114 protein-coding genes (2 of these 114 running past the window's edge) are annotated in these 113,917 nt (G+C 64.1%); 34 read left to right on the forward strand and 80 right to left on the reverse strand.

Annotation, left to right across the window (positions count from 1 at the left end):
* The 4 genes from GAU_RS16625 to proC form a co-directional block, all read left to right on the forward strand.
* Positions 1 to 89, forward strand: partial view of an ABC transporter permease gene (locus GAU_RS16625; RefSeq protein WP_015895067.1) — the 3' end only. It extends 1,201 nt beyond the left edge of the window; 89 of the gene's 1,290 nt are visible here — the last part of the coding sequence; its start codon lies beyond the left edge, outside the window; the stop codon is at positions 87 to 89.
* A gap of 104 nt (positions 90 to 193) precedes the next feature.
* Positions 194 to 1,015 carry a glutamate 5-kinase gene (gene proB, locus GAU_RS16630; protein ID WP_015895068.1) on the forward strand — a complete coding sequence of 274 codons (822 nt, stop codon included), beginning with the start codon at positions 194 to 196 and terminating at the stop codon, positions 1,013 to 1,015.
* Positions 1,012 to 2,283, forward strand: coding sequence for a glutamate-5-semialdehyde dehydrogenase (locus GAU_RS16635; protein WP_015895069.1), 1,272 nt, complete (start codon positions 1,012 to 1,014; stop codon positions 2,281 to 2,283). The genes proB and GAU_RS16635 overlap by 4 nt, the downstream gene beginning before the upstream one ends.
* 4 nt (positions 2,284 to 2,287) lie before the next feature.
* Positions 2,288 to 3,088: a pyrroline-5-carboxylate reductase gene (proC, locus tag GAU_RS16640; RefSeq protein ID WP_015895070.1), complete on the forward strand. Its 801-nt coding sequence runs from the start codon at positions 2,288 to 2,290 to the stop codon at positions 3,086 to 3,088.
* On the opposite strand, the gene GAU_RS16645 is transcribed toward proC, so the two are convergent.
* Both GAU_RS16645 and GAU_RS16650 read right to left on the reverse strand, forming a co-directional pair.
* Positions 3,085 to 3,555, reverse strand: a complete 471-nt coding sequence (locus GAU_RS16645; protein WP_015895071.1) for a beta-hydroxyacyl-ACP dehydratase — start codon at positions 3,553 to 3,555, stop codon at positions 3,085 to 3,087. The two genes, proC and GAU_RS16645, sit on opposite strands and share 4 nt — an antisense overlap.
* A gap of 42 nt (positions 3,556 to 3,597) precedes the next feature.
* Positions 3,598 to 4,827 carry an MBL fold metallo-hydrolase gene (locus GAU_RS16650; RefSeq protein ID WP_197526005.1) on the reverse strand — a complete coding sequence of 410 codons (1,230 nt, stop codon included), beginning with the start codon at positions 4,825 to 4,827 and terminating at the stop codon, positions 3,598 to 3,600.
* 30 nt (positions 4,828 to 4,857) lie between these two features.
* Between GAU_RS16650 and GAU_RS21300 the strand changes: the two genes are divergently transcribed.
* Entirely contained in the window at positions 4,858 to 7,083 is a 2,226-nt protein-coding gene (locus GAU_RS21300; protein WP_015895073.1) for a hybrid sensor histidine kinase/response regulator, read from the forward strand.
* Here GAU_RS21300 and GAU_RS16660 read toward each other — a convergent pair.
* From GAU_RS16660 to GAU_RS16675, 4 genes are all read right to left on the reverse strand, one after another.
* Positions 7,070 to 7,615, reverse strand: coding sequence for an isochorismatase family protein (locus tag GAU_RS16660; protein ID WP_015895074.1), 546 nt, complete (start codon positions 7,613 to 7,615; stop codon positions 7,070 to 7,072). The genes GAU_RS21300 and GAU_RS16660 overlap by 14 nt on opposite strands.
* A 77-nt stretch (positions 7,616 to 7,692) precedes the next feature.
* On the reverse strand, positions 7,693 to 8,970 hold the full coding sequence (locus GAU_RS16665; protein ID WP_015895075.1) for a hypothetical protein: 1,278 nt from the start codon (positions 8,968 to 8,970) through the stop codon (positions 7,693 to 7,695).
* 213 nt (positions 8,971 to 9,183) lie between these two features.
* Positions 9,184 to 10,464 carry an ankyrin repeat domain-containing protein gene (locus GAU_RS16670; RefSeq protein WP_015895076.1) on the reverse strand — a complete coding sequence of 427 codons (1,281 nt, stop codon included), beginning with the start codon at positions 10,462 to 10,464 and terminating at the stop codon, positions 9,184 to 9,186.
* Between the two features lie 212 nt (positions 10,465 to 10,676).
* On the reverse strand, positions 10,677 to 11,957 hold the full coding sequence (locus tag GAU_RS16675) for an MFS transporter (protein WP_015895077.1): 1,281 nt from the start codon (positions 11,955 to 11,957) through the stop codon (positions 10,677 to 10,679).
* A gap of 105 nt (positions 11,958 to 12,062) precedes the next feature.
* Here GAU_RS16675 and GAU_RS16680 point away from each other — a divergent pair, with 105 nt between their 5' ends.
* The gene (locus GAU_RS16680) at positions 12,063 to 12,611 is read left to right on the forward strand and encodes a TetR/AcrR family transcriptional regulator (protein WP_015895078.1); all 549 of its coding nucleotides are present in this window, start codon (positions 12,063 to 12,065) and stop codon (positions 12,609 to 12,611) included.
* Between the two features lie 23 nt (positions 12,612 to 12,634).
* Here the strand turns inward: GAU_RS16680 and GAU_RS16685 are convergent, their stop codons facing one another.
* The 12 genes from GAU_RS16685 to GAU_RS16740 form a co-directional block, all read right to left on the reverse strand.
* A complete protein-coding gene (locus GAU_RS16685) occupies positions 12,635 to 13,060 on the reverse strand; it encodes a nuclear transport factor 2 family protein (protein WP_015895079.1) in 426 nt (141 codons plus the stop codon).
* A 19-nt stretch (positions 13,061 to 13,079) separates the two neighbouring features.
* Positions 13,080 to 13,502: a RidA family protein gene (locus GAU_RS16690; protein WP_015895080.1), complete on the reverse strand. Its 423-nt coding sequence runs from the start codon at positions 13,500 to 13,502 to the stop codon at positions 13,080 to 13,082.
* The gene (locus tag GAU_RS16695) at positions 13,499 to 13,939 is read right to left on the reverse strand and encodes an acyl-CoA thioesterase (RefSeq protein ID WP_015895081.1); all 441 of its coding nucleotides are present in this window, start codon (positions 13,937 to 13,939) and stop codon (positions 13,499 to 13,501) included. The genes GAU_RS16690 and GAU_RS16695 overlap by 4 nt, the downstream gene beginning before the upstream one ends.
* The gene (locus tag GAU_RS16700) at positions 13,936 to 15,561 is read right to left on the reverse strand and encodes an AMP-binding protein (RefSeq protein ID WP_015895082.1); all 1,626 of its coding nucleotides are present in this window, start codon (positions 15,559 to 15,561) and stop codon (positions 13,936 to 13,938) included. The genes GAU_RS16695 and GAU_RS16700 overlap by 4 nt, the downstream gene beginning before the upstream one ends.
* 5 nt (positions 15,562 to 15,566) lie before the next feature.
* Positions 15,567 to 16,745: an acyl-CoA dehydrogenase family protein gene (locus GAU_RS16705; protein ID WP_015895083.1), complete on the reverse strand. Its 1,179-nt coding sequence runs from the start codon at positions 16,743 to 16,745 to the stop codon at positions 15,567 to 15,569.
* 2 nt (positions 16,746 to 16,747) lie between these two features.
* Positions 16,748 to 17,593 (reverse strand): enoyl-CoA hydratase family protein, encoded by an 846-nt coding sequence (locus GAU_RS16710; protein WP_015895084.1) that lies wholly within the window; start codon positions 17,591 to 17,593, stop codon positions 16,748 to 16,750.
* Positions 17,590 to 18,132 carry a MarR family winged helix-turn-helix transcriptional regulator gene (locus GAU_RS16715; protein WP_015895085.1) on the reverse strand — a complete coding sequence of 181 codons (543 nt, stop codon included), beginning with the start codon at positions 18,130 to 18,132 and terminating at the stop codon, positions 17,590 to 17,592. Before GAU_RS16715 ends, GAU_RS16710 begins: the two co-directional genes overlap by 4 nt.
* A gap of 2 nt (positions 18,133 to 18,134) precedes the next feature.
* Complete coding sequence (locus tag GAU_RS16720) at positions 18,135 to 18,890, reverse strand: SDR family NAD(P)-dependent oxidoreductase (RefSeq protein WP_041265633.1); 756 nt, start codon at positions 18,888 to 18,890, stop codon at positions 18,135 to 18,137.
* Positions 18,890 to 21,253 carry a bifunctional salicylyl-CoA 5-hydroxylase/oxidoreductase gene (locus GAU_RS16725; protein WP_015895087.1) on the reverse strand — a complete coding sequence of 788 codons (2,364 nt, stop codon included), beginning with the start codon at positions 21,251 to 21,253 and terminating at the stop codon, positions 18,890 to 18,892. The genes GAU_RS16720 and GAU_RS16725 overlap by 1 nt, the downstream gene beginning before the upstream one ends.
* A 59-nt stretch (positions 21,254 to 21,312) precedes the next feature.
* Complete coding sequence (gene kynU / locus GAU_RS16730; protein ID WP_015895088.1) at positions 21,313 to 22,554, reverse strand: kynureninase; 1,242 nt, start codon at positions 22,552 to 22,554, stop codon at positions 21,313 to 21,315.
* An 18-nt stretch (positions 22,555 to 22,572) separates the two neighbouring features.
* Positions 22,573 to 23,685, reverse strand: coding sequence for an indoleamine 2,3-dioxygenase (locus tag GAU_RS16735; RefSeq protein ID WP_015895089.1), 1,113 nt, complete (start codon positions 23,683 to 23,685; stop codon positions 22,573 to 22,575).
* 68 nt (positions 23,686 to 23,753) lie between these two features.
* Positions 23,754 to 24,473 carry a hypothetical protein gene (locus tag GAU_RS16740; RefSeq protein ID WP_015895090.1) on the reverse strand — a complete coding sequence of 240 codons (720 nt, stop codon included), beginning with the start codon at positions 24,471 to 24,473 and terminating at the stop codon, positions 23,754 to 23,756.
* Positions 24,474 to 24,561: 88 nt separating this feature from the next.
* Between GAU_RS16740 and GAU_RS21305 the strand changes: the two genes are divergently transcribed.
* Together GAU_RS21305 and GAU_RS16750 are read left to right on the forward strand one after the other, a co-directional pair.
* The gene (locus GAU_RS21305; protein WP_015895091.1) at positions 24,562 to 25,215 is read left to right on the forward strand and encodes a TetR/AcrR family transcriptional regulator; all 654 of its coding nucleotides are present in this window, start codon (positions 24,562 to 24,564) and stop codon (positions 25,213 to 25,215) included.
* Complete coding sequence (locus GAU_RS16750) at positions 25,212 to 26,735, forward strand: fumarate hydratase (protein ID WP_015895092.1); 1,524 nt, start codon at positions 25,212 to 25,214, stop codon at positions 26,733 to 26,735. Before GAU_RS21305 ends, GAU_RS16750 begins: the two co-directional genes overlap by 4 nt.
* A 141-nt stretch (positions 26,736 to 26,876) precedes the next feature.
* On the opposite strand, the gene GAU_RS16755 is transcribed toward GAU_RS16750, so the two are convergent.
* From GAU_RS16755 to GAU_RS16770, 4 genes are all read right to left on the reverse strand, one after another.
* Positions 26,877 to 27,293: a GxxExxY protein gene (locus GAU_RS16755; RefSeq protein ID WP_015895093.1), complete on the reverse strand. Its 417-nt coding sequence runs from the start codon at positions 27,291 to 27,293 to the stop codon at positions 26,877 to 26,879.
* A 108-nt stretch (positions 27,294 to 27,401) separates the two neighbouring features.
* Entirely contained in the window at positions 27,402 to 28,835 is a 1,434-nt protein-coding gene (locus GAU_RS16760) for a S41 family peptidase (RefSeq protein ID WP_015895094.1), read from the reverse strand.
* A 3-nt stretch (positions 28,836 to 28,838) separates the two neighbouring features.
* The gene (locus tag GAU_RS16765; RefSeq protein ID WP_015895095.1) at positions 28,839 to 30,128 is read right to left on the reverse strand and encodes a sensor histidine kinase; all 1,290 of its coding nucleotides are present in this window, start codon (positions 30,126 to 30,128) and stop codon (positions 28,839 to 28,841) included.
* Positions 30,128 to 30,823 carry a response regulator transcription factor gene (locus GAU_RS16770; protein ID WP_015895096.1) on the reverse strand — a complete coding sequence of 232 codons (696 nt, stop codon included), beginning with the start codon at positions 30,821 to 30,823 and terminating at the stop codon, positions 30,128 to 30,130. The genes GAU_RS16765 and GAU_RS16770 overlap by 1 nt, the downstream gene beginning before the upstream one ends.
* 172 nt (positions 30,824 to 30,995) lie before the next feature.
* Between GAU_RS16770 and GAU_RS16775 the strand changes: the two genes are divergently transcribed.
* Both GAU_RS16775 and GAU_RS16780 read left to right on the forward strand, forming a co-directional pair.
* Positions 30,996 to 32,291, forward strand: a complete 1,296-nt coding sequence (locus GAU_RS16775; RefSeq protein WP_015895097.1) for a M20 family metallopeptidase — start codon at positions 30,996 to 30,998, stop codon at positions 32,289 to 32,291.
* A gap of 129 nt (positions 32,292 to 32,420) precedes the next feature.
* Complete coding sequence (locus GAU_RS16780; RefSeq protein WP_041265634.1) at positions 32,421 to 33,269, forward strand: alpha/beta hydrolase; 849 nt, start codon at positions 32,421 to 32,423, stop codon at positions 33,267 to 33,269.
* Between the two features lie 73 nt (positions 33,270 to 33,342).
* Here GAU_RS16780 and GAU_RS16785 read toward each other — a convergent pair whose 3' ends face one another.
* The 6 genes from GAU_RS16785 to GAU_RS16810 form a co-directional block, all read right to left on the reverse strand.
* On the reverse strand, positions 33,343 to 34,005 hold the full coding sequence (locus tag GAU_RS16785; protein ID WP_015895099.1) for a PEP-CTERM sorting domain-containing protein: 663 nt from the start codon (positions 34,003 to 34,005) through the stop codon (positions 33,343 to 33,345).
* 47 nt (positions 34,006 to 34,052) lie between these two features.
* Complete coding sequence (locus GAU_RS21995; protein WP_169307719.1) at positions 34,053 to 36,692, reverse strand: lamin tail domain-containing protein; 2,640 nt, start codon at positions 36,690 to 36,692, stop codon at positions 34,053 to 34,055.
* Positions 36,693 to 36,957: 265 nt separating this feature from the next.
* Positions 36,958 to 40,305 carry a glycosyltransferase gene (locus tag GAU_RS16795; RefSeq protein WP_083765732.1) on the reverse strand — a complete coding sequence of 1,116 codons (3,348 nt, stop codon included), beginning with the start codon at positions 40,303 to 40,305 and terminating at the stop codon, positions 36,958 to 36,960.
* Between the two features lie 113 nt (positions 40,306 to 40,418).
* A complete protein-coding gene (locus GAU_RS16800) occupies positions 40,419 to 40,973 on the reverse strand; it encodes a GNAT family N-acetyltransferase (protein WP_197526006.1) in 555 nt (184 codons plus the stop codon).
* A gap of 5 nt (positions 40,974 to 40,978) precedes the next feature.
* Complete coding sequence (locus tag GAU_RS16805; RefSeq protein ID WP_015895103.1) at positions 40,979 to 41,494, reverse strand: DinB family protein; 516 nt, start codon at positions 41,492 to 41,494, stop codon at positions 40,979 to 40,981.
* 3 nt (positions 41,495 to 41,497) lie between these two features.
* Complete coding sequence (locus tag GAU_RS16810) at positions 41,498 to 41,944, reverse strand: DUF1569 domain-containing protein (protein ID WP_015895104.1); 447 nt, start codon at positions 41,942 to 41,944, stop codon at positions 41,498 to 41,500.
* 87 nt (positions 41,945 to 42,031) lie between these two features.
* On the opposite strand from GAU_RS16810, the gene GAU_RS16815 reads away from it, so the two are divergent.
* Positions 42,032 to 43,129, forward strand: coding sequence for an alpha/beta fold hydrolase (locus GAU_RS16815; RefSeq protein ID WP_015895105.1), 1,098 nt, complete (start codon positions 42,032 to 42,034; stop codon positions 43,127 to 43,129).
* A 59-nt stretch (positions 43,130 to 43,188) separates the two neighbouring features.
* On the opposite strand, the gene GAU_RS16820 is transcribed toward GAU_RS16815, so the two are convergent.
* Positions 43,189 to 43,716: a DoxX family protein gene (locus tag GAU_RS16820; protein WP_015895106.1), complete on the reverse strand. Its 528-nt coding sequence runs from the start codon at positions 43,714 to 43,716 to the stop codon at positions 43,189 to 43,191.
* A gap of 128 nt (positions 43,717 to 43,844) precedes the next feature.
* Here GAU_RS16820 and GAU_RS16825 point away from each other — a divergent pair, with 128 nt between their 5' ends.
* A complete protein-coding gene (locus GAU_RS16825; RefSeq protein WP_015895107.1) occupies positions 43,845 to 44,852 on the forward strand; it encodes an AraC family transcriptional regulator in 1,008 nt (335 codons plus the stop codon).
* Here GAU_RS16825 and GAU_RS16830 read toward each other — a convergent pair.
* A complete protein-coding gene (locus GAU_RS16830; protein ID WP_052574513.1) occupies positions 44,764 to 45,810 on the reverse strand; it encodes an AraC family transcriptional regulator in 1,047 nt (348 codons plus the stop codon). The two genes, GAU_RS16825 and GAU_RS16830, sit on opposite strands and share 89 nt — an antisense overlap.
* A 197-nt stretch (positions 45,811 to 46,007) precedes the next feature.
* Here GAU_RS16830 and GAU_RS16835 point away from each other — a divergent pair, with 197 nt between their 5' ends.
* Positions 46,008 to 46,808, forward strand: a complete 801-nt coding sequence (locus GAU_RS16835) for a DUF2306 domain-containing protein (RefSeq protein ID WP_070105098.1) — start codon at positions 46,008 to 46,010, stop codon at positions 46,806 to 46,808.
* A gap of 8 nt (positions 46,809 to 46,816) precedes the next feature.
* Here GAU_RS16835 and aqpZ read toward each other — a convergent pair whose 3' ends face one another.
* The 5 genes from aqpZ to GAU_RS16860 form a co-directional block, all read right to left on the reverse strand.
* Positions 46,817 to 47,506, reverse strand: coding sequence for an aquaporin Z (gene aqpZ, locus GAU_RS16840; RefSeq protein ID WP_015895110.1), 690 nt, complete (start codon positions 47,504 to 47,506; stop codon positions 46,817 to 46,819).
* Positions 47,507 to 47,547: 41 nt separating this feature from the next.
* A complete protein-coding gene (locus GAU_RS16845; protein ID WP_041265637.1) occupies positions 47,548 to 48,186 on the reverse strand; it encodes a hypothetical protein in 639 nt (212 codons plus the stop codon).
* A 587-nt stretch (positions 48,187 to 48,773) separates the two neighbouring features.
* A complete protein-coding gene (locus GAU_RS16850) occupies positions 48,774 to 49,256 on the reverse strand; it encodes a GNAT family N-acetyltransferase (protein ID WP_015895112.1) in 483 nt (160 codons plus the stop codon).
* Positions 49,246 to 50,445, reverse strand: a complete 1,200-nt coding sequence (locus tag GAU_RS16855; protein WP_015895113.1) for a methanobactin export MATE transporter MbnM — start codon at positions 50,443 to 50,445, stop codon at positions 49,246 to 49,248. The genes GAU_RS16850 and GAU_RS16855 overlap by 11 nt, the downstream gene beginning before the upstream one ends.
* A gap of 4 nt (positions 50,446 to 50,449) precedes the next feature.
* Positions 50,450 to 50,986 (reverse strand): molybdopterin-dependent oxidoreductase, encoded by a 537-nt coding sequence (locus tag GAU_RS16860; RefSeq protein ID WP_052574515.1) that lies wholly within the window; start codon positions 50,984 to 50,986, stop codon positions 50,450 to 50,452.
* 124 nt (positions 50,987 to 51,110) lie between these two features.
* Here GAU_RS16860 and GAU_RS16865 point away from each other — a divergent pair, with 124 nt between their 5' ends.
* The gene (locus GAU_RS16865; RefSeq protein WP_015895115.1) at positions 51,111 to 51,638 is read left to right on the forward strand and encodes an SRPBCC family protein; all 528 of its coding nucleotides are present in this window, start codon (positions 51,111 to 51,113) and stop codon (positions 51,636 to 51,638) included.
* 43 nt (positions 51,639 to 51,681) lie between these two features.
* On the opposite strand, the gene GAU_RS16870 is transcribed toward GAU_RS16865, so the two are convergent.
* From GAU_RS16870 to GAU_RS16880, 3 genes are read right to left on the reverse strand one after another with little or no spacing between them, the layout of a single operon-like run.
* Complete coding sequence (locus tag GAU_RS16870; protein WP_015895116.1) at positions 51,682 to 52,299, reverse strand: SIS domain-containing protein; 618 nt, start codon at positions 52,297 to 52,299, stop codon at positions 51,682 to 51,684.
* 16 nt (positions 52,300 to 52,315) lie between these two features.
* Positions 52,316 to 52,699, reverse strand: a complete 384-nt coding sequence (locus GAU_RS16875; protein WP_015895117.1) for a DUF1801 domain-containing protein — start codon at positions 52,697 to 52,699, stop codon at positions 52,316 to 52,318.
* A complete protein-coding gene (locus tag GAU_RS16880; RefSeq protein WP_041265638.1) occupies positions 52,696 to 54,612 on the reverse strand; it encodes a CocE/NonD family hydrolase in 1,917 nt (638 codons plus the stop codon). Before GAU_RS16880 ends, GAU_RS16875 begins: the two co-directional genes overlap by 4 nt.
* A gap of 102 nt (positions 54,613 to 54,714) precedes the next feature.
* Between GAU_RS16880 and GAU_RS16885 the strand changes: the two genes are divergently transcribed.
* Entirely contained in the window at positions 54,715 to 56,088 is a 1,374-nt protein-coding gene (locus GAU_RS16885; protein WP_015895119.1) for a M20/M25/M40 family metallo-hydrolase, read from the forward strand.
* A 141-nt stretch (positions 56,089 to 56,229) separates the two neighbouring features.
* Entirely contained in the window at positions 56,230 to 57,165 is a 936-nt protein-coding gene (locus tag GAU_RS16890; protein ID WP_015895120.1) for an alpha/beta hydrolase family protein, read from the forward strand.
* A 305-nt stretch (positions 57,166 to 57,470) separates the two neighbouring features.
* Here the strand turns inward: GAU_RS16890 and GAU_RS16895 are convergent, their stop codons facing one another.
* On the reverse strand, positions 57,471 to 57,941 hold the full coding sequence (locus GAU_RS16895) for a DinB family protein (RefSeq protein ID WP_015895121.1): 471 nt from the start codon (positions 57,939 to 57,941) through the stop codon (positions 57,471 to 57,473).
* A gap of 142 nt (positions 57,942 to 58,083) precedes the next feature.
* The gene (locus GAU_RS16900) at positions 58,084 to 61,779 is read right to left on the reverse strand and encodes a carboxypeptidase-like regulatory domain-containing protein (protein WP_041265640.1); all 3,696 of its coding nucleotides are present in this window, start codon (positions 61,777 to 61,779) and stop codon (positions 58,084 to 58,086) included.
* 149 nt (positions 61,780 to 61,928) lie between these two features.
* Here GAU_RS16900 and GAU_RS16905 point away from each other — a divergent pair, with 149 nt between their 5' ends.
* Complete coding sequence (locus tag GAU_RS16905; protein WP_015895123.1) at positions 61,929 to 62,714, forward strand: ligand-binding sensor domain-containing protein; 786 nt, start codon at positions 61,929 to 61,931, stop codon at positions 62,712 to 62,714.
* Positions 62,715 to 62,759: 45 nt separating this feature from the next.
* Positions 62,760 to 65,036 carry a sensor histidine kinase gene (locus tag GAU_RS16910; RefSeq protein ID WP_015895124.1) on the forward strand — a complete coding sequence of 759 codons (2,277 nt, stop codon included), beginning with the start codon at positions 62,760 to 62,762 and terminating at the stop codon, positions 65,034 to 65,036.
* 37 nt (positions 65,037 to 65,073) lie between these two features.
* On the opposite strand, the gene GAU_RS16915 is transcribed toward GAU_RS16910, so the two are convergent.
* Positions 65,074 to 65,706 carry a response regulator gene (locus GAU_RS16915; RefSeq protein ID WP_015895125.1) on the reverse strand — a complete coding sequence of 211 codons (633 nt, stop codon included), beginning with the start codon at positions 65,704 to 65,706 and terminating at the stop codon, positions 65,074 to 65,076.
* A gap of 163 nt (positions 65,707 to 65,869) precedes the next feature.
* On the opposite strand from GAU_RS16915, the gene GAU_RS16920 reads away from it, so the two are divergent.
* The 5 genes from GAU_RS16920 to katG all read left to right on the forward strand — a co-directional run bounded on the left by GAU_RS16920 (position 65,870) and on the right by katG (position 72,223).
* Positions 65,870 to 66,739: an alpha/beta fold hydrolase gene (locus GAU_RS16920; protein ID WP_015895126.1), complete on the forward strand. Its 870-nt coding sequence runs from the start codon at positions 65,870 to 65,872 to the stop codon at positions 66,737 to 66,739.
* 87 nt (positions 66,740 to 66,826) lie between these two features.
* Positions 66,827 to 67,654, forward strand: a complete 828-nt coding sequence (locus GAU_RS16925) for an alpha/beta hydrolase (protein WP_015895127.1) — start codon at positions 66,827 to 66,829, stop codon at positions 67,652 to 67,654.
* 28 nt (positions 67,655 to 67,682) lie between these two features.
* On the forward strand, positions 67,683 to 68,471 hold the full coding sequence (locus tag GAU_RS16930; RefSeq protein ID WP_015895128.1) for an MBL fold metallo-hydrolase: 789 nt from the start codon (positions 67,683 to 67,685) through the stop codon (positions 68,469 to 68,471).
* A gap of 124 nt (positions 68,472 to 68,595) precedes the next feature.
* Positions 68,596 to 69,822 carry a hypothetical protein gene (locus GAU_RS16935; RefSeq protein ID WP_015895129.1) on the forward strand — a complete coding sequence of 409 codons (1,227 nt, stop codon included), beginning with the start codon at positions 68,596 to 68,598 and terminating at the stop codon, positions 69,820 to 69,822.
* Between the two features lie 190 nt (positions 69,823 to 70,012).
* A complete protein-coding gene (gene katG, locus GAU_RS16940) occupies positions 70,013 to 72,223 on the forward strand; it encodes a catalase/peroxidase HPI (protein WP_015895130.1) in 2,211 nt (736 codons plus the stop codon).
* A gap of 80 nt (positions 72,224 to 72,303) precedes the next feature.
* Here the strand turns inward: katG and GAU_RS16945 are convergent, their stop codons facing one another.
* Positions 72,304 to 72,864: a nitroreductase family protein gene (locus tag GAU_RS16945; RefSeq protein WP_015895131.1), complete on the reverse strand. Its 561-nt coding sequence runs from the start codon at positions 72,862 to 72,864 to the stop codon at positions 72,304 to 72,306.
* A gap of 152 nt (positions 72,865 to 73,016) precedes the next feature.
* Here GAU_RS16945 and GAU_RS21310 point away from each other — a divergent pair, with 152 nt between their 5' ends.
* A complete protein-coding gene (locus tag GAU_RS21310; RefSeq protein WP_052574516.1) occupies positions 73,017 to 74,003 on the forward strand; it encodes an HpcH/HpaI aldolase family protein in 987 nt (328 codons plus the stop codon).
* Between the two features lie 34 nt (positions 74,004 to 74,037).
* Here GAU_RS21310 and GAU_RS16955 read toward each other — a convergent pair whose 3' ends face one another.
* From GAU_RS16955 to GAU_RS22505, 4 genes are all read right to left on the reverse strand, one after another.
* Positions 74,038 to 74,601 (reverse strand): hypothetical protein, encoded by a 564-nt coding sequence (locus tag GAU_RS16955; RefSeq protein WP_015895133.1) that lies wholly within the window; start codon positions 74,599 to 74,601, stop codon positions 74,038 to 74,040.
* Between the two features lie 9 nt (positions 74,602 to 74,610).
* Complete coding sequence (locus GAU_RS16960; RefSeq protein ID WP_156799099.1) at positions 74,611 to 75,027, reverse strand: hypothetical protein; 417 nt, start codon at positions 75,025 to 75,027, stop codon at positions 74,611 to 74,613.
* Positions 75,028 to 75,131: 104 nt separating this feature from the next.
* The gene (locus GAU_RS16965; RefSeq protein ID WP_015895135.1) at positions 75,132 to 75,617 is read right to left on the reverse strand and encodes a TspO/MBR family protein; all 486 of its coding nucleotides are present in this window, start codon (positions 75,615 to 75,617) and stop codon (positions 75,132 to 75,134) included.
* Positions 75,618 to 75,763: 146 nt separating this feature from the next.
* Entirely contained in the window at positions 75,764 to 76,174 is a 411-nt protein-coding gene (locus tag GAU_RS22505) for an FKBP-type peptidyl-prolyl cis-trans isomerase (protein ID WP_169307720.1), read from the reverse strand.
* A 142-nt stretch (positions 76,175 to 76,316) separates the two neighbouring features.
* On the opposite strand from GAU_RS22505, the gene GAU_RS16975 reads away from it, so the two are divergent.
* Positions 76,317 to 77,567 carry an NAD(P)/FAD-dependent oxidoreductase gene (locus tag GAU_RS16975; protein ID WP_015895137.1) on the forward strand — a complete coding sequence of 417 codons (1,251 nt, stop codon included), beginning with the start codon at positions 76,317 to 76,319 and terminating at the stop codon, positions 77,565 to 77,567.
* Here GAU_RS16975 and uppS read toward each other — a convergent pair.
* The 5 genes from uppS to GAU_RS21320 all read right to left on the reverse strand — a co-directional run bounded on the left by uppS (position 77,477) and on the right by GAU_RS21320 (position 81,007).
* The gene (gene uppS / locus GAU_RS16980) at positions 77,477 to 78,292 is read right to left on the reverse strand and encodes a polyprenyl diphosphate synthase (RefSeq protein ID WP_015895138.1); all 816 of its coding nucleotides are present in this window, start codon (positions 78,290 to 78,292) and stop codon (positions 77,477 to 77,479) included. The genes GAU_RS16975 and uppS overlap by 91 nt on opposite strands.
* A 70-nt stretch (positions 78,293 to 78,362) precedes the next feature.
* Entirely contained in the window at positions 78,363 to 78,746 is a 384-nt protein-coding gene (locus GAU_RS16985; protein ID WP_015895139.1) for a bleomycin resistance protein, read from the reverse strand.
* Entirely contained in the window at positions 78,743 to 79,240 is a 498-nt protein-coding gene (locus GAU_RS16990) for a hypothetical protein (RefSeq protein WP_015895140.1), read from the reverse strand. Before GAU_RS16990 ends, GAU_RS16985 begins: the two co-directional genes overlap by 4 nt.
* A 5-nt stretch (positions 79,241 to 79,245) precedes the next feature.
* Positions 79,246 to 80,088 carry a hypothetical protein gene (locus GAU_RS16995; RefSeq protein WP_041265642.1) on the reverse strand — a complete coding sequence of 281 codons (843 nt, stop codon included), beginning with the start codon at positions 80,086 to 80,088 and terminating at the stop codon, positions 79,246 to 79,248.
* A 118-nt stretch (positions 80,089 to 80,206) separates the two neighbouring features.
* Entirely contained in the window at positions 80,207 to 81,007 is an 801-nt protein-coding gene (locus tag GAU_RS21320; protein ID WP_156799100.1) for a hypothetical protein, read from the reverse strand.
* Between the two features lie 463 nt (positions 81,008 to 81,470).
* Between GAU_RS21320 and GAU_RS21325 the strand changes: the two genes are divergently transcribed.
* The gene (locus tag GAU_RS21325; protein WP_015895143.1) at positions 81,471 to 82,388 is read left to right on the forward strand and encodes an amidohydrolase family protein; all 918 of its coding nucleotides are present in this window, start codon (positions 81,471 to 81,473) and stop codon (positions 82,386 to 82,388) included.
* A 25-nt stretch (positions 82,389 to 82,413) separates the two neighbouring features.
* Here GAU_RS21325 and GAU_RS17010 read toward each other — a convergent pair whose 3' ends face one another.
* From GAU_RS17010 to GAU_RS22325, 13 genes are all read right to left on the reverse strand, one after another.
* Positions 82,414 to 83,427, reverse strand: a complete 1,014-nt coding sequence (locus GAU_RS17010; protein WP_015895144.1) for a bestrophin family protein — start codon at positions 83,425 to 83,427, stop codon at positions 82,414 to 82,416.
* 130 nt (positions 83,428 to 83,557) lie between these two features.
* Positions 83,558 to 85,096, reverse strand: coding sequence for a serine hydrolase domain-containing protein (locus tag GAU_RS17015; protein ID WP_015895145.1), 1,539 nt, complete (start codon positions 85,094 to 85,096; stop codon positions 83,558 to 83,560).
* Positions 85,097 to 85,159: 63 nt separating this feature from the next.
* The gene (locus GAU_RS21330; protein WP_052574519.1) at positions 85,160 to 85,933 is read right to left on the reverse strand and encodes a helix-turn-helix domain-containing protein; all 774 of its coding nucleotides are present in this window, start codon (positions 85,931 to 85,933) and stop codon (positions 85,160 to 85,162) included.
* A gap of 40 nt (positions 85,934 to 85,973) precedes the next feature.
* The gene (locus GAU_RS17025; RefSeq protein WP_015895147.1) at positions 85,974 to 88,358 is read right to left on the reverse strand and encodes an ATP-binding cassette domain-containing protein; all 2,385 of its coding nucleotides are present in this window, start codon (positions 88,356 to 88,358) and stop codon (positions 85,974 to 85,976) included.
* Positions 88,355 to 88,795, reverse strand: a complete 441-nt coding sequence (locus GAU_RS17030; RefSeq protein ID WP_015895148.1) for an SRPBCC family protein — start codon at positions 88,793 to 88,795, stop codon at positions 88,355 to 88,357. Before GAU_RS17030 ends, GAU_RS17025 begins: the two co-directional genes overlap by 4 nt.
* Positions 88,795 to 89,121: an ArsR/SmtB family transcription factor gene (locus tag GAU_RS17035; protein WP_015895149.1), complete on the reverse strand. Its 327-nt coding sequence runs from the start codon at positions 89,119 to 89,121 to the stop codon at positions 88,795 to 88,797. Before GAU_RS17035 ends, GAU_RS17030 begins: the two co-directional genes overlap by 1 nt.
* Positions 89,122 to 89,185: 64 nt before the next feature.
* A complete protein-coding gene (locus GAU_RS17040) occupies positions 89,186 to 90,043 on the reverse strand; it encodes a hypothetical protein (RefSeq protein ID WP_041265643.1) in 858 nt (285 codons plus the stop codon).
* Positions 90,044 to 90,205: 162 nt separating this feature from the next.
* The gene (locus tag GAU_RS17045; protein WP_015895151.1) at positions 90,206 to 90,703 is read right to left on the reverse strand and encodes a GNAT family N-acetyltransferase; all 498 of its coding nucleotides are present in this window, start codon (positions 90,701 to 90,703) and stop codon (positions 90,206 to 90,208) included.
* A 21-nt stretch (positions 90,704 to 90,724) separates the two neighbouring features.
* On the reverse strand, positions 90,725 to 91,210 hold the full coding sequence (locus tag GAU_RS17050; protein ID WP_015895152.1) for a hypothetical protein: 486 nt from the start codon (positions 91,208 to 91,210) through the stop codon (positions 90,725 to 90,727).
* A 4-nt stretch (positions 91,211 to 91,214) separates the two neighbouring features.
* On the reverse strand, positions 91,215 to 91,640 hold the full coding sequence (locus GAU_RS17055; RefSeq protein WP_015895153.1) for a hypothetical protein: 426 nt from the start codon (positions 91,638 to 91,640) through the stop codon (positions 91,215 to 91,217).
* Positions 91,641 to 91,751: 111 nt separating this feature from the next.
* Entirely contained in the window at positions 91,752 to 92,117 is a 366-nt protein-coding gene (locus tag GAU_RS17060) for a VOC family protein (RefSeq protein WP_015895154.1), read from the reverse strand.
* Between the two features lie 46 nt (positions 92,118 to 92,163).
* Positions 92,164 to 92,919, reverse strand: coding sequence for a nucleotidyltransferase domain-containing protein (locus tag GAU_RS17065; protein WP_156799101.1), 756 nt, complete (start codon positions 92,917 to 92,919; stop codon positions 92,164 to 92,166).
* A 71-nt stretch (positions 92,920 to 92,990) separates the two neighbouring features.
* A complete protein-coding gene (locus GAU_RS22325) occupies positions 92,991 to 93,512 on the reverse strand; it encodes a hypothetical protein (protein WP_169307721.1) in 522 nt (173 codons plus the stop codon).
* A gap of 3 nt (positions 93,513 to 93,515) precedes the next feature.
* Here GAU_RS22325 and GAU_RS17075 point away from each other — a divergent pair, with 3 nt between their 5' ends.
* Positions 93,516 to 94,634 carry a serine hydrolase domain-containing protein gene (locus GAU_RS17075; RefSeq protein ID WP_015895157.1) on the forward strand — a complete coding sequence of 373 codons (1,119 nt, stop codon included), beginning with the start codon at positions 93,516 to 93,518 and terminating at the stop codon, positions 94,632 to 94,634.
* A 22-nt stretch (positions 94,635 to 94,656) separates the two neighbouring features.
* The gene (locus GAU_RS17080) at positions 94,657 to 95,562 is read left to right on the forward strand and encodes a M55 family metallopeptidase (protein WP_015895158.1); all 906 of its coding nucleotides are present in this window, start codon (positions 94,657 to 94,659) and stop codon (positions 95,560 to 95,562) included.
* Here GAU_RS17080 and GAU_RS21335 read toward each other — a convergent pair.
* Positions 95,542 to 97,434, reverse strand: coding sequence for a serine/threonine-protein kinase (locus tag GAU_RS21335; RefSeq protein WP_156799102.1), 1,893 nt, complete (start codon positions 97,432 to 97,434; stop codon positions 95,542 to 95,544). The genes GAU_RS17080 and GAU_RS21335 overlap by 21 nt on opposite strands.
* Positions 97,435 to 97,556: 122 nt before the next feature.
* Between GAU_RS21335 and GAU_RS17090 the strand changes: the two genes are divergently transcribed.
* Positions 97,557 to 98,354, forward strand: a complete 798-nt coding sequence (locus GAU_RS17090; protein ID WP_015895160.1) for an exodeoxyribonuclease III — start codon at positions 97,557 to 97,559, stop codon at positions 98,352 to 98,354.
* Positions 98,355 to 98,369: 15 nt separating this feature from the next.
* Here the strand turns inward: GAU_RS17090 and GAU_RS17095 are convergent, their stop codons facing one another.
* Positions 98,370 to 99,419 carry an NAD(P)H-dependent flavin oxidoreductase gene (locus tag GAU_RS17095; RefSeq protein ID WP_041265645.1) on the reverse strand — a complete coding sequence of 350 codons (1,050 nt, stop codon included), beginning with the start codon at positions 99,417 to 99,419 and terminating at the stop codon, positions 98,370 to 98,372.
* Positions 99,420 to 99,524: 105 nt separating this feature from the next.
* On the opposite strand from GAU_RS17095, the gene GAU_RS17100 reads away from it, so the two are divergent.
* The 3 genes from GAU_RS17100 to GAU_RS17110 all read left to right on the forward strand — a co-directional run bounded on the left by GAU_RS17100 (position 99,525) and on the right by GAU_RS17110 (position 101,646).
* Positions 99,525 to 100,352, forward strand: a complete 828-nt coding sequence (locus GAU_RS17100; protein WP_015895162.1) for a DUF481 domain-containing protein — start codon at positions 99,525 to 99,527, stop codon at positions 100,350 to 100,352.
* Between the two features lie 142 nt (positions 100,353 to 100,494).
* Positions 100,495 to 100,980: a ferritin gene (locus GAU_RS17105; RefSeq protein WP_015895163.1), complete on the forward strand. Its 486-nt coding sequence runs from the start codon at positions 100,495 to 100,497 to the stop codon at positions 100,978 to 100,980.
* Between the two features lie 393 nt (positions 100,981 to 101,373).
* Positions 101,374 to 101,646 carry a hypothetical protein gene (locus tag GAU_RS17110; RefSeq protein ID WP_015895164.1) on the forward strand — a complete coding sequence of 91 codons (273 nt, stop codon included), beginning with the start codon at positions 101,374 to 101,376 and terminating at the stop codon, positions 101,644 to 101,646.
* A gap of 59 nt (positions 101,647 to 101,705) precedes the next feature.
* Here the strand turns inward: GAU_RS17110 and GAU_RS17115 are convergent, their stop codons facing one another.
* From GAU_RS17115 to GAU_RS17175, 13 genes are all read right to left on the reverse strand, one after another.
* Positions 101,706 to 102,161: a hypothetical protein gene (locus tag GAU_RS17115; RefSeq protein ID WP_015895165.1), complete on the reverse strand. Its 456-nt coding sequence runs from the start codon at positions 102,159 to 102,161 to the stop codon at positions 101,706 to 101,708.
* Positions 102,162 to 102,205: 44 nt separating this feature from the next.
* Positions 102,206 to 102,631 (reverse strand): hypothetical protein, encoded by a 426-nt coding sequence (locus GAU_RS17120; protein ID WP_015895166.1) that lies wholly within the window; start codon positions 102,629 to 102,631, stop codon positions 102,206 to 102,208.
* Entirely contained in the window at positions 102,631 to 103,431 is an 801-nt protein-coding gene (locus GAU_RS17125) for a YqjF family protein (RefSeq protein ID WP_197526007.1), read from the reverse strand. The genes GAU_RS17120 and GAU_RS17125 overlap by 1 nt, the downstream gene beginning before the upstream one ends.
* The gene (locus GAU_RS17130; protein WP_015895168.1) at positions 103,382 to 103,885 is read right to left on the reverse strand and encodes a DinB family protein; all 504 of its coding nucleotides are present in this window, start codon (positions 103,883 to 103,885) and stop codon (positions 103,382 to 103,384) included. The genes GAU_RS17125 and GAU_RS17130 overlap by 50 nt, the downstream gene beginning before the upstream one ends.
* 2 nt (positions 103,886 to 103,887) lie before the next feature.
* Positions 103,888 to 104,418 (reverse strand): ATP/GTP-binding protein, encoded by a 531-nt coding sequence (locus GAU_RS17135; RefSeq protein ID WP_015895169.1) that lies wholly within the window; start codon positions 104,416 to 104,418, stop codon positions 103,888 to 103,890.
* A 117-nt stretch (positions 104,419 to 104,535) separates the two neighbouring features.
* Positions 104,536 to 104,730 (reverse strand): DUF3565 domain-containing protein, encoded by a 195-nt coding sequence (locus GAU_RS22930; protein WP_015895170.1) that lies wholly within the window; start codon positions 104,728 to 104,730, stop codon positions 104,536 to 104,538.
* Positions 104,731 to 104,738: 8 nt separating this feature from the next.
* Complete coding sequence (locus tag GAU_RS17145) at positions 104,739 to 105,551, reverse strand: YybH family protein (protein WP_015895171.1); 813 nt, start codon at positions 105,549 to 105,551, stop codon at positions 104,739 to 104,741.
* 86 nt (positions 105,552 to 105,637) lie between these two features.
* Positions 105,638 to 106,132 (reverse strand): GNAT family N-acetyltransferase, encoded by a 495-nt coding sequence (locus GAU_RS17150; RefSeq protein WP_015895172.1) that lies wholly within the window; start codon positions 106,130 to 106,132, stop codon positions 105,638 to 105,640.
* Positions 106,133 to 106,157: 25 nt separating this feature from the next.
* Positions 106,158 to 106,439: a hypothetical protein gene (locus GAU_RS17155; RefSeq protein ID WP_015895173.1), complete on the reverse strand. Its 282-nt coding sequence runs from the start codon at positions 106,437 to 106,439 to the stop codon at positions 106,158 to 106,160.
* Positions 106,440 to 106,575: 136 nt separating this feature from the next.
* Entirely contained in the window at positions 106,576 to 107,139 is a 564-nt protein-coding gene (locus GAU_RS17160) for a hypothetical protein (RefSeq protein ID WP_015895174.1), read from the reverse strand.
* 18 nt (positions 107,140 to 107,157) lie between these two features.
* Positions 107,158 to 107,634, reverse strand: coding sequence for a hypothetical protein (locus tag GAU_RS17165; RefSeq protein WP_015895175.1), 477 nt, complete (start codon positions 107,632 to 107,634; stop codon positions 107,158 to 107,160).
* A gap of 106 nt (positions 107,635 to 107,740) precedes the next feature.
* Positions 107,741 to 108,223, reverse strand: coding sequence for a YybH family protein (locus GAU_RS17170; RefSeq protein ID WP_041265649.1), 483 nt, complete (start codon positions 108,221 to 108,223; stop codon positions 107,741 to 107,743).
* Between the two features lie 84 nt (positions 108,224 to 108,307).
* Positions 108,308 to 108,940 (reverse strand): DUF922 domain-containing protein, encoded by a 633-nt coding sequence (locus tag GAU_RS17175; protein ID WP_041265650.1) that lies wholly within the window; start codon positions 108,938 to 108,940, stop codon positions 108,308 to 108,310.
* Positions 108,941 to 109,197: 257 nt separating this feature from the next.
* Here GAU_RS17175 and GAU_RS17180 point away from each other — a divergent pair, with 257 nt between their 5' ends.
* Both GAU_RS17180 and GAU_RS17185 read left to right on the forward strand, forming a co-directional pair.
* A complete protein-coding gene (locus GAU_RS17180) occupies positions 109,198 to 112,191 on the forward strand; it encodes an amidohydrolase family protein (protein WP_169307722.1) in 2,994 nt (997 codons plus the stop codon).
* A gap of 38 nt (positions 112,192 to 112,229) precedes the next feature.
* A complete protein-coding gene (locus GAU_RS17185) occupies positions 112,230 to 113,591 on the forward strand; it encodes an amidohydrolase family protein (protein ID WP_015895179.1) in 1,362 nt (453 codons plus the stop codon).
* Positions 113,592 to 113,657: 66 nt separating this feature from the next.
* Here GAU_RS17185 and GAU_RS17190 read toward each other — a convergent pair whose 3' ends face one another.
* Positions 113,658 to 113,917 carry the 3' portion of a VOC family protein gene (locus GAU_RS17190; protein WP_015895180.1) on the reverse strand. It continues 145 nt past the right edge of the window, so 260 of the gene's 405 nt are visible here — the last part of the coding sequence; its start codon lies off the right edge, out of view — the gene reads right to left on this strand; it ends in the stop codon at positions 113,658 to 113,660.

Here is a 113,917-nt window from a genome sequence, read left to right on the forward strand (position 1 = left end):
CGGCGGTGGCGATCGGTGTGATTTTCGGGACGTACCCCGCGCGCCGCGCCGGGCGACTGAGCCCGATCGACGCCATCCGGCACGAGTAGACAGCCGTCCCACGGGATCCGCGACTCGCCCCGGCCTTGCCGGGACGATCCCGTTGCGGCACCCGACTTGGTTCGCACCCCCGTATTCGTTCAGATTGCGACATATGAGCAAGTCGCAGACGGAGACCGGGAACACCCAGGGCATGCGCCGCTGGGTGGTGAAGGCGGGCAGCAACATGGTGCTGAGCGGTGGCCCGCTGCTGCTGCGCGCGTGGATGCAGCAAGTCGCACAATTGCGCCGCGAGCACAACATCGAGGTCATCTGGGTCACCTCGGGTGCCATTGCCTCGGCCGCCGACCGCGTGCCGTCGGCGCGCAAGAAAGGCCGCACCCTGTCGGAGAAGCAGGCTCTGAGTGCCATCGGTCAGCCGATGGTGATGGATCTCTACAACCTCGCGCTGAATGCCACCGGGCTGCTCGGCGCGCAGATCCTGCTCACCTACGACGACATCGCGGACGACGTACGTCGGCGCAACTTCCAGAACACCGTGGAGCAGTTGCTCACGTGGGATGTCACGCCGGTGCTCAACGAAAACGACGCCGTGGCCACCGAAGAGATCAAGTTTGGCGACAACGACAGTCTCTCCGCGCGCGTGGCGTGGGTGACGCGCGCCGAACGTCTGCTCATTCTCACCGACGTGGCCGGCCTGTACGACAGCGATCCGCGCAAGAATCCCCACGCGACGCGGGTCTCCCATCTCAAGCGCGTGACTCAGGAGTTGCTCGACAGCACCGACAAGGGCAGTGGCTCGTCCCGCGGCACCGGTGGCATGTACTCCAAGCTGAGCGCCGCGCAACTCGCGGCCGAACACGGCGTGGAGACATGGCTGGTACAGGGAGACGTCCCATCGGTGCTGCTGCAGGTGGCCAACAATGCCGACGTGGGCACCCGTATCGATGCGATGCGGCGCCGGAGAGAAAAGTGACCACGACGGCTTTCACGCCCGACACGATGCTCCAGCAGCTCTCGGCATTGCGCCATGCGGCGCGTCGACTCCGTGCCACCACCAGCGAAGCGCGCAACACCACGCTGCAAATGGCCGCCGACTTGCTCGAACAGCGCGTCGACGATATCCTCGCGGCCAACCACGACGATATCGCGGCGTTGCCGGGTTCCGCCGACAGTGCCTTCCGCGATCGCCTGTTGCTCACGCCTGCGCGGGTGTCACACATGGCCGTGAGCCTGCGACAGGTGGCAGCCCTGCCCGATCCGGTGGGCGAAGTGGTGGACCGACAGACGCTCGCCAACGGCCTCGCCGTACGACGGGTGCGATCACCGCTGGGCGTGATCCTCATGATCTTCGAATCACGACCGAACGTGGCGGTGGAGGCCTTCTCGCTGGGCTTCAAGGCCGGGAACACCATGATCCTGCGCGGTGGCAAGGAGTCCGCACGCACGACCGCGGTGCTGTATGCCGTGCTGGGTGAGGCGCTGACGGCAGCGGGCGTTGGTGCCGATTGTCTGTGGGGCATCGCCAACCCGGACCGCGGCATCGTGGAGTTTCTGCTCGGCCAGAAACGGTGGATCGACGTCGTGGTGCCGCGAGGCGGCGATGCGTTGATCGACTATGTATCCCGCACCTCGTCCATTCCGGTCATCAAGAACGACCGGGGCATGTGTCACGTGTACGTGCACCACGACGCCGACCTGGCGATGGCAGAAGCCATCGTGCTCAATGCCAAGACCCAGCGCCCGGGTGTTTGCAACGCGATGGAGACACTGCTCGTACACCAGCAGGTTGCCTCGGCGTTGCTGCCGGCACTGCAGGTGCGCATGCCGCAGGTACAGTGGCAGGGTTGTGAGCGCTCGCTGGCCCTACTCACGCCCGATGCCGCACGGGTGTCGGCGGCGACAACAGCGAGCTGGGACACCGAGCATCTCAGCCTGGTGCTGAACAGTCGGGTGGTGGACTCACTCGATGACGCGATAGCGCATATCGAGATGCATGGCTCGCGGCATTCGGAGTCTATCATCACCGCATCCGCGGAAGCCGCCCATCGTTTTCAGCAGGAAATCGATGCTGCGGCAGTGTACTGGAACGCCTCCACGCGCTTCACCGATGGGTTCGAGTTGGGATTGGGCGGTGAATTGGGGATCAGCACGCAGAAGTTGCATGTGCGTGGCCCTGTGGGACTGCGGGAACTCACCAGCGTGCGCTGGCTGATGGATGGAACAGGACAGACACGGGGTTGAGGCGATGAAGATCGGCATCATCGGCATGGGCAAGATGGGCGAGGCCGTGGCGCAGGGACTCGCGAAGTACGGTGTGGAAGCCACATTGCGCGGCTCCACACGTACCGAGGAGAGTGCCGCCGACGTGCGCGAGCGCCTGGGCATGGCCTGCACCACCAACAACGCTGAAGCGGCGCAGGGCGCGGAAATCGTGCTGCTGTGCGTGAAGCCGCATCAGGCGGAACGTGTACTGCGCGAGATCGCGCCGGTGATCACGGCCGATCAGTTGCTGCTCTCGATCTGCGCGTCCATCACCACGCGACAACTCGCCGAGTGGTCGGGCGACAAGGCCACCGTCATCCGTGCCATGCCCAACACGCCGTGCCTGATCGGCGAAGGCATGACGGTGTTCAGCGCCGGCACGGGTGTGCGGCCGCAGCACCTCGAAGCGGCGGAGCGCATCTTCGGGCCGTTGGGACGTACGGCCGTGGTGGAAGAGTCGCTGATGGATGGCGTGACCGGTCTCAGTGGCTGCGGACCGGCGTACGTCTACCTGATCATCGAATCGCTGAGTGAAGCCGGTGTGAAAATCGGCCTGTCACGCGAAACGGCCACGCTGCTCGCGGCCCAGACCCTGGCCGGTGCATCGCGCATGGTGCTGGAGCGTGGTGTACATCCCGCGGCGCTCAAGGATGAAGTCACGACGCCAGCCGGCTGCACCATCGATGGCCTGATGGCACTGGAAGAAGGCAAGCTGCGTGTGACGCTCATCAAGGGGGTGTTGGCGGCTACGGAACGCAGCAAGAGCCTGCGCAACAACGCCTAGGCCTGCGGAGCTGCTGGCGACGCCGCTTTGGGTGCAGGCCGCAACACGGTGGTGAGATCGGCCTGCACGAGTCGTTGCCCGTCCACCGTGGCCACGCCACGTGTGCGGCAGATGCCCCGTCGGAACTGCAGCAGATCGACCCGCAGCGAGAGTTCGTCGCCCGGCAACGCTTCACCGCGGAAGCGGGCCTTGTCGATGCCCATGAAATACCCGATCGCATCACCGCCGCCGTCCACCAATCCCGTGAGCACGGCCGCGGTGAGCTGGGCCAGCGATTCGACGATCAATGTGTGCGGCATCGCGCGCCGTACGGGATAGCCCGGCATCCCCACCCGCACGCCCACGGTACTCCACTCTGATCCCGTCACCAATTTGGTGCCAAGGGCGTACTTCCCGGGCTGGACCGCATCGATGCGATCGAGCAGGAGGAAGGGATAGCGATGCGGGAGCAGAGTCAGTGGATCCATGGCGACCCCCCTACCCGCGAACGCGCGTAGCGATCCGGCATCCTATCGCGCACGCGCCAGCTTGTGTGTCAGCCCGGACGAGATCACCGGCGCCTTGTTTGAAGGCACCCACGGCACCTCCGGCCACCAACGCGGCTGCACACCCATCGCCGTCGGTTCGATCATCGCACCAGGCTGCGGCATGGCGAGTGTCACCTGCGCCGCTTGGGCCGCCACGAACACCCGTTCGATGGGCTCCGTCCATCCGTGCAGTGCGAGATCGAATAGCCCCCAATGCACCGGCAGCAACACGCGGCCACCCACCAGGCGATGTGCCTCCACGGCCTGTTCCGGTCCGAGATGCACATCGGCCCAGCGGGCATCGTAGGCTCCGGCTTCGATCATCGTGAGATCAAATGGTCCAAGCCGCGCTCCGATGTCATCGAACTCTTCGTGCATCGCGGTATCACCACTGTAGAACACCCGATGTGCGGCCGTGGCGATCACCCAGCCCGACCACAGCGTGCGATCGGCATCTCCCAGACTACGCCCCGAAAAGTGGCGCGCCGGCGTAGCCGTGAGAGTGACATCACCGACCCGCGCATCTTCCCACCAATCCAGCTCGGTGATCTCTCCCGATGGAATGCCCCACGCCTGCAGATGTGCACCGACCCCCAGCGGCACCATCCAGCGCACGTGGTGATCACGCAGTGCCTTCACCGTCGGCATATCGAGGTGATCGTAGTGATCGTGGGAGATCACCACCACATCCACATCTGGCAGCTCGCTCATGGCCAGTGGCGGCGCGTGGAACCGCTTGGGGCCCATGAAACTGAACGGCGACACCCGTTCTCCCCACACTGGGTCGATCAGCACCCGCGCGCCGTCGATCTCCAGCAGCATCGTGGAATGCCCCAGCCATGTCACTCGCAGACCGGTGGCCGGAGGACTGCTGTAGTCGGCCCGATGCCGCACCTGCATGGGCAACGGTGCGCCGGGCACGCGATAGGCCGATCCACCGAAGGCAAAGGCCACGAGTGTGTTCAGCATGGCGCTGTCGACGCGCGGCAGTGGATTGCCGAAGCGCTCATGGCGCCACTGGGGTGACTGCGAGGCCCGTGTCAAACGCTCACCGTCGACAACGCCCCCCAGAGCATCACGCGCCGCCCACCACAATCCCACGGCGCCAACGAGCGCCAACAGCAGCAGGGTCGGCAGGACGCGACCCAGCACGATACGACGCAACCTTCCGCGGGTCCCCAGCGCCCCCCGCGGCAACAGTGTAGCTTGCACGCTATCTCCGTTCTGACACGCTGATTGCCAATGCGCCGTCGTCCAATCTCGATCGCTCTCAAGTTCCCGCTGCTGATCACGGGAATCGTGCTCACCACGAGCGCGTTGTTGGTGTGGGCGACCTATCAGCACTTTTCGGCGGTACTGCACGATAGCGCCGAGGCACGGCTTCGGTCGAGCGGTGTGCTGCTCGCATCATCGCTCGCTGATAGTTACACCGCGGCGCGCGCTCAGCTTCTGGCGGTGGCCAACCATCCACATGTCCGCGAGCACCTGTCCACCGGACAGAACGTCCGTGGTGTGGACAGCATCCTGGCCGTCGCACTCGCCACCACGGATTCGGCCCGGCTGCAAATCCGGGTCCTCGATCTGGCCGGCCGTGAGCACCGTATCGCCAAGGCATCGCATGAAGCGGTGGGCGCACCATGGGCCGTCGACACATCGATGCACGAGGCGTTCTCGTCGGGTGGCATTCGTGTGAGCCCGCTGCTCGACGTGGGTGGCGTGGTGGAGTACGAAATGATCGCTCCCGTGCACACGCGTGACGATGGTGAGAGTCACGTCGGGTACATCGTGGAGACGCGCCGTATCCGGGCTCAGGGTGTCGATGCCGTGCGGGGCATCGTGGGCACCAGCGCCATGCTGATGGGCCAACCGGGCTCCAGTGTCTGGACGGACTTTCAGCGCGTCGTGCGGGAACCCGCGGTCATGGTGCGTCCCGATTCCATCGCGCGGCTGGTCGGTACCGATGGACGCCCGGCGATCAGCATCGCCGAACGCATCGGCGGATCCCCCTGGGTCGTGTGGCTGGAGTACGAGGAAGACCGCATTCTCGCGCCCCTGCGGTCTTTCGTGGAGCGCATGATTCCCATCACCGTGCTCGTGGCGCTGCTCGGCGCGCTCTTCGCCTGGGCGTTCAGTCGGAAAATTGCCAATCGCCTCGTGGTCATCACGCGGCAGTTCGACGACGTCAACGCGCACCAGCCCTCGGGGGCGGTTCGTGAGGCCGGCCGCGACGAGATCCATCTGCTCGAAGAGTCCTTTCTCGCCATGTCACAGCGCGCGGAAAGGCAGGCCCAGCTCGAATCGCAGTTGATGCAGTCGCAGAAGCTCGAGGCCGTGGGGCGGCTGGCTGGTGGTATTGCGCACGACTTCAACAACATGCTCACGGTGGTGCGCAACTATGCCGAGATGGTGCGTTCCGAGCTGGAACCCGAGAGTCCGATGTCGAAGGACATGGACGAGATCCTGCACGCGACATCGCACGCAGCACAACTGATACGACAGTTGCTGGCCTTCAGCCGGCAGCAGATTCTGCAGCCCGTGCGACTCGACCTGAATGACGTGATCCGCAACGCCCACCGAATGCTGCAACGGGTGCTGCCCTCACACGTGGAATTCCGGCTCGACCTTGGACACCCGATCAGTACGGTGCTGGCCGACCCAGGTCAGATCGAACAGGTTCTGATGAACCTCACCGTGAACGCATCGGATGCGATGCCGCAGGGCGGACGACTCACATTCCGCACCACGATGAGCGAGCTCGATGACACCACCGAACCCGCTGCGGCCGGCGTGGTGGGTGCTCGGCGCTATGTGTGTCTCACCGTGGTCGACACCGGCATCGGCATGGATCACGCCACCACGGCGCGCATCTTCGAGCCGTTTTTCACCACCAAGCCGGTGGGCAAAGGCACGGGCCTCGGGCTCGCTGGCGTGCATGGTATCATCGCGCAGCTCGGCGGCAGTATTTGGGTCTACAGCCAACCGGGTCGCGGCACGACATTCAAAGTCTATCTGCCTGCGGCAGAAGGCGCCGCCGATCCGGTACCGCGCGCAGGCGGCGGCTCCCCGCTGATACACGACAGCGGCACCATTCTGCTGGTGGAAGACGACCCTTCCACCCGGGGCGTGATCCGCCGCCTACTGGAGCGCCATGGCTTCGACGTCGTGGAAGCGGCCAATGGCGTGGAGGCCATCGCGCAGCTTGACGATGTTCACGAAAGAGTGCGTCTGGTGCTGTCGGATGTGATGATGCCGGAGCTCAATGGCATGGCGCTCGCCAACATCATTGCCGAACGTTGGCCGACCATGCCGGTGATGTTGATGTCCGGCTACACCGACGCCGACATTCCGCAGCAGAACAGCGGCGCACTCAAGCGCACCTTCATCGAAAAGCCTTTCACGTCCGGAGCCCTGCTCCACGCAGTGATGCGCGAGCTGTACACCACCGAAGACGTACTCAAGCCGCGCTGAAGACGATCGTATCGGCGCGGCCGATGCGAACGCGCGGCCCGAAGCTGGTCACGTTGCTCAGCGTGACATTGTGGTGAGCGATGACTTGCGCCGCGCTGAGGTGCTCGTTGCCATTCGACGTATGCGCATCGCCGGCCAGCAACACCGGAAAACCGTGCGCAAGCGCGCGACGCACCGTGGTGTCCACACAGAACTCGGTGTGCATGCCACACACCACCAGTTCCTGCACCTGCAACGTGGCCAACAGGTCGGCCAGTGGCGTGCGATTGAACGCGTCCGGCGTGGTCTTGCCCACGAAGTGATCGTCTCCGGACGTGTGCAATGCGGGCGGCAATGCCCAGCCTTCCGTGCCACGCTCGAGGTACCCGTTCGTGCCCTCGTGCTGCACGAAGATCACCGGACACCCGGCAGCCCGTGCGCGTGCCGCCAGCGCATCGATGCGCGCGATGACCACGTCGGCTTCGAAGGCCGCCTCCGGACCTTCACACAGTGCCCGCTGCACATCGATGACCATCAGCGCCTGTCGGCTCATGCACGCTCCGGAAAAGGACGAAGGCGCCCGATCGGTGATCGGACGCCTTCGTCAATGTAGCGGCAAAACCGGAGTGATCAGAGCACCGCGGCTTCCGCGCTCACCGTGACGTTGCCGATCGTCACCGTGGCGTTGTTGGTCTTGATGAAGTTCAACTTGTTGGCGATCAGGGCGGCGTTCCAGATGGTGCCCGTCGTGGTGTCGGTGGAGCTGTCGTACAGCGCCCGATCGGCCCGCAGCGTGGAGCGCGTGGCGCAGTCGGCACCCTTGGCACCGGTGGCCCAGAAGATCACCCGGATCGTGCCGGTGCTGGTGCTGCCGATGTCGAAGCAGATGGACGTGGCACCTGCCGTGTACAGCGCGGCACCGGCGTCGGTGGCGTAGTTGAACTGCGTGGTGGTGCCGGTGGCGCCGAAGCGGAACCAGGTCCACGAGGCGCCTGACGCCGAGCGACCGCCAGTGATGATCAGCTTGCCCGCGCTGGCGGCCGGGTTGCCTGTCGGAGCGGCGTCCTGACCAAGCACGGCGTAGAAATAGCTGTTGTTGGCCGTAGCCTGGATGTTGTCGATGCGCACGTGGCGCGCCGCACCCCCCGGTGCCGCGCAGAGCGGCTGCCAGTCGGTGTTGTTGGTCCAGGCCGCCGAACAGGCCGTGGCCGCTGTGATGGCCGACGCTTCGAGCACCGGCGTCGTGGACAGCGTGATCTTGGGCGTCGCACCCGAGCCCGCCGACTGGCGGAAGTAGTTCTTGAGCGTGGTGGCCACCGTACCGGTGGTGCCCTTCCAGTAGGCGCGCGCACCCATCGCCGTGGCCGCCGTCAGCGTGCTGCGCACACTGCAATTGGCGCCACGCTGGCCGCTCACCCAGATGACAAACTGCGGGGCCGTGGTGGCCGAACCGTCATGGATGTCGAAGCACACGGTCGCGCCGCTGTTAATGTAGCTGGCAGCCTCGTCGACGCTGGCATCCACGCTGCCCCAGGTCGCCTGCAGCACGGGCGCCGGTGCGGGTGTTCCACCGCCGTACAACAGCACGCGGAACTGCTGGGCACCAACGGCACCCGACGTGACCGTCGGCGTGCTGGCAAACCCGAGCAGGAGCTGGGCCGACGCATGGGTGGCCGCGGCGCGGGCGTTCTCAATGCGGATATGGCGAACCGGCGCCGAGACGGCACAAAGCTCGACAAAGCTGTCGCCATTGGCGGCCGTGATGTCGGTGGTGCACTCGGTCTTCGGCTGATTGTCGACACCGGACGGCGTGTCATCGCCACAGGCGGTCAGCGCGGTGGCTGCCAGACAGGCAGCGATCAGGGTGCCGAGTCGGCGCGTGTGAGCGAGCGGGGAAGCGGGGATCATCTTCGCGGCGTTCCAGTTTACGGAAAATCCCCGTCACATCGGGTGGCGAGGGCCGAGCATCGGGAAGGTAGCAATAATCCCGATTATCTATATCCCGTATAATACGGAGTTGCCGAGGGAGGGGGCCGGCTTCTATGGCTGGCCCGGGGGAGCACCGGGTTTTTTGTGGGCGGCGCCCCCCCCTGTGATCCCAATCCGGCTGGCCAGCGCCAACTACTCCAGCCCACCCGCCTGCTGAATTTGCTGCATGGCCGGCTCGCTCACGAAGATCGGCGCATGAAACCGCCGGCCCCAGGACAGCGGCGTGACATCGCGATAGTCGTGGCGGGTGCTGTCTCCGTGTCCGGGATGCAGCCGCTTCCACAGGGACGCGCGCGCATTCGGATCGGCGCCATGCTCCAGCAGCAGCTCGGCGAACGGCGCCCGGAATGGACCACGCTTCCCGTAGTTCATCCAGAAGTTCGGCTGTGACACCACCGTGTTGAACAGCGGCGTGTGGCCACCAAACCCGCTCGCCCCGAGGGCCGACCGTGCATCGACCGGTGCGCCCTGCGCAATCAGCCAGCGCGCGATCTCGAGCTCGTCATAATCCACGCACAGATGCAGCAGGGTGGACCCGCCTAGCGGAGTACCCACCGTTGCGTCGAGCGGGTCTCGGCATCCCATCGACAACGGATAGATCTCGCGATGCGTGAACGTGCGCGTGAGCAGCGAGGCATCCTGCGCGAGATGCTCTTCGAGCAGATCGATACGCCCGCGATGCAGCGCCATCACAGGCGTATCCGGAAAGGAAAGACCGTGCTGCGCATACATCTCGAGAATCGCGTGTTTTGCCTCGGGATGCCGCCCATCGGTCTCGAGCACGACCGCCACTGGCGCGAGTCGCTCTCCAGCATCATTCACCACACGCGCACCAAGACTCAGCAGCAGAGCCGTCCCCTCGGCGCTCAGGGTATACGCCGGGCCACCCAACGCGTCATCGTCAATGGGCGGGCGACCAGCCAGGTCATACAACATGCGCGCCGTCTCCACCTGCCCCTGCAACGCCGCGCGGCCGGCCGCACTGAACACATCGGTCGCACCGTGCGCGTGCAGCCAGCGAATGATGCGATCACGTCCGAGGTTGGCCGCATAAGTCATTGGCGGCCCCCAGTTGCTGTCTTGCCGGATCAACACCTGCTCATCGAGCAACGCGCGATTGGCTGTGATCAGCACGCGCACCGCATCGAAGTCATCGCGCCAGATGGCATCGGCCAGTTCGACACTCTGCACGAGACGTGGCCAACTCGACGCCTGATAGCTTCGCGCGAGGACGAGCTGCGCATCAGCGAGCTTCACCTCGGATCGTTCATCCGCCGGACGTGCGGACGGATGATGTTGCTGCCATTCCGTGATGGCGTGTGAATCTCCGGCGCGATAGGCACGTAGCAGCTCCTTGGCCTGACGACGGAGCTGATCGAGATCGGGACGGACGGGCAATCGACGAACGGACATGACGAGCCTCCTGATATGCCCGAGGTCCGCTGGCGTCGGGCGTGAGGAGGTTCGTGAACGCTCAGCCGATGCGGCGTGTGTTACTCAGGTGGACTCGGTCCTTCCCGCGGACAGGCGGCGCCCTGCGCGCCAGAAGCAATCCCGTTGCCCCTGACGGAAAAGTAGAACGCCCTATGCGGGCGCGCCATGCACGCGTCCTCTCAGCAGCATGTTCACGCCGTTGCCGGTACCAGCACCGGCGCGGACTTGCGCCGGATGCTCAGTGCCAGGCCGGCCGCCACGAGACACAACGCACCAGCCAACAGGAATGCCGGTGTGTAGGTCTCCTGCGCGGTACGGATCACGCCGGCGCCATACGCGATGGAAGCAGCGCCAAGCTGATGTCCCATGAAGATCCAACCGAATACCACACCGGCCTTCTCGCGACCAAAGGCATCGGTCGTCAACTTGAGCGTCGGCGGCACCGTGGCGATCCAGTCGAGCCCATAGAACACGGCGAAGGGACTGAGCCCTGCCACCGTGAACTCGGCGTGCGGCAGATACAACAGCGACAGCCCTCGCAACGCGTAGTACCAGAACAGCAGCCAACGCGCATCGTAGCGATCGGAGAGCCAGCCTGACCCCACCGTGCCGATGAAATCGAAGAGCCCCATCAGGGCCAGCACCGAGGCAGCCGCCACGGCCATCATGCCATAGTCGCCGCACATGGAAACGAAGTGCGTTTGCACGAGACCATTCGTGCTCGCGCCACAAATGAAAAAGGTGGCGAAGAGCACCCAGAACGTGCGCGACGCACTGACCTCACGCAGTGTGCCCAGTGGGGAAATGCGCGGTGGTGGTGGAGCCTGTGGGGCGTCGACCGGTTCACCATATGGGCGCTGCAACAGTTCTTCCGGCCGATCGCGCATGAACAACACCACGAGTACCAGCGTGACGCTGAGCAGTCCAGCGATCAGCAGAATGGCCGTACGCCATCCATGAGATTCGGAAAGCCGAGCCACAACGGGCAGGAATGCTAGCTGCCCGGTGGCCGACGACGCACTCAACAGTCCGATCACCACGCCGCGTCGCTTCGTGAACCAACGTGATGCCACGGTGGCACCGAGCACCATGGCCGTCATGCCGGAACCGAGACCGACAAGCAGTCCCCACGTGAGTGTGAGCTGCCACCGCGCCTGCATCTGCGTGGACAGCGCGAGCCCCACCAGAATGAGCGCCAATGCCGACGCCACGACGCGCTTGAGCCCCACGCGGATCATGAGTGCCGCCGCGAATGGAGCGATCACGCCGTACAACACCAGACGCAGCGCCAGCGCGCTGGAGATTTCCGCGGTGGTCCACCCGAACTCCTTCTCGAGCGGCGGCATGAGCACACCAGGGGCGCCGAGCGCCGACGCAGTGGTGAGCATGACAACAAACGTCACGGCCGCCATGACCCATCCGTAGTGGACCTGGCGGCGTGCGAGCAGCGATGCGAATGCGGAAGAGATCACGATTTTCTTTACATGATGGCTGTCATGTTTCATTTATGATAGCCATCATGTATATTGTCAAGCAGGACCGGTACGTGAACCGGACGCGATCGTCACGGAGAGACCATGCGCACATCGAAGGAACAGGTCGAAAAAAACCGCGAAGTCTTGCTGGAGGCGGCGAGCCAGGGTTATCGCCGGCTCGGCTTCGAAGGCGTGCGGGTCGCCGACATCATGCAGGAAGCCGGCCTCACACACGGCGGCTTCTACGGTTACTTCGCGTCGAAGGAAGACATGGCCGCGCAGGCCTTCTCCCACTACTTCGGTCTGCTCACCGAACGGCTGCGTGGTCGCGTGGAGCGAGGGGAGACACTGGGCGACTACGCCGATCGCTATCTTTCGCGCCGGAACCGCGATCATCCCGATCAGGCGTGCCTCTTCTCGAGCTTGTCGGGAGAGGTGGTACGACAACCCGATCCGGTGCGCCGCGCCTATACCGAAGGGCTCGAGGCGTACCTGGCCGAGTTCACGAACATGACGGGCAATCGCCAGGACGCCATTGCGGCCTTTGCAACACTGATCGGCGCCATGTCACTGGCCCGTGCGGTGGACGACGAAGCGCTGTCACGCGAAATCCTCGAGGCTGGAAAGCGCGCATTGAACACCACGCGTTAGGCGCTTTCCGTTTCGATCAGGTGTCAGGCTGCACTGACGTGACCGGCCACGATGTGCCATACCTGTTGACCATGGCGCGCCCACACGCGGGTATAGCGGTAGGTGCCCCGCACGTGCTCTCCACCGACCGACACGACCAGTGCGGTGCGCAGTGACACAGCCGCTACATCGGGCCCGATACGACGGACCTGCAACTCGATCGGATCGTGCGCGAGGAAACGCACGACCCCGCCCGCATGAGCCTCGAGATCCTGGGCTTTCGTGACCAGTTGGCCATCCGGCCCGGCAAAGAGCAAGTCGTCGGCAATGAGTGCTCCGAGCGCCGCAACATCGGCCGTCAGTTGAGCCGCACGGAGTTGCGCTTCCAACATCACGATCTCCGGATCAGGAGCGCCGACCAGTACGCTCTGCATGATCCCGCCGCCGTTTCCGGTATGCCCATCAGTCATCGTCGTGCCTCATGCAGGGCTATGGGTCTTGTCCATCGTCTTGGCCATCGTCTGGCACAATGGCCGTGACTTCGATCTCCACTTTGGCGCGTTCCTCCATGAGCGCGACCACCTGCACGGCTGTCATCGCGATGTCGTAGTGTCCGATGACGTCGCGGAAGGCCGCACCGATGGCCGGCAGTGCCGCACGATACTCCTCGCGGCTCACCACATACCACGTCATCCGCACGATGTGTTTGGGTAATGCGTCGGCAGCATGCAGCACTGCCGCGATGTTGGCCAGCGCCTGCCTGGCCTGCCCGGCAAAATCATCGGTGCGAAACGTCTCGGTCTCGTCCCAGCCGATCATGCCGGCGACATGCACTTCGCGGCCGCGGGCCGACACCCCATTGGCATAACCCCGGGGACGCTTCCAACCTGCGGGCAGTACGGGCGTATTCATCGCTCACTCGTGCGAAAGGATTCAATGGCGTTGCGCAAATCTTCAGGGAACGGCATGGACTTATGCGTGTCGAGGCTGGTGCACACGATGACCTGCTTCGCGCTCACCCGTATGGACTCACCGCCCCGCACATCGATGGCCAGCACCAACGAGCTCCGGCCAAGGTGCTCAACGGCCAATCCGAGGGTGATGCTCTCTCCCATGCTGCTCGGCGCGCGAAAGTCGGTCTCGAATCGCACCGTGGGCAGTCCCACCCGGCGTGCCCCAAGCAGGTCGGCATACGAGATGCCAAGCCGCTCGGTGACCCAGTCGTCGACGAGATTCTGGAACATGATGTAGTACTGCGCGAAGAACATGATGCCGGCCGGATCGCACACGCTGAATGGCACACGCACGATCTTCTCGAAGCGCCCGGCTGACGATGGTGATGCGGTCACGAGGTGCTCACGTCATCGAGTTCCCTCAGCCGGAAGCGCTGCAGCTTGCCCGTGCTGGTGCGGGGCAATGCGCCCACGAACCGCACAGCGCGCGGATACTTGTAGGGCGCCACCGATTGCTTCACGTAGTCCTGCAACACCTTCACCATGGCGGCGTCTGGCTCAAACCCTGCGCGCAGCACGATGTAGGCCTTCACCAGTTGCCCACGTTCCGTGTCCGGCACGCCGGCCACACCACATTCCGCGACCGCCGGATGCTGCAACAACACGTTCTCCACTTCGGGGCCGGCAATGTTGTACCCGGAAGAGATGATGATGTCGTCGGTACGGGCGTGATAGTGGAAGTACCCATCAGCATCCACAGCGTACGCGTCGCCGGTGTAATTCCATCCGTCCTTCACATAGCTGCGCTGCCGATTGTCACGCAGATACCGGCAGCCCGTCGGCCCTTTCACGCGCAGATTGCCCACCACACCAACCGGAACCGGCTGGCCCTGATCATCGACGACTTCGGCCCGATAGCCCGACACAGGCGTCCCTGTGGCACCGGGACGTGCACGGGCCTCGTCCGCCGAGATGAAGATGTGCAGCAGTTCGGTGGCTCCAATACCGTCGATCAGCTCGATTCCCGTGACATCACGCCACAGGGCGCGTGTGGCAGCAGGCAAGGCTTCGCCAGCAGACACACACTTGCGAAGGGTGGTGCCGGCCAGCGCCTCACGATGGGCGGCCATCGCACGGTATGACGTTGGCGCGGTGAACAACACCGTGGCACCGTACTCCCGAACACCTTCGAGCAGATGTGGCGGAGAAACCTTGTCGAGCAGCACCGTCGATGCGCCAATGGACATGGGGAACAACACCAGCCCCCCGAGACCGAAGGTGAACGCCAGGGGTGGACTGCCCATGAACACATCGTCTGCCGTGGCGCGCAACACGTAGGGCGGAAAGCACCGGCAGATCGCCAGCACATCCCGATGGTAGTGCATCGTGGCTTTCGGAATACCCGTTGTGCCCGATGTGAACGCCAGCAGACAGGTGTCGTCGCTCGCGGTGTCCACATTCATGAATGGCGCATCGTGCCGTGCCATGGCCGCTTCGAGGCCATCTTGGCTGGGCTCGTGATAGCACCGCACCGTGCGCAACACGGGCGTCGTCTGCTGCGCCGCGCGCAGTTCGTCGATCAGGGCCACGTCACACAGGGCATGCGTGACCTGGCCGATCGCGATCATGGTGCTGAGCTCCTTGGCGCGCAGCATAGGCATGGTGCCTACGGCAATCGCCCCCACCTTCATGACGGCAAACCAGCACGCCACCAGCATGGGATGATTGGCGCCCCGCAACAGGACACGATTACCGGGCACCACACCCATGTCGTTCACCAGCACATGCGCAATACGATCGGATTGCTGTTGCAACTCACGATAGGTCCAGCGTATGCCCGGTGCGATGAGACAGGGGCGATCGCCGTGGCCCGCTGCGATGTGGGCATCGAGCAACTCGGTGGCGCAGTTCAGTTGCTCAGGAAACTGCAGCTCCGGAAGCTCGAACAGGAATTCCGGTTGTTCGGCCAGCGGCGGCAGGTGATCGCGCGCAAAGGTATCGACGTGGGCGCTGGGCATCGTGCTCAGGGAGTCGAAGGGCGGACATCACGCAGCAGCTCACGCGCGATGATCAATTGCTGCACTTCACTGGCGCCTTCGTAGATGCGCAGCGCGCGAATCTCACGGTACAACCGCTCGACGGGCACGTCGTGCACCACACCCATCCCACCCCAGAGTTGCAGCGCCGCATCGATGACACGTTGTGCCCCTTCGGTGGCCACATACTTCGCCATGGCCGCCTCGCGTGTCACCGGCTGCCCCTGGTCACGCTGCCAGGCCGCGCGGTACGTGAGCAACGCAGCACTGTCGATCGTGGTCGCCATCTCCGCCAGACTCGATTGGGTGAGCTGCAAGTCGGCCAGTACGCCGCCGAACATGCGACGGGTGGTGACGCGGGCCAGCGCTTCGTCGAGCGCGCGGCGCGCGAAACCGAGTGCGGCCGCAGCTACCGATGTGCGAAACACATCGAGGGTGCGCATGGCCAGTTTGAATCCTTCGCCGGCCGCACCAATACGCTGCGAGGCTGGCACGCGACAACTCGTGAATTGCAGCCGGGCCAACGGGTGTGGCGCGATCACGTCGATACGTTCGGCGATCTCCAGACCGGCAGTATCGGCATCCACGATGAACGCCGAAATCCCGCGTGCGCCCGGTGCTTCTCCCGTGCGGGCAAACACCACATAGAAGTCGGCGATACCCCCATTCGAAATCCAGGTCTTCTCCCCGTCGAGCACATAGTCTTCACCGTCGCGTCGCGCGGCACATTGCAGGGCCGCAGCATCGGAGCCCGAATCCGGCTCTGACAACGCAAACGCCGCAATCGCCTCACCTCGTGCCACACGCGGCAGGTACTGCGCCTTCTGAGCATCGGTGCCGGCCAATGTGATCGCCCCCGAGCCCAATCCCTGCATCGCGAATGCAAAATCGGCCAGGCCGTCATGTCGGGCCAGCGTCTCCCGGGCCAGACAGATCGTGCGTGTATCGATCACCTCCACTGCACCGCCCCACGCCGTGCCGCCCACGGCGTGCCTGAGCCACCCGGCTTCGCCAAGCGCACGGACCCGCCGGCGGCACGCGTCATCCACATCGTGATCGCTGGCCGTGTGCCCGAGCGATGCCGCAGCCCATTCATCGAGTGCCGCAGCGAAGGTGGCATGCCGAGGCTCGAAGAACGGCCAGGAGAGATAGTGGGTATCGGCCATGGTCAGCGCCCCTGAAACACCGGTGTCTGACGAGCCGCAAATGCGTGATAGGCGGTCTTGAAGTCTTCGGTGAGCATGCACAGTGCCTGCGCCTGCGCCTCGGCTTCGATGGCCTGCTCGATGCCCATCGTCCACTCTTGATGCAGCATCGTCTTGGTGATGCCATTGGCGAAGGCTGGTCCTTCAGCGAGCGATTTGGCCATGGCCTGCGCCTCGTGCAGCAGTGTCTCGCCATCGAGTAGGCGATTGAAGAAGCCCCAACGCTCGCCTTCTTCACCGCCGAGCACCCGACCAGTGTAGAGCAACTCACTCGCCCGGCCCTGACCGATGATGCGCGGCAGGATGGCGCAGGCTCCCATGTCGCAGCCGGCCAGTCCCACCCGATTGAAGAGGAACGCCACTTTGCTACGTGTCGTGCCGTAACGCAGATCGGAGGACATGGCCAGAATCGCACCGGCGCCAGCGCACACACCGTCCACCGCGGCGATGATGGGCTGAGGACAGGCCCGCATGGCCAATACCAGATCGCCGGTCATGCGCGTGAAACGCAGCAGATCGGGCGAGGGAAGATCGACGAGCGGACCGATGATCTCGTGCACATCACCACCGGAGCAGAAATTGCCCCCGGCGCCGACGAGCACCACCGCGCGCACATCGGTCGCATAGCGCAGCGCGCGGAAGCAGTCGCGCAGCTCGGCGTAGCTCTCGAACGTCAGCGGATTCTTCCGCTCCGGTCGATTGAGCGTGATGGTGGCGACATGGGCGTCCAGAGACCAGCCAAAATGGGTCGCCGTGAAACCGGCCATCTGGCGCGTCGTGCCGGCATCGAGTGCAGCGTGTGAGGTCATGCCTGACGTTCCTTGCGCGGAGTGGCAGCGGGGCGCTGGGCGGCAACGTGCACGCGCAGACGTCCGAGGAGGGCGTACAACGTGTCGCGGTGCGGCGCATCGAACCCGTCGAACAACTCGATGAGCCACTGTTCATGTTCAGCCGCCATGCGCTGGAAACGGCGACGTCCCACCTTGGTGATTCGCACGATGCTCGATCGGCCGTCGGTGGGATCGGCCAGTCGCTCGATCAATCCGTCGGCAATGAGCTGATTGGTGAGGGCGGTGACATTGCCACCGGTCACCATGAGATAGCGCGACAGGGCATTCAGCCGCAGGCCATCGGGATGACGATCGAGCTGCGCGAGATAGTCGAATCGCGGCAGCGTGGTGCCGAAGCGTTCCCGCAACTTCGCCCGAATGTCCTGCTCCACTTGCACACTGCACGACAACAGCCGCAGCCAGAGACGCACCGCGGAATGGTCTTCAGCGCTGGCACGGGCTTCCTGTCCGATCTCGTCGTCACCGACGACATGCACACGGGCAAATCCTCGCGACATGGTCAGACCTCCCCACCGCTGACGGGCAGCGCCACACCAGTGATCGCGTCGGCGCCCGGCGCACAGAGCCAGGCCACCGCATTGGCCACATCACCTGGCGAGATGAACCGACCCTGAGGATTGAGCGCCGCCAAGGTCGCACGCGCGTCACTCTCGCTGCGTCCGGTGCGTGCCACGATGGTGGCCACACTCTCCTGCAGCATATCGGTATCAGTGAAGCCCGGGCACACCGCGTTCACCGTGATGCCGCGGGTTGCGACCTCCAGTGCGAGGGCGCGTGTGAGCCCCAGGGCACCATGCTTGGCCGCCACATAGGCGCTGACATAGGGATAGCCGCGTAGCGACGCGGTGCTGGCGACCGTCACGATACGTCCCCATCCGGTCTTGATCATGCCGGGCAGTACCGCGCGACTCATGTGGAATGGTCCGGTGAGATTCACCGCCAGCATGCGCGCCCACAGCTCATCGCTGGTGCGCGTGAGCGGCGCACTCTCCGCCTGTCCGGCGTTGTTGACCAACACATCCACCGGGGGAATGGCCGCAACGGCGCTCGCGACCGCGACGCTGTCCGTCACGTCGCAGATCACGATATCGCCGAGCCGATGCCCCAGCGTGAGCCCCACCGCATCGAGCGATGCACGGGAGCGACCCATCAACGTCACCCGAGCCCCGTCGGCGGCAAGCCGCTGGGCGATGGCGGCGCCGATACCACGTCCGGCACCCGTCACCAATGCATGTCGTCCTTCGAGCACTGTCATCATTTGTCCTTTTTGGCGTCAAAACCATCAATGGACGACGGCGTGACCACCGCCGCTGCCCGTGCGAACCCCGCTTCGAGCTGCGGCTTGCCACGCTCGTACGGTGGGGGCCATGCCACGGCCGTGTACCCGATGCGGGCGGCCTCGGTGAGTGTCCAGGCGGGATTGGCGAGGTGCGGACGCGCCACAGCGCAGAGATCCGCGCGCCCCGCCGCGATGATGGAGTTCACATGGTCCGCCTCGCTGATCGCGCCCACGGCAATCGTATCGATACCCGCCTCTTGCCGGATGCGATCGGCAAATGGCGTCTGGAACATGCGTCCATACGTGGGCCGTTCACGCTTGCTGACTTGCCCCGACGAACAGTCGATGAGATCAGCCCCCGCATCCGCAAAGGCGCGTGCAATCTCGACGGCATCGGCTGGTGTGATACCACCTTCGACCCAGTCGTGTGCGGAGATGCGCACGGACATCGGTAGGTGCTGCGGCCAGATGCTGCGCATCAGCGTGAACACTTCCAGCGGATAGCGCAGCCGATTGGCGAGACTGCCGCCGTATTCGTCGGTACGCTGGTTGGTGAGCGGTGAGATGAAGCTCGACAAGAGGTAGCCGTGCGCGCAGTGCAGTTCGACCCAATCGAAGCCTGCCGCGATGGCCCGATGTGTGGAGGCCGCAAACTCATCCCGCACCCGTGTCATCTCGGCTCGGGTGATCTCCCGCGCCATCGCACTGACACCCGGTAGATAGGCCTGCGGCGATGCACTGACCAACGGCCAATTGGGTTCGTTTCCGCCCTCAGGCAACGGCAGATCGGTGCCATCCCAGCCGCGGCGTGTGGAGCCTTTGGCGCCACTGTGTCCGAGCTGCAACGCCATGCGTGCATCGGTGTGATCGTGCACCCAGTTCACAATGCGACGCCAGGCCGCTTCCTGCCGGTCGTTCCACAACCCCGGACACCCCGGTGTGATACGGGCATCGGGACTGGGGCATGTCATCTCCGCCATGACCAGCGCGGCGCCGCCCAACGCCCGTGCACCGAGATGCACCAGGTGAAACTCACCGGCCACCCCATCGACCGCCGAATACTGCGCCATCGGCGACACCATCACGCGGTTCTTGAGCGTGACAGAGCGCACGGTATACGGTGTGAACATCGGCGGCGTGCGCTCGACGCTCGCGACCTGCGCACGCGCCGCAAACCAGCGTTCGTATCCCTCCAGCCATTCGCGATCTCGCACACGGAGATTCTCGTGACTGATGCGCTGACTGCGGGTGAGCAGGGAGTACATGAACTGCTCCGGCTCGAGCTGGTCGCAATAGCGCGCACCACAGACCTCGAACCACTCCATCGCGTTCCATGCGGCATTCTGGATACGCAGGGTCTCGATGCGGCGCGCTTCCTGAAATGCGGAGAGCACCTCGGGAATGTGCTGCGGCTGATCCCCAAGACGCTGAAACTGCCGCACCAGCTCCACCGCATCTTCGAGCGCGAGCTTCGTGCCAGACCCGATGGCAAAGTGCGCCGTGTGCACCGCATCGCCCAGCAGCACGACATGACTGCCGTTGGCATTGCGCAGCCACCACTGCTCGCACACGACGCGCTGGAAATTCAGCCAGGCCGAACCCCGCTGATGCCGCGCGTTGCTGAGCAGTGGAGAGCCGTTGAGCGTTTCTGAAAACAGGCGCTCACAAAATGCGACGGACTCTTCCTGAGTCGCCGTATCGAGTCCATGCGCACGCCAGACGTCCTCTGGGCACTCGACGATGCACGTGGAGGTCTGCTCGTCGAACTGATAGATGTGTGCCTGAAACCAGCCGTGCTCGGTGCGCTGAAAATCGAAGGTGAAGGCCTCGAATCGCCTGGGCGTGCCAAGCCAGATGAAACGATTCGGGCGCACCACGATATCCGGCTTGAACGTCTCGGCGTACACCGTGCGGATCTTCGAATTGATCCCGTCGGAAGCGATGATGAGATCGGCATCGGGGAACTGCAGATCGGAGTCGACCTCCTGCTCGAAACGCAACTCCACCCCCAGCGCTTCACATCGCGCCTGAAGGATGTTCAGCAGGCGCTTGCGCCCAATGCCGACAAACCCGTGACCACCCGAACGAATGTTTCGCCCCTTGAAACGGAGCTCGATGTCGTCCCAGTGACTAAAGGACTGCTCGATGGCATCAGCGGTGTCGGCATCCCATCGCCGCATCGTATCCATGGTGGCATCCGAGAACACCACGCCCCACCCGAATGTGTCGTACGGACGATTCCGCTCGACCACCGTGATATGGTGCCGTGGGTCGAGGCGCTTCATCAAGAGGGCGAAGTACAGCCCGGCCGGACCACCACCAATGCATACGATTCTCATGCCGCATACAGTACGACCCGTTACTTCAAACCTCAAGTAACGGGTGTGAGCCAGTCCAGTCAGGTCACAGCCTGCCGAGTGCGGTACTCCGGAGCCTGCCACGCACGCGTGCGCAGTACGTCTTCCAGGACATCGACCGCGTGCACGATGTCGGCATAGCGCAGATACAGAGGCGTCAGACCGAAGCGCATGATATCGGGTGCTCGGAAGTCCCCGATGACACCACGGGCAATCAATGCCTGCATGATCGCATAGCCCTCGGGATGGCGGAACGACACGTGACTGCCACGAGGCGCGCCCGGGGGCGGACCAACGAGTGTTACATCGTGTTCAGCACAGCGCATGTGCACGAGGCCCATGAACAACTCGGCCAGCGCACGGGACTTGCGTGCTATCTCCTGCATGTCGGCTTCGAGGTGCAGATCGACTCCACACTCGAGGGCCGCCATCCCGACGACCGATGGCGTGCCACAGAGGAACCGCGAGATGCCGGAGGCGGGTTCGTAGTGATCCGTGAAGGCAAACGGCTGCGCATGCCCCATCCATCCGCCCAGTGGCGACACCAGCGAGGCGTGATGCCGCTCCGCCACAAAGAGGAAGGCCGGTGCGCCCGGACCGCCATTCAGGAACTTGTACCCACAGCCCACCGCGAGGTCGGCATTGCAGGCATTCAGGGCCAACGGCAGGGCCCCCACCGAATGACTGAGATCCCACAGCACCATGGCACCCTTCGCCTGTGCGGCAGCGGTGATCGCGGCCATGTCATGCACATCAGCGGTCTTGTAGTGCACATGCGTGAGCAGCACGAGCGCGGTCTCTTCGGTGATGTGCGACACAATCTCGTCACGCGGCGTCAGTGTCAGCGCATGCGCTCCACCGAGCGTGGCAATCGCCGTCTCCAGCATGTAGAGATCGGTCGGGAAGTTGCCAGGCTCGGAGAGCACGGCATGACGACCAGGGCGCGCACGCAGCGCGGCGATGATCAGCTTGTGCAGGTTCACCGACGTGGAATCAGCCACGATCACTTCGTGGGGATTGGCGCCAACCAGTCGCGCAATCTTGGCCCCAACCCGTCTCGGAGCATTGATCCAATCCGCACTGTTCCAACTGCGGATCAGCCCTTCCCCCCATTCCCCCTCGATGACGTCACGCACGCGATCGGCAGTGGCACGCGGCAGGGCCCCCAGCGAATTCCCATCGAGATAGGTCACCCCCTCCGGCAGCGAAAATCGGGCGCGGAAGGCGGCCAGCGGATCAGCGGCATCGAGGGCAGCGATCTGCGCGGAAGAAATGGCGTCCATGATGTCGTGTGGTGGCCGTCAGGCGCGTGCAGCGCGGGTGGCTTGATGGGCCGCGCCGAGGAAAGTGTCGAGTGAGGTGCCACCGGTGCCGGTGAGGTCGCGTGCGGGTCCGGACGGGATCACGATGTAGTCGTGCGCCAGTTTCATGTGCGCCTGGCGAAAGGCCGCGATCTGTGCCACGACGTCGTTGAAGGCGTCACGCAACGCGGCAGAGCCAGACAGGGCGCGTTCGCGCACACGACTGTCACGTTCCACCAACTCCACCAGCGCACGATGCGGCTTGGGCATGTAACCACGCACGCTGCGCAGATACGCGCCGGCGGGATGATCGGCATGATGCACACCGAGCATGGCATCGAAGAGCTGCAGCAGAGCGCTCTGCCCTGCACTGCCGCCGAGGTAACGACGCGGTTCATCCGATACCCCTTCGTACACGATGCCGGGCGCCGGCCAGCCGGTCACGAAGGGACGTACTCGCAGATAGTACGTCGACGGGTCGCACCAGGTCCGCACGTGCTCCATGGCCGCATGCACCTGGGGCATGAGATCGCCAAACGTGATGAGTGCGTCACGAAGGCCCCCATCATCGTCGGCCCGAGCACAGTCCACGGCTCGCATGGCAATGGGAATCAGCGGCGCTCCCGCCAACTCCACGCCCATCGAGGCCACAAAGAACCAATCTTCGTCGACCCCGCCGAGGAATTGGATCTGCGTCCGTGCATTATCCACCGACACGGGCTGCGTCTCGTCGACGAGGCGCCAATTGGTCAACGTGGTGGTCGCATAGTGTGCGATGGGCGGCCGCTCCATTTCCGCGGCCAGTGCGCAGAGCGGCACCGCGATGCTGCGAGGAAGACGGGTCGCCGCCTGCTCGTCACCCCAAACGTACGCATTGGCGAAGTGCGTGAGCAGCAGGAGCGCCCGCTCACGATCACCGTCGGTGGTGAGCACCAGCGGGTCGAGCAGCGGCAGCGTCTCCATCAAGGCACGCACACGGCGCGCCCTGATGAGAGCACTGAGTTCCGGAACAACCTGGTCCCACACCGCGAACGCAGGCGGCAAGGCATTGGGCAGCGGTACGGGAGACACAAAGCCCGTACGCGGATTCACCTGATAGTCGGAGAGCGCCATCCGAATGATTGTAGGCCGCAAAGATCGCCGATGTCATTCGGGGTTTGTTCGCAATTCGACCCAAATTGTCATCTCCGCCAGAGTCTCCACGCGAGCAATCCTTGCCACAGCGCCTGGGCGGCCACGATCAGCCCGAAGATCCGAACATCGAGATGTCCGACAAACCCAAGACGGGCGACGACCAGGCCGCCGCCGGTGACCACACCAAGCACGGCAATGGACCGCAGCAGGCCGTCCGACGCGGCCCCCGCTGAGTGGCGCACTGCTGAGTGGCGCACTGCTGAGTGGCGCACTGCTGCACGCCACAACACGACCGACCAGCCAATCATGGCGGCTCCGGAACCGACGACATAGATGGCCGCGAAGGCCTGGTTGAGCAGCGCGGTGTACCAGAGCAGTGGCTGCAAGACTCCCGTCGAGTTGGCATCGACACCGGCGCTGGCCATGCGCTCGACGACGGCCGTGGCCACCAGTCCGCTCATCGCTCCCGCAAACAGTACCGCCACCAACGCCGTGAGCTGCGCAGCCAGTGCGAGCCCGGAAAGCGCCCCGGAGCCCCTCAGCCGGACACCGAGGCGTGCAAAGCCGAACGCCAGGACCGGCACGGCGGCCATGGCCAGCGCGTGGACTCCGCGGGCCAACGCAACGCCCCGTCCATGCGATGCATGGGCCAACGTCTCGGGTCCCGATGGGTGCATGCTCATCGTGATGACCATGGCTGCGCTGCCTATGCCGAGGGCCAGTGCTGCGGAACGATCTGCGGGAACGCCTTCGTTCACTGTGTCCATTGGGAGACTCCTGCGAGGGCGGTGACGTGCCGTTGCGTCAGGCACATGGACCGCCAAGGTTAGGGGCTCACCTTCTCCCGGAACGACGATGTCGGACAAAACCCGCCCCGGTGTTCAGCAGACATCGTCCGACGACCGGCACGCCGACGACGATCCCCGCGTGCAGCAGTCGATGCGTGCCATGCGCGAGGCGCTGAACACACTGCTCGGCGAGCGGGCGTTCAACGACATCACCGTGCAGCAGATTCTCGATCGAGCCGGCGTTTCGCGCGCCACGTTCTATGCGCACTTTCGCAACAAGGACGATGTGCTGTTTGCCAGCTTCGAGCGCATGGTGCACGGGTTGGCGCGAACGTTGAATACTCCGCACGAACGCCAACGACCGCGGCTCGTCCCGATGCGGGAACTGATCGAGCATTTTGCGAGCGCCGGCGATGTGTTCCACTCGCTCGAATCCTCGGGACGTATGGAAGCCCTGTGGGACTTTGGCACGGACGTGCTGGCCGGCCTCATCGAAGACCGGCTACCCACATTCCGCGCAGTTTTTGCTCGGCGGCGTGCCCCGACCCCTCTCGATGATGGCATGGATGACCGGCTGACGGCCCGCATGCTCGCCGGAGCCTGTCTCGAGCTGGTGAAATGGTCGCGCGCCTTTCCCGATCGACTCACTCCGGCGGAACTCGATGCCCGGTTCCACGTGATGGCCCAGCGCGCGGTGGCTCCTGCTATTTTTCAGGCATGACGACCATCACCCAAGCCGACTTCATCCAGTCGATCGCGGACGCGCTCCAGCACATCTCCTATTTCCACCCGCTGGACTACATCCACGCACTCGGCGACGCCTACGAAAAGGAACAGTCGCCGGCGGCGAAAGATGCGATCGCACAGATCCTCACGAACTCGCGCATGTGCGCCGAGGGCCATCGCCCCATCTGCCAGGACACAGGCAGTGTGGTGGTGTTCCTCAAGATCGGCATGAACGTCCGCTGGGACGCGACCATGTCGATCCAGGAAATGGTGGACGAGGGCGTGCGGCGCGCCTATCAGCTCCCCGACAACATCCTGCGCGCATCCATCGTTGCCGACCCGGCGTTCTCGCGCAAGAACACGCGTGACAACACCCCGTCGGTGGTGCATGTGGAACTCGTCCCCGGCAACACGGTTGACGTGAAGCTGGGCGCCAAGGGCGGCGGCTCGGAGAACAAGTCGAAGTTCGCGATGCTCAACCCGAGCGACAACATCGTCGACTGGGTGCTCAAGACGGTCCCGCTCATGGGCGCTGGCTGGTGTCCGCCCGGCATGCTCGGCATCGGCATCGGTGGTTCTGCCGAGAAGGCGATGCTCATGGCGAAGGAATCGCTCATGGAGCACATCGACATGGCCCAGCTCAAGGAGCGCGGTCCGCAGAACAAGATCGAAGAGATGCGCATCGAGCTGTGCGACAAGATCAACGCGCTGGGTATCGGTGCGCAGGGACTGGGTGGTCTGTCCACGGTGCTCGATGTGAAGATCTGGGACTATCCCACGCACGCGGCATCCAAGCCCATCGCGATGATCCCCAACTGCGCGGCGACGCGTCACGCGCACTTCGTGCTCGACGGCAGCGGTGTGGTGTCGTTGCCGGTGCCGAAGCTCTCCGATTGGCCGGATGTCACGTGGCGCCCCGACAAGAACGCCAAGCGGGTGGACCTCGATACGCTCACGCCGGAAGTGGTGCGCTCCTGGAAGGCAGGCGACCGCTTGCTGCTCAACGGCAAGATGCTCACCGGCCGCGACGCGGCGCACAAGCGTATCGCGGATCTCTACGCGAGCGGAGAAGGATTGCCTGAGGGCGTCGACTTCACCAACCGTGTGATCTACTACGTGGGTCCGGTGGATCCGGTGCGTGATGAAGCCGTGGGTCCGGCAGGCCCGACGACGGCCACTCGCATGGACAAGTTCACCGAGATGATGCTCGCCAAGACGGGCCTCATCGCGATGATCGGCAAGGCCGAGCGTGGTGCGGCCGGTCTGGAAGCCATCCGCAAGCACAAGGCCGCCTACCTCATGGCGGTGGGTGGCGCGGCGTATCTGGTATCGAAGGCCATTCGTTCGTCGCGTGTGGTCGCCTTTGCGGAACTGGGCATGGAGGCGATCTACGAGTTCGAGGTGGAGGACATGCCGGTGACGGTCGCGGTTGATGCCGGCGGCGACAACGTGCACGAATCCGGTCCGGCCGAATGGCAGGACAAGATTCGCAAGGGATTGCCGGTCGTATCCTGAGGCGGCCCCGATTGCGAGGTCGGAAACAGCCTTGCCGCGGATGACACGGAAACGCGCGGAAACTACACGGGTTCAAACTTTTCTTGTTTTTGATCCGTGTTGTTTCCGTGTGGTTTCCGCGCGTTTCCGCGGCAAGGCAGTTCAGCGGTCCCCAGATTCGCGCTCGTCCATGGCCACCATCCGCTGACGAGCAGACCAGACGAAGCGCCGCATTTCGGGTCGGGGGCCGAAGTTGAGCAACAGACCAACTTCCAACCCAGATGCGCGCAGGTAGTTCAGCAGTTGTGCCTCATGTGCCGCAACAAGCTGCTTGCATGCCTTGAACTCTACGAGCACCACACCGGCGACGACCAGATCGGCGCGGAATTCGCCATGGCATTCGCCGCGGTGCGTGACCCGAAGTCGTTTCTCCCGCTCATGCGGGATGCCACGGCTCGTGAGTGTGCTGGCCATGACGCTCGAATAGACGGATTCGATGAACCCCCAGCCGACTTCATTGTAGATCTGGTAAAACGCACGGATGATCTCGCTGGTGATCTCACTGTGTTTGATTGCCATGGAGCGGCGAGTGAAGGCGACGGGTTGTGCGGTCGACAGGTCTCACGTTAGGACCCACTGGTTCGCCGTGTGTCATCCGATTCGTGCCGCCTCGGCCTTTTTCACGCACTAGTGCCGCGCAGTGCCCATCGGCATAGCCAGCAGCATGCGGGTGAGCTGCTCTCGGCGCCCGTCTCCTGCCGGTAGGAGCAAGTCAGGCACCAGCACGTCCGCGCCGGCCTTTCCGCTCGGCCTCACCAACGCACGAGTTGGCGCAAAGGCGCGCAGCCGTGTGTGCGGCAATTCGCGAAAGTGGATCTGCCCGGTCTGATTGGCGAAGCCCCCTGTGGGTTCGCCTGCCAGGAGACCGATACCACAATCACGCAGCGCGGTGGCGAAGACGATGGCCGCTGAGTAGGTCGGCGCTCCGATCAGGGCGACGACACGACCATCGAACCGCGCGCCTGGCTCGGCAGGACGCACGATCACGTCGTCGTTCATGCGACGCATCGTGCCATCGCGACCGCGCCAGCTCAGCAATCCATGATTGTGCGCATTCAGGCGCTCCTCCACCTTCGACACCAGCGCGCATGGACGCGGCGTGAGTCTCGCCAGCAGGTATTCCACCTGATCGGTCGAGCCGCCCGGATTGCGGCTCACATCCACGACCAGCACAGCGCTCTCGTGCGCACGCGCTGACGCAATGGCTTCATCCACGGTGCGTTCGAAGGCCCCTTCGTCTCCCGCGAAGTAGGGAATCTCGAGCCAGGTGACTCCCGGCGTCGTGCTGTCGATGCGCATGACACCAGTGGCACCACCCGATTCGCCGTCGGCGCTGCGCTTGCGATGAGCCATCAACGAATCCCGAGACACGGCGCGGATGCGTGCGTCACGTTCGATCCCGTCGGCGACGAATCGAACTTGGTATGCATCTGGCGTCGATTTCCCCGTCTCCAGATGCCAGTGCCATGACGCCAGGTCTTCCAACACGATGGCCTCGCGGAGCACCGGAGACTCGCCACGCGCGTAGGTTGACCAATGCCCCAACAGAGAGTCGATCGGTTTTCCTTCAATGGATCGCAGCACCGCACCTCGTGGAACGGTTTGCTCAGCAGAGGCGTCCACCAGCACCTCGATCGCACCATTGCGACGCGCGAGCTGCAACGGAAACACCCGGCCTCCGGATTCGACATGGCGGTTGTATTCTGGAAATGGCGCCAACACACCCGCATGCCCGTCGCGAAACACCGATGTGGCGGACCCGATCAGTCGGTAGAATTCTCGTCGTGTCGTGGGCTGGTCGATGCGTGCGCGCAGATCGGCATGCACACGGGCGCGCGCAGAATCCGGTGATCGGGCATCGAGTGATGGATGGGTCTGATCGACCCAGCCAAAGAGGGTGTCGAGGTCGGCCTGCAGTTCGGCCACGGAGAACGTGCGCTCGAGCACTCCAGGATCGGACGGTGGCACGTACGGTTGCAGGTGGTCCTTGCCACAGGCCAGCAATGGTGCCACCAGACACGTCGCCAGCAGCCGTGTGACGAGAGAAGTACGCAGCCACATTGTTCAACCCAGGTGAAAGAGACGCACGCGTGCCTCGAACCAGTCCGGCCCGCGTGTGATGATCAGCGGATGTTCGTGTCGCGCGCACAGTCTGTGCACGAGCGTGAGCCCGAAGTGCACCCCTTCCTGGTCGGCGCGCACCACGTATGGCGTGACCCCTTCGTCAGGCCATGTTGCGACAACCCCATGGTTTCGCACCACCAACCAGTCCGCATCGCGACGCACCACCACATAGCCCGACATCGTGTGTCGCATGGCGTTCCCCAGCAGATTGCGGCCGATGATCTGCAGGACCGCCGGCCGCACGGTCACCATACAGTCGTCGGAGATTTCGATGGTGACATCGAGACGCGAGGACTCGTCTCCGCGGGCCATCGATTCGCGCACCACGATCTGCTCGAGCAACGGCACGATCCGCATGGCATGAGCCTCGCCACCGGCTTCCTCTTCCCGTGCGAGGGCCAGCAGCGCTGCGGTGGTTTCCTCGAGCTGAAGCGACGCGGTGTGCACACGTTGCACATGAACCACCGCAGAATCGGGCAATGCCGGGTCGCGCATCAACAGATCGCTGGCGGAGCGCACCACGCTGATCGGCGTACGCAATTCATGACTGGCCCCGCTCACAAACTCACGCTCCCGGGCCAGCAGATCGCGAATGTGCTGCATGCTGAGATCGAGACGCATGGCCAGGGCACGCACCTCATCATGCTGCCACGGACCGACAAGTGCCGGCACATGCTGCGTCGGTGACCAGTCGGCGACCTGCCGTGTGAGTTGCCCAAGCGGTTCACTGATCCCACGCGACAGTCGACGTGCCACCAGCAACGACACTCCCAAGGTGAGGATCAATCCTGCGGCGATCATCCACCACAACCGCCGCCGCATGGGCCGGAGCGCCAACCGATCACCGACCTCCGCAATCAGCCACGCGCTGTCCGAGCGCGCGCCATGGGTGCCAATCAATTGTCGGGTGTGATAGTACCGGCCCTCGCGACCGGGAAACTCCCGGCGCTCCGGCTCTTCACGCGCGAGCCGCGCGATGTCACTCGGCCATGCCGCTCCCGTGCCCACGATGCGCAGATGCTCTGGCAGGGTGGGCCACTGCCCTGTCTGGTGATACGCCAGAATGGCGGCGTCGGCATCCGCGTGCAGGGAGGCCTCGATCACATCATCTTCGACCTGATAGGCGAGCGCCAGCGCCAACAGCGCCGCCAACAACGAGATACCGATTGTGACCGCCGCGAAGGCCTGCAGCAGATGACGTTGCAGCGGTCGAGTGACTGGAGCGGCCATCAGGCGCCCTCGTCCAGCCGGAAACCCACGCCGTGCACCGTGACGAGCATCGGCTTGTCGAAGCCATGATCGAGTGCACTGCGCAACACATGCAGATGCGATCGCAGCGCATCCGAGAGGGGCGGCCCGTCCGGCCACACCGCATCCAGCAGCTCGGTTCTCGTCACCGTCCGCGGCCACGCATCGGCCAATGTGAGGAGAATGCGCCAGGGGATGTTGGGGATGGTGAGCGCTGTGCTACCACGCGTGGCGATGCGACGCGACCGATCGATGGTGAGCGATCCGATGTGCTGAAGGTGCGATACGTCCACTACAGACTGCCCGTGACGCCGCGCCAGCGCCTGACAACGCGCCACCAGTTCCTCGCCAGCGAATGGCTTCACGAGATAGTCGTCGGCGCCCACCGCGAAGCCACGCAGCTTGTCGGCCAGCGTATCCCGTGCGGTGAGCATCAGCACCGGAATGCGATCCGCATGACGTGCCCGCAGCAGTTCACACACGCGGAGGCCATCGGGGCCGGGCAGCGTCAGATCGAGCACCACCACGTCGGGGAACATCCGCTCTAGCTGTTCCAGGCCGAGACGGCCATTGGATGCGCCTTCCGCGCGATGCCCGTGCGCCTCGAAGGTGGCCACGATACAGGCACGGAGATCGGCGTTGTCCTCGATGACGAGGATACGAAGTGATGCGGACATGAACGGAGGGTACGGGACACCCACCTCACCGATGTGAAGCCCATGTGAAGTGGACCGGGGTACGCCTCCGATACGGCTCCACCGTGTCCCGGTTTCCGCGGCCATCCGCCTGCGCCGCGCGGTCAGGACGCTAGATTTCTTCTATATCCTGCCACTTCGACCCACCGATTCCATGCGCCTGCGTCCATTTGTCGCCGCGAGCCTCCTGCTTGCGGCCCCCCTCGCTGCCCAGCAGCCCGCCCAGTATCCCAGCAGTTGGGATGCCAAGATCACCGAACGCGCCGATATCAAGGCGGCCATGGCGTTGATCGAGAAGAACTTCCCGCAGCAGGTCCAGGAATGGATCACGATGACGGAAATGCCGTCCAAGTCGGGACAGGAGAAAATCCGCGCGGCGCACGTGCGTGCCGAATTCACGAAGGCAGGCCTCAAGGTCTCCACCGATTCCATCGGCAACGTGATCGGCGTGCGGAAGGGCACTGGCGGCGGTCCGACCATCGTCATCATGGCCCACATGGACGTGGTGTTCGAGAACAGCACCCCCAAGAAGGTGCGCCGCAGTGGGGATACGCTGTTCGCACCGGGCGTGGGTGACAACACCGCGTCGGTGGCCAACATGCTGTCGACGATCCGCGCCATGAATGCCACGAAGTTCACCCACAAGGGTGACATCATCTTCATCGGCACGGTGCAGGAAGAAGTGGGCCTCAAGGGCGCCGAGTACTGGCTGGCGCACAACCCCAAGCCCGACCTGCTCATTGCGCCCGACGGCGCGTTTGGCAGTGTGGCCTACGGTGCGCTCGGCATCTACTGGACCAAGTACGTCTTCACGAGCCCGGGTGGACACACGCTCGCCTCGCGCGGCCGTCCGACACCGGTGCGCGCGCTGGCCGAAGCCATCGACCGCCTGTACGGACTGCAGTTCTCCGCACTGCCCAATGGCGCGGTCATGAACATCGGCCAGATCAAGGGCGGCGAGATCTTCAACTCGATCCCGCAGGAGCTGTACTTCACGATCGATCTGCGCAGCCCCGATCCCATCCTGCTGGACTCGCTGGATCGCACCATCACCCGCGTGACGCAGGAAGTGGCCGACAAGCACAAGATCGGCCTGCGCGTGGAAGTGGACCAGAAGAACAAGGCTGGCGGCACGGAAGCCCAGTTGGCTGGCGCGCGTGCCCATCCGCTCGTGCAGACGGCCGTCGATATCAATCGTTTCCTCGGCATCAGCGCCGGTATGCCGGGCGCGCAGGAAGCGGTGCCCACCGGTGCCACCGACGCGAACCCGGGCGTTGTGCGCAAGATCCCGAGCATCGCCATCGGCGGTTCACGGGCCAGCGGTGCGCACCAGCTCACCGAGTACGCGCTGGCGTCTACCGCCCTGCCGTCGACCAAGCTGCTGTATCTGCTCACGGCCACGTTCGCCGATGGCGTGAAGATCGTGACGCCGGGCAACGTGGTGCCCTGAGGCACTTGCGGGCGTAACATCGGCGTGCTGTTGCACGCTCCGTACAATCTCCATATCGCCGGCGCATTCCGCCGGCGATATGCTTTTGCGGCTGTTCCCGCCTCCCTTCCCCATTGCCGGAGCCGAACAATGACCGCGGTACAGACGCAGGAATGGACCATCGCACGGAGCGACACCCTCTCGCTGCATGCGCGAGCCTGGACCGGCCCCGAGGCACCGCGGGCCGTGGTGGTGATCAATCACGGGTTCCTGGCCCACAGCGGTCAATACGACGGCACGGCCCGTGAACTGGTGGCGCGCGGCTTCAACGTGTACGCCTACGACATGCGTGGACACGGCAAGTCGGGCGGTGACCGTTATTGGGTCGACACCTACGGCGACTGCGTGAACGATCTTGCGGCCTTCGTGGAACAGGTCCGTGCACGGGAACCCGGGCAGCAACTGTTTCTCTATGGACACAGCGCGGGCGGCGTCATTTCCACGGTGTTTGTCCAGCAACACGCGGAACTGATCAACGGCTTCATTTGCGCCAGTTTTGCCTTCGAAGTGCCGCCGCCGGAGTTCCTTCTCCAGGCCCTGCGCGTCGTGGGGGATCTGATCCCGCGCGCCCCGCTGCTCTCACTCAATCCGGCCGATTTTTCGCGTGACCCCGCGGTGGTCGAAGCCATCCGCAACGATCCGCTGGTCATCCACGAGCCGGGACCTGGCCACACGCTGGCCGAGCTCATTCGGGCGCACGATCACCTGGGCAAGACCTTTGGTGAGGTGCGCCTGCCGGTGTTCATCATTCACGGCACCGCGGACAAGGCCACGCGCCCACACGGCTCGCAGCGCTTCTACGATGAAGCGGGCTCTCACGACAAGATGCTGCGCCTGTACGAAGACCACGTACACGACCTGCTCGTGGACTATGGCAAGGAGCAGGTGCTCAACGACATTGTGGCCTGGATCAACGCACGCATCACCACAGCACACTGACGCGTGGACCACGCAGACACGACAACGCCCCCAGTGCACCGACGCACCGGGGGCGTTGTATCACGCGGACCGCTTACGTCGTGCGACGACGCTGCACGACGAACGCCAGGCCGGCTGCACCAACCAACATCAGCACGAACGACGAGGGCTCCGGAACCACGGTAGCCGCATTGCCGATCACCACATCGTTGGCCGTGGGCCACATGAACGGGCCGTTCGCATTCAACTGCTCTTGTGCGGCCACGGTGAACGACAGGATCTCTTCGTCGGCCACCACACCGAAGAACGACATCGATCCGTCCACGATGGTCTGGTAGCTGGCGCCCGACTTGCCCGTGGCCGTGAGCACCAGCCCGGTCAATTGATACGGGGCTCCGTCGACATCGGTGCCGAAGAAGTATCCGCCGATCCCGCGCACGGATGACCCGAACCCACTGAAGGTGATCGCGTGGGCGAAGTCATTGGTCGACAGCCAGCGATCGCCGGCATTGTCCGGGATGTAGAATCCGGGCAGGTTCGTGCTGACCGTGTAGTTGTGCGTGCCAGCCTGACGGGTGAGCGGACCCGCGTAGCTGCCGTAGGCGTCGAGATCATCGAACGAATCGGTGCCAACATTCGATGTCGCCGACAGAAAGTCAGCGAAGGTGGTGTAGACCGTGAACTGCGCTTCGGCGACGGCCGGAGCGGCCACCAGAGCGGCAGCGGTGAACAGGGTCGTGATCGTAGAAAAACGCATGGTTGAGTGCTCTGTGAAGTGTGAATCGGGATGCGCGCGAAGGCGCATCAGAACGGCGTGCAAGTGACGGTGCCAAGGCGCAGCGAGAAGCCACCCGTCTCACCATCATCCGCCCACAGCGCGGGACGCTTGCCACCGACGCACTCGGCCAACGGGGCGAAGGTGAAGCCTTCGTTGTTGAGATTGGGCATGCCGGTCGGGCGCTCGAAGCGCTGCGACACCACGAAACGTCCCTGCGTCGGCGAACCGGCCTGCGTATCGATGCGCAGGTTCGTCATGCGACCCTGGCACGTGTCGTCGCAGACGGCCCAGAACTGACCGAGTTCCGCGTCGAACGTGACGTCCATGATCGACGCAAACCCGCTCGTGAAGGACGCGAGGCGCGTGAAGCCGCCGCTCACGTGATCCAGGGCAAAGGCATGAATCTGGCCGGTGCCTTCGACACCGACGAAGAACACGCCGCCGTTGCTGTTCGGATAGTCGGCCGGGTTGTAGGCGCGGCCCTTGCTTTCATCGTAGAAGCCACGCGCCACGAGGAACGCGTCGGGAATGCGGGTGATGCCTTCGAGGCCAAGGTTCGCGCCGTTGGCCGCAATGCTGGACGTGATGTTCCACTCCCGCTTGGCCACGAGCGTCGCGCCCGTCTCCACGGACACGTCGAACAGCAGGATGCTGTTGCGGCTCACGCTGCTGCTGGCATTGTTGCGCTCAGCCGAGACGTAGATGTTGCTGCCTACGGCCGTCACACCTTCCGCGTCCACATCGCCCGCGCCGTCGGGATAACGCAGCAGCTTGCCGTTGGTCCACGTGCGCGCGGCTTTCGGCGTCCACAGACCGCCGACGTTCGTCAGACGGAACAGCGCACCCGGGCCATTGCGGACGGCCCACACTACGCCGGTGGCCATGCCCGACTGCGGCTGGTAGAACAAGCCACTCATGTTGCCACCAAACACGGTGCCAGCCGGCGTGGCGTTGCTGATCGTCTGATCACCCGGCCAGGCCGAGTACACGATTTCACCCGGGCAGGCATTCGCGGCACCCTTGGTCGGCGCAGTCGTCGTGGTGAACGCTCCACTGCCGTTGACACAGCGGCCATACGTCGTGGACGCATGCGCCGTCCACACGTAGCTGTCGATCAGCGTGGTGCCGTCCGGCGCGAACAACCGCGCCGCGTCCCCACCGCCCAGGCCAAAGCCGAACTGCGCTTCTTCGAGCACCAGATAGCCATTCGCCGCGATCGTCGTGCCACTCGGCAGTACATAGCCGGCGGCGTTGTTGTTGTCACGGAAGACGTAGCCCGAAAGGTCCACCGTCGTTGCGCCGGCGTTGAACAACTCCACCCAGTCACCCGGTGTGCCGCCGTTCGATTCCACTTCGTTGATGCGCACACTCACCGCACAATCGTTGGCTGCGCCGCGGGTCGACGTGGTGCTGGTGCGGAATTCACCCGTGCCATCCGGGCACCGTGCATACGTCGTGGCGGCGTGCGGTCCCCACGAATACGAAGCGACCAGTGTCGCGCCACCCGGGGCGAACAGACGCGCCGAGTCGTCGGTACCAAGGCCGTAGCCGAACTGCGATTCGAGAAGCACCAGGAATCCACCCGGCGCGATCGTCGTGCCCGTCGGGATCACGTAGCTGTGATCGCTGCCATCCTGATTGTCGCGGAAGACGTAGCCTGAAAGATCGACCGTGGCGGCGCTGGTGTTGTAGAACTCCACCCAGTCACCAGCCGGATCGCCGTTGGACTCGACTTCGTTGATCACCACCGCCGTCGTGGCCGCCGCGCAGTTGTTCGCGGTGCCCTTCGTCGATGCGGCGGTGTTCACCAGCGATCCAGTGCCATCCGGGCAACGACCGTAGGTGGTGGCCGCATGCGCCGTCCAGTTGTAGCTGTCCACGAGCGTGGTGCCGTTCGCACGGAACAGGCGCACGGCATCCTCTCCGCCAAGCCCGAAGCCCAGGCTCGACTCGTCGATGACGAGATAGCCCTGCGCGGCAATGGTCGTGCCGGTGGGGATCACGTAGACATGGGTGTCGTCGCTGTCCTTGACGACATAGCCACTCACGTTCACGACACTGTTCGTCGGGTTGTACAGTTCGATCCAATCGCCCGGCGTGCCGCCGCTCGACTCGATCTCGTTGATCTTGATGGCGGCACCGCAGTCATTGGCTGCGCCCTTCGTCACCGTGCTGGCCGTGCCAAACGCGCCCGTGCCATCGGGGCAGCGTGCGTAGGTGGTCGACGCATGCGCGGTCCAGGCATAGCTGTCGATGATCGTGACATTGTCGGGGGCAAACAGGCGCACCATGTCGTTCGCGCCGAGACCGTAGTCGAACTGCGCCTCCTCGACCACGAGGAAGCCGTTCGCCGGCACGATGGTGCCGCTCGGGAACGCAAAGGGACGCGAGTTGTCGTTGTCCTTGAGGCGGTAGCCGGAGATGTCGAGCGGCTCGTTGCTCAGGTTCACCAGCTCCACCCAATCGCCGGGCGTGCCCTGGTTCGACTCGACTTCGTTGATGCGGATGGCTTCGGCCACCGTCAGCGCGGCCGGCGCCAGTTCAACCTGCTCGGCCCCGGTGTTACGAACCGCACCAGGCGCTGTGGACGCCGTGTCCTGCGCACAACTGGCCAACGCCAGCATCCCAAGCGCGGCAGAGGCCGTGCGGAGTGTCCTGCGAGTCACGATGGCACCTTCGACGAAGAGGAGGTCGGCGATCGACGCCTGCACAGCGACTTGCTGCGACGCGCCGACCGATCGGACCTGCAACAACCGTCACCATCGTCACGGCCAGAGTTCGTGACTGTCTCCATCCCGTCACGAACAAAGCGAACTCAACCATTCAGACACAAACACGCGGGGCCGTCCGTGGTCGTTGGTCGACGAACGGACGGCCCCGCGAAACTGTGACAGTCGGTGACAGTCGACGACAGTCGCCGACGAGGTCTGGCTAGGCCTTTTGCGGCAGCGCCTGCACCCGTCCGGTGCGTTCGAGCTTGCCCCACCCCGGCGCCCATCCCTTCACCGCCGCACGCATGGCCTTGAGCAACGCGACATACAGCACCTGCCGGTAGGCCACACGCTGCAGTGGCACGAGCAGGGCCTGCGATAGCGGTTCACCTTTCTCGAACGCCACGCCCAACACGGCCGTGAACGTGTCGATCAGCAGGAACAGCGCATAGAGCAGAAAGACCGGCTCCGCATGGGCCCACGCGGCGTGCACACCAAGCGCCGGTGCTTCCAGCAGCAATCGTGCGAGACTGGCCAGCAGCGCCACGTCGGCCGCCGGCGCAAGTAGCGGGAAGAGCAACTGGAACAACCAGATGTTGGGCAAACCCACCATGCCCAGTGCACCGGCATCACGGCGCATCAACGCACCACGATGTTTCCATGCACACTGCAGCGTGCCAAAGCTCCAGCGGAAGCGCTGCTTGAGCAGCGCACCGAATGTCTCCGGCGCTTCCGTCAGTGCCACCGCCTGCTCGGCCAGTGCCACCTTGTGCCCACCACGCAGCAGCGTGAGCGTCAGGTCCTGATCTTCGGCCAATGTGTCGGTACGGAACCCACCAGCGTCCAGCACCGCACTGCGTCGCCACGCGCCAATGGCACCAGGGACCACCGTGATGCAGTTCAGCATCACGAACGCGCGGCGATCGAGATTCTGGCTGGTGACGTACTCCACCGCCTGCCAGCGCGTCAGCAGGTTGATACGATTGCCAACCTTCGCATTGCCCGCCACGGCGCCCACGCGCGCGTCGGCCAAGGGGCGCACCAGATGACGAATGGCGTCCGGTGCAAGAATGGTATCGGCATCGATCACCACGATGACTTCGCCCGTGGCCATGGCAATACCGGTGTTGAGCGCCGCCGCCTTGCCAGCGTTGGTCTGCCGCACCACGTGCAGCCGTGCATCATCGGTGGCGTGGCTCGCCGCGTCGTGTGTATCGTCGGACGACCCGTCATCCACGACCACCACTTCCAGGTCCGGATAAGCCTGCGAGAGCACCGACTGCACCGTGCGCCCAATGACACGTCCTTCGTTGTACGCCGGCACCAGCACCGACACACGCGGCAGCCACTCGGCATCGGCGGCCCGTCGCGCATAGCGCTTGCTGAAGCGCTGCACCGTGGCCAGTGTGCCGATGAGCAGCAGACGGATCACCCCAAGCACCAGCGCCGCAAAAAACGCGGCCGCCACAGCGCGCTCGAAGAACGTGGCCATGAACATCGCCGCCACATTCATCGCGCGCTGCGGGGCTTCATTGGTGGGCGCAGCCTGCAGTCCCGCTTGCGGTGCGGCATCGAGCAAGCCGGCCACCGTGGTCAGCTCAAACCCGCTGGCCCGCAACGAGTCGATCAGTGGTCCGATGGCCGCCAGCGTGGACGAACGATCTCCACCGGCATCATGCAGCAGGATCACACGACCATTGTTGCGGCGCACGTCACGCAACGCGTTCGCCACCACTCTGCCGGGATCGGTTTCGAACCAATCCTTGGTATCCACTTCGAGTCCGACGACGCGATAGCCCAGCTCATTGGCCACCGCCATGGGACGCAGACGCTGTTCCGATGAAGGACGGGCGTCTCCGATGTACGGCGGACGAAACAACAGCGGACGCTTGCCGGTGACGGCTTCGATCACACGCCCTGTGGCGGCCAGCTCCATGCGAATGGCCGAATTGCCCAGACCCGCCATGTCGGCGTGGCTCCACGAGTGATTGCCGATCTCGTGGCCCTCTTCGGCGATGCGCCGGGTCAACTCTGGCAAACGTTGCACCTGTCGCCCGACCACGAAGAAACTGGCGAGTGCCTTGCGTGATGCCAACGTATCGAGAATCGGCCCGGTCCAATCGGGATCCGGACCGTCATCGAACGTGAGGGCAATACGGCGCGCGTGATGCCCACCACGCGACACCAGATAGCCGCCGGGTGCGGTGCGGATGGTTTCCTGCTCGATGTATCCCGCACGGTCCACCGCGAGGGTGCGTTCTCCCGTGCCAGTGTGGCCTTCTACTGCCAGGACTTCGCCATCACCCACCAGCACCGACACGCCATCGTTCGGCAACAGCAGCAGCGAGTCCGGCGTACCCACCACACCGCGGCGATCGAGCATGCGCCAGATCGTCGCGTCCTCACTGCCCAGACGCCAGAACGCGGCACCGGCCGCGCCGCTGCGCAACGACACATTCACCTGATTCCAGGCCGTGGCCGCATCGAGATACCACACCGAATGCGCAATGCCATTGGCATCGCGCCACTGGGCCATGGGGTTGCGGGTGGCCGCATCAAACAACGGACCGGTGGTCGCCGCACGTGAGAGCGCCATGGCTTCGGATACACTGATGCTGGCCGCCACATCGGGACGGTCGCTGCGCCAGTGATAGCCGTACTGTCCGAGTCCGGCGATGATCTTGGATGCCGGCACTGCATCGAGCACCGCATCGAGACGCTGCGCGAACCAGGCCGAGCCGGCCACCGGCCCCGCCACATCGACGCTGCCATGCTCGTCGTAGAGCATCGGAATGAGATAGTCCACGGTCTCGCCATAAGCGCGCAGGGGATAACCATCCCCTTCACCCACCGGCACAGCGGCCGACACGACCGCCCCCAATGGCGCCAGAGCCGCACGCAGTTCACGAATGAACGTCAGTACCTGCGGATGCGCGGCGATGGGGACCAACTCGAAGTCCACCGTGACACCGCCGAGCTGCTTCTGCTCCACGAGCCGGGCCAGCGTCGCGATGGCGGCCGCTCGACGGTCGTCATAGGCCACCACCGACGAGACCAGCGAGGAATCGAATCCCGAGGCGCCGAAGTTGGTGAGCATGAGGTGCACGCGGGCGCCGGACTTGTTGGCACTGGCCAGCAGGTCATCGTCCAGCGTGACCGTGATCTCGCCCGGCTTGCCGCGTCCGAGGAATGCCGCTTCCACGATAACCCAGTCGAGACGATCCCCCACACGCTCGAGGGCCGCGCGGCTGCCGGCGTCCCACTGCACCGCAAAGGCGGCGACGATGGGATCGGCGATGATCGCTGCCCCCGCCGCATGCCGCGGCAACGGCAGCGGACGCGCCTTGCGGGTGGTGAGTGGTGCCGGCCCGCGTGATGCGTCGGGGGCATGCATATCGGCTTCTGCGGCGGTGTTGATGGGCAACGGCCTCACCACCGGTGGGCGAAGCACCCGCACGGCAAAAGTGCCACCAAGAACCACCACTGCTATCGCCGCGCTGCCAAGGAGCGCGCGGACAATCCGGCCGCGGCGGCCGGAGGGATCGTGAAAGACGGGACGTATGGCCATTGTCCCGAGGATCGGCACCCGCACAGTGACACTGAATGCCTCCGGGGAGCGACTTTGGTCCCGGAATGGTCACATGCGGCTTCCATTTTCGTAGGAAAGCCGTGGCGCCTACCCTACCACACCTCTCCTGGCCGCCAGTCCACGGCCAAGGGTGCGTGCACATCGAGCTCGCTCGGCGTCCTGGGCAGACGGAGAATCATGATCTCCTCATCGGGCGTCGGCTCCCAGGCCTCCCGGTCAGATCCTTCGGCCTGCCCGCGTACAAACAGCGGGCCGTGCCACCGCTCCCACCCCAGGCGAGCGTAAAACGCCTCATCGCTCGGTGACAGTGCGCCAACATCGAAGTCACCCAGTGCCGCTGCCGCCGCGCGCATCAGCGTGGAGGCATGTCCGCGCCCCTGCTGCGAGGGAGCGGTGGCCACCAGTTCGATGTAGGCCGAACGGAGCGCGGGACGCTGTGCGACACTGCTGCGATCCCGATAAAGGAGACGTTCCACCCACATCAGGTGGCTCACCAGCTCCCCATCCTGCCAGCCCAGCAGGTGTTCCCCTTCGCCGATGTCGTCCAGGTACGGCGAAAGATCTTCTTCGTACGCGTCGGCGCACAAAGCCAGAACGCACGCCCGCAATTCGGTATCGAGTACCGCTGTGCGACAACGTGTGACCACCAATGTCACGCGCCGGTTTCCGTCGCCACACGAGCAGTCACGATCAACTGCCCTAGGTGCCGCATACTGTGCTCCGCACCATGCACGATGCATCCCAGCACCGTACTCGGCAGCTTGGCCCGCCCAATGAGACGCACATCGGCCAAGGTAGACGCATCGATGCGGCGGAGTTCGGCCAGACACACATCCACGCGCGCCGAAAGCCGGTCAAGCAGTATCGCCGGCTCACCTTCAACCACTGCATCACCCTCGCGGCGTAGTGCCGCAAACTGCTCGTCGTTCAGCGATTCACCACGCGAATAGGTGAACAACCGATCGAGTACGCCGGCGATGTGCCGCACATGATAGCCCACGCTGGCGACGTTGGCCGGTCGCGCATTCCACGCCTGTAGCGGCAAGGCGCTCACCACAGCGGGCACTTCATCCCGCATCTGCAACAACATGTGCGCCACCGGTTGCAGCATATCGGGGATGCCATCGATCGGACCGCGCTGCCACCACTCGAGCGTGGGTGTCGTCATTGCTCAGACTCCGAACTGACCAAGGTGATGATCGAGGTGTTTCCAGCCGAGCTGGCCCCACTGCGCGCCGGTGAGCGTACCGAACAAGGGGTGCTGAGGCCACGACGCGCGCTTCGACTCATCGCCAAAACGCTGCACCAGCGCAGCCAACTGCGCACGCTCCTCGTCCCACGGCGCTGGCGACCGTGACAATAGTTCGGGTGCCGTGGGTGCACTCTTGGGAAACGGCAACACGTTGAGCACCAGCCACTTCACAATCCCGAGCTGTACGATCGGGACTCGTTTTGGCTCACACACGACCTCGCCGTAGGCCATGCGCATGGCATCACTGCAATGCGCGAGCATCTGTGGCGCATTCATGCGTCCCCAACGCGGCGTGCGATCGGGCGTGAGCCGCGCGATGCGTGTCACCAGCGACGCGCGTGTGGCTGGATCGGCAAGTGTAGGCATGCCGGAAGATATCCACCGACAACAACACCGTCACGACAGACTGCGTAGAACGCATGGACGGGTCCCTACACTCTCCTTCCCACTCCCATGCCCATCGTCTCCACAGCGGCTCTTGCGAGCGTGCTCGCCGCCTTCAGCGTCCCAACCGTGGTCGCTCCTGCCGTCACGCCCCCTGCCCCGGCAGTGGCCGCGGCCCCCTGCACGCTGGTCGCACACCACTGCGAACGATGGATCACGTTTGGCAAGGGCCCGGCGCGTTCGATGGTGTACGCGACCTACGCACTCGACGTCGCCAATCCGAATCTCACGCGCGCGCTCATCATGGTGCACGGCGCGGGGCGCAATGCCGACCACTATTTCGAGACGTCCACCGCGGCGGGCTTCCTCGCAGGTGCGCTCGACAACACCATGATCATTTCGCCCCGCTTCATTGCCGGTCAGGACAAACCGTCGGCCAATGAAGTCATGTGGCCGGAAGGTGGCACGTCGTGGCGTGCCGGTGGCTTCTCACCGAACAATCCTACGATCTCGTCATTCGATTTTGTCGACGAACTGGTGAAGAAGCTTTCGGACAAGAAGATCTTTCCCAAGCTCACGAAGATCGTGATCGCGGGACACTCGGCCGGTGGGCAGCTCGCGACACGCTATGGCATGGTGAACAAGGTGCACAATACACCGGGCGTGGAGTTGTCGTACGTGGTGGCCAACCCGTCGAGCTATGCGTGGCCGTCTGCCATCCGTCCGCTGCCAACCGGTCATGCCAATCCGGTCGATGCCGACAAGGCCGCACTGGGCAATGACGGCGAAGAGGTACACAGCAACTTCACCTTTGGTGCGGCCGATGCGGCCAAGGCTCCCAATTTCAATCGGTGGCCCGCCGGTCTCGAGAATCTCGCCGGCTATTCTGCGGGCATGGACACCGCGCAGCTCGTGAAGCAGTTGGTGGCGCGTCCGGTCACCTACCTGCTTGGTCAGGTCGACGTGCTGCCGCTCGGCGGTTTCGATTCCTCACCCAACGCCATGGCCCAGGGCCCCACACGGCGCGCGCGGGGGGAAGCGTTCTTCAAGTATGTGAACGAGAAGCTCGGCGCCAAACACCAGGCGATCATCGTCTCGGAGTGCGGTCACAACGCGCGCTGCGTATTCACCACCGATGTGGTGCTGCCGGTGATCTTTCCGAAGTGACGATCCCGTAGGTGGGTGATCGAGGATCCGGCAGACATCCGGATCCTCGATCTCTCCACTCAGTTCGTGGCCGTCGGTGGACGGCGGATGAGCAGATTGGCAATGCCGCCCAATGCCCCGACGCCCAGCGCAGCGAGTGCGATGGTGGGAGTGAAGTAGAGATCCACGCCGAGCAGCGCATCCAATGCGAAGCGACCGTATCCCACGAGGCCGAGCAACACCGCACTGGCCGCGAACAGCACGTTGATTTCGATGCCGTTGTTCGCCGAGAACAGTCCGCCTTTCCAGTGCACCGTCACCGCGGCCACGATCATGACGGCAATCATGAGGGCAGGACCCACTGGCCCAAGCAGTCCCACAGCCACCAGCAAACCGCTCACCACCTCGGTGAACGCCGCCAGAAACGCGAAGAGCTTGCCCTGTCGGTAGCCGAGCTGGGTGAAGAACTGACCCGTTGGGCCCAGTCCGTAGCCGCCGAACCACCCGAACAATTTCTGGGCGCCGTGGGCTGCCATGTAGAGGCCCAGCACGAGACGGAGGACGAGAAGGCCGAGGGCTACCGTGGCCGGTTGATCGTAGGTCGACATGGGTGTTCGCAATGCGGAGGGTACGGACCAAGCGCCCTGTGCGCTCTGCCCTTGCTCCAACAGTACATTTCCATGTAGGATGATCTATGATCAATGAACCGCATTATACGTCCAATCGTCCAACAAACATGGACGATTCTGACGTGGTATCGGACATCCTGCGCGCCGTACGGCTGTCGGCCAGGGTGTTCGGACGGTTCGAGGCATCCGCGCCATGGGCGATGCGTGTGCCCGGCGACGACTACTTCGCCTTCTACCTGCTCGCCCGGGGCAGTGCTTGGCTGGAACTGACGGGCGGAGACACCGCCATCGCTCCGGTGGCCCTGTCGGCCGGAGACGTGGTGCTGCTGCCACACGGCGGAAGCCATGTACTGCGCGATGCCGAACACTCCATGGCGGTCGCCCATGAGGTGGGTGCCAATAGTTGTCCGCGCCCCACCACCATGGAGACCATCCGCATGGGCGGTGGTGGCACGGCCACCACTTTCGTGGCCGGTGCGTTCCGGTTCGGCGCGGAAGGCCGCGGTATTCTGCTGGAGACGCTGCCACCGGTGCTGCACGTGGCCGCCGGCGACGCCGATATGGGCGCTGCGCTGGCCGCGACCATTCAGCTCATCCTCGCCGAGAGTGCCAATCCCGCGCCCGGCGGTGCGCTGTTGTCCACACGACTGGCCGAGATCCTGCTGGTGCAGGCGTTGCGGGTGCACACACGTCGCACCTATGAGGCCAATGCGGCCGCGTCCGATCACACTGCGCATGCGCAGGGATTGTGTGCATTGGCCGATCCCCACATCGGCGCGGCACTGCGCCTCATGCATGCCCGTCCCGCCGATACATGGACCGTGGCCTCATTGGCGCACGAGGTGGGTCAATCACGCTCGGCGTTCGCGGCACGGTTTGCGGAGCTCGTGGGCGAATCGCCGCTACAGTATCTCACACGCTGGCGCATGACACAGGCAGCGGAGTGGCTGCGTGATCGTAGCGACAGCGTACCGGCCATCGCACAACGCGTGGGCTACGGCAACGCGGCCGCGTTCATGAAGGCCTTCACGCGCGTGCAGGGACAGGGGCCTGGCGCATATCGTCGCGCGCACCGCCAACGACTGCTCGCGGACTCTGCCCCGTCCAGCGTTTGAACGCTCGGGAAAAGGCCGCCGGTTCAGAAAATCCCAGCAGCGCCGCCGTTTGTTGTACCGTTGCGCCACGTTCGGTGAGATAGTGCATCGCGAGTGATTCGCGCAATTCGGCGACCACCTGGGCAAACGTGGTGCCTTCTGCCTGCAAATTGCGCAGCAGCGTCTGACGGCTCATGGCCAGCGCAGACGCCACCGCCGGCATGCTCACCTGCCCCTCAGGCAATCGGGCGCGCAACACGGCTTCGACGCGACCACGACAGCCCTGCGTGCGCTGCAACACCTCGAGTTGTTCATCGGCGTGCGTGGTGAGGATGCGATACGTCGTGCGTGGCGTGGGAGCGAGCGTGTGCTCCCACCAACTCGGGTCCAGCAGCAGCGCATTGCGATCAGCCCCGAACTGCACCGGCACACCGAACACCTCGGTGTAGATCGCTTCGTGCGCTGGCGGCGCATAGGTCAAGGACACCGCACGCAGCACCTGATGGCCCGCACGCGCCCGCATCCCGCCGGCAAACCGGGCAAACGTCGCTTCCGTGAGCTCGATCGTGCTCGCGACATGCGGGCGCGTATCGAACATCCAGATGCCTTCGCGGCGGCGCTCGAACCCATACCGATCGACGCCTGGTGCCTCCCCAAAGTCGAACGAGAGGCGCGCGTATCGATTGAGCTGCTGAAAGGCATCGGCCACGGTGCCGGACGCACTACCGACGGCGCCCACCACCGAGATCTGCGCGCAGGCCACCGCCTCGCCCCAGTGTAGTGCCACTGCAGGGTCGTTGAGCAACAACGCGGCCTGTCGCACCAACGCGAGATGACCGGCCAGCGGCACCCGACGATCGGCATGACTGGCACCGGTGAACCACGCCGCGTCGAGCCCTGCCACGCGCAGCAGTGAGGGGCGCGAGCAGCCACGCTCCACAGCGTAGTCGAGAAAACCCTCTGTATACCCCACGGACATCGTGGCAGCCGCGAGAGCGGAGGGTAAAACGGGCGATCGTGCAGGCGACAGAATCATGGGGAGGCGGGAGAGATGCTCACCCAACGGCTCGAGAGGGCCCGGGGATTCACATGGCGGGATTCATCCAGAGGCAGCGGATCATGTCGCTGGGTCCGTGGATCATCGCGGCGACGGTGAACCGATCGCACTCTGCGCTCATGATCTCTTCCACCTCTACCCGTTGGCTGACCCGATCGGCGGTGGCCTGGACCACCGTGGCCGTCACCGGACAGCTCTTCTTCGCGCTGTACATCACCATGCTGTACGGCAGCGGCCTCGTGGCGGGTCGCTTTGCCGAAGCGCTCGACACCGTCATGCCTCGTGGACATGTGCCGGGCGACACAGTGGGCAATGCCGTCATCGCCTCACACCTGTTCATGGCGGTGCTCATGATTGTGCTGAGTGGCGTGCAGCTCCTACCCGTCATCCGCCGCCGGGCGCCGCACCTGCACCGCTGGAGTGGCCGCGCCTTCGCCACACTCGCCTCACTGCTCGCGGTGGGTGGGTTGTATCTCGTCTGGGTGCGTGGTGGGGCCGCGGGTGATGGGGGCAATCACCTGGGCGTGAGCAGCAACGCGCTGGTGATCCTGTTCTGTGCCTTCATGGCGGTGCGTGCTGGGCGTGCACGCAACATCAGCACCCATCGACGCTGGGCGCTGCGTCTGTACCTCGCCGCCAATGGGGTGTGGTTCTTTCGCATTGGCCTGACATTGTGGCTGGTCATCAACGGCGGCCCGGTGGGCTTTGATCCGAACACGTTCACCGGCCCCTTTCTCACCGGTCTCGCCTTCGCCCAATTCCTGCTGCCCCTGCTGGTACTCGAAGGCTATCTCCGGGCCCGCGAGCAGCAACGTGCGGTGGTGCACATGACAATGGCCACCGTGCTGATCCTCTGCACGGTGGCCACTGCGGCGGGTATTGCCAGCGCCACCATGATTCTGTGGTGGCCCCGGATGTGATCAGCGGTTCAGGCGGATTCTTCGCCGATCGCCTTGTATACCACGGCGCCAATCGCGCCACCGATGATCGGCGCCACCCAGAAGAGCCAGAGCTGCGAAATCGCCCACCCACCCACAAACACCGCCACGCCGGTGCTGCGCGCGGGATTTACCGAGGTGTTGGTGACCGGGATGCTCACCAGGTGGATGAGCGTCAGGCCAAGACCGATGGCAATCGGCGCAAAGCCGGCCGGCGCACGCTTGTCCGTGGCGCCGAGGATGATGAGCAGGAAGAACATGGTCATCACCACTTCGGTCACCAGGGCGGCGACCATGGAGTAGCCGCCGGGCGAATGCTCCGCAAAGCCGTTCGACGCGAATCCCGCGCTGACATCGAAGGCCGGGTTGCCACTGGCGATCACATACAGCACGCCGCCGGCTGCGATAGCGCCCAGGACCTGCGCCACGATGTAGGGGCCCAGCTTGGCTGCGGGAAAACGTCCGGCCACACACAAGCCCACGGACACCGCGGGATTGAGGTGGCAACCGGAGATGTGTCCGATAGCAAAGGCCATCGTGAGCACCGTCAGACCAAACGCAAATGACACGCCCAGCAAACCGATACCGACATTCGGGAAGGCTGCGGCGAGCACTGCACTGCCACAACCACCAAGCACCAGCCAGAACGTTCCGAGAAATTCTGCGCCGTACTGCTTCATGCCGGATTCTCCTTGGAGGGGTTACCTGAGAAGATGCGCATTCACAGGCGCCAGGCAAGACCGAGGCTGTAACGGCGGAATTCCACTCCGCCGGCATAGAACGTATCGGTGGCCTCCATGCCAGGATATGGTGGCACATGGCCCGCTGCCATCTCTGCCTCGAGCGCGACGGGCCACGCCAATACCGGCTTCCACGACGCCGCCAACCCGCCTGAAACGCCCAACAGCGGTTGTGTGGATCTCAGGGTGCGGTCCGTGCGCTGACCATGCATGCGCACCGCCAGCTCCGCCAAGTGCAGATCGCCAACGACGGAGAGCGCACCACGGGGTCGATCGACGATGGCCACCGAGAGCCCCGCACTTCCCGACCAGAAGCGGCTCCGTGAGACCGTCGGCTCCGGAACACAATCATCGCCCGGTGACACCAGCCCCTGACAGGTACTCTGAGTCAGCTCCCGCTCGCCCCGCGCATGATCAACCCCCAGCCGCCAGGCAATCGGTGAATCGCCGATCGCACCACGCAACAACACGCCGACTCCGGGAAGATCCTTCTTGACGAAGCGGTTGTGGTTGTTCAGAAGCACTGCGCGTGCCACAGCGGTCTGCGCGGACAGATCGGCAGCGACGAGCAGGAGCGTGGCGAACAGCACGCATGACAGGCAGCGAGCGCGAAATGACATCACACCCAATGGGCAGGGAAACCGCAACATGTTCCTCTCGCGACAATGTGTCTTCAGATGCTCTTCCGTAGCACGGGACAACCACAGACGGCTACGAATCCGTTACCGGAAACATCCGTGCCTGAAAGCGCTTGAGAACCGGCCGACCACAACTGCCCTGGGATCGAACTTGCACGGTGGTATCGAACGATCGATATCCTGATCGGTCTATCTGAATGTCCCAACGGCCTGCGCTACAACACCCCCAATAGACCGATGAAGTCACTGATGCCTGGTGGGTATATGGGGGTCGCTGGTTGCCGTTGATCGTTGTGTGAACGACGGCATTGGCCAGCGTCAACGGCTGCGTGGAGAAACCATCCATCAACTGGATTTCGACCGCCGGATACCCCACGGCATCACATCCACACGCCGTGGCAAAAGCCGCAGCCATCACCACGGCAGCATACTTGGTCCTGACTACACTGATCATCGAACACGCTCCGGCATTGGGTTCGGCACCTCATCACCAATATGTCCTGTGTATTCAGCGACAATATCGCCATTGTGATTTGTCACACAAACGATGCACGATGCCGCCGCGCGTGCTAACGCCGCAGCGTACGCCCGTAAAACCGCGTGCCCGGCAAGGCTCCGTCATGATAAGGCGCGATCTCGGCGAATCCGCACCGTTCATACAGCCGATGCGCCACTGCCATCGATGGCAGCGTGTCGAGGACCAACTGTGTATAGCCCAATCGCTCACCCTCCCGCACCAGCGCTTCCACCAGCAGCACACCGGCGCCGCTGCCACGCGCATCTGGGCGTACATACAACCGCTTCATTTCTGCGCGTGTTTCATCGAGCGCCCGCAGGGCACCACATCCGACCGGTACCCCATCGCGCGCGGCCAGCAGCAACGCCCCACGCGGAGCACCATACGCACCCGGTAGTGACGCCAACTCCTGATCGAATGCCTGAAACTGGAGATCAATACCCAACTGCTGTTGGTATTCCCGAAAGAGCCCGCGCGCCATCGCCATATCGATCGCGCTATTGGCCTGCCAAATAGCGATGCCGCTATCGGGCACGACGCCACGGGCTGCTGAAAGCCGGGCTGGTCAGGAACGTCGTATCGGTGAGCGACTCGAGAAACGCCACCAGATCCTGCCGGTCGGTGCCACTGAGTGTGAACCCGTGCACCGACGGGGCCTTGTTCGGATTGTTGCGCCCCACGCCGGCGTTCGGACCCTGCGTGAGTGTGCGCCCACCCGCCGCATAGTGGTCGATCACCTCTTCGAGCGTCTCGATACTACCGTCGTGCATGTACGGCGCGGTCATCGCGATATTGCGTAAGGTCGGTGCACGGAAGCGGCCCACATCCTCGGCACGTTTCGTGATCGCATGCAGACCCGTGTTCAGCGCCGGATACGACGACGGGCCAGTCAGGTTGTACAACCCGGTATTGAAGAATGCGGCCTGTGTCGTGGTGTCCCGTTCATGGCGAATGCCGCCGCTGAAGTTCCAGCCGCCATGACACTGAAAACACCCACCACGCTGTCCGGAAAAGAAAATCACCTCACCACGCTTGGCCGCGTCGGAGATGGCATTGCGATCACCACCATAGCGATACCGATCGTACGGTGACCGCACCGAAATGAGTGTCCGCTGAAACGAGGCCAGCGCACGCGCCACATTGGCCACGCTGATCGCCGCCGTATCCTGCGGAAATGCGCTGGCAAACAGCGCCCGATAGCGGGCATCCGCGCCGAGCCGGGCCAGCAATTCCGCACCATCCGGGGCATGCCCCAACTCCACGGGCGCCGTGCCGAAGAGTGGCACCAGCACCTGCGCCTCGAGCGAGGTGGTGTTGGGATCCGCCCAGTTGTAGGCCGGATTGTACGCCACATTGGCCAGACTCATGCTGCCGCGCGGATGCACATCACCCAGAGACCCGATCGCACGACCGCGTCCGTCGGCAAAACCCAGCGACTGCGTATGGCAGGCCGCACAGGACAAGCGCCGGTTGGCCGAGAGGCGCGCGTCGTGGAAGAGATGCGCCCCGAGATCCACCTTGGCCGCCGACATGGGATTGTCAGCCGGCACCGGCGGGCGTGGGAAGGGCGCCGGAATATCCCATGCGTACGGTTCCGGCTCCACCACTGAGACGGCACTGGCAACGGTTGCCACAGGCCGATCGAACCATCGCAACACCGACGCCACACAGACCGCGCCCAGCGTGAACGCCAGCGCGGACACCGTCGTCAGGCCGCGGCGCATGACGCTACTTCCGCACCGTGACTACCTGGAGACTCGACAACATGCGCACCGAACGCGCGCCACGCTTGTCGGTCGGCACCACCAGGCGGAATGCCCCCGTCTCACCAAACAGCGCCTGACCATTGGCATGGTCGGCCAGCAGGAACTGACCTCCCGACATGTCGGGGTCGAGTTCGCCCAGCGAAAACACCACCTGGTAGCCGTCGGAAGCCACGGCAATCACATAGGTCGACAGTGCCGCACCGCGCAACGCATTGCCCAGCGGGGCGCCGGCTTTCTTCAGCACCTCGGCCACCCACACGCCCTCGTAGGTGGTGACGATGCCATTGCTTTCCGTACGCACCGAGGCGCGTGGCATCGCCGCCAGATCCGACGCCTTCAGCGTCAGCGATTGTGACACCGCACCGGTGACCTGCACCGTGGGCTCCGCACGAACGCTCTGTTGCGCCGAAACGGTGGTCACCAGGGCCGAAGCCGTGCCCACAAAAGCCAGCGGCATCGAGGCCGCAAGCGTGAAACGAGACGCCTTGAGACGGACCATGATCTCGGGAAAGGGGGTGATTCCTGAATATCGCGTACGGACGCCCCGGTTGTGCACCACGACACCGCAGATATCATGTAACTCCAGGTGCACATCGATCTCCCACCCTCTCAGGCGAGGCCCCATGGCAGGCCCGGATCGCATCAAGAAGCGAGTGCTGATCGCCGCGCCGGTACGTCGCGTCTGGCGTGCGATCACGGATCATCAGGAGTTCGGCGCCTGGTTCGGCGTGCAGCTCGATGGCCCCTTTGTCGTGGGACAGCCAGTCACGGGTCGGTTTGACGAGCGCTTGAACGCGGATGGCGTGATGGAATTCCAGGAGAGCATGGGACTCACCCCCTCACCCGTCACGATCCCCGACGGCCCCACGGTGTTTTGTACCGTCGACGCAATCACCCCCGAGCAGCGCTTCGCCTTCCGCTGGATTCCCTTCGGCATCGATGCCAGCGTGGACCCTGCCACCGAGCCCACCACACTGGTGGAGTTCCTTCTCGAAGCCGAGGGTGACGGAACACAGCTCACCATCATTGAATCGGGCTTCGATGACGTACCGGCGCATCGTCGCGAGCGTGCGTTCATGATGAATCACGCCGGCTGGACGGGACAGGCCGAGAATCTCGCCCAGCATGTGGCGGGCGCAACGGGCGGCTAAACGCGCTGATGCACCTGGGTGCGACGCACCGGCGCCGGCTGCATCATGTGGAGTGCGCCGGCGGAGTCGACAGCTCGGGGAACAACGCCTGCTCCACCAGCTCGAGCAGAATGTGAATGACCTTGATGTGCAATTCCTGCACACGATCGGCATAGCGCCCGGCAGGCGTGCACAGTTCGATATCGGCCAGCGCGCCAAGCGGCGTGTCGCGCCGGCCGGTGAAGGCCACCACATGCATACCGCGTGCGCGTGCTACTTCGGCGGCGCGCAACACATTGGGACTCGTGCCGCTCGTACTGATGGCCACCAGGACATCACCGGCTTGTCCATGCGCCTCCACATAGCGCGCAAACACCTGTTCGTATCCGAAGTCGTTGGCGACGCAGCTCAGATGCCCCACATCGCTGATCGCCTGCGCGGCCAGCGCGCGACGGTTCTGTCGGTAGCGCCCTGACAACTCTTCGGCGAAGTGCATGGCATCGCTCATGGAGCCGCCATTGCCGCACGAATACACGCGGCCGCGGCCACTCAGCGTTTCGGCCAGCAGTGCGCCGGCAGCCATGATGGCGTCGAGCGTCGCTGCGTTGTTGCGCAGTGCGTTCAGAGCATCGGCGCTTTCGGCGAGCGCGCCAGTCACGATGTCGCGACGGATATCAGTCATGGATACACCGCAGAGGTCAGGCCACCACGTGGGGCAGCCATTGTTTCAGGATGGCGAGCACCGCCTTTTTGTCACGCCGCACCTGCGCCACATCGGCGAAGTGCAGCACCGCACGATCGGCACCCTTCCACGTGAGCAACTTTTCGGGGTCGGACACGTTCGACGGCATATCCACCCCCGGTCGAGCTTTGGCACCAAGATGCAGCACCACCTGCACCCCGGACTTCCCGCGCAAGTGAAAGGTCGCGAAATGTTCGGATGTGAAATAGCTCGGCGCGTTCCACTTCACACCCTCCTGCACCGCCTTGTCCGACGACAGGATGACGTCCCGTACCGCACGAATGACGTCGTCGTGCGGATGGGCAAGGTCCTGCAACAGCGCTTCGGCGGTCTGGCTCATCGCAGCGTACGCACTTCGATGCGCGACGCTTTTGCCGGCACGTGATACACACGCATCGTGGCGGCCTTGTAGTCGGACGGCTTGGCTTCGAAGATATCGCGCACGAACGTCTGCGGATTGCGATCGACGAACGGGAACCAGGTGCTCTGCACCTGCACCATGATGCGGTGTCCCTTGAGGAACGTGTGGTTCACATCGGGCATCTCGAATGCCAGCGAGTCCGGCACATTGGGCGTGAACGGAATCGGCTTCTCCCAACTGCGCCGATAGCGCGCGCGGAACGGTTCTCCGCGAATGAGGAACTGAGCACCGGCGCGCACAAAGCCCTGTTCATCGTCCTTGAGATTCGGGGCGTTGTCCGGCTGCACGTCGATGAGCTTCACCATGAAGTCGGCATCGGTACCGCTGGTGGCCACATGCAGCTTCGGCACGATGGGACCGGCGATGGTGATGTCTTCCGTGAGCACATCGCTCACGTAGGTGAGCACATCGGGACGACGCGACGCATAGCGCTGATCGGCCACGATGTAGTCGCGCGGCATGCCCTGCCCTTCAATGCGATCCATCGTGGGAACCGGCTTCATCGGATCGCTCACGTAGCTGTCGTACGCCGCAGCACCCGTGGCGGCGGCGGGTGCGGAGAACGACAGCTTGCCACCGGCATGGAAGTACAGCGCACGCGGCGCCGCGTCGGCCGGCGGGAACTGCTCATACTGGCGCCACACATTCCTGCCGGTCTCGAACACCGTCGCTTCCGCCAGCTTCGGATCGGGACCGCCCTTCAGGTGATGCACGAAGAAGGGATACTCCACCGAATCGCGGAAGTAGACGCCCAGCGAGGCCGACCCGAAGCGCTGCGGACCGAGCGCATTGGCATCACCACGTCCCCATCCACCATGTGACCACGGTCCCACAATGATGCGGGCATTGTTGTTCGGCGACAGGCGCTCCACACCCCGCCAGGTGCGCCATGGACCCGCCAGGTCTTCGGTGTCGAACAGTCCGCCCACAATGAGCATGGCCGGCTTCATGTTCTTCACGAAGCGGCTGATGTCACGCGCCTTGTTGTATTCGTCGTAGGTCACGTGCGGCACAAACTCGTACCACACCGGTGCCGAATCGCGCGGCATGATGCGCCGTGCCGCTGGGCCGACGGGGCCAAGGTTCAGGTAGTACTGGTATGCATCGGGGCCGATGCTGAGGCGGCTGCCACGCTCCACACCCGGAGGGCTGCCATCGGGACGCCCGAAACGGTAGAAGAACGTGAAGTTGTGCGCCAGCAAAAACGCGCCGTTGTGGAAATTGTCGTCACCCATCCACACATCGGTCATGGGCGCCTGCGGCGAACAAGCCACCAGGGCGGGATGGGCATCGATGCAACTGGCCGTGGCATAGAAACCGGGCCAGGAGCCGCCATGAATGCCCACACGTCCGTTGTTCGGCGTGACGTTCTTGAGCAACCACTCGATGGTGTCGTAGGCATCGGTGCTTTCGTCCACGTCACCTGGCTTCTTGGCCGGGTTGTGCGGCGTCATGCTGGTGAAGTTGCCTTCGGACAGGTAGCGGCCGCGCACGTCCTGCACGACAAACACATACCCGTCGCGCGCAAAGCGGGGATTGCTGCTGGGGCCCAGCGTCCCCCGGATCGCCTCACCGTAGGGCTGCGCGCTGTACGGCGTGCGGGTCATCAGGAACGGGAAGCGTTTCCCGGCCGTGTCGCGCGGCACGTAGATGGATGTCAGCAGCTTCACGCCGTCGCGCATCGGGACGCGCGCCTCGACCTTGCGATAGTTCGCCTTGATCCAGACGGAGTCGATGGGCTGCGCCGCAACCGGGCGCACCGCCAGGGGGGCCAGCAGTTGAGCGGCGACTGCCGCGACCGCGGCCAGCAGAGTTAGGGGAAATCCAGTCATGCCCGGAAGCTGCCACGACCGCCGCCGCTGCAACAGCCGCCGATGCGTTGCACCCGGCCGATCCGGCGCCGCAGATTGCCTCATCCCCTCACTCCGGATCCCATGCACACTCGTTTCCGGCGCACGGTTGCTGCGCTCTCGCTGGCCGCCTGCCCGTCCGCGCTGCTGGCCCAGCCGGCCGATGCCATTCCCGCGAAGTATCGCGATATCGCGAACCGCATCATCGCCGCCGCCCAGGCCGACAGTGCCGGGGCCTGGAATCGCATCGCCGAACTGAGCGACCGGTTTGGCCATCGGTTTTCGGGCTCTCAATCGCTCGAGCAGGCCATCGACTGGACCGTCACCACCATGAAGGGCGATGGGCTCGACAATGTGCGCAAGGAACGTGTGATGGTGCCGCATTGGGTGCGCGGCACGGAGTCCCTCGAACTGGTGGCGCCGCGTCGCCAGCTCCTGCCGATGCTCGGCTTGGGAGGCAGCATCGCAACCCCCGCCGCCGGCATCACGGCCGAAGTGATGGTGGTGGCGTCATTCGAGGAGCTCACGCAGCGTGCGGCCGAAGCGAAGGGCAAAATCGTGTTGTACGACGCCGAATGGCGCGACTACGGCTACAACGGCGCGTTCCGCCGGCAAGGCGCCGTGGCCGCGGCCAAGGCGGGCGCGGTGGCCAGCCTCGCCCGCTCAGCCGGCCCGTACAGCATGCGTACGCCGCACACCGGCAACATGGCCTATGACAGCACGGTCGCGAAGATTCCGCACGCCAGCGTGACGGCGGAAGACGCGATGATGATGCGTCGCATGATCGCGCGCGGCGAGAAGGTGCGCGTGACGCTCAAGATGAGCGCACGTATGCTCCCCGATGCGGTGAGCCACAATGTCATGGGAGAACTCAAAGGCCGAGAGAAGCCGGCCGAAATCGTGGTGATGGGTGGCCACATCGACTCATGGGATGTGGGTCAGGGTGCGATGGACGACGCCGGGGGTGTGGTGGCTGCGTGGGAGGCCATTCGCTTGCTCAAGAAGCTGGGCCTTACGCCGCGGCGCACCATTCGGGTGGTGGGTTGGACCAATGAAGAGAACGGTGGCCGTGGCGGACAGGCCTATCGTGATGCGCACCAGAACGAGGTGCATCAACTGGCCATCGAAAGCGATGGTGGCGTGTTCTCCCCGCTGGGCTTCGGCTTCACGGGATCAGCCGAGGCACGCAAGCTGGTGGAAGCGGTAGGCACCCTGCTCACGCCGATTGGTGCCGGACGTATCGGCCCGAATGGTGGTGGTGCGGATATCGGTCCGATCATGCAGACCGGCGTGCCGGGCATGGGGCTCGACGTGGATGGCAGCCGGTACTTCTGGTTCCATCACACCGACGCCGATACGCCCGACAAACTCGATCCCAAAGAAGTGCAGCGCTGTGTGGCCGCGATGGCGATCATGGCGTACATCGTGGCTGATCTCGAGCAGGGGTTGCCGCGTTAGCTCGACGTTTGGGAAGAGAACATCGCCGCGCCCGCAGTGAGCATCCCAGGGCGCGGCGACCGAACGACTTGGAAACACCGGAGAGCCGAATATCGCGCGCCAGGAGTGCACCAATCGCCGTACCGATGTGTCCGATGAATCATGAGGACACTTCGCACACCCACCCTGCTGATGCTCGGCGCCATCGCCTGCCTGCTGTTCGGCGCCACATCCCGCACCAATGCCGCCCGACCCGCGTCCGTCCCGCAGGACCCACGCGCACTCTTCCGCCATGAGGCATCGGCTCCACTCGACATTACGACCGAGCCTCTTGCCTGGGTAGACACCGGCAGCACCCTGTATCGTATCAGCTACGCCAGTTCTGGCGGCGCACGTGTCACCGGTCAACTGGCGGTACCACGTATCAGCGGAAAGCTCCCCGCGGTCATTCTCATGCACGGCCTGCCGGGCACCGCCGAGCAAGCCATGCGTGGTGTGGGCCTCGGCCACGCACGACGTGGCGCCATCGTGCTCGCTATCGATGCTCCATGGGCCCAACGCGGTGAACGACCCTCGTTCACCGCGCAGGACAGCATCGATCAGGTGCAACTCATACACGACCTGCGCCGCGCCGTAGACCTGCTCACACAACGCCCCGATGTGGACGCCACACACATTGCCTACGTGGGCGGCAGCTATGGCGGCGCCATGGGCACACTCTTCCTCGGCGTCGAACACCGTATCGCAGCGGCCATACTGTTCGTGCCCGACGGCGGCATGGTCGATCACGTCACGAATCGCGACGGCACTCCCACCGGCCCACTCGCCGCGCTGCGCCCCACAGAGCAGCAACGGTGGCTCGCCGCCATGCGCCCCATCGAACCCATTCGGTATGCCGCATCCATTCGCACACCAGCGCTCCTGGTGCAGAATGGCCGACGCGATCAATTCGTGGCTACCGAAGACGCCGAAGCACTACACCGCGCCCTGCCATCGTACACCACAGTGGAGTGGTACGACTCCGGTCACGGACTCCCCGCCACTGCCACCCAATCCCGTCACGCCTGGTTGGCCAAACACATCGGCACGCGCCCCTGAGACATCATCAAAAAGAGAAAGAAAATTCACCCCATTTCCGAAGCCACTCGCCTTTCCAATCCCTTCCCCTCCTGCTGTTTTCGCGCGCAGCGCCAGCAGGAACCCTTAAGATCCCTTCATGGCTCCCGCCGTATGAACGGCTGTTCGGGACGGCAAGGGAATGCGGCGGAATGGAAGGGTTCCTGCTGGCGCTGCGCGCGAAAGCAGCAGGACATCAAAGGAACGAAGGGAAGACCAAACAGAGAACGCCGTCACCTGCGATTCCGGGCGCAGATGACGGCGTTTCATGTATTGGCGTTCAGTTGTTACTGGCGATCCCAGAATGGCGGCGGTTCGATGCCCAGCGCGCGCAGATACACATAACCCTGCCCACGATGGTGATTTTCGTTGTCGATGGCGTAGAAAAACTGGCTCCACACCGTGCCCGTGTACTGCCCGAACAGCGTGATCGTTTCGCCGAAGCGCTCGGGCGCCACCTTCGCGTACCAGGTGTCGAGTTCCGCTGTGGCCTCGTCCCACTTCGCCAACAACTCCGCCTTCGTGGCCGGTGGTGTGCCTTCGTATTCGGTCGACTCCCCACCCGCAATCTGCTTCGCCATCGGAACAGCAATGGCCAGCATCTCGGCGGCCAACGCCGCGAACGGACGCATACCGCCCACCGAGAACGTGTGCAGATGCTCTTCGGGGAATACCTCGATGACGCGACGGGTGACCCGGCGCAGCCCCTGCCAGTGCGACAGCAGCTCGGCGGGGGTGAGAACGGCAGTGCTGGACATGGGCTGACTCCTTGGTGCGGTGGGCGCGGGCGAAACCATACTTCGGCTTCTCTTCGGTCGCCAGAACCTAGGGCCTCCCGACGCGCTGCACAAGTCTGGTCTTCTGAGGTCGCGATCGACATGAGCGACCTCAGCCGTCAGCTCATTTCCGCACCTGCGGCACGGTGTGCTTGAACGTCACGCCTCGTCCGAAGAAGTAGCGCGATTGTTTTCGCTGCGGGGCGGGCACGGTCAGCATGTCTTTCAGCAGGCTGATCACGTCCATCTGCTGCGGGTCGAGCACTTCAGCCGCGATTTCCGGCTGCTTCCAGAACAGCTCCCAATACTTCGTCTGCACCGCCTTCACCGAATCGAGCGCCGGCTTGCTGGCCACCCCGTCCGGCTGCGCCGCCAGGAATCGCGCCAACGGACGGTACAACTCGCGTACCTGTTCGCTGAACACGGAGTCGCGCTGGCGCAGCTTTTCGATCTGCGGTGGCAACAGGAACATGGTGTCCGCCTCTTCGACCAGCACCTTGTGAATGCTCGACGTCTCCCGGAGATAGCGCGCCACCAGCGAGTCCTCACCGCGACGTTCCCATCGCCCATTCATGCGCACCGGTTCAATGGCGCGACGCAGCGCCTGCAAATCGAAGTCCGTGTGCAGCCGCAAGCTGATGTCGAGCGTGACACGAAACGGATCACGCCACGACAGGCGCGTGGGACGCGTTTCGGCAAAGCGCGGGTTCACATCGTAGCGGAACGCCCGCGCAGTGGCATCGAAGCCACGCGGCACCAGCAACGTGGCATCCGGTGTCGACACACCACCCCATCCACGCAGGTTGTTGGCCCCATGCAGCAACTGGTCCACACCGGAGAGGATGTTGTTGGCAAACAGCGTCACGTTGAATCGGTTGCGCCAGCCGGTCGGCGCATAGGTGTTGGGCGGTGTCCAACTGGCCGACAACGTACGTGTCCACGGGCCACGGCATGCCTGTCGTGTATCACTGCGTCCCATCGTGGCCTGAAGACAGTCACGCGCCACCGCGCTGCCCGTCTGCTGCAGCCCACGCAAGCCTGCCGCCAACGCCGCATCCGTGGTGGTAGCCGGATCGGGTACCCAGGCCCGGTCTCCACTGCGACCGTCACCATTCACGTCACCCTGTACCAGTGGAGTGAACGGCAGCCCTGACTGCAGACGGGCGAACGCCGAGAAGTTGCCGAGACGGCCACCACGTCCGAACTGCAGCAGCCACACATGACGCGCATCCGTCACCGCGGGCGCCCATTCGATGGCCGATGGATCGGCAAACGTTGCGCCATCGAATCCGCGCTGCTGTCGATCGATGCGCTGCAGTGTGTAGTTGACCGTCATGAACGGCCAGCCGCGCCATTTGCGATTGAACCGATCCAGACCCGCACTGAACGTGACCTGTCCACCGCGACCACGCAGATCGCTCGAGAGCATATCCACGCGACTGTAGGCGTTGCTGCGCCGCGCCTCCGCCGGCGACAGGGCCCCCGTGGCCGCATCGATCGCCGACGGCGACACGAAGACGGTGCGCCCCCCTTCATTGGCCAGCGTGAATCGGGATACCCCCGCAAAATTGCGATCCACCAACGATGGTTGATTCATATCCAACGTGCCCAATGCACTGGCGCGGAATACCATCGTGAAGCGCGACGTGTTGTAGTCGAGCGAGGCGCGCCAACTGCGCGGCACGTCGTAGTTGCGGCTCAGCACCGACACCGAAGGCGCGCGTTCGCCCAGTGGTCCGCCGCCGTCGGTGCACTGGGAGGGAAGCGGTGTTTCGGTGGAGGACCACGACGGCAGCGGCACGGCGCTGCCCACACAACTCAATGACAACACACTGCCGGGCAATCCGGTGCGCGCGCCGGCTTCAGCCCATACATCGGGGCGCCAGAGATCGCGGAACTCGCCGATGCCACCACGCAACACCCCCGTGGGATAGCGGAACCACGTACCAAACGGCGTGCCCGACATACCCGATCCGTTGTCACGCGCCTTGTTGAAGGCATACGTGAATCCCACGCGCGGACTCACATGCACCCGCGGCGACACATTCCCCGTGCGAATACCCAGCGCACTCTCCAGCGCGGGATTGCGCGCCGGCCCATCGAGGGCGCCATTGCCTTCCACGCGCGCGCCATAGATCAGTGAGAAGAAACGACTCGGCGTCCAGGTGTGCGAGAGTGCCGCCGCGCTGTTCCACACCTGCCCTTCCCGATCCGGGTTGAGCAACGTGCGTGAGTACGACATTGGACGATTGGCTGCCAGATCATCGAGCGAAGCATAGGTGTAGCGCCCGAATCCGTTGGCACCGCCCTGCTGTGTCAGTCCGTCGAATCGACTCCATACGATGGCCCGCAACTGATGCTGGCGTCCATGGATGTTGCGGAGCCATTCATGATCGGCCTCCGCCGTCCATCGGGTGTTGTCGAGCATCTCACTACCACGTCCGCCGAGCGACAACGACGCGATCCCCGCGTCCGCCGCATCGGTGCTCCCGGTCGTGCGGACCAGTACGTCCACCGACGGACGCTCCAGGTAGGGCGTGGTACGATTGTTGACGATGCCCACGTTCAAGCGCGTCGTCCGCACGGTGGAGAAGGCCGGGCCCGACCAGCGAGCGAGCGACAACATGGCTCCGGCCGCACGGTCTCGCCGCGCAGCGCCGGCACTGGGGGTCATCAATGCGGAGAGCCCCTCGTTGTCGTTCTCCGACTGGTTCGCATACACCGTGAGGAACCGCGTGCGACTGGTGTCGCGGGTGTCGTCGAAACGGGCCATCACTCCAAATCCGTCGCGGCGTACCGACTGCGGAATACCCGATGGGCGCAGGCGGAGCCCAAGACCCTGCGCGACCTGACGCGCACGTTGCACCGAATCGAGCGCCACACCCGACCGTTCATAGGCCAGCGCATCGGCCCCGGTGAGATCGACCAGGGCGCGATCATTGCGCGACGCATCAACCGAGATGTTGTACGTCATCACGCCACGGATTGCCTCGCCATCGATACCACCCGACGCGCGCCACATTTGGTTGGTGGCACCAAGGGCGCGACCCACCGCGTCGGTGGTCTGCAGGGCGCGCAGATCACCGGTGAAGAACAGATTGCGATTCTGGTTGTTCCGACTGCCTCCCGACAGACGCAGATCGATGTTGGCGCCGGAGAAGCCGCCTCGCGTGGCATCGTACGTCGCACCCGTCACACGCGTCTCCACCCGCGCGGCACGCGGCACACTCGACGCGCCCATGGCCATGCCATTCAACGTGGTGAGATTGCTCGTGCCCGATGCGCCCAACATGGAGGGCCCACCAGGCCCCATCACCACACCCGGGATGGTCGACACCGTCGTCGAAATGTCGCCCGCCACGCTGGGCGGCAGTCCTGCACTCGCCCCCTGCCGCCAGGCTTCTGCCGATCCCGTTTCCTGCGTATATGGATTGACGGCCGTGGTGGCCCGCACCGGTTGGTTGGCCGTGACCTGCACCGCATCCAGCGACGTCACATTGCTGGAGAGCACGAAGTCGGCCGTGTATTCGCGCTCATTGCCCACGCGGGTCACGCGGCGGCGCGCACCCTTGAACGCCGTGGCCTGCACCGCCACCAGATAATCGCCCGTGCCCGGGTCGAACGTGATGGCGTAGCGCCCGCTGTCATTGGTCACCGCCTGTTGTACAAGTCGGTCCGGTCCACGGGTGATGGACACCGTGGCACCGCTGATCACCCGCCCGCTGTCGGAGGTGATGCGGCCGCGGATGGTTTCCGGTTGGGCGTGCGCGACGGCCGGAAGACCAGCAAGCAGGACGGGCAACCAGAACAGGAGGCGCATGGCGGGGACGGCGAGCGTGAAGTCAGGGGTGACGCGCTCTGGGACAGCCGAAGATTCGGAACCGTTGCGTGGCAGACTGGGCATTCTCGGCAGGCCACGGTAATATCCGCGCGCCTGCTGCATCTCCATTCACACGTCCAGCCGACCCCGTGAGCCAGCCAAACATTCGCGGTCGTATCGGGGCGCTGTCGCAGCATCTCGTGGCCGTCGTGTGCATTGGTGCGGTGATGCCCAGCGAGTCCGCGGCGCAGGCGCCGGTGGTGGAGCGCCCGTTGGCCGAGCGCCTGTTGGCGCACATGCACCACACCGCATGGACCGATCGCGATGGACTGCCCGTGTCAGGCATCAATGCCACACGGCGATCTGGCGACGGCTATCTCTGGATTGGCACGTCCGGCGGCCTGCTGCGCTTCGACGGCGTGCGGTTCGTGCGCTTCGACTCGACCAACCACCCGGCACTGCGCTCCGCCGTGGCCGGTGCGTTTGTGCCGCAACTGCTGGATCGTGATGGCGCGCTCTGGATCAGTCGACCAGATGGCGCACTGGTGCAGTATCGTGATCGCACGTTTCACGAAGTCGTGCCGGCCAACCGCAACACCGGGCGCATCTCCACCATCACGGAGGATGGACTCGGTCGGTTGTGGGTGAACTGCAATCGCCTGTTCATCATCGACCGCCAGGGAACCATCAAGGCCCCGACCCTGCCACCCGGGGTGACCTTCGAGCAGGTGCAAGGCATTGCCCGCGATACGGCCAATGGCATGTGGCTGGGCACACGAACCGGCCAGATGTGGCACCTCGATGCAGACGGCACGGCGACACGCATCCCGGTAGCCTACAGCGGTGATTCCGGCATGCGTCCATTGCTCCAGAGTCGCGACGGGATTCTGTGGATCCTCAACCATGGTGTCGAATACCTGCGACGCGGGACCTGACATGGACTGCGTGATCCGGTTTCACCGAATGGGGAAATCAATGCCGTGCGCGCCGCCGAACTGCCCGACGGATCGGTCGTGGTCGCATCACGTGGTCATGGCCTATTGCGTTGGCAGCATGGTCGTGTGGACACCTTCAGTGAGCCACACCGACTGACGGATGCGGTGACTCGATCACTGCAGCTCGATGACGATGGCAGTGTCTGGATCACCACAGACGGTGGGCTTGATCGCCTGCGTGTGGCGCCCTTTGTCACCTTGGGCACGGCCGATGGCTTGTCGTACGCGACACCGGGACTGCTGTTTGCCGATCATGGTGGCGCGATCTGGATGAAGGACTTCGGCCACCCTGCCCTGTTCCTCGTCGACGGTGGCGTGGTCCGACGCGAAGCTGGTCCGGTGCGCACACGGGCATTCGTCCCCCCGCCACCTGGCCGATATCTCGTCATGGGCACATCGCGGCGGACGGCGCAGGAAGCCTGGTTGATGGACAACAGCCTGCATCTGGCGCACTTCGCGCAGGGGCGCATCAGCCCCTATCGCCCCATCGGTTGGCCCGGCCATGTACCCATGCGCGTGTTCGAGGATCGACACGACGGACTCTGGGTGGCATTCAACGGCAGTGGTGGTGGATACGGTGTGGTGCGCGATGGACGATTCCATCGAATCCCGGACTCCACCGCGACCCCCACCTCGTGGGCCAATCGCATCCTCGAAGATTCGCTCGGCAATGTCTGGGTGGCGCGCGAAAACCCGTCGCAACTGCTCCGCATCGTCGACGATCGCATCGTCGAGCGGTTCACCCCTGCCGAAAACACCACCTTCGAGCAGATGCAGGTGGAGGGCGGTGATACGCTGTGGGCGCTCAATGGCGAACAGTTTGCGCGCATCAACCAGGGCCGGTTGTCGCGAGTGTCGGTACCGGGCACCGCAGCCGCGCTGCGCGGGGGGTCCGCGGCGATTCAGCTCGCCGCAGGGTACCTGTGGTTTGCTTCCGACCTGGGTATTGGACGCGTGCGCCTCGATGCCATGCACCAGGCGGCTGACGGCAACGCCGGCCGTACCGCCTCCACTCTACACGCCGAATGGTTCGATACGTTCGATGGACTGGCGTCCCCCAGGCTGGTGGGAGGCGATCGCAGCGCCACGTTGCACACGCAGGATGGCCGCCTGTGGTTTGCGACACCGGGCGGACTGGCGGTGATCGATCCGGCCAATATGCCGACCCGTCCGACGCATCCCCGCACGCTCATCGAATCCGTCATGGCAGACGGCGTGGAGATGTCGTTGGCCGCGCCGGTGGTCATTCCGTCACACCCCGATCGGATCGACATCCGCTTCACCGCCACCGCCCTGCACATCCCCAATCGCGTGCAGTTGCAGTACCGTCTCGATGGCGTTGACCGTGACTGGCAGGACGTGACGGGACCGCGAGTCGCCACCTACACCCAACTGCGCAGTGCACGCTATCGTTTTCGCGTGCGTAGCTGGATGATCGGCGATACTCCCGGTGAGGAGGTCACGCTCGCCTTTCGTGTACAGCCGGCGTGGTACGAAAGCTGGTGGTTCATCACGATGGCTGTGCTCACGGCCACGGCTGCCACGGCCGTCACGGTCCGCGCCTCGCTCCGTGCCCGCACCCGACGTGCGGCCGAGCGTATTCAGGCTCGGTTTGATGCCGAGTTGGGAGAGCGCAGCCGCATCGCGCGGGAGTTGCACGACACGCTGCTGCAAGGGTTCACCGGCATCACGCTCCAACTGCAAGCCGTGCAGGGCCAGATCCAGCAGTCTCCGGCGCAGGCGTCTGATTCGCTCGAGCGCATCCTCACGCAGGCCGACGGCGCCCTCCGGGAGGCGCGCACGATGGTGTGGGACATCCGTGCCCCGGAACTCGGCGAACGGGACCTCGCCGGGGCGCTCGAAGCCGCCGTACGCAGTACGATCAACGCCGAAACGATTGCACTGCAGTTCACCGTACAGGGGCTGACGCAGCGCATGGCGCCGTCGATCGAATCCACGTTGCTGCGCATCGGACGGGAGGCGGTGGCCAATGCCGTCAAACACTCGGGCGCATCAGTGATTCGAGTACAGCTCATCTTCGGACCGCGTGAGATCTCACTGACGGTGGAAGACAACGGATGTGGCATGGACACCGTGATCCCCGAGCCCACGAGTGAAGGCGGGCGATGGGGCGTGCGGGGCATGCGCGAACGCGCGGAGCAGATTGGTGGCGCGTTGTCCATCGACAGTACGAAGGGCCACGGCACCAGTGTCTCGGTACTGGTGCCCCTGCCGGTCGGTACGGCGCGCCGCGCGACCTGAAGCGCCCGCTCGTTCGGGCAGGCGCTTCGGCATCAGCTCAGTCCAGATGAATGATCCCGCGCCGGAGAGCCGTTGTCACGGCCGCCGTGCGATCGTCGGTGCCCAGTTTCTGCAGGATGTTACGCACATGCACCTTCATGGTGCTTTCTGCGCGACCGAGTCGGATGGCGATATCGGGATTGCTGAGTCCCTGTGCCATGAGCTCCAGCACTTCGAGTTCGCGCGCTGTCAGTGCGACGCGTGGTGTGTATTCGGCCAGTCTGGCCGCCACCGGCGCCGGGATGCCGCGTAACCCGCGGTACACATTGCGAATCACCTGCAGCAATTCCGTGCGCAGGGTGTCCTTGAGCAGGTAGCCGCGGGCACCAGCCGAAAGCGCCCGATGGATATCCTCGTCGCCTTCGTACGTGGTGAGCGCGATGATGCGGGCATCGGGAAATTCGTCGCGGATCGCGCCGATAGCAGAGACCCCATCCATGACCGGCATGCGCAGATCCATGAGCATGAGGTCCGGCTGATGCAGTCGATACGCCTCCACCGCCTCTTCGCCATTTGCCGCCTCGCCCACGAGTCGCAGGTCTGGCTGTGACCCGATCACAGCCGCGAGCCCAGCGCGCAGCAGCGCATGGTCATCGGCGGTGAGAATGGTGATCACGTCCACGTCGGTCATGCTGGAAGATGTGTCGACGGTGCCCGCCCTGCGAATACGTCTATGGACGTAGGTGAGGACTCCCCCAGGGGGCGATCCGAAACGGACGCCGGTGTGCGATAGTGGCGCGCTCGAGAAGTCTTGCCCGATACCCGTCGCCAGACGCACGCCGGAGACCCGCACCATGTCCACCCCGAACACGGTACCACCCACGGCACCGACGCGGACCGCCTCGACGATCACCACGCCTGACGGCGCACAGATCTACTACAAAGATTGGGGCACCGGTCCGGTCGTGATGTTCAGTCACGGCTGGCCACTCAATGCGGACAGTTGGGAAGCCCAAATGCTGTTTCTTGCACACCAGGGCTTTCGTTGTATCGCACATGATCGGCGTGGCCATGGTCGGTCCACACAAACGTGGCACGGCAATGAGATGGACACCTACGCCGACGATCTCGCGGCACTGATCACGGCACTCGACCTGACGGACGCGACGCTGGTGGGCTTCTCCACCGGTGGTGGCGAAGTGGCGCGCTATGTTGGCCGACATGGCACCAGCCGTGTGAAGAAGATCGTGCTGGTATCCGCCGTGCCGCCGTTCATGCTCAAGACCGCCGACAATCCCGATGGTGTGCCCATCGAGGTCTTCGACGGGATTCGCGCGGGCTCACGGCAGGATCGTTCGCAACTGTATCGCGACCTCGCCGATGGTCCGTTCTTCGGCGCCAATCGTGAGGGGCAGCATCCGTCGCGAGGCATGCGTGACGCCTTCTGGCTGCAGGGACTGCAGTCGGGACATCACAATGCCTACGAGTGCATCGCCGCCTTCTCCGCCACCGATTTCCGCAACGATCTCGATGCGGTGGATGTGCCAGCGCTGGTCATACACGGCGACGACGACCAGGTCGTGCCCTTTGCCGTGGGTGGCAAAGCATCCGCCGCGCGCATCCGCAATGCGCAACTGATCGTGTACCCCGGTGCACCACATGGCATCACGGACACGCACAAGGATCAACTCAGCAATGATCTGCTGACGTTCCTCACGGCCTGAACCAGCCCACACCGCTTATCGAGACCGCGCCTCGACCTTGGCGCGCAGTCTCCTCCTCTTTCACGTTCCAGCGCACGGAGCGCGCTCATGTCTGCCAACAGCAAGCCCGACACCATCATTCTCGTTCACGGCTTCTGGGTCACCCCACGTAGCTGGGAACACTGGATCTCGCGATACGAAGCCCGCGGCTATCGGGTCATTGCCCCTGCGTACCCGGGGTTCGAAGTGGAAGTCGAGTCGTTGAATCAGGATCCGACGCCTATCGAACAGGTCACCGTGCCGCAGATCATCGCGCACCTGGAGGACATCGTGCAATCGCTCGCCACGCCGCCCATCCTCATGGGTCATTCGGCGGGTGGTGTCTTTGTGCAGCGGCTGCTCGATCGTGGGCTCGGCGCGGTGGGTGTGGCCATGAACTCAGCGCCCACCGAAGGTGTGCTCGTGGCCCCGTTCTCGCAGCTCAAGTCCACGTTCCCCGTGCTCAAGAATCCCTCCAACCGCCACAAGGCCGTGGGATTCACACATGAGCAGTGGCACTACGCCTTCACGAATACGTTCAGCGAAGCCGATTCGCGCGCGATGTACGAGCGTTACCACGTGCCCGCGTCCGGCGCGATCTTCTGGGACAGTGTGCTGGCCAACGTCACACCCGGTCATCAGGAAACGTGGGTGGACTATCACAACGATGCGCGTCCGCCGCTGCTGTTCATCTCCGGCGGTGAAGACAATCTCATGCCGCCGTCAGTGCAGCGGTCCAACGCCAAGCACTACAAGTCGAACACCATCACCGAAGTGAAAGAGTTCGAAGGCTTTGCGCACCTGTTGCCGGCACAAAAGGGCTGGGAACAGATCGCCGACTATGCGCTCGCGTGGGCCGAACAGCACGCCCGAACCACGCCCGTGCGCTCGGTCTGACGCCACGTACCAATAGGCAGACGCCACGATGGACCACATCCGTGTCACGCACATCGGGGGACCGACCACTCTGATCGAGATCGGTCCGTGGCGTCTGCTCACCGATCCCACATTCGACGCCCCCGGCCGACGCTACAGCTTCGGCTGGGGATCTTCGTCGAAGAAACTGGCAGGACCAGCCATGGCGGCCGACGACCTGCCGTCGATTGACGCCGTATTGCTTTCACACGATCAGCACGCGGACAATCTCGACGACACCGGACGCGCGCTGCTGCCGCGGGCCCGTCATGTCATCACCACGGTGGCAGGGGCACGACGCCTGCGGGGCAACGCACTCGGACTCGCTCCGTGGCAAGACATGTCGCTGGCGGCCACAGACAAACCCCCGCTTCGCATCACGGCCACCCCGTGTCGGCACGGCGCCCCGCTGGTGGCAAAACTCGCCGGTGATGTCATTGGCTTTGCCCTGGAGTGGGAAGGGCAGCAACACGGCGCGCTTTGGATCTCCGGGGATACGGTGATGTTTCCGGGTGTGCGCGAAGTGCCTCAGCGCCTGTCCATCAGTGTCCTGCTCCTGCATCTCGGCGGCGTGCATTTTGGTATCACCGGCCCCATCCGCTATACGGCATGCGCCCGGGAGATCGCGGATTTTGCGGCGCTGAGCCGAGCACGCCAGGTGATACCGATCCACTACGAAGGGTGGTCGCACTTCGAAAGGAGCGACGCATTCGCAGACGCCATGGCAAGCCTTCCCGCACCATTGCAGACAGCCGTACGACCCATCCCGATTGGTGAGGCCGTGGACATCCCGGTCTGAATCGATGCCGGCGTGTTGGACCAACAGCGCATGGCCGTTGGAGGAGTCGGGCACGATACTCGCCCGAGCCAACAAGACAAACCGTGAGCGCCATCGCGCGCTCCTCCTCCGCACGGAATGCACGATGACAGGCCCTGCCGTCTATGACCGCTCGCGGTTCAACAGCCGCCAGTTCGATACCAGTGGCGCCCACCTGCCACCGGGTGGTCTCGGATGTTTCTCCGCGCGGTACGTGCCGCTCACGGGGCGCATGACGGTGACCGTGAAGGTCTGCCCACGCTTCAGGTCGATAAATGGTGGGCGGATGCCGGACGACGTGGGGCGCAACTTCATGCGAGCCTTCGAATTGAAGATCCCCGAATACTGGAACGATCGGTTCCGCTTCATCTGCACGAAACGGGGGTTTGAGGACATCGCTGTGACACCGGAATTCCAGGTGGTGTGGTCGAACCTGGCCGACGCGCACTATGACCTGAGCATTCAGGACTACGATGGAATGACCTTTGTGAGGGATGTGCCTGATCGCCACATGGCCGGGAAGCCTGCCTATCGCCACAAGCCCTTTGCGCAATTCACCACCAACGACATAGAAGCCAACACACTCTGCAAAGCGGGAAAACTGCTCGAGGCCATCCGGAAGCCGGTGGTGGTGGCGGTGAACACAGCGTCTGACCAAAGCCTGCTCTCCATGGCCGCGATTGAACGCTTGCGGTTTCACGCGCTGGACATTGCCCATGTGCTCATTGACCATCCCGAACCCCTGCTCACGATCACCGGACCCGGCCCCGCAGGCACCACGTTTGCCAAGTTGGTGGGCAATGTCCTCATGCAGTTCGGCCTGCAGGCGAAATACAGTTACCGGAGTCATGGGCCACCGGACATCGTGACATTGACACTCGATCCCCGGGAGATCGCCACGGCCAGTGCGCAAATCACCGGCAACATCGCCCAGTTTCCCCAGTTCGCGCAGTACGCCGTGGTCCACGAGTTTGGGCACATGCTTGGTCTGCCCGACGAGTACATGTGCTGCGGTACCAACACGGTGGCCATCATGGCCCAGCACGGCATGGCCGCCCAATCGGCCGCCGAGCAGAGTGCCCTCGAGAACAACACCACGACCAAACAACAGAAATTCTCGGCCGGCATCGCCAAGACGCAAGAAGAGTTCATCAAGCTCTGCGCACTGTTCGACGTGGTCGCTCCGCCTTTCGGACGCGCCAATCAGAGTCTGATGTCGGCAGGACACACGTTCCTTCCGGCACATGCCGTCACCGTGGCCCATGCGCTGTGGCGCATGACCCGGAACTACTTCCAGCCTGGGGAGTGGCGCATCGAGCTACTCAAGTCGTAGCGGCACCGGTGATGGACACCCGTCCATGATATATTGCGTTTTCCTATATCAAGTATTGTCAATTAAGCATTGAAGCCTATCGATGAGGTGCGTATCATTACGGATCTTCGCCCGGATTGGGGCGAATCCGTCGCGCAGCATCCCGCTGCTGCCGCACACCACCCTGCTCCACTCCGGGGACGTACGCATTATGGAAGGACACTCCGCCGCATCCGGGGGCAAGTGCCCCGTCGACCACGGCTCGTTCAAGGCCACCACGGTTGGTGGTCGGTCCAATCGCGATTGGTGGCCGAACCAGCTCAACCTCGGCATGCTGCACCAGAACTCCCCGCAGGCCGCCCCGACCGGCGCGGACTTCAACTACGCGGAAGAGTTCAAGACCCTGGACCTGGCCGCAGTCAAGCAGGATCTGCACGCCCTCATGACGGACTCGCAGGACTGGTGGCCGGCTGACTTCGGCCACTACGGCCCGCTGTTCATTCGCATGGCGTGGCACAGCGCCGGCACCTATCGCACGGGCGACGGCCGCGGTGGTGCCTCCTCGGGCACGCAGCGCTTTGCGCCACTCAACAGTTGGCCCGACAACGGCAATCTCGACAAGGCCCGTCGCCTGCTGTGGCCGATCAAGCAGAAGTACGGCAAGAAGCTGTCATGGGCCGACCTCATGATCCTCGCCGGCAACGTGGCCCTCGAGTCGATGGGCTTCAAAACGTTCGGCTTTGCCGGTGGACGAGCCGATGTGTGGGAACCCGAGCAGGACATCTACTGGGGCACGGAAACCAAGTGGCTCGACGACAAGCGCTACTCGGGCGACCGTAACCTCGAGAACCCGCTCGCCGCGGTGCAGATGGGGCTCATCTACGTGAACCCGGAAGGCCCGAACGGCAATCCGGACCCCATCGCCGCCGCACGCGACATCCGCGAGACGTTCGCCCGCATGGCCATGGACGACGAAGAGACCGTCGCGCTCATCGCCGGTGGCCACACGTTCGGCAAGACACACGGTGCCGGCGATGCCGCGCTCGTGGGCGTGGAGCCGGAAGGTGGTGATATCGAAGCGCAGGGCTTCGGCTGGCTCAGCACACACGCCAGCGGCAAGGCCGGCGACACGATCACCAGCGGTCTCGAAGTGACGTGGACCTCCACGCCGACCAAGTGGAGCAACAACTTCTTCTGGAACCTGTTCGGCTACGACTGGGAACTCACGAAGAGCCCGGCCGGTGCGCACCAGTGGACCCCCAAGCATGGCCAGGGCGCGAACTCGGTGCCCGATGCCCATGACGCCACGAAGCGTCACGCGCCGGCGATGCTCACCACCGATCTCTCGCTGCGCTTCGACCCCGCGTACGAAAAGATCTCGCGCCGTTTCCACGAAAACCCCGATCAGTTCGCCGACGCTTTTGCGCGCGCTTGGTTCAAGCTCACGCACCGTGACATGGGCCCGCGCTCCCGCTACTTGGGCGCTGAAGTGCCGGCCGAAGAGCTGATCTGGCAGGACCCGATTCCCGCCGTCGACCACGATCTCGTGGACGCGCAGGACGTGGTGACGCTGAAGGAGAAGATCGTCGCATCAGGACTGACCACGCAGGAACTGGTCTCCACGGCATGGGCTTCGGCGTCCACGTTCCGTGGCTCGGACAAGCGTGGTGGTGCCAATGGCGCGCGCGTGCGTCTCGCGCCGCAGAAGGACTGGGAAGCCAACAATCCGGCGCAGCTCACCAAGGTGCTCGGCACGCTGGAGAGCATCCAGCAAGCGTTCAACGCCGCGCAGGCTGGCAAGAAGAAAGTCTCGCTCGCCGACCTGATCGTCATCGGTGGCAACGCCGCCGTCGAACAGGCTGCGAAGCAGGGTGGTGTGACGGTGTCGGTGCCGTTCACGCCGGGACGCATGGATGCATCGCAGGAACAGACGGATGTGGCGTCCTTCGATGTGCTCGAGCCCATCGCCGATGGCTTCCGCAATTATCAGAAGGCAGCCTACAGCGTGCCCTCGGAAGTGCTGCTGGTGGACAAGGCACAGTTGCTCTCGCTCACCGCGCCCGAGATGACGGTGCTGGTGGGTGGTCTGCGTGCGCTCGATGCGAACGCGGGTGGCAGCAAGCATGGCGTGTTCACGTCACGCCCTGGCACGCTGAGCAACGATTTCTTCGTCAACCTGCTCGACATGAGCACGGCATGGAAGTCGACGTCGGCGGCGCAGGATGTGTTCGAAGGCCGCGACCGTACGACCGGTGAGGTGAAGTGGACCGGTACGCGTGCCGACCTGGTGTTCGGTTCCAACTCGATCCTGCGTGCACTGGCGGAGGTGTACGCCAGCAGCGACGCCCAGCAGACGTTTGTGCACGACTTCGTGGCCGCGTGGACCAAGGTCATGAATCTCGATCGCTTCGACGTGGCGTAAGCCGCGAGAGCGGAAAACAACGGGGCGCTCCGGTATCAGACCGGAGCGCCCCGTTGTTTTTGGGTGGTCAGACCGATGTTTCAGTCGACCCAGTGCGTGAGCTCTTCGGACGAACGACGTGTCTTCGCGGGCGGCTGCTCGGCGGGTTCCCCTACGGTCAGCACGGCCACGATACGCTCACCGTCAGGTACCCCCACCGCGGTGCGCGCGGCAGGATCGTCCATGATCGCACCCGTGCGAATGTGTGTGCCCAGACCATGCGCGACCGCTGACAGGCAGAGGTTTTCCACTGCCATCATCGTGGCGGCGTAGTCCTCTTCGCGGATCTCGGGGTTTTCGTTCAGCGTCATCGACACGATCACCATGCACGGCCATGCGCGATGCGAATCGCTCGTGTCCTTGCGCATCTTCTCGGCCTGCGCTTCATCGGTGGCCTTCTTGGCCTTGCGATTGCCCAAGGCCAGTCCGTAGCCAGCGCGGCCTTCGGGGCCGAGCACGTAGAAGCGCCACGGCTGCGTCAGACGATGATTCGGTGCCAGGTTGGCATCATGAAACAACGGCAGCAGATCGTCGCGCGTGATCGTGCGGTCGGTAAACGCGCGAACGGATCGGCGGGCGGCAATTGCGTCAGAAACGTGCATGGGAGCATCCGGGACAAGGGCGATACAACGCAGTAGCCCTCAAAACTAGTCGACTGGACGCTTCGGCACCGATAGACGCACGGATGCGTGGCGGGATCGGGTGCACCCCATGATACTTCGCCGTCCCCGTTCACTCCCTCCCGCTCCGCCCCATGACACTCCTGCCTCGGCCCACGTCGGTGCTGCGCACGCTCGCGCTCGCCGTTGCCTCCACCACGATTGCGCTCACCGCACGCGCTCAGGCAGCACCCGCAGCGGCTGCCTCAGCGCAGGGCCCGGTGCGCATGAACCGCGCCATTGAGTTGCTGTCCAGTGGTCAGAGCACCTTCGGCATCTTCAGCCACGATCGCTCGCTCGACAATGCGCGCCTGCTGTCACGCTCGGGTCTCGATTTCGTGCTGATCGACATGGAGCATGGGCCGCTCGATGTGGAAACACTGCGCACCTTCCTGCTGGGCATGACCGACAAGCGTCGTGTGCTGGAGAAGGGCAACATGCAGCCGGATGTCACACCGATTGTGCGCATCGCACCCAATGGCCGAGACCAGGCCTCGTTCATCGCCAAGCAGGTGCTCGATGTGGGGGCCATGGGTGTGATGTTCCCGTACATCAACACCAAGGAAGAGGCGCTCCAGGCCGTGCGCTCGGTGCGTTATCCGCAGAAGCGTGGTGCGCCGGATTTTGAACCGCAGGGCATCCGTGGTTCGGCGCCAGGCAACGCCGTGTGGCTGTGGGGCGTGTCCGACTACACGGATCGCGCCGATGTCTGGCCGCTCGACCCGCGTGGCGATCTGATGGCGGTCATTCAGATCGAAACTGCGGAAGCGGTAAAGAACGTGAGCGAGATCCTTTCAGTGCCAGGCATCTCGGCCATCTTCGTCGGCCCGGCCGATCTCGCGATGTCACTGGGCGGCACGGGCGAAGCGGGCGCCGCCGAATTGGAAGCGGCCATTCAAACGGTGCTGCGTGCCTGCAAGGCGAAGAACATCCCGATCGGCATCACCACCAACGCACAGACGGTGGAACGTCGCATCAAGGAAGGCTTCAACTTCGTCACCGTGTCATACGGCGATGGTGGCATCACGCCCGCCACGGCTACCGCGCTGCAACTCGGGCGCACGGCAGCCGGTCGTCGCTAAGTCCTAGCGAGGCATCGAAGGCTGCGCATGCCCATCACGCGCAGCCTTCGACCCACTCCACCTGCGGGAAGAGTCCGATGCGAAAGCGTGCGACTTTTCCGCCAGTGAGTTCGACCACCAGACGCTGCAGGGAGTCCTGCGGTGCGAGTGGCTTCACAATGAGATATTCACCGGCCTCGTACTTGTGGGGTCGGCGTTCGGCCTTGGCCCCGTACAGGGAATCGGCACGAGCGGCGCTCTGCCCCACTTCCAGGCCTTCCACCGTGGGTGTGCCGGGCTGCGAGACATCCACGCGCTTGAGTGCCCCACCGACGAACATGACCATCACGCCATTCGGTGCGGTGCTCCACGTGGCGTACTCGCACTGATCCGGTGCGCTGGCCGGTGGTACGGTGAGTGCCCCATCCGTCACCTTGCTGGCGTCGGCGGCCGTCATGTCCAATGCCAATGGACCGAAGCCGTTTGCCGTGATGAATTGTGGCGCGACGGCGGTGACGCCGGCATCGGGCGGTGGAGTCGAGACAGAATCAGCCGGTGTCTGGTCCGAGACAGTGCAGGCGGCCAGCACACATACCAGCGCGATCGGTGTGACACGCATGGGAGTTTCCTAGCGAACAGTGAATGTGGAGGACGCCACTGATCCGGATTCGGTCGATAGTACAAGCCGATACATGCCGGACTCCTGCACGTGAGTGAGCTGTTCCCGACGCGCGGCCGCTTCGAGTGGCACAGGGTCCATCGGCACGGAGGTGATACAGAACGCTGGCTTGTATGACTGCCACGACCCGCCCTCGCGTCGCTCGACGCCAACCGACAGCGACGATCCGCACCGGTCGACACGCACGCTCGCGGAGCCCTTGTTCCCGACGGCAAATGGCACTTCCGCCACCCCGCGATCATTGCGGGAAAACGACGACGCCACATCGATGTACACCGGTCCCGAGGGCGCGGCAGGATCGGAGCACCCCGTGCCCGTGAGGAGCATCACGCCCATCAGCCACACCTTCGTCATTGTTTTGCTCATGACAGAATCCCGGTGGTAGTCACTGCCAGCCCCGCTGATCACCGAGATGGGATGATCGGCGTTCCCTCTCCCCACAACAATGCCCGCAACCCGGTGGTCACGCCCTACAGCAAACCCGGATTCCGCTGCCATGCCGAATAGGCGAGCGCCGTCGCGAAGCTGACCCACGCAAGATAAGGTGCGAGCAACAACGCTGCCGTTGGCTTTACCCGCTTGAACAGCACGATCGTCACCACGATCAGGATCCAGAGCACCACGATGTTCAGGAATGCCAGCGCGCCCCGATGCCACGCAAAGAACACCCAACTCCAGAGGGCGTTCACCGCGAGCTGCACCACAAACAGCCTGATGGCGGTGTCTGCGCCCGGTGCCGGCCGGCGCTCCCACACCATCCACGCAGCCACGGCCATCATGGCGTACAACACGGTCCACACCGGACCGAACACCGATGCGGGAGGTGCCCAGGTGGCCAGGGAGAGCTGCGCATAAAACGTGGGGGCATCTCGCGTCGCCATGGCGCCGATGTATGCGGCAGCAAAGCAGACAATCAGCCAGACAATGAGCGCCGGCACACTACGACTCTTGGTCATGCGCTTCCCCGGAATACCACGTGAGTGCTATGGAAACGGCCGCGGTGGGAAGGTGCCGGCGCTTCGATGTGTCAGCGCGCACCCTGTGGCCTGGTCTCTGTCACACCCGCAGGCGGTAACCGAGTTCCGACGAGATCTATCGAGAGCTATGGACGGATCTGCATGAGCTCGACATCGATGTGCAGCACAGAGTCGGGTGGGGTGTTGGCGGGATAACTCGTCCGTCGACTCAGCGCGGGTGGCACAATGAGCAATCGCCGTTCACCCACCCGCATGCCCGTCACGCCCTGGTCCACTCCCGTGATCACCTGTCCCGCGCCCAACTGGAAGGTGATGGGATTTCCGCCGCGGCTACTGTAGATCAGTGTGCCATTGGGCAGGGTGGTGGTCTCGTGGATGGACACCCGCTGCCCCGACACGGCTTCCGCACCACGGCCCGTCGCGAGCACCCGATATCGCAATCCGTTGGGCAGCTCTGTCACACGCCCCCGCGAAGCACAGGCGACACCCAGAACCAGTGTGAGTGTGGTCAGGGCATGGCGCAGGACAGGGGGCATGGACGTCTGCCGTCGAAGGATGAGCGTGCACCAACGCGCAGAATCGCGCGCCCGACGATACCGCAAACGGGCCGGTTCCACCATACTCCTTGCGGCGCCCCTGCCTCGAGCGGCGTCATGACTCTGGTGACGGATTGGGACGATGCGGCGGGTGGTGGTGATCGGTGCAGGTGCCGCAGGCACGATGGCGTCCATCTTCGCGGCAACAGCCGGCGCGGAGACCATCCTGCTGGAGCGCACCCGCGACGGCGGGCGCAAGATCCTCATCAGCGGCGGAGGGCGTTGCAACGTGCTGCCATCGCAGCTCGATGAATCGCGCTTCGTGACCGACTCGTCGCCCAATACGCTGCGCAAGATCGTGCGCGCCTGGCCACTGGCCGAACAGATCGCGTTCTTCGAGCAGGAAGTGGGTATCGCACTCGAAGAAGAAGTCGAGTCGGCAAAGCTGTTTCCCGCCTCGCACAAGGCCCGTGATGTACGCGACGGCCTGCTGGCGCTCGCCACACGTCGCGGCGTGGATCTGCGCACGGACACGCAGGTGACCGACATCGTGCGTGAGGGTGAGGGATGGTCGGTGCACACCACCACCGAGCCGCCACTGCACGCCGATGCGGTCATCGTGGCGACCGGCGGTCTGTCGGTCCCCAATACCGGCAGTGATGGCACGGGTCTTCGGTTGCTCACGAAGCTCGGTCATGTGATCCATCCCACGTACGCCGCGCTCACACCGATCACCGCCGACCACAGCCCCTTCGCCGAGTTGAGTGGCATCTCGCTCGAAGTGACGCTGGCGGCGCGTGATGCCACACGCAGTGCGTCGGCCACGGGCGGATTTCTGTTCACGCACCGCGGCTACAGCGGCCCGTCGGTGCTGAACGTGTCCCACGTCGTCGTGCGCTCGCGTCAGGAAACATCGCCGCCAGATGCGACGGTGCGTGTGCGGTGGACGGCACACGATGACGCCGCATGGGAGACCCTGCTCAAGCCACAGGGCACCAGGCAAGTGAGCACGGTCGTGCGCAACGAAATGCCCGAGCGCCTCAGTGCCGTGTTGCTGGCCCAGGCACGAGTCGAACCCACACGTCTCCTCGCTGAACTCACGCGTGAAGAGCGCAAGCGTCTCATCGAGACGCTCGTGCGTGGTGCGCTGCCATGGAATGGCGACGAAGGCTACAAAAAGGCCGAAGTCACTGGTGGCGGTGTGCGTCTATCGGAAATCGATCCACGCACCATGCAGAGCCGCCTGCACACGGGACTGTACCTGTGCGGCGAAGTGCTCGACGCCTTCGGCCCGATCGGTGGTTACAACTTCCTGTGGGCGTGGGCCACCGGACGCGCAGCGGGCACGGCGGCCGGTACCGCCGTGACTTCGGCGTCCTCGGCGAGCTCCTGAGCCGGTACCGCACCGTAGCGACGTTCACGACGCGAGAAATCGGTAAACACCGCGTCGAGCTCCGACATCGCCAGATCGGGGAAGTTCACGTCGAGAAACGCGAGTTCGGCGTAGGCGCACTCCCATAGCAGGAAGTCCGACAACCGACGCTCACCACCGGTGCGCACCAGCAGATCCACCGGTGGCAAAATGGTCTCTCCGGTGAGCGCCACTTCATCCACCGGCGTCACGGCCGCCGCGACCGACAGCGCTTTCTGCAGTGACGCGCGGCTCGAGTAGTCGACGGCCACGCGCAGATGCATGCGCCGCCCTGCGGCAGTGCGCGCTTCAGCCACCGCGATCGCCTCGACGAGCGCTGACGGCAGGCGATCGCGTCGTCCGATGATGGACAGACGAATGCCATGTTTGATGAGCGACGTGAGTTGGCGTTCGAGATGCGACGCAAAGAGATCGAACAAAAATCCGACCTCCTCGCGCGGCCGCTTCCAGTTGTCGCTGGAGAAGGCGTACAACGTGAGCTGGCCGATGCCGAGCCGCGCACAATGGGAGACGATCTCCTTCACCGTATGCGCCCCGCGCACATGGCCCATCCACCGGGGACGTCCGCGGGCGGTCGCCCAGCGGCCATTGCCGTCCATGATGATGGCCACGTGGGCCGGCAGATTCTTCATCCCCTGACGGGCGTCGTCGGGGCGGTCGGACGGGCGGGTACGGTTGAGGGCCATGAGCAGAGCTTAGCCGGCCCCGACACGACGGTCAAGTGCTTTGCACTGTAAAGTGACTCTCGAGGCCAGCTCACGAACGCCCCGCACCGGCAAACAGCAGCAGGTTGCCGTCGGGATCACGCACCAGAAACGTGCGGGCACCCCATGGCTCTTCCCTCAGCGCCTGGGCAAACGGCACCCCGGCCGCCGTGTACTCGGCGTACAGGGCGTCGGCATCGTCCAGGGCAATGGTGGCCGTGATCAGGGACTCCCGCTCCCGACGCGTAGGCTCGATGACTGGTTCGTCTTCGTGGCGGAGATTGAGACGGGCGCCTCCCCGCACTACCTGCGTGTAAAACGGCGGCTCGCCGTACACAAATGCTGCCGAAAATCCGAGCTGCACCGTATAAAAATGCAGCGCCCGATCCAGGTCCTGGACGTACAACTGCGGCTCGGCGCAAAGGAACTGGGTCATGGCAGGACCACCAGGCGTGCGGAATCGCCGCGTGCACCGCGCTGGTCTCCGACCCCCAGTTGCCCTCGCACATACAATGTGCCTGGGGCCAAGGCGGGTCGCGCGCTACCAGAAATAAAACCGACTGGCCAACTGATGGTTTCGGTCAGCGAAGCACCGGGCCCCAGCGTGAGTGTGCGGGCTTCCAAGGTGCAGACTCCCATGCGTGGGGCCCATACGACGTGCCCAGCGGCGTTCCGTACTTCATAGCCGAGGTTCATGCCGCACCCCGATGCCCACTCCACCGGTTCCGAACTGGGATTCGTTGCCGTCATCGTGATGCTCACCCACTCGCCGTTTCGTGCCGAAGAGGGTGAAATGACTGCGTCCACACGCACGCGATGGGAGGGATCGGTGGATACGGAGGCACAGGCACCGCCCGCGGCCAACCCCATCAACGCAACACCTGCGCGCAGGATGCGGTGTGCACTGAACCGCCCATCGGTGGGGATCATGTTGCCTACCTCGCTGAAGTCTCCGGAATCGTCCGCGCCGGACGCGAAGCCGTGTACGGCTTGCCGGCCGAGAACACCCCCTCGAACCCATCACGCAGCGTGCGATCGAGCACGATACCCCGAGCCGGCACCGGTTCACGCGCCGGCATATCGTAGGCCGTGCAGCCAGCCGAACGATCGCCGTTTGGCGCACTGCACCCCCAATACTGCCCACCGGGGCGCGCAAAGGTGAGGGCAATTGTTTCACCATCCGTGAGGAGTTGACCCGTGGCCGGGAACGGCGGGTTCTGCGAGCTCCACGGCGTCTTGCCCGCGTGTCCTGCGCCCGTAAGAGCCACGACCAGCCCCCCCGGTACGCGCGCACGGGCGTCCATCAGAGCCTGAGCCAGCGCCGCCTCGCGCTCACGCGACACGGCCGGGGCGGGCACGCGATCGAAGGCCACGATGGACACGCGCTTGCCGGCCCGCTTGAGCTGGCGGGCCATGTCGATCATTTCGAGAACGGCCACGGTGGTGCGCCCTTCGGCAACCTGCCATGCAGGCCCGGTCAGCAACGCCGCACGAGCGACCGAGCCACCGTCGGACACCAGATACGCATCGAGCGTGGCCTGATTGTCGGGGGTGAACTCCACACCGAGCACCACCGGACGATCCTTGTTCGCAGCGGCGCAGAGGGCGTCAGCCGCGACCTGCGGCATTTCCACCGTGCCGTGGTACTCACCCACCAGCAGATAGTTGAGCTGCTTCGTCTGCAACACGGCATCGATACCGGGCAGCGGCTGGCAGGTGACCAGGGCGGAGGCAGGAACAGCAAAAGGCAGCGCCAAGGCCAGCAAATATTCAAGCATGCGGGACAATCCTGCAGTCTGGGGGCGGGAAGGAGACGCGCAACACAACATCCTGCGGCACGCGAGGATTCTCCCAGTGCCGGCGCGTTCCTGCCCTACCCGTCTCTCTAGCCGATCGTCACCGCGCAGACGGACGTATCAGTCCTGCCGTCGATTCGGGTTGTTTGGTGCCAATCAAATCCACGCCAGCCGCGAACAGTGCCGCATACACATCGGCATTCTGCGGCACATTGTGCACGCGCAGCAAACGATCCGGCACAGCGGCCTTGCTCGCGCGTATCGCGTCGAACCATCGGGCTCGTGTGATTGACCGGCGCCACCATCGTCCCATGGTTTTTCCGTAGTCCACGCTGAGCAGCCGCACACGCGGGTCAAGAACGGCCGCGTCCACTGGCTCAGCGCGCGACAGCCGATACTGAATGCCCGGCAGCGAATCCACGCGTGTGCCATTGGGGGGCGGATGCCAGCCCACCAACACCACGTCGAGCGCCACGCGAGTCCCACCCGCCTCGTCGCGGACCCACAAATGACGGTAGCGTCGCAACACCGCCATCAGCGCGTCGTAGGTGGCCGGCGATTGCTCCTTGATCTCGAGTGCCAGCAGAAACGGACGATCCACCACCGCCCCCCACGGACCACACCGGTCGACCAACGCAGCCAATGGCGCGAGATAGACCGAGTCGAGTGTGCCACCGGATCGTGCCGCCCGTCGGTCGTGACCGATGCGCAATTCGCCATCGACCAGAAAGAGATCGACCTCCACCCCGCGGAACCCCAATGCCAGCGCGTCTTCGAGCGGGTGTGGTCGTTCGTAGTCGTTGTGCGAATACGCCGACAATGCCGCGACGGGACATGCAGCCTGCGCATGAGCGTCGCGGCTCAGCGCCATACCGGCACTACATCCAAGGACTGCGGCCATGAGCCAGCGACACACCGGGGTCATCCCTGCAATCTGCGTGCAGGCGTACGACGCGCAATCACGTTTGTTGTCGAATCAGTTCGTTGGCAATAGCCGGCATTGGCCTTTGGGCTGATGGGAAAACAGCGGGGGGAACACTGATGACACAGAAACGGCACGGAACCGCACGGATACAGCACCGGCTTCAGCAAGATCCGTCAATGGGGCAGAGAATTTCATTTTGAGATAAAAGCGGTTTGGAAGGCACCATCTCCATCTTCGTCTCAACCCTCAAAAAAAAAGAAGACATCTTCCAGTCCAATCATCGCCCCAGCGTCCGTGCGTCTATCTGTGCGACTCTGTGCTGTTTCTGTGTCATCAGTGTTCCCCCGCTGTTCCATCGAACAGTCCTGCCGAACGCACGACGTCACGCAACCAACAGACGGATCCTATTGTCCAAGTGACAACCCTCCTGATCCCGCTCATGCCGCCACTCCGCTGCATCCGACTTGCCGGTGCACTGTTCGCCATGTTCTCCGCTGTAGTGTTGCCCACCGCGGGGGCGCAGAACACGCCCATCGTCGACGTGCACTTCCATCACCTCGGCAGCCGCACCGATTCTTCGCTCACCGAAATGGCGAAGATGGGCATCACGTCAGTGGTGCTCATTGGGCTTCCGGCGCAATTGGCTACCACGGCCGACCGGTCCGACCTGCGCATCCTGCGGTCTCTCACGCTGCCCTGCTTTGGCGGGCGCATGCCCAACAGCGGGATGGCTTGTTATCCCGGTGGTGGTGATTGGCCATCACGCGACTCCATCCGGGCCATGGTGCGCACCGATCGTCTGCACCTGCTCGGAGAAATCAATGCACAATACGGCGGCATGCGCCTCGATGACCCTGCCATGGAGCCGTATTTCGCGATCGCCGAAGAGCTCGATCTGCCTATCGGCGTGCACCTCGGGATTGGACCGCCGGGCATCGCCTACAGCGATATCCCGGGACCACCGCAGAAATCGTCGGCCTACTCCGGACAGGCGGGTGATCCGTTGGCACTCGACGGGGTGCTGCGCAAACATCCCAAACTACGTCTCTATGTCATGCACGCCGCGTGGCCCATGCGGGATGCCATGTTGTACATGCTGTATATGCATCCGCGCATGATGGTCGACGTGTCGGTGCTGCAGTACGCCATTCCGCGCGCCGCGTATGTCGACTACCTGCGCGATCTCGTGCAGGCCGGCTTTGCCAAACGCATCATGTTCGGCTCTGACGGCAGCGCCGCACGCGTACGGGAAGGGATCGACGCGATCCGTGCCATGGACTTTCTCTCGGCAGACCAGCAAGCCGATATCCTGGGCGGCAACGCGCAGCGGTTCCTCAGACTCGGGGTGCCGCGGTAGCGCGCGATCATCACGAGTTTGCCCGTCAGATCTGAATCAGGTGCTGCGGTGCGAGAGGGGCGGGGATATCGGATTCGCCGAGCATCTCCCGCAGATCGATCTCGATGGTGCGACTGAGGGTGGAGATGGGCGTGTCGTTGGCATTGCCTTCGAAGGGGTTTTCCGTGGCCTCGCCAACCCGTTCGATGGCCGTGAACACCCATCCGATGAGGAAACCTACCGGAATGGTCAACCAGACCTGCCATCGGCCCATCTTGGCAAATTCGTTGAGCAGACCAAGCGGTGTGAGCCACACGAACAGACGGACGAAAAACTTGCTGATCGTCGCATACTGACGCGGGTAGGGGTAGTTCTTGATCCGCTCCGCGCGGCCCTGATGATCGTAGAACTCCTGCAGCACCCGTTCCATCGCGATGTGATGATACGCGTCGATCACCCCGTCGGCGTGCAAAGCCGCAAGATGTTGTCCCTGCAGCGCGATCGTGTGTGTGGCCCGGTTGCTTCCCGCCAACACACGGCGCTGATCGTCCTCCGACAACAGGGCAGTCAACAACTCTTCCAGCTTGTCCACCCGCTCAGGAACGACGAAGTGGGTGCGCTGATATTCGGAGTTGCTGTGCAATACCATCGATTCCCACTGACGCGGCTGCCGCAACTGGAAACGCAACGCCGTCAACCAGGCGATGTGCCGGTGAATGAGCTGCGTCCGCACCGTGGCTGCCTGCGCATCGGACAACACAGCACCCGTTCGCACAAAATCCATCACCAGCAGTCCCCACGACCGACTGCTGTTCACGATGGCGCCATAGATCTGCCGGGATTCCCACGCCCGCGCGTACGTCGCGTTGTTGCGGAACCCGGCAATGAACGCGGCCGCGGTGCCGATCAGGGCGATGGGTACCCAAGGGAGTGTGAGCCACGTCCACCCGAGAACGGCGTAGAGAAGGGTCGGCGTTGCCGCGCCAACCAGCAGCCAGAAACTGTCATATCGGGTCCAGTGAACGAACTCGATCAACGTGTACTGCCGGCCGATATGCATATCTGGGATGATGGAGAGGGCGGGTCGTGAGCATCTCCACGCCGGGAAGCATGATGACCACCTCCCGATTTGGCGAGTGCTGGCGACACACCCTGCCCGCTACCCATCTACCGATATCGTCCGTGACCGGTCACGGTGTGCCCTGACGGGTGAACACCACACCATTGAGCGTGAACGCAGGAGCCTGGCCGGCTGTTTCCGGTGCAAAGTTGAGCACCATGCCACTGCCCGCCACCGCGATGCGAATGCGCTGACCCGTGCTGTCCATCGGCAGCGCCGGACCATGCATGGCTCCCCACCGGTAGTACAACCCACCGTCGCGGAGCTCCAGTTTCAATACCCCGTATCCCTGTGCCGTGTATTGGCCCACCAGTCCGGCGATGGGCCGCGCCACCACCAATCGCCGACGCGCGTCGCGCGTGGAGTCCTCCCCGGCGGCCTCACGTCGTGCGGCACCACGTCGTTCGGCCAGCGCCGCCAGACGCTCGTCTGCCCGCGCACGCGCCTCGGGGCGACCAGCTTCCAGATCATAAGCCAAGGCCGCCAGAATGTCGGTGAGCGATGAACCCAGCCCGCCGGTCGTCATCGCCACCACGCCGATGCGGCGACGCGGCAGGAACGACAGGTGTGACCGCATGGTGTCGTAGCTGCCGAATCGGCTCACCATGGGTTCGCCTTCGTAGCGTCCCAGGTCCCACCCCGCGCCCCAGCCATCCCGGTCGAAATACGCGAAGCGCTTTCCGGACTCACGAGTGTGCCGCGCGATCAACCGTTGACCCAGGAGAACCGCGTCCTTGGGAAACACCTGGCGCCCGTCGATGACGCCTTCATCCATCTGCACGATGGTCCAGCGTGCCAGATCGTGCAGGGTGGCGAGATGACCACCGGCCGAGTTCATCGTCGCGTCGGTTTTGGAGAATTCCGACGTTTCGTAGCGACCCGTTGCCAGCAAGCGATGTGGACGGGCAATGCGTCGTGCATCGAGGCCGGAGACCCGGGCAAACGTCTGACGCATACCGGCAGGACGATACACCTGCTGTTCGAGATAGGTGCGCCACCCCTCGGGCCGCTGCCGGTCGATCACCATGGCGGCCACGTTGTAACCGAAGTTGCTGTAGACGAGATCCTGATTGCCGCTGGGTGTGGCGAGCGCCACAAGCGATGGCCATTGCGATTCGGGAATCTCACCCGTGAACGCCGCCGACATCACAACCGCGTTGTCGTTCAGGTGGTGCGTATGCGCCAGAAAATCGGCGAGCGTGAGTGAGTCCGGGCGCACCGCCGGAGGCCATGCGACACCGGGAAGCAGCGAACCGATCGATGCATCGAGCCGCAGTGTCTTGTGCTGCGCGAGCAAGGCCACGCCAAACCCGGTGAGCGACTTGCTGGTGGAGGCCAGATACCAGAGCGTCTGATCGGTTGCCGCAATACCAGCGGTCACATCGACCGCGCCGAATGCGCGTTGGTACACCGTGCGCCCATCCATCGTGATCGCTACGCCCAGCGCGGGTGTGAGCTCCAGTGCCATGGCCCGCATGGCCAGCGAGTCCACCGCCCCGGCAATGTGCGCGGGCTTGGGCCGCACGCTCTGCGCGGTGAGTGATGACGCAGTGGCGAGCAGTGGCAACAGAACCTGAAGCATCGAACGCACGGGCATCGTGACCATCATGGACTCGTGAAGAGAGGGAGGCCTGCAGTATCTCTTCGTGGATCGGACGGTGACTAGAATCCGCTAAACCGTCTTCCCCATGCCGAGCAACCGACGGTAGCGACCCGGGGTCGTGCCAATCGCCGCCCGGACATCGCGGCCAAGGTGGGCTTCATCGGCGTAGCCACAGGCCTGCGCCACGAGTGAAAGGCGTGTGCTGGTGTTGGCCACGGCACTGACCGCATGCCGCAACCGCTCGCGTCGCAGCAGATCACCAAGGCCCACACCATACCATCGACGCACACATCGGGCGAGATACACGGGGTGTATCCGGGCCCCCCGCGCGAGTTCGGCGCCAGTGAGTTGCGGTCGCCATTCGTCGCACAACCTTTCCATGGTCTCTGCCAACCAGGCGGGTGGCGTGCCGTGTGGATCGTCGGCGCGCCGGGCCGTGAAAGCCGCAATGAGGTCGAGCAAGTCCGCGTCATCGGCCGCGAACGCCGGCGTACCAGACTGCCGTCGTTCGATTAGTCGGAGAAACGGCCGCGCCACCAGTGGGTCGCGTGTCCATCGCCAGTCGATGGCTCTGCGGGTATCGTCCACCAGATCGGTGATCGTTCCCCTGGGCAAGGAAAGTCGTGCCAACCGCGCACCGTCATCGCCCCACTGGTTGGCGTGCATCACGCCCGCATTCTTGACGACCACACTGAGCGGTCCGGCATACTCGGTCACGCCCCCCACCGTTTCCGTGACGCCACCACGGAGCACGACGCTGAAATGCAGACTGTCGTGCTGGTGCGGCGCCTGCCTGGCCGCCGCACGATAGTCGTCGATGAAGAGTCGAAGCACCGGTGTCATCTGACGCACTACGGCATCAACGACCTGGGTGATTCAGCACTCACCCCACGTACGCGGCCAGGTGTTTTCCGGTCAGGGTGGCCTTCTTCTTCACCAAGTCGGCCGGGGGGCCTTCGAACACCACTTTGCCACCATCATGGCCGGCTCCGGGTCCGAGATCGATGATCCAGTCGGCATGCGCCATGACCGCCTGGTGATGTTCGATCACGATCACCGATTTGCCGGAGTCGACCAACCGATCTAGCATGCCGAGCATTTGCTCTACGTCGGCCAGGTGCAGTCCGGTGGTCGGCTCATCGAGCACGTACACTCCACCGTCTTCGCTCATATAGGTGGCCAGCTTGAGACGCTGGCGTTCGCCGCCCGACAATGTGGTCAATGGCTGTCCGAGGCGCAGATACCCCAGTCCCACGTCGGCCATGCGCTGCAGAATCACGTGAGCGGTCGGCGTATGCGCCGCACCGGATGCGAAGTAGGCCACCGCATCCTTCACCGGCAGATCCAGGACCTCGGCGATATTGAGATCGCCCAGCTTGTACTCCAGCACCGCGGACTGAAAGCGCTTGCCTTCACACTCTTCGCACACCGAGGTGACGCCTGCCATCATGCCGAGATCGGTGTAGATCACCCCCGCGCCATTGCAGGTGGGGCAGGCGCCTTCGGAGTTGGCACTGAACAAGGCCGGCTTGACCCCGTTGGCCTTGGCGAACGCCTTGCGAATGGGCTCCAGGAGTCCGGTGTAGGTGGCGGGATTGCTGCGGCGGGATCCGCGGATCGGTGCCTGGTCCACCGACACCACGCCCTCCTCACCGCTCACCGACCCATGGATGAGTGAACTCTTCCCCGATCCCGCCACCCCCGTCACCACCACCAGCACACCCAGCGGAATGTCGACGCTCACATTCTGCAGGTTGTGCGTGCGGGCATTGCGGATCTTGAGCGAACCCGAGGCCTTGCGTACCGACTTCCTGAGCGACGTACGGTCATCCAGATGACGTCCCGTGAGCGTGCCGCTTTTGCGCAGCGCTTCCACACTGCCTTCAAACACGATCTCACCGCCGGCCGTGCCCGCACCAGGACCAAGGTCGACGATGTGATCGGCGATCGCGATGGTCTCCGGCTTGTGCTCCACGACCAGCACCGTATTGCCCTTGTCGCGCAACTGCAGCAGCAGGTTGTTCATGCGCTGGATGTCATGCGGATGCAGGCCAATCGTCGGCTCGTCGAACACGTACGTCACGTCCGTGAGTGATGAGCCCAGATGCCGGATCATCTTGATGCGCTGCGCTTCACCGCCGGAGAGTGTACCGGACGGGCGATCGAGACTGAGATAGCCGAGCCCGATCTGCACGAACGAGTCGAGCGTGTCCTGCAACGACGTGAGCAGCGGTGCGACCGCGGGCACCTTGATCCCGCGCACCCATTCAGCGAGTTCGTCGATCTGCATCGCACACACATCAGCGATGTTGTGCTTGCCGATTTTCGACGAACGCGCGGCCTCGTTGAGTCGTGTGCCCTTGCAGTCCGGACAGGCGGCAAAGGTCACGGCGCGCTCCACAAATACCTGGATGTGCGGTTGCAGCGATTCGACGTCTTTCGAGAGGAACGACTTCTGGATGCGTGGCACCAGTCCTTCATGCGTCAGATTGGCGCCGGCCACCTTCACCTTGATCGGCTCCTGATACAGGAAGTTCTCCCGCTCCTTCTTCGTGTATTTGTTGATCGGTTTGTCGGGATCGAGACCGGCCGCCGCGAACATGCGCACATACCAGCCGTCGGCACTGTAGCCGGGTACGGTGATCGCGCCATCGTTGAGCGACTTGCTGCCATCGAAGAGCTGCGTGAGATCGATATCACTCACCGCACCCATGCCTTCGCAACGCGGGCACATGCCACCGTTCACCGTGAAGGTGCGTTTCTCCGCCTTGGCATTGCCCTTCTCCACCGTGATGGAACCCACCGCGCGGACCGACGGCACGTTGAACGAATAGGCGTTGGATGCGCCGATATGCGGCTTAGCGAGGCGACTGAACAACACCCGCAGCATGGCGTTCGCATCAGTGACCGTGCCCACGGTGGAGCGCGAATTGGCACCCATGCGCTCCTGGTCCACGATGATCGCCGTGGTGAGTCCCTCCAGCACGTCCACTTCGGGACGGCCCATGCTCGGCATGAACCCCTGCACGAAGGTGCTGTAGGTCTCGTTGATCATGCGCTGCGACTCCGCAGCAATCGTACTGAACACCAGCGACGACTTGCCTGAGCCAGACACCCCGGTGAATACCGTGAGGCGCCGCTTGGGCAACTCCACGCTCACGTCTTTCAGGTTGTTCTCACGAGCGCCCTGCACACGAATGATGTCATGGGAGTCTGCCGCATGCTGACCGTTGCCCGGACGCACCGGTGCGGACTTCTTCGCACTCATGCCGTTTTCTCGAGCAGGTCGACCAGTTTACCACCCATCATGTTCCAGCCGTAGCGCGCACCGCCGAATTCCCGCTTCTGCTCTTCCTTGAAGCCCGTCTGCACGAGCCGGAGCAGTGTGCCGCCCTCGGTGGGCTGCAATGTGAAGGTGACCACCGTATCGAGAAACGGCACCGCCCACGTGTAGCTGATGCGCCGCGGGGCATCCACTTCCAGCACCCGACAGTTCACGATGCCATCCCAGCCCGGATAGGGCTGCGTCTTGTAGGTGAACTCCCGGCCGGGCACCAGTTCGAGGTCGATCACCGGCAACAGCCATTCGGCCAACAGCGCGGGCTCCGTCAGCGCGCGCCATACCTTCTCTGGGGGATGTCGCAGGTCGAATTCGAACGCGATGGTCTCGGTCTGCGACGGGGCGGTGCGATCGAATGACGTCATCAGTCCATCTTCTCCAGCAGGCGTTCGAGGCGATCGACGTGTTCCATCCAGAACGCGCGATAGTGAGTGATCCAATCGATGAGCGGCTTCATACCCTGCGGCTCCACCCGATAGTAGACATGCCGGCCTTCGCGTCGGCCACTCACCAGCCCGGCATCCTTGAGCGCCGCGAGGTGCTGCGAAACCGCAGGCTGCGAGATATCGAAACGTGTGGTGAGATCCTTCACTGCCGCTTCACCGCGGGTCAGCGACTCGAAAATCGCCCGTCGGCTGGGGTCGGCGAGCGCTTGAAAGATCCGGTTCTGGGCATCGGCCGCGAGTTGCATGGACAATACATAAGTTCACACTTATGTATTGTCAAGAAAGCCTTGTACGCCCCTGCCAGGTCCGTCACTTCGACACGGGACGGTCCGCGCCGAACTCGTCGAAGTGTTTGGTGGCGCAGCTTTCGCACATGGAGTGCGTGACGCTCACCTTGTGTTCCGAGAGGTACTCCTCGATACGGCGCCAGTAGCCGTCATCGTCACGCACCTTGTTGCACCAGGCGCACAACGGCAGCATGGATGAGAGCTGGTGCACATTGTCGAGCGCCGTACGCAGATCCGCGTTGCCCTGCCGCAGATAGGCCACGAGCACGCCGACAAACAGGGCCACCATGAACAGGCTCACTTCCACGTCGCCGAGCATTTGCACGGCGGCCGACTGCACCGCGCTCGAGTCCACCACCGCCTGCGTTGCCAGCAGCGATCGTGACGCGTGGAAAACCGCCTGGAATCCCATGACCATGGCCGGGAAGCGCATGAGCTCGCGCATGCGATGCCCCGAGCGCCAGAGGACGAGCGCAGCCGCCAGCGACAGTGCGCCCCACACCAGACTGTTCGACACGGCGCGCCACCCCTGGATGGATGGCACCGCCCGCATGATCAGCAACAACAGCAGGTGCGACACCACGATCAGCGTGATCGGTCGCTTCTGCAGCGGACGTTCGGCCGTGTGCTGCGCCGCGAGCAGCAGCAGCGCATGACCACAGGTGACGGTGATCGTGGGGAGAAAACGCGGCACCATGCCCTGCGGCAACATCGAACGCCCCACAAAAAACAGATCGGCGGCGGCCAGTGTCCAAGCCGCCACGATCCAGAGCCGCAGTGACTGCCCGGAGGCTTCCAGCCGCCAATACTGACTCAGCACACCAGCCAGAATCACGCCAATGAGCAAGTTGACGAGATAGATGACTGTTTCCTGGGACATCGGGGCGGGGATCGACGTCGGCCACGCGCACGTGGCTGAAAGGTGGTGCGGGATTGTGAATCTAAGGTGTGGCCCGCCATCCGAGAGGCAATTGGAAGGCCATACCGCGTAACGTTGACGGCTTCCATACGGGTTCATCCCCATGGGACGAACCGATGGACCTCAGCCCTGGACTGACGAGAGCGGTCCGCGTGTCTTGCGAAAGAGGTACTCGGAGTGGCCCGCCACCATGAACTCGGGCAGCTCGCCAACCAGAGTGTAACCTGCCCGCTCGTAGAGGCGGCGTGCATCGGGGTTGAACGACGACACACACAGGAAGACGTTCGGCGAACGCTCAAAGACCCACGCCTCGGCCAGTGCGAGCACCGCCCCACCGATACCACGGCCGCGCCACGCGGGCGCCAGGCACAGCGACTGCAGGTAGCCGGAAAACGGTCCCGCCATCCATAGCACCACGAATCCCACGCGTTCCCCGTCGACCATCGCCAGAAAGACTTCGCGCGCCGGATCCTGCATGATGGCCAACGACTGCGCAAACGTGCGACCGAGCGTGACCCAGGGGTCGGAGCCCGCCATCAAGGTGGCACACCAATCGGCGTCATCGGCCGTGGTGATGCGACTCAGTGTTGGTGACGGTGCAGAGGGGGAATGGTGAAGCAAGCGGATGTCGGTGGAAAGCCGTCAGTCGTTCGCCGACGGTCCCTTGAGTCGTCGGTCGATTTGTCGCATGGCACCAATATGATAGGCCATGTGCGCCACGCTGCCGAAGATACCGTTCATTTCGAGGCGGTTCACGTCACGCGGTACGCCGATGGTGCCAAGCCACTGCATACAGGCGTCACGCAGTGTCGCCCGCCGCTCCGCCCACTCGGTGTCCGTCACCGTCCCCCTCTGCCAGGCGGTCGCCCAGTTGGCGTCGAGGAACGGGTTTTCGCCAGCCGCCCAACGGTTCATCAGCGACAAACCATAATAGACATGTTCGACGTGGGCGGCCACCGACGCGCCGCCATCGTGCGTCAGCGAGGCCTCGTCCGCGGAGAGGCGATCGAGCGAGGCGAGAATGCCGTGATCGCCACGGTTCAGAACAAAAGCTCCATCCTCTGGCGCTCCGTGCACCAGTTCGCGAAACAACGTCGCGAGTGTTTCTGCCACATCGGCGGTGTTCATGATCTTACGCCACTCCGGGCTTGATACGATTGGCGAGGGTCAATCCCAGCCACGCCATCGGGATGTATGCGACGACGAGATCGAGGGCGATGAACCAGGTTGGCGCGGGAATCATGGTGCTCGCCGCGATGCCCCCGCACAGGTAGGCAACGCCGATCACGTAGGCGATGACCCGGCGATGTGACACCGCGAGCAGCGCACCCACCAGCGCTCCCGCGAGAGTCCCAAGCGCATGCGCCAGGAACGGCATCAGGAAGTGCTTCGGTTCGAGCATCGGCATGGCGGCGGCCAGCCCAGCCGCGGTGGACATGTCGGCGCCCGGCGGCGGTGCAATGAGCTTCGGTCCCAGCAGCACCAACGCCATGTTGACGCCACCGCCGATGGCGATACCGAGGATGAGAGCGAGTGCATTGCGCGCGAACGTCTTCATGGTGGCGCTCCGTGGAGGTCGGCCGGTGGTTGCGCGCCAATACGCGGAACCTGTCGGGAAAATGCGCCCGACACGCACAACCGGCCAGCAAGCCGTCCATGGCTCAACCGTTCAGCTCCTGCGAAACGCCCGACTCGAGATGGCCACGGAATTCTTGTCGGGGTCCTTGGCATTCGCAAACGTGTAGCCAGTGGCCTGATGCGTGGCGCCGAAGACCAGGCCCTTGGCGGCCGCCTGTGCCTTGAACGCCTCGATGTCCTCCACATCAAACACGAGCTTGAGCCCGGCATGACCGATCTTCATGCTCCTGGCCGCCTGATGAATCACGATCGCGGCACCACCGGCACGCGGCCGCAGCGTGATCAATCCTTCCACGACGTGCCCGGTCGACTCGAAGCCGAAGAACCGCATATAAAAATCGGCCGTGCGCTGCATATCACGCGCATAGATGAGCACTGTGCCAAGTGAGACGTGCATACTGGCCTCCAGCGTAGAAATCTCCGCGGCAGCGCCGCAGGCGTATTCACGATGCGCGCAATGCAAGACCGACCGCATCGAGCCACGAATGCAACGATGTGCCGGGCGCAGGCAAGTTGGCAAACAGCGCATGCACATCGTTCAGCCCCGCCTGTGTCAGCAGACGCTTTTCATTGAGCGTCCACTGACCACGCTCGCACAGACGCGCATGGGCCTCTTCCATGGCGGCCTTGCAAGCCTGCCCCACCGCACCGACCACATTGTCACGATCGGCGTGCATGCGCGCATACTCGAGACTGAAGTCGCGCGAAAAACGCCACCGCAGCGGCGCCGTTTCCCGAAGAGCCATGGGCATGCTCCCGACCTGCGGCACCTCTCCTGCCAGTACGTGACCGGATGCCAGCTCGGCCGCGAGGCTATACGTCGGCAAGCCCGCCAGGTATCCCAGCAAGGCGTCCAATTCGTACGCCCCCACACTGGCCTGCGTCGTCCAGTGCATTGCCACGTCGAGATCGCGCAGAATCACGTCGACGTGCAGATGGCCGACCTGCAACCACGCACCACCGTTCATGAGACGCCCCCAGGAACCAGGCGGATGCACTTCGCCGTATGGTGCGAGGGCACGCCAATCGATGGTACCGCGGTAGTACACCACCAGATCCCAGTCACTCGATGCGATAGCGCCGCGATCGGCTTGTGAACCACCCAGTACCAGCGCGACGGCACCTGGCAGGGTGGCGAGCGTGTGAGCGAGTGGGACCAGCGCCGGAGGCAGCCGTGTGGGATCGACCTGCATTGGCATGTGGCATGAGTGAGCGCGCAACGGCTGCTTCCTTTCCATGGCTTGCTGCACCATCAGGTTACGGCACCGTGTTATCTCAGCAGCCGAACGGCAAAAGCCCAGGTGCAAAACACCATCAGCAGCAGCCATGAGACCCACAGCACCACACGCAGGCCGCGTTTAGCCGGTCGTGCCTGAAGCACAAGCATCGGGATCGGGATCGCCAGACTGAGCGCGATTCCGGCGAGACTTCCCAAAGCGATACCACGATACTGGTCAGGATCGAAATCCGGGACGCCCGCATGCCACTCCGGCCACACCCGCCAGAGAATGAACGCATTCAACACCATGCTGATCAGGCACAGGGCGGCGACCAGCTTGAGCACGAAGCGTTGACGCAACGCGGCCGGTGACGGGGCAAGCGGTGGAGTGGACACCATGGACAATGAAATTGAAAAGGTGAGGAATGTCCCTCGCGCTCCTGCGCCGACCGACGGCAAACATGCAGGGAGAGCATCCGGTCGGCCAGCCATCTCTCGTGAAACACGTTCCAACGTTCGTCCCATCTCCACCTGTCTGAATGCCGAGATCTCCTCCTCTTCCTGCACAGACACCGAATGTCCCTCTTCACGCATCCCGGGCGTATCGCGCTCGCGCTGACACTCAGCCTCACGACGCTGGCACGACCTGCCGGCTCCCAAACACCGGCCATCGTCACGTCGCGCCCCACCCTCGCCGCCGAGGTCGATACCTACGCACGCAAGACAGGCTTCAGTGGCACCGTGCACATCGAACACCGGGGCAGACGTCTTCTGCAGCGGCACTACGGCCTGGCAGAGCGCAGCTTCGGCGTACCGGTCGATTCCACCACGCGCTTCTGGGTCGCCTCCATCACCAAGCTCTTCACGGCGACGCTGATCCTGCAGCAAGTGGAAGCCGGGCACATCGATCCCGCGGCCACGATCCGCACATACCTGAAGGACTACACGGGACCGGCCGCCGATCGGGTCACAGTGCATCAATTGCTCAACCACACATCGGGACTCGAACAATTCGAACACATCACGAGCTACGACGACGCCGTCCGCAAAGGCATGCCCGAGTATCAGATCCCCCACACATCACGGGAGCTACTTGACCTGTATGCCAGTGGACCTGTGAACACCAACCCGGGTTCGGCGTTCAACTACAACAACGCCGACTATATCGTGCTCGGCGCCATTCTCGAGCGCGTGACGAATACGTCGTACGACCGCCTGCTGCGTGAGCGTATCCTGGAACCACTGGGCATGACACACACGGGCTTGATGCGGGCGCAGGCAATCACACCACGACTGGCCGCAACGTATATGCGTGCCGACACGGCCGCTCCGCTGCTCCGAGATCTTCCGATATTTCCGGAAAACTGGTGGGCAGCCGGCGCACTGTATTCCACGGCCTCGGACCTCGCAGTTTTTGCGCGTGCGCTGTATGGCGGACGCCTCCTCAAGCCGGCCTCCCTCGCAGCGTTGCTCAATCCAGGCCTCGAGGAATACGGCTATGGACTCTGGATAGCCTCGCAGAACATCGAGGGCACCAAACACCGGTTCGCGCAGCGCCCAGGGCAGATCATGGGCGCCAACGTCACTCTGCTGCGCTACCTCGACGACGATCTCACCATCATCATCCTCGGCAACACCAACCTCGCCGATATCGATCGTTTCGGTTTTCTTATCGGACGCACCGTGCTACGCTGAGTCACCCACACCACGAGGCCCCATGCTCCGAGCCCTCTCCGCGCGCATCGCGCTCCTGCTGTTCGCTCTCTCCGTGCCAGCGGCATCGCAGGCGCAACAGCGGCTCAAGGTGTTCATCTCGGTCGACATGGAAGGCATCGCGGGCGTCGTCACGAACGAACAACTCAGCCCCGCCGGCTTCGAGTATCAGCGCTTCCGCGAATTCATGACCGCAGAAGCGCTCGCCGCCATCGAAGGGGCCAAGGCGGCCGGCGCCACCGACATCATGGTGGCCGACTCGCACGGCAACATGCAGAACCTGCTCATCGAAAAGCTGCCCTCCGACGTGGTCCTGGTGCGCGGTCCAGTGCGCCCGCTCGGCATGATGCAGGGTATCGACTCCACGTTTCATGCGGTGGTGTTCATCGGGTATCACTCCGCCACCACCAACCTGAACGGGGTACGCGCGCATACGTTCTCCAGCGCACGCTACACGTCGGTGGAGGTCAATGGCTCACCGATGGCCGAGTCGAGCTTCAATGCTGCGCTGGCGGGCTACTATGGTGTGCCCGTCGTCGCCATTTCGGGAGACGAAACGGCGGTGGCCGAATTGCTGGCTATTGCACCACGCGCCGCACCGGCCGTGGTGAAGCAGTCCATCGGATTCCACGCGGCGGCCACACGCACACCTGCCGCCGCACAAGCCATGATCCGCGAGGCCGTTCGCGCCGGCGTGGCACGTCGCGCGGAAATTGCTCCCTACAAGCTGCAGGCCCCCCATCGTCTCGATCTGGGATTCAAGAGTTATCGGGCACCGGAACTCCTGGCCTATCTACCCTCGGTGCAACGCACCACCGCGCATTCCATTCGCTACCAGGGCAGCAGCATTCTCGATATCGCGCGGTTCCTGTCGTTCATCGGGGCGTACTCACCGGAGATCGATCCCTGACGTCAGCCCATCCACTTCCCGTTGCGCCTCGGCCAGTCGACGCACGTCGTCTCCGAGCAATCGCGCCGCATCGATCAGGGTGGTGAGCGGTGCGAGGTCGTTTGCACCGGCATGCAACCGGAGCAGATCGAGACGGATGCCTTCGAGCGCGGCCACACTCTCCTTGAGATGGCGCGAGGCCGCCGTGCGGCGGGCCTGCAACGCGGTGGCATCGCGAGGAGCCGACGCATCCAGTGCATTCAGCACATCCATCTCGGCGCGTGCTTCGGCAGCCCGTGCTTCCAGCGCTTCGATGGTGGCCGGCAACGCCTGCAGCTCTTCGCGATAGGCCGACGGCAGCGCCGCGAACAGTTCGGACGCTGCCACCCCCAGTGCGGCTTCGGTGGCGCGGAACGCACCGGCATTCACCGACCGCTCCGGGGCGCCGAGTCGCTTGGCGACCCACGATCCCAGGCGACTCTTCCAGAGTCGATCGCGAATACCAGACTGCCAGCCCGAACGGATACGACGGGGAATGAACTGCACGCCCAGCGCGTTGCTGATCGCCCCGAGCAACAACGTGCTGAGTACCGGAGCGACGATCACGAGCGGGCCCAGCGTGCGTTCGTGAATGACACCGCCCAGCAACAATCCGACGGTACCGGCGAGCCATGTCGATGCCGCGACCGTGGCGACGCGGAGTACCTGATGCGACGACGGGGTCGCGGTGTCCTGCGCAATGGCCTCGGTTTCGGCACGTTCGCGACGCGTCAGCTCGAGTGCACCGCGCAGATCGGCAAGCGTGAAACCCGCGCGGAATTGACGGCGGGCCTGCTCGAGATGAAACCCCACGATGGGCAGGAGTGGCGCCGCCGTGATGGCGGCCAGTATCACGATATCCGCCGGCCCGTTGGGGCGATTGCCCGTCACCCACGCGATGAGATTGGCGGTGGTCAACACACCGAAGCCTGCTCCCCACGCCAGATACGGCACCAGCAACGGATTGCTGGCCTGCAGCCACGCCCGTAGTGAGGGTGCCAGCGTGGGCCGCGGTTCACTGGCCGGTGCCAGTGCGGCGGCCAACGTCTCGGCGTTGGGGAAGCGATCACCCGCTTCATAGGCCACGCAGCGATCGATCGCCGCGCCAAGCGCCGCAGGCAACCCCGGAGCCGCGCTCAATACGCTCGAGGCGGCGTGTGTGGCCTGTTTCACCACCAGCGCATGAAGACTCGACGCTTCGAATGGCAACCGACCACTGACCGCGAGATAGCCCACTACACCCAACGCGTAGATGTCGCTCCGTCCATCGACCGGTGCATTGGCCGCTTGCTCGGGGCTCATGAACTGCACAGTGCCTGCGATGCTGGCGTCTGCGGTACCGTCATTGCCCGCGGCCTGCGCAATACCGAAGTCGGTGACCAGCGCCCGACCCGTGCCTGTCTCGAGCAGAATGTTGTCGGGCTTCACATCCCGGTGCACCACCCCACGTCCGTGCGCGTAGGCCAACGCCCATGCCACCTCACGCAGGATCCGGGTCGCATCGGCAGGTGGGAGCGGTCCTTTCGTGCGCAGGCGTTCACCGAGCGTCTCACCATCCACGAAGGCCATGACGAAGAACACGAACCCGCCCGCCTCACCTACGCGATGAATGGGGACGATGTGCGGGTGTGACAACCCAGCCGCCGTACGTGCCTCGCGCAGGAAGCGCTCGCGCGAACCGGGACTCAACGCCACATCCGGTGGCAGCACCTTGATGGCGACGTCGCGATCGAGATGTACATCGCGCGCGAGGTACACCACCCCCATACCGCCGCGACCCAGCTCGCGCTGCAGCGAGTATTCGCCGGCCAGCACGGTCTGCAGTGCCAGAAAGTCGGTGGGGGTCTGTGTCACGATCGCAATCTGCACCCCACACCATGACAGGTCGAGACAAGGCGGGGCTGGCGGACCACGGCCTGCCGCGACTACCTCTTCAGGGTCGTCTCCCGCCGTTCGTCCCTCCGCATCGTCCCACCATGAAGATCTACTCCTGGAACGTCAACGGACTCCGCGCCGTGCTCAAGAAGGGCCTGTTCATGCCGTTCATCGAAACGCACCAGCCCGATGTTCTGTGCCTGCAGGAGACCAAGTCGGAGCGCGAGCAAGTGGAGATCGATCTCGCGGGCTATCACGAGTACTGGAACTCGGCCACCACCAAGGGCTATTCGGGCACGGCGATCTTCAGTCGCACCGAACCGCTATCGGTGACCAATGGCTTCGCAAAAGCCGTCGCCAAGAAATACACGTTGGTCGATGACGCCGGTCGCGACAGCGAAACCGAAGGCCGTGTCATCACTGCAGAGTTCGAGAAGTTTTTTGTGGTGACCGTGTACACCCCGAACGCCAAGGACGACCTGAGTCGCCTGCCCCTGCGGTCGCAACACTGGGATGCCGCCTTCCTCGCGCACTGCAAGGCGCTGGAAATGAAGAAGCCCGTGGTGTTCTGTGGTGACCTCAACGTCGCGCACACCGAACTCGATCTCGCCAACCCCAAGCCCAATCGCGGCCGCAAGGGGTTCACCGACGAAGAGCGTCAGGGTTTTCAGTCGTTCCTCGACGCGGGCTTCGTGGATACGCTGCGCATGTTTCACCAAGGCAACGGCCATTACTCCTGGTGGAGCCACTTCGCCAACTCCCGCGCACGCAACGTGGGTTGGAGAATCGACTACGTGCTGGTGTCGGCAGCGTTGCAGAAGTCCGTGGCCACCGCCGAGATCCATGCTGACGTGATGGGCAGTGACCACTGCCCCGTCAGCGTCACTCTCAGTCTCTGAGAATCCAGCGGCGATTTACGCGAGCAACAGCGCCGGCGCCAAGTCCATCAGGATGAAGACCGCCGGCAGTTCTCGGCACCCGGTGACGTTCTGCCCAGCCCAGAGTGGAGAACATTCACCGGTGTCCGCGCGTTCGGCCTTCGCCCGCAACGCTGTTACAGCGAGCGAGGCCAGCGGAAACTCGGGGACCACGGCACTCATCGGCCCCAGCTCCCGCACCAGGCGATTGACGATGCTACGCGCTGGACGCCCGGTGAAAACATTGGTGATAGCCGTGACACGGGCCCGATCACTGGTGAGCGCAGCGCGGTGCACTGCGCTGGTCGTCGCTTCGGGGCACAGCAGGAATGTGGTGCCGAGCTGCGCTCCTGACGCGCCGAGTGCGAGTACCGCCGCGATGCCGGGGGCGTCCGCGATACCACCGGCGGCTATCACCGGCACCTCCACCGCCTGCGCCACCTGAGGCACCAGGGCCATGGTGCCCATCTGGGCATTGAGGTCATCTGACAGGAAGCTGCCACGATGACCTCCGGCTTCGGTGCCCTGCGCGATCACTGCATCCACCCCACGAGCGGCAAGCCACCGCGCTTCATCCACCGTGGTGGCGGTGGAGAGAATCTTCGAGCCCCACCCCCGGATGCGCTGCAGCAGGTCATCCGACGGCAGGCCGAAATGGAAGCTGATCACGGGCGGCCGGAACTCTTCGAGCACATCGGCCGTCTCGTGGCTGAATGGCAACCGACCAGGGCCTGTCGGAATGTCCGCCACATCGACGCCAAACTCCGTGAAATACGGCATCAGGGCATCGCGCCAGCGCGCCTCCCGATCCGGATCAGGGACCGGCCTCGTATGGCAGAAGAAATTGACGTTGTATGGCTTGGCGGTCTGGGCGCGAATGGCCACCAGCTCGTTGCGCAGGGCTTCCGCGCTCAACAAGGCACCAGGCAAGGAGCCAAGCCCACCGGCGTTGGAGATCGCCACGGCGAGGGCACTGCCCTGCACCCCGGCCATGGGCGCCTGAACGATGGGCAACTGAATATCGAGGATTTCGCGCAGGCTCGTCATGGCGGAAGGATGCTCGGGCACCTCACGCGGTGACACGCGCTGGAATGGGCTCCATCGTCGCGTCGTGGTGTATGGGCCCGCGTGACTCATACTCCCTCCAATCTGATGACTCTGCGGCGACCAGCGCCACGGACACGAGTCCGGCATCTGCAGGCGCTGCTGCTCCTCTCGGCGGTACTGCTACCGCATCCCGGGCATGCACAGGACGCGGCCGCGGAAACCACCACATGGCGCCGCAGCGTGGAAACCAGCGGATCCCTGTTGTACGGCGCCGCCAGCCAACGGGTACTCAATGGCATGATCTCGATCGGTAGCGAATCGGCCCGCCGCCAACTGCGCGCCGATGTACAATCGGGATACGGTGACGCCATCGACCAGGTGAGTGGCGAGCGGCGCGTGATCGTACGCAATACGCGGGGCACATTCAGCGTGGACCTCACACCGCGCGCACGCGTGAGCCCCTTCGCGTTTGGACTGGCCGAAACCAGCCTGCAGCAAAGACTCGCTTCACGGTATTCGGCCGGCGCCGGTGCCAAGCTCACCGTGTGGCGTCCGGATTCCGTCCGTGGCGGCTTTCAGGAAGATGGCAGCATCAGCCTGGCGGCCCTGGGCGAAGAAACCCGAGCCATCCGCATCAACGACACCACGCCAGCCGCCGGCACGGGCACCCGTTATCGCTGGTCGCTGCGTGCACGCTATCGCACACGGATTGGTGAATCACTGCGGTTCTCCCATCTCACGTTGTACCAACCCACCATCGATCGGGTGGCGCGCTACACGATGGAGAGCACCACCACGCTGGCGGTTCCGCTGCGGTCGGCCATCGAGCTCACGCTCACCCATCGGGAGCGTCTCGACAGTGAAGCGATGGATCGTGGCGCGCCGAGCAATCGCGACGGGCAATTTCTCTTTGGATTGCGGGCGTCTTTCTAGCAGTTTCGGTAGTCGAGAACCGTTCTCAGTCGAGACTGATTCTCATCAATTGCCATCGTGCATCACACCGCTTGCTTCACGCGACAAGCCGGATAGACTGGGAGTATTCAGGTATTCATCACTTCGCGTAGAAGGAGTCCTCATGCTGATTAGCACCACGCTCGCACAGGCCCTCAACACCCAGATCGGCAATGAGTTTGGAGCGAGCCTCCAGTACTACGCCATCGGGGCACACTTTCATCGCATTCATCTCGCGCAGTTGGCAAAGCTGTTCTTCAAGCAGGCGGACGAAGAACGCGAACATGCGCAGAAGTTGTTGCACTATGTCGTGGAGACGGGCGGCGAGTTGCGCCTTCCCGCCGTGAAGGAACCGGTACACACGTTTGCATCGGCCGAAGAAGCACTGCAGGCCGCGCTCAACTGGGAAGTGGAAGTCACGAGACAGATCAAGCGACTCATGGATCTGGCGGCGAGTGAAAGCGACTACCTCGCACAGAACTTCCTCCAGTGGTTCGTGGATGAGCAGCTCGAAGAGGTCACCAAGATGACGCGCCTGCTCGGCGTGGTGCGCATGGCCGGCGAGCGCAATCTGCTGTCCGTGGAAGCGTACCTGGTGCACGGCGGCTGACGCGTGACCGCATACACCGGCGCCTCGCGTCGGTGAACACAAGGTGGCATGTTCTGATGTGCAGCGCCGACATCCACATGCCACCTCGAGTGTTTTATGCCACCAGTGACACCCGAGCAAACCGCGGAAATTCCTATTGGTCAGCCAACATGGTGCAAGCCGACGGACGGATTGATCCAGAGCATAGCGAGGTGGGTGATGACACGAGCATCTATCCCAACTACGCGCACCGATTCCTTCCACCGTCCATTCGGCGTGGACAACTCCCGGGTGTTCTATCTCGACTGACCCCCGCAGGATTTGCAGTCCCTGAGCGGCTGCCTGCGCGCCGGCATCCGGGTATTCTTCTGGCGTGTCTGCAGTCGCTCACTCAGCAGCAAAGGAGACGAACCGATGTCGATGGCATTCCTGCGGGACGATGCGGAAGGCGAAATGCCCCGCCGCAACTATGACCTACCCGAACGGGATGACCCCGATTTCGATCGCGCCGCAGCACGCGCGCTGCTCGAGGCGGCACGCGTCGGCGAGACACAACTCGCCGAGCGTGCGACCGGCTACTACTGGGGCGAGCCACAGCTTCGCCCGTATGTCGAAGTGATGCTCATCGAAGCCGAGAAGGCCAAGGATGATCGCCTGGAGCAGGTGGCCCGCCGGTTTCTCGCGTAGACGCACCATGCGTCGAGGTGATCCCGCTTTCGTTCTTCCGAACAAGCGGATCGGACAGTTCAGGGACGCTTGAGCTGCAGCGAGACCGTGTCCACCGTGGCGAGTGCACCAACGGGAGCGAAGCGCAGCAGATGTCGCACGCTGTCGATTGCGACCATGGGCGCCGACGACTGTGTCAAATCACGGAGCTGGGCCACCACCCACACGGACACCGTGTCGACACGATGAGGCAGCGGCGCGAGCATGAGCTGCGCCTGGATCGTCACCATGCGAATCTCCCGCTCCGACAACACTGTCTCCGTCCACCGATCCTGTCCGGACATCGCGCGCAATCGAACGTGGGTTTTCATGTGGGCCGACAGCGGACCGTCCGGAACCGACAGCAATGCGACCACGCGGACGCATCCGTAGTTGCCGAACTCGTAGGTCTGTTCGCAACGCGCGGGATCGGATGACTCATTGCCCGTGGGGTCGCTGCACGCCGCTGAGGCCACGAACACAGCGCCGCAGGTCATCGCCCGCCCCCAGCCAATCCTGCGGAATCTCGATGTGGTCTTGTTCATAGGTTCTCATTGGATAGTGGCACCGAGCGCCGACGCGCCACATGAACGCTCGTGCAGAACATCACGACCACCACGGGCAACCAGATCATGCGCTCGAGCGCGCTGGGCGTGATGGCATTGGCCACGATACCAATCGCGCCGTAGGCCACAACACCCCAGATGAACCGACCTGTGCGCAACGCCCACGTGGGCACACGCAGCCCGGCCCGGGCCCGTACCACGAGAATGAATGCCATCAGCAAAACCGCCGAGAACGCCGCCACGGCGCGGGCCCCATCGGGCAACACACCGCTGGTGCGACCGCCCTGCGTCAGCGCCCCCCATGGCGCACCGGCCAGCAGGGCGAGCTGAAACACGACCACGGCTCCCGTAAAGAGCGTGAAGAGCCGCGCACTCAATGCAGGCGTAAACCGGCGGGCCATCAGTGACTTTCACCGGTCAACACGGGGTGGCGTGTCACATCGAGTCGCTGTGGCTGAAAGACGGTGATCGGGGAACCCACCGCCACAAACACCGAGTCGGGTCCACCGTGCAGCACACGACCAAAAGGCTCACCGTAGGTGCGCTGCAGATCCCCATGCACTTCCAATACACCTCTGTCCCACACCTGCCACCGCGGATGCTGCACGTGGTACTCCACCGTACCGCCGTCCCGCTGACGCGTGTAACCCCAGTAGTGCTCGGTGATGAACTCGGCTTTGGAGCCAGCCACCAGCGGCGCCGACGGCCCGGCGGTACTGGCCGCGAAGCCTGTCCAGGTGCCACGCTCGCGCCATTCGTATTGCCAGTGCCCGCTGTCGGCATGGCGGCGCCCGCGGTGCCGCATCGGCAGCGCCCGATACGGTTCGTTGTAGAGTGCGCGGGCCATCCAGGCAATGGCGTGTCGCGGCACCAGCTCGCGCACAAAGACCACACCACGTCGGACTTCTGTGGGCGTCTCGCGGCGCACATGGAAGCGCAGATTCACCTCGGGGAAGTCCCGGTGCAGCGGAACCGCCAGCCCAAGCACCCGCGTGTCGACGAACCGGAAACCCACCAGACTCACCAACGCATCGCCGTTCCACAAGTCGAGTGTTGTCCCGCGAGGCACCAGTGGCTCCAGCAGCGACGACGGCACGCGATAGTTGGCGATAACCAGATCACGCCACTCCGCCTTGAGGAACCGCCGCAATTCACCCACGCGGCGCAGCATGTGCCGCCAGCTCTGGTTCGCTGAGGCCATAGATCGGCGGCGTCACGATGCCCTGCAGGCCAAGCGTGAGATACAACTGCCCGCGGTGATGCGCCTCGTGCTCCAGCATGGCCCGCAGCCATTTCCAGGTGCCGATCGTCGCACCGGCAGGTGTCGTGGTACGCCCTGCCCACTGCTCGGGTGTGAGTGCCGCAAATATCGCGCGCGACTCGGCGTGCATGGCGTCGTAGTACGCCATGACCGCGGGCAGACCGTCCGCCAAAACCTTCCCGTGTCCTTCATAGCGACTGGGCCGGCCTGATACGGTTTCCGCGTACATCCACCGTTCGATGGCGGCAAGATGACGCACCTGATCACCCGCAGACCATCGCTGTGGTGCCGGAACCCATTCGAGCAACGCGGGCGGGATACAGAGTACCACGCGCCGGGTTCGCGCGTGCACACTGTCGAGATAGTCGAGGAACCCCGTCAGTTCGGCGAACATCCTCAACGCAGACTGGCGACGTGTTTCACGACCTGATGCACCCGGTCTTCCATCGATCCACGCACTTCGAGCACGGGAACACCCCAGCCCCAACCGTCCTCGACCAACATCTCCCGCAGCAGGGCATGCACGCGCTTGCGCAGCCGCGGCAATTCCGGCGTGACACGTACACGGTCTGGTTCTTCAACGGGCACGAAGATCACCAGATCGATCATCTCCATCGCCTCGCCCACATCGGTGATGAGCTTGCGGGACGGCGCGTCCGCATCCAGCGCCACCATATAGGCGAGATAATCGGCCGGGGATCGGTCGAAGACCACCAGGTCTCCATTCGAAGCATCCACCAGCTCCACCTCGCGTTCACACAAGGCCTCGAAATCGTCGACCCTGAGACGCTCCCCGAAAGCGGCACCATCGCTGAGCATCACATCATAGGCTTCGTCGATCGCGATCATCTCCGGCAATACCGCAGCCAGCTCGGTGATCAGTGTCGACTTCCCTGTCCCATGAGATCCGGAGACGGCGATGCGCATGTGATGGAGGGATAAGATCGTGAACGTGCGACAGGACCGACACCGTCATCCATCGGGTGCGATCGAACGAATCTGGCAATCGAGATGACTGTAGCGCCAAAAGATAGCCGGTGACGATCAGTGCGGCACGTGATCGCAGCGTAAACAATTCAGCACGGTACCGAGATGGCTGGCGCGCCCCTCGGGTGTGGTCACCCATATGCGGGTCTGCATTGGCGGATCGTGCCGGACGTGCTGACTGTGGCCACACGCCAGGTCGGCCACCCAGTGCCCTTCATCGTCAAGATGGTAGTCGATGATCGGCTGTTGCATGGCCGGTGTCAGCGATCGCGGTCGAATGATGGAAGCGCCGAACCGGTGCGGGGATAGGTGCCGTCGGCTGTGACCCCATGGCCGAACCCACAATCGACATCCGAGCCCTCCTGTACCAGCACCACCTGACTCGCGGTGAACTGCATGCGGAGCGTGCACGGCTTCGCGTATTCCGTGATGATCAGCGCGCCGCCGCCACTGACGACCCGCACCACACCTTCGGCGATGCCGCTGTTGAACGACGGTGCCCCCCGATTGCATTCGAGCTGGACCTGCGCACTGTCCTCCCCACGCTGGGCCACCTTCAGGGTGCACCCGGCGCTTTCCCGCCCCTTCCAGGCATACGTGCCCGTGAGAGTCGCTCCTGGCACGGCCGCCGTCGGCGCACCAGCGTCGAGACTCCAGGACTCGGCGGCAATGCGCCACTGTCCGTCAATCTTGCGATAGATCGTGAGAAATTTGCCTATACCAGCCGGCGATTCGGTCTTGCCCACTTCATAGGCCATGTCGCCACCATCAGCGATCACCAGACTGAGGGTGGTGAAGGTCTCCTGCACCGGCTGCGCATTGGCGGCCGCAAAGTAGGCGTCGAGACCGGTGCGTCCCTGCACGGGGTGTTCACCGGCCGGCTGAGCCACCGCATCGTCGGCATAGAGCGCAGCAATCGCTTTGGCATCACCGGCCAGATAGGCCGCTTGATACTGCGCAGAGAGTTTTTCGATCGCCGCACGTTCCGCGGCAGGATCGCCGGCACGCGGTGACGCCTGACACCCAGCAGTGAGGACAGCAGACAGCGTCAGTACACGGATGAGGCGGGTCATGAGGTGCTCCGGGGAGAGACCATCGGAAGAACTCCCTGAACGTACACCTCGCGCGTATCGACGCTCCCTTCGTGAACGCACAGGCCTTAGAGAAAGCGGTGCATCACGTGGATATCCACGAGACCGTGCACGGTGTGCCGATAGGCCTTGGGCACGGTGCCGACGATGGCAAAGCCCAATGATTGCCACAGTCGGACCGCGCGCGTGTTGGTGCTGACCACGCAGTTGAACTGCATGGCGAGATACCCTTGGGCCTTGGCCTGCTCCAGGGAGTGCCGACACAATGCCGCACCCAGTCCCTGCCCTTCGCATCCCGGGCGCACCATGTAGCCGGCGTTGGCGACATGCGCACCAAGTCCACGCTGGTTGGCATGCATGGCATAGGTACCGACCACGTCCGTGCCACGAACAGCGACGTAGGCGGTGGTGCCATGGCCCATCCAGTAGGCGCGCGCGGCGTCCTCGGTCACGTCGGGTTCCAACGTATAGGTGCTGCCAGGCGCAGCGACGGCCGCAATGATGGGCCAGATGGCCGGCCAGTCGGAGGGCAGGGCTTCGCGGATCTGTGTTTCGATGGACATGCGTGTATCCAGCGAATCGTGTGGTTCAGCCCCCAATGCGCCGCACCTCCCCTCGCAACTGCACCCGTGTCTTGAATGTGCCGCTCACCGGTTGCCCGTCCTTCTGTGCGGGCTGGAATCGTGATTCCTGCAGCCAGCCCACAACGACATCGCGATTCTCGGCGGCGCCAAGCCCGGTCACTCTGAGCGTTTCGATATCGGGCTTTCCATCCGGGCCCACAAGCACCTCGATGCGGAGGTCCATGACCATACCCGAGCGGGGCACGCCGGACGGCACGCGCCACTGAGCACGGCTGCGGCTGAGCATTGTGGGCTCAGTGCCCTTGCTCTGCTTCGGGGCCGATGCGCAAGCCGCACAGAGGAGAACCGCCAGAGACACACCGAGCACACGATGAATCATGAACCATCTCCGCATCAGTGAAACAATGTCCGGTACCGACCGATCAGAATGTCAGCCCTACGGCCAGGGGCCAATACCGGCCCACACCATACTCTCGCCCAATACCGTGATCAGACAGCACCACGTGTGGTGTGACCTCCAGACGGATGACGGATCGTTTCCAACGACCTTGCATCCCACCACCGACGCGGAGCCCTGGCACCGCGCCATAGGGATTGCTCCGGTGCTTCACCGTCACATGCTGTACGGCAACACCCAGCACGGCGTACGGTGTCAGGCCCCTGCGACGAAATCTCATGATAGCCGAACCCACCGCTCCCACCGTTCTCCAGTCGCCGGGCTCTGACAACGCGGCGGTGGCACTGGCGTTTCGCGGCAACCACGATACCTCGCCGTCCACGCGGAACTGCACGCGCCGCTCTACACGGCCGAAGAGGACCCCCGCGCGCAGCAGTGGCCCCACCCCGTGCTGTTCACTCAGCGCCCCCCGTGGAATAGCCACCCCGGCGGCGACTTCCGGCCGCCATCCCTGCGCCCCCAGCACGATTGGCAGCAGCATGACCACCAGAAAACCGACGGACAGGAAACAGCGAGTCCAATACCACATGGTCGGTCAACTCGCGTATTAGGGACGACCGTCCGGAGCACGGTCACGGTGAAGCAGCCGCCCGAGATCGGTACCGTGTGTCGGGTACAGCACATTGGCGAGCAGCGGTCTACGCCCGTCGTGGGCAACAACGAGGGTGACAGTCGGTGCCACCGATCGCTGCCCCTGGCACACCGCATGCACGTCGACGTGCACAACAGCGCCTACTCGTGTGCCCTTCACCACCTCGTAGCGTTCGCACGGATCCTGGCTGTCGAGGAAAGGATCGAAATCGAGCCCCCCGATCTCATCGTGCGCGGCCCGTCGCGACGCCGCATCCTGCTGGAGTGCCAACAACAACGACGGAGCAAAGAGCTCGGGACGTTCGGTGATCAGGCCGTCGACGGCATCGAGCCCACCTTCAACGCCTCTGGGCAGGTAGGCCGCATAGAACTCCCGCACGAAGTCGATCGCTGACGAATCCACTGCAGCGGTATCCACGCCAGCGGTATCCACGCCAGCGGTCGTTCGTGCAGCCTGATCTTCGCGATCCTGAACAGGTGCACACGCGCCCAAGAGCAGTGCGGTCGCCGCACAGAGCGTTCTGCAGAAAAACTTGTGGTCAGGATGGTGGACGATTCCCATTGTCCATGTCCGAGAAGATGAGCCACGGACCGCCCGCGCGACGTCGCAGTGTCAGCGTGAACTTCCCCTGATCCGTGGAGGCGTCACCATAGCGGTACGCGCCAATGATGAAGCCCACCGTATCGGCCACCGATGCCGCCAGAGCGCGTAAACGCAGCGGTGCCCCGCCCTGTCCGGTATAGGCGGACTGGATCGCGGTCCGACCGCGCACCGGAGCACGACCGCCTTGCAAGACAAAACCATCTTCCGCGAACAGTGCCGCCAGCGCGGCCGCATCACCGCGCCGCCACGCGGCTTCGTAGTCGCGAAGCACGCGGTCGAGGTCAGGCGCCAGTGTCACCGAAGGCAGCGCTGCAGCGACCGGAGGTTTTGGCGGCGCAGCCTGCGCGCTCGCCTGTCCGGCCAACGCCACCGTTACGGCCATGGCGATACAGATCAGGACACCATCGGTGCGACGCATCGGAGCAACGGAAGAAAGGGGGCGTTTTCACACATCACGGTGGAATCTGCCACCGGACACGGAACGATCACCAGCGATCTCTACCTACCATCGCATGGCCGGTGGTGATCCCTCTCGCGGCGCGGCACGAATGGCGCGCAACACGGCACCATCCGTCGCACCATGATTCGTGGTCGAGTCCAGTGCCGCATTGGCACGTCCGATACGTTCGAGGAGTGCGTTCACGCAGTGGTCGATGGACGTCACCGGCGCTCCACGATCCCCCTCGCCCTCGATCTCACGAAAGAAGGCCGTCGCGTGGGCCACCACGATACTGTCGTGCTGCATTTCGTGACGGGTCAGCAGCGGGAGAAAACGCTGCCACTCGGCAGCGTCTTCCGGTGAGAAGTCCGCGCTCCGAGACGCCTTCGGCAGGACCCTCGTCAACATGACGCGGAGCGTGACCGGCTGGGTCGCGCAGGAGGTGCGTGTACCGAACTGCCCATCGGTATCAAGCCGAAAATTCCAGTCGGTCCGGCCATACCGCTCCGGCACCTTTCCCGTACCGGCCACTCGGCGAAACTCGGCCGCCAGCTCCCAGAGCGTCGGACTGTGCAACTCGTAGTATCGGGTACTGCGCCGAACCTGTGGCGCACCGGCGACCCCGCCCGTTGCTGATGAACTCGCCTCGAAAGCGCTGACCGCGTTCGCCACGGGCAACGCACAGATCACGGCCATACACAGGGTCCGTTTGATACCCATTGGCTCCTTCAGAATCGCGCGGGGGACGCTCCTTCCGGCGAACGCCCCCAAGAAATTGCCCGAATGGGGGTCCGTCAACCCACCCGGTGACCCACGAATTGTTTGATTCCGGGCGTGCGTGGCCGCATTCTATAGAGCGCCCGACAATGGCCCTCCCCATTGACGGGCGTCCGCCCCCTTCATCCTTCGCCACCGACGGCGCTCGTCCGCGGCCGCCGTCACGGGAGTTCCTCGTGAAATTCGCTCGTTCCCTGCTGAGCCTCACCGTGCTGGCTGCCGGCACGCTCGGGGCACAGCAATCGTCCCGCACCGAGCCGGTCGCCGCGTTGCGCGCCAATGCCACCGGCTACCACGCGCTCGTCGGGGCCCGCGTCGTCACCGGCCCCGGGCAAGCGCTCGACAACGCCACCATCGTGATCCGGAACGGGGTGGTCACCGCCGTCGGTGCCGGTGTCGCCGCACCCGCCGGCGCCCGTGTGTGGGAGATGAAGGGGCTCACGATCTACCCGGGCTTCATCGACGCACACGCCGATCTTGGTGGCGACGCACCACCACAGGGTGGTGATGTGGGCCCCACGCACTGGAATCCGCAGGTGCGCGCCTGGTTCAGCACCACCGCCAACTTCAAGGATGACTCCACGCGCCGCGTGGCCCTGCGTTCGCTGGGCTTCGGCGCCGCCCTGGCTGTGCCACATCAGGGCATCTTCCGCGGCAAGGCGTCGGTGGTGAACCTGAGCGACGCCGGTGTGCGCGAGCGTGTGCTGCGCCCCGATCTGCTGCAGTCCATCGGCTTCCAGCGCTCGTTCGCACTCGGCGGCATGTACCCCAACTCCACCATGGGCACGCTGGCGCTCATGAAGCAGACGCTGCTCGACGCCGAGTGGTACATGCGGGCATGGGGTTCGTACGAAGCCAGCGGCCGGTCCATCCTGCCGCCGGAAACCAGCGAAGCCCTCGCCGCCCTCGGCAGCGCGGTGCAAGGCAAGCAGCCGGTGATCTTCCAGACGGAAAGTGAAGAGGAGTATCTGCGCGCCTACAAGCTCGCCGCAGACTACAAGCTCACGCCGTGGTTCCGTGGCAGTGGCCAGGAATACCGTCTCGTGGACGTGCTCAAGGGACGCACACAGCCGCTCATCGTGCCGCTCGCCTTCCCCGATGCGCCCAATGTGGCCAATCCGGAAGCCGCGATGAACGTGTCACTCAGCGACCTCCGCCACTGGTATCTCGCGCCCACCAATCCGGCGCAGCTTGCTGGCGCCGGTGTGCCATTTGCCATCACGGCGGACGGCCTCGCCTCGCTCAACCAGTTCCTGCCCAACCTGCGCACGGCCGTGTCTCGTGGTCTCACGCCCGACAAGGCACTCGCCGCGCTGACCACCGTGCCGGCCGGCTGGCTCGGTATCGATCGCACACACGGCACGATCGCGGTGGGCAAGGTGGCCAATCTCGTCGTGAGCGAAGGGGATCTCTTCACCGAAGAAGGCGCCATTCGCGATGTCTGGGTGCAGGGTGCGCGTTATGGTGTGACCCGGCCCGCTCAGGTGGACCCGCGCGGTACGTGGACCATTTCGTCCGACGACGTGGGCACCTACAAGAACGCCACACTGCGTCTCGAAGGGCCGCTCAATCGCATCCGCGGCACGTTCGAAGCGGCAGGCCGCCGTCCGGTGAACATCTCCTCAGCGCGCATCATCGCCGAGACGGGCCGCCTCGAAGCGTCCTTCCCGGGCGAATCGCTGGGTCTCGAAGGTTCGGTGCTGCTCTCCGGTTCGGTGCAGGGCAACGACTTCTTCGGTTGGCTCGCGCTGCCCAACGGCACCGACGCCACGTACCGCGGTACACGTTCGGAGCAGTTCCAGGGCGCCGCGCGTGGTGTGGTGGCAGTGAAGGTGCCCAAGATCGACCTGCCGTTCATCCGTCCGAGCATGGAATACGGCCGTAGCGCGGCCCCGGTGCAGCCGGCGGTCGTGCTGGTGCGCAACGCCACGGTGTGGACGCAAGGCGCGCAGGGCCGCATGGAGAACGCCGACCTGCTGGTCCAGGCGGGCAAGGTGGTGCGCGTGGGGCAGAAGTTGTCCGCTCCGGCCAACGCAGTGATCGTCGACGGCACCGGCAAGCATGTCACGCCGGGCCTCATCGATCCGCACACGCATGGTGGTGTGAGCTCGGTGAACGAAAGTGGTTTTGCCATCGTGCCCGAAGTGCAGATGGGCGACGTGATCACGCACAACAACGTGTGGTTCTATCGTCAGCTCGCCGGCGGCCTGACCACCACGATGATCAAGCACGGCTCGGCCAACCCGATCGGCGGCGAGAACGTGTTCGTGAAGTTGCGTTGGGGTTCGCTGCCCGACGAGTACAAGATCCAGGGTGCGCCGCGCACGGTGAAGTTCGCGCTGGGCGAAAACCCCAAGCGCAGCCAGACGCGCTACCCGAACACGCGCATGGGCACACAGGAAATCATCCGCGACCACTTCCTCGCGGCGCGCGACTACGAGAAGGAATGGAAGGCGTGGGAGGCTCAGAAGACGAAGACGGGTGTTCCGCCGCGCCGCGACCTGCGCATGGAAGCCATCCTCGACATCCTGAACCAGAAGCTGCTCGTGGCCTCGCACGGCTATCGCGCCGACGAGTTCCTGGCGCTGGTGCGCCTGGCCGAGGAATTCGGCTTCCGCGTGCAGACGCTGCAGCACGGCGTGGAAGCGTACAAGATCGCCGACGAGCTCAAGAAGTCGGGTGTTGCCGCGATCGTGTGGAGCGACTGGGGCGCGTTCAAGCTCGAAGCGTACGATGCCACGTCGTACAATGCGCGCCTGCTGATGGAGGCCGGCGTGGTGACGTCGCTGCACTCGGACGACAATGAGATCTCCACGCGCATGAACTGGGAAGCAGGCAAGCTGCTGCGTTCGGGCGTGAACGAGATCGACGCGATGAACACCGTGACGATCAACGCCGCCAAGGCGATTGCCATCGACAAGACGGTCGGATCGCTCGAAGCCGGCAAGGATGCCGACTTCGTGATCTGGAACGGCAACCCGCTGTCGCAGTTCACCAAGGCCGAGCAGACCTGGGTGGATGGTCGCAAGTACTTCTCGCTGGACGAAGACAAGGTGCTGCGTGAAGAGATCGCGAAGCAGCGCGCGCAGCTCATCCAGGCCGTGATCGCGGCCAGCCCGGCCGAAGCACCGGCCGCGGCGGCACCGGCTCGCCGTCCGGGGAGCAACTGAGCATGCCCCACACTACGACTCCTTTCGGGACACGGATCATGCACACTGCCGCACGCCTGGCTGCGCTCTCCCTCGCCCTTGGGGCAGCCGGCATCATCGCTCCCGCCGCGGCGCATGCGCAGGTGGTCATTCCCACCGCCGCACAGTCCCAGCCGGTCGCGCTCAAGGGCGCGACGATTCATACGGTCACGAAGGGCACGATCACCAACGGCACCATCGTGATGGATCGTGGCAAGATCATCGCGATTGGCGGCGCAGACACCGAAGTGCCACGCGGCGCCAAGGTGGTGGATGTGGCGGGCAAGCACATCTACCCCGGCCTCATCGACGCCTACAGCACGGTGGGTATCTCGGAAATCGGTGCGGTCGACATGTCGAACGACGTGAACGAGCGTGGCGATTTCAATCCCAACGTGCGGCCTGAAGTGGCGGTGAATGCTGAAAGCCGGCACATCGGCACGACACGCAACGCCGGTGTGCTGGTGGCATTTGCGACACCCGGTGGTGGTGTGATCTCCGGTCTGTCGTCGGCCATCTCACTCGAAGGCTGGACGTGGGAAGAGATGTCGATGAAGGGCGCGGCCGCGCTCAACGTGAACTGGCCCGACCCCAACGCCCGTCCGCGTGGCCCGTTTGGCGGCCCGCCGGGTGGCCCTGGCGGTCGTGCCGGACAGCCGGCGCCCAAGACCTACGCCGAACAGGTGGAAGCCATTCGCGGCTTCTTCGCCGAAGCGCGCGCGTATCGGGATGCACTGAAGAGCAAGCAGTCTGTGCGTACCGACTCACGCTATGCCGCGATGATTCCGGCGCTCAACGGCGAGATTCCGGTGGTGGTGGCGGCAGAAGGTGTGGCGCAGATCAACGACGCCATCACGTGGGGCAAGGAAGAAGGGGTGAAGCTGGTGATTCGTGGAGGACGTGACGCCATCCACGTGGCGCCGCGGCTCAAGGCCGAGCAGATCCCGGTGATCCTCACGTCCACCATGTCCGCACCGCCGCGCGAAGACGATGGCTACGACGGCGCGTACAGCTCGCCGGCCGCGTTGTACAAGGCCGGTGTGAAGTTCGCGATCGCCGGCGACGGCAACGCGCTGTACAGCTATCGCCTGCCGTGGGACGCCGGTGTGGCGGTGGCGTTTGGCCTGCCAGAGGAGGAAGCGCTCAAGGCGGTGACGATCAACGCCGCCGAATTCATGGGTGTGTCCGACAAGGTGGGTTCGCTGGAAGTGGGCAAGGAAGCCACGTTGCTGATCACGACCGGAACGCCGCTGGATATGACGTCGAACATCATCCAGTCGTACATCCAGGGTCGTGAGATCGACATGAACGACATCCAGAAGCAGTTCTTCAAGAAGTACATGGAGAAGATCAACCAGCAGAAGAAGAAGATCGCGAGCTGAATCCGGCTGGCGATTGGTGATGCACAACGGGGGCGCCGAACACGGCGCCCCCGTTTGTCTATCTGGTCATTGCGATGATTCGGTCAGGCGTTCCGGCGTCGCGAAGTCGTGGAACACCCGAAATCGATTGCCGTCGGGATCGGCGGCCGTGAACTCATGCAGCCCCCAGGGCTTTGATTCGGGCACCGCGAGCACGATGGCGTTGGCGGCGTGCCAGAGGCTGTGCAGATCATTCACGGCCTCGATGCTGTCCAGGTTGAGCCAAATCACGACGGGGCTGGTGTTGCCACGTTGCTCGCGAAAGGCTGGCCCTGAGAGGAAAAGCC

Origin of the sequence: Gemmatimonas aurantiaca T-27 (assembly GCF_000010305.1) — a bacterium.
Classification (GTDB): Bacteria; Gemmatimonadota; Gemmatimonadetes; order Gemmatimonadales; family Gemmatimonadaceae; genus Gemmatimonas; species Gemmatimonas aurantiaca.

Bases quoted from the DNA above. Each gene is read 5' to 3' on its own strand.
- proB (WP_015895068.1), top strand. From the start codon at position 194: ATGAGCAAGTCGCAGACGGAGACCGGGAACACCCAGGGCATGCGCCGC.
- proC (WP_015895070.1), top strand. From the start codon at position 2,288: ATGAAGATCGGCATCATCGGCATGGGCAAGATGGGCGAGGCCGTGGCG.
- GAU_RS16645 (WP_015895071.1), bottom strand. From the start codon at position 3,555: ATGGATCCACTGACTCTGCTCCCGCATCGCTATCCCTTCCTCCTGCTC.
- GAU_RS21300 (WP_015895073.1), top strand. From the start codon at position 4,858: ATGCGCCGTCGTCCAATCTCGATCGCTCTCAAGTTCCCGCTGCTGATC.
- GAU_RS16660 (WP_015895074.1), bottom strand. From the start codon at position 7,615: ATGAGCCGACAGGCGCTGATGGTCATCGATGTGCAGCGGGCACTGTGT.
- GAU_RS16665 (WP_015895075.1), bottom strand. From the start codon at position 8,970: ATGATCCCCGCTTCCCCGCTCGCTCACACGCGCCGACTCGGCACCCTG.
- GAU_RS16670 (WP_015895076.1), bottom strand. From the start codon at position 10,464: ATGTCCGTTCGTCGATTGCCCGTCCGTCCCGATCTCGATCAGCTCCGT.
- GAU_RS16680 (WP_015895078.1), top strand. From the start codon at position 12,063: ATGCGCACATCGAAGGAACAGGTCGAAAAAAACCGCGAAGTCTTGCTG.
- GAU_RS16685 (WP_015895079.1), bottom strand. From the start codon at position 13,060: ATGACTGATGGGCATACCGGAAACGGCGGCGGGATCATGCAGAGCGTA.
- GAU_RS16690 (WP_015895080.1), bottom strand. From the start codon at position 13,502: ATGAATACGCCCGTACTGCCCGCAGGTTGGAAGCGTCCCCGGGGTTAT.
- GAU_RS16700 (WP_015895082.1), bottom strand. From the start codon at position 15,561: ATGCCCAGCGCCCACGTCGATACCTTTGCGCGCGATCACCTGCCGCCG.
- GAU_RS16705 (WP_015895083.1), bottom strand. From the start codon at position 16,745: ATGGCCGATACCCACTATCTCTCCTGGCCGTTCTTCGAGCCTCGGCAT.
- GAU_RS16710 (WP_015895084.1), bottom strand. From the start codon at position 17,593: ATGACCTCACACGCTGCACTCGATGCCGGCACGACGCGCCAGATGGCC.
- GAU_RS16715 (WP_015895085.1), bottom strand. From the start codon at position 18,132: ATGTCGCGAGGATTTGCCCGTGTGCATGTCGTCGGTGACGACGAGATC.
- GAU_RS16720 (WP_041265633.1), bottom strand. From the start codon at position 18,890: ATGACAGTGCTCGAAGGACGACATGCATTGGTGACGGGTGCCGGACGT.
- GAU_RS16725 (WP_015895087.1), bottom strand. From the start codon at position 21,253: ATGAGAATCGTATGCATTGGTGGTGGTCCGGCCGGGCTGTACTTCGCC.
- kynU (WP_015895088.1), bottom strand. From the start codon at position 22,554: ATGGACGCCATTTCTTCCGCGCAGATCGCTGCCCTCGATGCCGCTGAT.
- GAU_RS16735 (WP_015895089.1), bottom strand. From the start codon at position 23,685: ATGGCGCTCTCCGACTATCAGGTGAATCCGCGTACGGGCTTTGTGTCT.
- GAU_RS16740 (WP_015895090.1), bottom strand. From the start codon at position 24,473: ATGGACACAGTGAACGAAGGCGTTCCCGCAGATCGTTCCGCAGCACTG.
- GAU_RS21305 (WP_015895091.1), top strand. From the start codon at position 24,562: ATGTCGGACAAAACCCGCCCCGGTGTTCAGCAGACATCGTCCGACGAC.
- GAU_RS16750 (WP_015895092.1), top strand. From the start codon at position 25,212: ATGACGACCATCACCCAAGCCGACTTCATCCAGTCGATCGCGGACGCG.
- GAU_RS16755 (WP_015895093.1), bottom strand. From the start codon at position 27,293: ATGGCAATCAAACACAGTGAGATCACCAGCGAGATCATCCGTGCGTTT.
- GAU_RS16760 (WP_015895094.1), bottom strand. From the start codon at position 28,835: ATGTGGCTGCGTACTTCTCTCGTCACACGGCTGCTGGCGACGTGTCTG.
- GAU_RS16765 (WP_015895095.1), bottom strand. From the start codon at position 30,128: ATGGCCGCTCCAGTCACTCGACCGCTGCAACGTCATCTGCTGCAGGCC.
- GAU_RS16770 (WP_015895096.1), bottom strand. From the start codon at position 30,823: ATGTCCGCATCACTTCGTATCCTCGTCATCGAGGACAACGCCGATCTC.
- GAU_RS16775 (WP_015895097.1), top strand. From the start codon at position 30,996: ATGCGCCTGCGTCCATTTGTCGCCGCGAGCCTCCTGCTTGCGGCCCCC.
- GAU_RS16780 (WP_041265634.1), top strand. From the start codon at position 32,421: ATGACCGCGGTACAGACGCAGGAATGGACCATCGCACGGAGCGACACC.
- GAU_RS16785 (WP_015895099.1), bottom strand. From the start codon at position 34,005: ATGCGTTTTTCTACGATCACGACCCTGTTCACCGCTGCCGCTCTGGTG.
- GAU_RS16795 (WP_083765732.1), bottom strand. From the start codon at position 40,305: ATGGCCATACGTCCCGTCTTTCACGATCCCTCCGGCCGCCGCGGCCGG.
- GAU_RS16805 (WP_015895103.1), bottom strand. From the start codon at position 41,494: ATGACGACACCCACGCTCGAGTGGTGGCAGCGCGGTCCGATCGATGGC.
- GAU_RS16810 (WP_015895104.1), bottom strand. From the start codon at position 41,944: ATGCCTACACTTGCCGATCCAGCCACACGCGCGTCGCTGGTGACACGC.
- GAU_RS16815 (WP_015895105.1), top strand. From the start codon at position 42,032: ATGCCCATCGTCTCCACAGCGGCTCTTGCGAGCGTGCTCGCCGCCTTC.
- GAU_RS16820 (WP_015895106.1), bottom strand. From the start codon at position 43,716: ATGTCGACCTACGATCAACCGGCCACGGTAGCCCTCGGCCTTCTCGTC.
- GAU_RS16825 (WP_015895107.1), top strand. From the start codon at position 43,845: ATGGACGATTCTGACGTGGTATCGGACATCCTGCGCGCCGTACGGCTG.
- GAU_RS16830 (WP_052574513.1), bottom strand. From the start codon at position 45,810: ATGTCCGTGGGGTATACAGAGGGTTTTCTCGACTACGCTGTGGAGCGT.
- GAU_RS16835 (WP_070105098.1), top strand. From the start codon at position 46,008: ATGATCTCTTCCACCTCTACCCGTTGGCTGACCCGATCGGCGGTGGCC.
- aqpZ (WP_015895110.1), bottom strand. From the start codon at position 47,506: ATGAAGCAGTACGGCGCAGAATTTCTCGGAACGTTCTGGCTGGTGCTT.
- GAU_RS16845 (WP_041265637.1), bottom strand. From the start codon at position 48,186: ATGTCATTTCGCGCTCGCTGCCTGTCATGCGTGCTGTTCGCCACGCTC.
- GAU_RS16855 (WP_015895113.1), bottom strand. From the start codon at position 50,445: ATGCGCCGCGGCCTGACGACGGTGTCCGCGCTGGCGTTCACGCTGGGC.
- GAU_RS16860 (WP_052574515.1), bottom strand. From the start codon at position 50,986: ATGGTCCGTCTCAAGGCGTCTCGTTTCACGCTTGCGGCCTCGATGCCG.
- GAU_RS16865 (WP_015895115.1), top strand. From the start codon at position 51,111: ATGGCAGGCCCGGATCGCATCAAGAAGCGAGTGCTGATCGCCGCGCCG.
- GAU_RS16870 (WP_015895116.1), bottom strand. From the start codon at position 52,299: ATGACTGATATCCGTCGCGACATCGTGACTGGCGCGCTCGCCGAAAGC.
- GAU_RS16875 (WP_015895117.1), bottom strand. From the start codon at position 52,699: ATGAGCCAGACCGCCGAAGCGCTGTTGCAGGACCTTGCCCATCCGCAC.
- GAU_RS16880 (WP_041265638.1), bottom strand. From the start codon at position 54,612: ATGACTGGATTTCCCCTAACTCTGCTGGCCGCGGTCGCGGCAGTCGCC.
- GAU_RS16885 (WP_015895119.1), top strand. From the start codon at position 54,715: ATGCACACTCGTTTCCGGCGCACGGTTGCTGCGCTCTCGCTGGCCGCC.
- GAU_RS16890 (WP_015895120.1), top strand. From the start codon at position 56,230: ATGAGGACACTTCGCACACCCACCCTGCTGATGCTCGGCGCCATCGCC.
- GAU_RS16895 (WP_015895121.1), bottom strand. From the start codon at position 57,941: ATGTCCAGCACTGCCGTTCTCACCCCCGCCGAGCTGCTGTCGCACTGG.
- GAU_RS16900 (WP_041265640.1), bottom strand. From the start codon at position 61,779: ATGCGCCTCCTGTTCTGGTTGCCCGTCCTGCTTGCTGGTCTTCCGGCC.
- GAU_RS16915 (WP_015895125.1), bottom strand. From the start codon at position 65,706: ATGACCGACGTGGACGTGATCACCATTCTCACCGCCGATGACCATGCG.
- GAU_RS16920 (WP_015895126.1), top strand. From the start codon at position 65,870: ATGTCCACCCCGAACACGGTACCACCCACGGCACCGACGCGGACCGCC.
- GAU_RS16925 (WP_015895127.1), top strand. From the start codon at position 66,827: ATGTCTGCCAACAGCAAGCCCGACACCATCATTCTCGTTCACGGCTTC.
- GAU_RS16930 (WP_015895128.1), top strand. From the start codon at position 67,683: ATGGACCACATCCGTGTCACGCACATCGGGGGACCGACCACTCTGATC.
- GAU_RS16935 (WP_015895129.1), top strand. From the start codon at position 68,596: ATGACAGGCCCTGCCGTCTATGACCGCTCGCGGTTCAACAGCCGCCAG.
- katG (WP_015895130.1), top strand. From the start codon at position 70,013: ATGGAAGGACACTCCGCCGCATCCGGGGGCAAGTGCCCCGTCGACCAC.
- GAU_RS16945 (WP_015895131.1), bottom strand. From the start codon at position 72,864: ATGCACGTTTCTGACGCAATTGCCGCCCGCCGATCCGTTCGCGCGTTT.
- GAU_RS21310 (WP_052574516.1), top strand. From the start codon at position 73,017: ATGACACTCCTGCCTCGGCCCACGTCGGTGCTGCGCACGCTCGCGCTC.
- GAU_RS16955 (WP_015895133.1), bottom strand. From the start codon at position 74,601: ATGCGTGTCACACCGATCGCGCTGGTATGTGTGCTGGCCGCCTGCACT.
- GAU_RS16960 (WP_156799099.1), bottom strand. From the start codon at position 75,027: ATGAGCAAAACAATGACGAAGGTGTGGCTGATGGGCGTGATGCTCCTC.
- GAU_RS16965 (WP_015895135.1), bottom strand. From the start codon at position 75,617: ATGACCAAGAGTCGTAGTGTGCCGGCGCTCATTGTCTGGCTGATTGTC.
- GAU_RS22505 (WP_169307720.1), bottom strand. From the start codon at position 76,174: ATGCCCCCTGTCCTGCGCCATGCCCTGACCACACTCACACTGGTTCTG.
- GAU_RS16975 (WP_015895137.1), top strand. From the start codon at position 76,317: ATGCGGCGGGTGGTGGTGATCGGTGCAGGTGCCGCAGGCACGATGGCG.
- uppS (WP_015895138.1), bottom strand. From the start codon at position 78,292: ATGGCCCTCAACCGTACCCGCCCGTCCGACCGCCCCGACGACGCCCGT.
- GAU_RS16985 (WP_015895139.1), bottom strand. From the start codon at position 78,746: ATGACCCAGTTCCTTTGCGCCGAGCCGCAGTTGTACGTCCAGGACCTG.
- GAU_RS16990 (WP_015895140.1), bottom strand. From the start codon at position 79,240: ATGATCCCCACCGATGGGCGGTTCAGTGCACACCGCATCCTGCGCGCA.
- GAU_RS16995 (WP_041265642.1), bottom strand. From the start codon at position 80,088: ATGCTTGAATATTTGCTGGCCTTGGCGCTGCCTTTTGCTGTTCCTGCC.
- GAU_RS21320 (WP_156799100.1), bottom strand. From the start codon at position 81,007: ATGGCCGCAGTCCTTGGATGTAGTGCCGGTATGGCGCTGAGCCGCGAC.
- GAU_RS21325 (WP_015895143.1), top strand. From the start codon at position 81,471: ATGCCGCCACTCCGCTGCATCCGACTTGCCGGTGCACTGTTCGCCATG.
- GAU_RS17010 (WP_015895144.1), bottom strand. From the start codon at position 83,427: ATGCATATCGGCCGGCAGTACACGTTGATCGAGTTCGTTCACTGGACC.
- GAU_RS17015 (WP_015895145.1), bottom strand. From the start codon at position 85,096: ATGATGGTCACGATGCCCGTGCGTTCGATGCTTCAGGTTCTGTTGCCA.
- GAU_RS21330 (WP_052574519.1), bottom strand. From the start codon at position 85,933: ATGACACCGGTGCTTCGACTCTTCATCGACGACTATCGTGCGGCGGCC.
- GAU_RS17025 (WP_015895147.1), bottom strand. From the start codon at position 88,358: ATGAGTGCGAAGAAGTCCGCACCGGTGCGTCCGGGCAACGGTCAGCAT.
- GAU_RS17030 (WP_015895148.1), bottom strand. From the start codon at position 88,795: ATGACGTCATTCGATCGCACCGCCCCGTCGCAGACCGAGACCATCGCG.
- GAU_RS17035 (WP_015895149.1), bottom strand. From the start codon at position 89,121: ATGCAACTCGCGGCCGATGCCCAGAACCGGATCTTTCAAGCGCTCGCC.
- GAU_RS17040 (WP_041265643.1), bottom strand. From the start codon at position 90,043: ATGTCCCAGGAAACAGTCATCTATCTCGTCAACTTGCTCATTGGCGTG.
- GAU_RS17050 (WP_015895152.1), bottom strand. From the start codon at position 91,210: ATGAACACCGCCGATGTGGCAGAAACACTCGCGACGTTGTTTCGCGAA.
- GAU_RS17055 (WP_015895153.1), bottom strand. From the start codon at position 91,640: ATGAAGACGTTCGCGCGCAATGCACTCGCTCTCATCCTCGGTATCGCC.
- GAU_RS17060 (WP_015895154.1), bottom strand. From the start codon at position 92,117: ATGCACGTCTCACTTGGCACAGTGCTCATCTATGCGCGTGATATGCAG.
- GAU_RS17065 (WP_156799101.1), bottom strand. From the start codon at position 92,919: ATGCCAATGCAGGTCGATCCCACACGGCTGCCTCCGGCGCTGGTCCCA.
- GAU_RS17075 (WP_015895157.1), top strand. From the start codon at position 93,516: ATGTCCCTCTTCACGCATCCCGGGCGTATCGCGCTCGCGCTGACACTC.
- GAU_RS17080 (WP_015895158.1), top strand. From the start codon at position 94,657: ATGCTCCGAGCCCTCTCCGCGCGCATCGCGCTCCTGCTGTTCGCTCTC.
- GAU_RS17090 (WP_015895160.1), top strand. From the start codon at position 97,557: ATGAAGATCTACTCCTGGAACGTCAACGGACTCCGCGCCGTGCTCAAG.
- GAU_RS17095 (WP_041265645.1), bottom strand. From the start codon at position 99,419: ATGACGAGCCTGCGCGAAATCCTCGATATTCAGTTGCCCATCGTTCAG.
- GAU_RS17100 (WP_015895162.1), top strand. From the start codon at position 99,525: ATGACTCTGCGGCGACCAGCGCCACGGACACGAGTCCGGCATCTGCAG.
- GAU_RS17105 (WP_015895163.1), top strand. From the start codon at position 100,495: ATGCTGATTAGCACCACGCTCGCACAGGCCCTCAACACCCAGATCGGC.
- GAU_RS17110 (WP_015895164.1), top strand. From the start codon at position 101,374: ATGTCGATGGCATTCCTGCGGGACGATGCGGAAGGCGAAATGCCCCGC.
- GAU_RS17115 (WP_015895165.1), bottom strand. From the start codon at position 102,161: ATGACCTGCGGCGCTGTGTTCGTGGCCTCAGCGGCGTGCAGCGACCCC.
- GAU_RS17120 (WP_015895166.1), bottom strand. From the start codon at position 102,631: ATGGCCCGCCGGTTTACGCCTGCATTGAGTGCGCGGCTCTTCACGCTC.
- GAU_RS17125 (WP_197526007.1), bottom strand. From the start codon at position 103,431: ATGGCCTCAGCGAACCAGAGCTGGCGGCACATGCTGCGCCGCGTGGGT.
- GAU_RS17130 (WP_015895168.1), bottom strand. From the start codon at position 103,885: ATGTTCGCCGAACTGACGGGGTTCCTCGACTATCTCGACAGTGTGCAC.
- GAU_RS17135 (WP_015895169.1), bottom strand. From the start codon at position 104,418: ATGCGCATCGCCGTCTCCGGATCTCATGGGACAGGGAAGTCGACACTG.
- GAU_RS22930 (WP_015895170.1), bottom strand. From the start codon at position 104,730: ATGCAACAGCCGATCATCGACTACCATCTTGACGATGAAGGGCACTGG.
- GAU_RS17145 (WP_015895171.1), bottom strand. From the start codon at position 105,551: ATGACCCGCCTCATCCGTGTACTGACGCTGTCTGCTGTCCTCACTGCT.
- GAU_RS17150 (WP_015895172.1), bottom strand. From the start codon at position 106,132: ATGTCCATCGAAACACAGATCCGCGAAGCCCTGCCCTCCGACTGGCCG.
- GAU_RS17155 (WP_015895173.1), bottom strand. From the start codon at position 106,439: ATGCTCAGCCGCAGCCGTGCTCAGTGGCGCGTGCCGTCCGGCGTGCCC.
- GAU_RS17160 (WP_015895174.1), bottom strand. From the start codon at position 107,139: ATGTGGTATTGGACTCGCTGTTTCCTGTCCGTCGGTTTTCTGGTGGTC.
- GAU_RS17170 (WP_041265649.1), bottom strand. From the start codon at position 108,223: ATGCGTCGCACCGATGGTGTCCTGATCTGTATCGCCATGGCCGTAACG.
- GAU_RS17175 (WP_041265650.1), bottom strand. From the start codon at position 108,940: ATGGCCGTGATCTGTGCGTTGCCCGTGGCGAACGCGGTCAGCGCTTTC.
- GAU_RS17185 (WP_015895179.1), top strand. From the start codon at position 112,230: ATGCACACTGCCGCACGCCTGGCTGCGCTCTCCCTCGCCCTTGGGGCA.